The following is a 100,861-nucleotide window of genomic DNA, read 5'->3' as shown; positions in this document are numbered from 1 at the left end:
GTTGATAGGCCGGATGTGGAAGCCCTGTAAAGGGTGGAGCTGACCGGTACTAATAGGCCGAGGGCTTGTCCTCAGTTGCTCGCGTCCACTGTGTTGGTTCTGAAACCACGAACAACCGTTGTAGCCATGGCTACGGCTCCGGTTGACAGTTTCATAGTGTTTCGGTGGTCATAGCGTGAGGGAAACGCCCGGTTACATTCCGAACCCGGAAGCTAAGCCTCACAGCGCCGATGGTACTGCAGGGGGGACCCTGTGGGAGAGTAGGACGCCGCCGAACTTAATTTAGGAAAAGGGAAACCCCCGCACTATTCAGTGCGGGGGTTTTCTGCGTTGTGGGGACGGTAGGGCCCTACCCCCTGACCGCCGGCCGTTGCCACGGAGGGTAAGGTCGTGGGGCATCGTAGGAACGTTCCCATAGGAGGCCCCCGGGTGGAGGTCCAGGAAACCCGTGTGCAGACCGACCGGGTTCTCACCATCCCGAACATCCTCAGCATGGCGAGGCTGCTCGGCGTACCTCTCTTCCTGTGGTTGATCCTCAGGCCCGTGTTCGGCGGCCCCAACAGTGATGTGTGGGCGCTGATCGTGCTGATGTTCAGCGGTATCAGCGACTATCTCGACGGGAAGCTCGCGCGGCGCTGGAATCAGATCAGCAACCTCGGCCGGCTGCTCGATCCCGCGGCGGACCGTCTGTACATCCTGTCGACATTGGTCGGTCTCACCTGGCGCGAGATTCTTCCGCTGTGGCTGACTTTGGTGCTGCTCGCGCGCGAAGCGGTCCTGTTGGTGATGGTGGGAATCCTTCGCCGTCACGGCTATCCGCCGCCGCAGGTGAACTTCCTCGGGAAGGCAGCCACCTTCAACCTGATGTATGCCTTCCCGTTGCTGCTGCTCAGCGATACAAGTGGCTGGCTCGGGACTCTCGCTGCTATTTTCGGATGGGCGTTCGCCGGATGGGGTACAACGCTCTACTGGTGGGCAGGGATCCTCTACGTGGTTCAGGTCCGCCGGCTCGTCCGGGCGGACGCCAGGGCCGACTGAGCCTGCCGTAATCGGTGGCGCTGTGCAGCGGCTGGTGCGCCCGCACCGCGTCCGACCGACCTGAGCGGTTTCGGATGGGCTGAGTCGGACAACCGTCGTCTCTCAAGGAGGACGCTTCCGACATGAAGGCCGTCGTGATGGCCGGAGGCGAAGGCACTCGCCTTCGCCCCATGACCTCGAGTATGCCCAAGCCGCTCCTGCCGGTGGCCAATCGGCCCATCATGGAGCATGTGCTACGGCTGCTCAAGCGGCATGGGCTCAGCGAAACCGTCGTCACCGTGCAGTTCCTCGCCTCATTGGTGCGGAATTACTTCGGTGACGGGGAAGAGCTCGGAATGGAGCTCACCTATGCCAATGAGGAGAAGCCACTCGGCACCGCCGGCAGCGTCAAGAATGCCGAGGACGCACTCAAGGACGATGCCTTTCTGGTCATCTCCGGTGATGCGCTCACGGACTTCGACCTCACCGAGCTCATCAATTTCCACAAGGAGAAGGGTGCGCTTGTCACCGTCTGCCTGACCCGGGTGCCGAATCCGCTGGAATTCGGCATCACGATCGTCGACGAAGAGGGCAAGGTCGAGCGCTTCCTGGAGAAGCCGACCTGGGGGCAGGTCTTCTCGGACACGGTCAACACGGGCATCTACGTGATGGAGCCCGAGGTGTTCGACTACGTGGAGCCGGACGTTCCGGTGGACTGGTCGGGTGATGTGTTCCCGCAGCTCATGAAGGAGGGCAAGCCCATCTACGGGTTTGTCGCCGAGGGCTATTGGGAGGACGTCGGCACGCACGAGAGCTATGTGAAGGCGCAGGCCGACGTGCTCGAGGGCAAGGTCGACGTGGAGATCGACGGCTTCGAGATCTCGCCTGGTGTGTGGGTGGCCGAGGGTGCGGAGGTCCATCCGGACGCGGTGTTGCGCGGGCCCCTGTTCATCGGGGACTACGCCAAGGTCGAGGCCGACGTGGAGATCCGTGAGCACACCGTCGTCGGCTCCAACGTGGTCGTGAAGACCGGTGCGTTTCTGCACCGTGCGGTGGTGCACGACAACGTGTACATCGGGCCCCACAGCAATCTGCGCGGCTGCGTCGTCGGCAAGAACACCGATGTCATGCGGGCCGCGCGGATCGAGGACGGCGCGGTCATCGGGGACGAGTGTCTCGTCGGTGAGGAATCGATTGTTCAGGGGAACGTCCGCGTCTACCCCTTCAAGACGGTGGAGGCTGGTGCCTTCGTCAACACCTCGGTCATCTGGGAGTCGAGGGGCCAGGCGCATCTGTTCGGTGCCCGCGGGGTGTCCGGGATCCTCAACGTCGAGATCACGCCGGAGCTCGCGGTGCGGCTGGCGGGCGCGTATGCCACGACGCTCAAGAAGGGCTCGACGGTCACCACGGCGCGTGACCACTCACGGGGTGCCCGGGCGCTGAAGCGCGCGGTGATCTCCGCCCTTCAGGCCAGCGCCATCGACGTACGCGACCTGGAGAACGTGCCGCTGCCGGTAGCCCGGCAGCAGACCGCGAGGGGCAGTGCCGGCGGCATCATGATCCGGACGACGCCCGGGGTGCCGGACTCCGTCGACATCATGTTCTTCGACGGGCGCGGAGCGGATCTCTCGCAGGCCGGGCAGCGCAAGCTGGACCGGGTCTACGCACGTCAGGAGTACCGTCGTGCGTTCCCCGGGGAGATCGGGGATCTGCACTTCCCGGCGAGCGTCTACGAGTCGTACACGGGCTCGTTGCTGCGGAATGTCGACACGAGCGGGATCGCCGAGTCCGAGCTGAAGGTCGTCGTCGACGCGTCGAACGGCAGCGCTGGGCTGGTGCTGCCGAGCCTGCTCGGGCGGCTCGGCGTGGATGCGCTGACCGTCAACCCTGGTCTGGACGAGTCGCGGCCCACCGAGACCGCGGATGCGCGGCGGGCGGGTCTGGTGCGGCTCGGGGAGATCGTGGCGTCCGCGCGGGCGGCGTTCGGGGTCCGGTTCGACCCGGTCGGCGAGCGGCTCTCGCTCGTCGACGAGAAGGGGCGGATCGTCGAGGACGACCGGGCGCTCCTGGTGCTGCTCGACCTTGTGGCGGCCGAGCGGCGCAGCGGCCGTGTGGCGCTTCCGGTGACCACCACCCGTATCGCCGAGCAGGTGGCCGCGTATCACGGCACACAGGTGGAGTGGACGACCACCTCGCCCGACGATCTGACGCGCGTCGGAAGGGACGAGGCGACGATCTTCGGTGGCGATGGCCGGGGCGGCTTCATCGTGCCGGAGTTCAGCAGCGTCTTCGACGGCACGGCGGCGTTCGTACGGCTCATCGGTCTGGTCGCACGGACGCAGCTCACGCTGAGCCAGATCGATGCCCGTATCCCGCGCGCGCATGTGCTGAAACGGGATCTGGCGACGCCCTGGGCCGTCAAGGGCCTGGTCATGCGCCGGGTCGTGGAGGCGGCGGGCGAGCGTTCCGTGGACACCACGGACGGGGTGCGGGTCGTCGAGGCCGACGGGCGGTGGGTCATGGTGCTGCCCGACCCGGCCGAGGCCGTCACCCATCTGTGGGCCGAGGGGCCCGATGACGCGTCCGCGCAGGCGCTGCTCGACGAGTGGTCGGCGGTCGTGGACAGCGCCGGACGCTGATCTTCACCCCGCGCCGGGCCATGGTGATCGTTCCCTGGCCCGGCGCGCCGGTGGGGCCATTCGGAGGTACGGGGCGCGACGTGCGACGATGTGCGGCATGTCGCAGCAGCCCCCCGTTCGGAGCACCGATTCGCGCCCCAGGCGCCTGGACGCTTCGATGTCGCTGCTCACCAACGTCATGGATCACAGCCTTGACGACGGGTACGCGGAGGCGGCTGCCCGTAAACGGGCCCAGGGCGAGGGCGGCATGCCCCGCACGCTGCGGTCGAAGCTGGGGCTCGCGGCCGGTCTGGTGCTGGCTGCGCTCGTGGTCACGGTGGGTGCGGCGCAGGCGCGGGTGGCCGCTCCAGTGATCGCCAAGGAGCGCCAGGAGCTGATCGACCGTATCGAACGCGAGTCGTCGGACGCCGATGATCTCGAGGACGAGGTCGACTCGCTGCGGAGCGAGGTCGACGAGCGGCGCAGCGAAGCGCTCGACGAAGACGGCGGCGGCCAGGGGGAGTTGGTGGCCCTGCTCGCGGGGGACACCGAGGTCACCGGGCCGGGCCTGAAGCTCGTCATCGACGACGCCGGCGGCAACGGCGCGGGCGGTGACGGTCCGCGGGGCGAGACCGGCTTCTCCGACAACGGCCGCGTACGCGACCGGGACATGCAGCAGGTCGTCAACGGCCTCTGGGCGTCCGGTGCCGAAGCGATCTCGATCAACGGGCAGCGGCTGACGGCGCTCTCCGCGATCAGGGCCGCGGGCGACGCGATACTGGTCGACAACAAGCCGCTGGCGCCCCCGTACACCGTGCTGGCCATCGGTAACGGGAAGCAGTTGAACACCAAGTTCCAGAGCAGTGCGGACGGGTTGTATCTCCACGCGCTGAAGGAGAACTTCGGGATCAGTACGGAGTTCTCCGTCGAGGACGCGCTGCGGTTGCCGGCCGCGCCGAGCCTGATCGTACGAACCGCTGAGCCGAAAGCAGGGAAGGGCACATCGTGATCGCCGTACTGGGCCTCGTCGTGGGCGTCGTCGTCGGACTCTTCGTCCGGCCCGAGGTGCCCGCAGTGGTCGAGCCGTATCTCCCGATCGCGGTGGTCGCCGCGCTCGACGCGGTGTTCGGAGGGCTCCGCGCGATGCTCGACGGCATCTTCGACGACAAGGTCTTCGTCGTGTCGTTCCTGTCGAACGTCGTGGTGGCGGCCCTGATCGTGTTCCTCGGTGACAAGTTGGGCGTCGGTGCGCAGCTGTCGACCGGTGTGGTCGTCGTCCTCGGGATCCGGATCTTCTCCAACGCCGCGGCCATCCGCCGTCACGTGTTCCGGGCGTGAGGCCGATGAATCCAGAGGAAACCCCCGTATCGGGTGAAAACTCCGCCCCGGAAGCGCCCGGCACCTCGAACGTGCCCGGCACCACGAACGTGCCCGACGCCTCGGACGAGCCCAGCACCTCAGGCGCGCCCGAACTGACCGGACGCCAGCGGCTGTTGCGGAGTCTGTGGCCGCCCAAGGTGTCGCGGGCGCAGCTCATCGTGGCGCTGCTGCTGTTCGTGCTGGGACTGGGTCTGGCCATCCAGGTGCGGTCGAACAGTGAGGGCAGTGCACTGCGCGGCGCACGTCAGGAAGATCTCGTGCGCATTCTCGATGAACTGGATGACCGTACTCAGCGTCTGGAAGACGAGAAGCAGCGTCTCGACGATCAGCGGTCCGAGCTGGAGAACAGCTCGGACCAGGCCGAAGCGGCGCGCAAGCAGACGGTGGAGAAGGAGCGGCAACTCGGGGTGCTCGCAGGGACGGTGGCCGCGGAAGGGCCCGGCATCACGGTGACGGTCTCCGACAGCAAGGAGGCCGTCGAGGCGGACATGCTGCTCGACGCGATCCAGGAGCTGCGGGCGGCCGGCGCCGAGGCGATCCAGATCAATGACGTACGGGTGGTGGCGAACACCTACCTCACGGACGGCTCCGGCGGGGTCGAGGTCGACGGGCGCGCCGTGTCGGCTCCGTACCGCTTCAAGGTCATCGGCAAGGCGCAGGATCTCGAACCGGCCCTGAACATTCCCGGAGGTGTCGTGCAGACGCTGGAGAAGGAGCAGGCCACGGTGGAAGTGACGCGCGGCGAGAAGATCGTCGTGGATGCCTTGCGACGGGCGAATCGTCCTGACTACGCTCGGTCGTCCTCCCAGTGAGCCGGGTGCGTGTCATGGGCCGCGGGCGCGGGCAGGAGGTTGCGGGGGGTCGGCGCACCGGAAGGGTGTCGCGTGGTGGAAACTGTCCGGAGGTTGCGGACGTTGAGAAGGTGTCGGCGTCGCTGACGTACGCCGGTGTGAGCAGCCAGGGTTCGTCCTGCCCCACGGGCGGGTCTGTTTCGGTCAAGGGGAATCGCCCGTGAAGTTGTTTCAGAAGTTGTTCGGCAAGAGCCCGCGCGAGGACGGCGGCAACGCTGCCCGGCACCGGGCTCCGCGCCACGCTGAGCCCGAGGGCCAGAGTGGCGAACGGCCGCTGTTCCGCGATCAGGTGGGCGGTCCCGGCGGTGACATTTCGGGCGCTCCGGGCGCGTCTTCTGTTGACCCTGCTGTGTCCGGCGGCATAGGTTTCTCGGAACCATCAACCTCAAGTACGGGTGGAGAGTTCGGCGCCGACCCGTATGCGTCCCACGCTTCCGCGGGGCAGCCGCGGCAGGAGGATCCGTCCATGTCGGCCCTGGTGTGTACGAGGTGCGGCAACCGGAACGCCGAGGCCAGCCGGTTCTGCTCCAACTGTGGTGCGCCCCTGCGGGCCGCGGGCCCCGAGCGGCCTTCCGAGACGACCTCGACCATCTCGATCTCGGGACTCGAGGCGTACGAGGCGGAGGTGACGGGGCAGACCCCGACGCCGGGTCTGTCGCCGGAGGCGCAGGCCGCCGTCGACGCGCTGCCGCTCGGCTCGGCACTCCTCGTGGTGCGGCGCGGCCCCAACTCGGGCAGCCGCTTCCTGCTCGACGGTGAGCTGACCACCGCGGGACGTCATCCGCAGAGCGACATCTTCCTCGACGACGTGACCGTGTCCCGCCGTCATGTGGAGTTCCGTCGCGGTGCGGACGGGATCTTCACCGTGTCGGACGTGGGCAGCCTCAACGGCACCTACGTCAACCGTGAGCGCATCGACGCGGTGCAGCTCGCCAACGGCGACGAGGTGCAGATCGGCAAGTACCGCCTGGTCTTCTACGCGAGCCAGCGGGCCATCTGACCGTCCAGGGAAGGCCCATGCTTCACACACCGAGGGGCGGTGCCGGCAGCGGCACCGCCACCGCGGACGGCGGGCTCGTCAGCATCGGCCAGGTGCTGGCGGTGCTGCGCGAGGAGTTCCCCGAGGTCACGATCTCCAAGATCCGCTTCCTGGAGTCCGAGGGCCTCGTCGAACCGCAGCGCACGCCGTCCGGCTACCGTAAGTTCAGCACCGAGGACGTGGAGCGCCTTGCTGCGGTCCTGCGGATGCAGCGGGACCACTATCTGCCGCTGAAGGTCATCCGCGAGCACCTGGACGCCCTGGAGCGCGGTGAGCGGCCCGCTGCGGTCCCGATGGGTCACCAGCGGACCTCGGACGAGGACTCTGCGCACTTCGCGGGCGGTTTCGAGCCGGTGGCCGAGCAGCTCGCGGCGGGCCGGATCGGCCGGGCCACGCTGCTCGCCGCCGCCCAGGTCGAAGCCGAGCAGCTTGCCGAGTGGGAGTCGTACGGCCTGATCACGGCCTCGGAGCAGGGCGACTACGACGCGGACGCGGTGCAGATCGCGAAGCTAGTCGTCGAGCTCGGAAGTTCCGGAATCGAGCCACGGCATCTGCGGGCCATGAAAGCCTCCGCCGAGCGGGAGGCCGGGCTGGTCGACCAGGTGGTCGCGCCCCTGCGCCGGCACAGGAATCCGCAGACCAGGACCCATGCGGAGGCCCGTACGAAGGAGCTCGCGGCGGTGGCGATCAAGCTGCACGCGGCGCTCGTCCAGTCGGCGCTCAGGGTACGCCTGCACTGACCCGGAGGGAGCCCGACTACCCAAACCGGGCGGGCAGGTCCTAGGGTTGCTGTGTGAATGAGCTCGACGTTGTCGGTGTCCGGGTCGAAATGCCCTCCAACCAACCGATCGTGCTCCTGCGTGAAGTGGGAGGCGACCGCTACCTCCCCATCTGGATCGGACCGGGGGAGGCGACCGCCATTGCCTTCGCACAGCAGGGCATGGCCCCTCCGCGGCCGCTGACGCACGACCTGTTCAAGGACGTGCTGGAGGCGGTGGGCCAGGAGCTCACGGAAGTGCGCATCACCGACCTGCGGGAAGGCGTGTTCTACGCCGAGCTGGTCTTCGCGAGCGGTGTCGAGGTCAGTGCCCGTCCGTCGGACGCCATAGCGCTGGCGCTGCGGACCGGTACGCCGATCTACGGCAGCGACGGCGTCCTCGATGACGCGGGGATCGCGATTCCCGACGAGCAGGAGGACGAGGTCGAGAAGTTCCGTGAGTTCCTCGACCAGATCTCGCCCGAGGACTTCGGGACCAACAGCCAGTAGCGCCGCCCGCTCCCGGGGCGACAGGTGGGCATTCGGCTAGCCTTTCCACGCGGTGAGGCGGGTCAAACCACACTTCGGGTGATTATCACTCGGCGTGCCGAGTGTGGCGTTCGTTGACGTGCTCCTGGGTACTGCCTACCGTCGAGAAGGCAGGTCAAGGACGGAGGCCGACGTGAGAAGCAGCGGCGACGGTACGGCTGGGGGAGCCCGCGGACGGAGTCCGGGGGAGAGCGGTCCGTACCCGCTCCACAGTGGCGCGGCCGGACATGCTCCCAAGCGGCCGGGAAACCCCGCCGTGGTGCGGGGCGGCGGTGACGAGACGGCCGAGCAGGTCGGTTACCGGGGGCCCACCGCTTGTGCGGCGGCCGGGATCACCTACCGGCAGCTGGACTACTGGGCCCGTACGGGCCTCGTCGAGCCGAGCGTGCGGTCCGCCTTCGGGTCCGGGACCCAGCGGCTCTACAGCTTCCGGGACGTCGTCGTCCTGAAGATCGTGAAGCGGTTCCTGGACACCGGCGTCTCGCTCCAGAACATCCGCGCCGCCGTGCAGCACCTGCGCGAGCGCGGCTTCGCCGATCTGGAACGTATGACCCTCATGAGCGACGGAGCGACGGTCTACGAGTGCACCTCGCCCGACGAGGTCGTGGATCTGCTCCAGGGCGGCCAGGGGATCTTCGGGATCGCCGTGGGTGTCGTCTGGCGCGATGTGGAGACGGCCCTCTCGCAGCTCCACGGGGAGCGTGTGGACACCGGGGAGACCCTCATCGGGCACAACCCCTCGGATGAGCTGGCGCGGCGCCGTAACCGCGCTGTGTGACGCGCGGCCCCGGTGGATCCGGGGCCGTTGTCAGTGCCGTAGGGCAGCATCGGACCTGTGAGATCCGCGCCCACCATCCTGCATCTCGACATGGATGCCTTCTACGCCTCGGCGGAGCAGGCAGCCAAGCCGAGTCTGCGCGGAAAAGCCGTGGTCGTGGGCGGGCTCGGGCCGCGCGGGGTGGTGGCCACCGCCTCGTACGAAGCCCGGCGGTTCGGGGTGCACTCGGCGATGCCGATCGGGCAGGCGCGGCGGCTCGCGCCGAACGCGGCGTATCTGGTGCCGCGCTTCGGTCTGTACCGGGACATCAGCCGGCAGGTCATGCGGTTGCTCGGCGAGCTGTCGCCGCTGGTGGAGCCGCTGAGCCTGGACGAGGCGTTCGTGGACCTGGAGGCGGGCGAGGTCGCCTGGGACACCGCGTCGGCGCTCGCCGTGGGCGAGAAGCTGCGGGCCGACATACGGACCGTCACCGGGCTGACCGGGTCGGTGGGGCTCGCCGCGTCGAAGATGCTCGCGAAGATCGCGTCCGAGGAGGCCAAGCCCGACGGGCTGCGGCTGATCACTCCCGGGACCGAGCGGGAACTGCTCGCGGACAAGTCCGTCCGGATCCTGCCGGGGGTCGGGCCCGCCACCGGTGACCACCTGCGGCGGGCCGGGATCACGACCGTGGGGGAGATCGCCGAGGCCGGTGAGGACGAGCTCGTACGGCTGCTGGGGAAGGCGCACGGCGGGCATCTGTACACGATGGCGCTCGCGGTGGACGAGCGGCCCGTGGTGGCCGAGCGGGAGACCAAGTCGGTGTCGGTCGAGGACACCTTCGACGTGGACATCCACGACCGTGTACGGGTGCGGTACGAGGTGGACCGGCTGGCCGAGCGCTGTGTGCAGCGGCTGCGGGCCGCCGGGCACTCGGGGCGGACCGTGGTGCTCAAGGTGCGGCGCTACGACTTCTCGACGCTCACCCGGTCCGAGACGCTGCGGGGGCCGACGGACGATCCGGCCGTGGTGCGCGAAGCGGCAGCCCGGCTGCTCGAAGCGGTGGACACGACGGGCGGGGTGCGGTTGCTCGGGGTCGGGGTGAGCGGGCTCGCCGACTACACGCAGGAGGACCTCTTCGCCCAGGCGCAGGCTGCCCAAGCGGAGGCGCAGGCTGCCGAGGCGGAGGCGCGGGCCGCCGAGGCGCGGGCGGGCGGCGAGGACGGGGTGGCCGAGGGGGCGGATCCCGGTCATGAAGGTGATGACGATCTGCCTTCGCCGTCCTCAACCGCATCGCCGTCTCCGCCCCCGGCCGGCGCGGAGCCCGTGGAGGCCGAGCCTGCCGAGCGGCGGTGGTACGCCGGGCACGATGTGCGGCATACGGAGTTCGGGCCCGGGTGGGTCCAGGGGAGTGGTCTGGGGCGGGTGACGGTGCGGTTCGAGACGCCGGACTCGGGGCCGGGACGGGTGAAGACGTTCCGGGTCGACGACCCCGATCTGGAGCCCGGGGAGCCGTTGCCGCTGGTGGATACGGGGGAGTAGCCGGGCGGGACGAGTGAGAAGCCGGGGTGCCGCGGTCAGGAGTCCTGGCCCGCGATGTGGCCGAAATTCTGGTCCTGCGGGGGATCGGTCGGGTCGGTGAGGGACAGACCGTAGTGGTGGTAGAGCTGCAGCTCCTGCTCCGGGGAGAGGTGGCGGCCCACGCCGAAGTCGGGGGCGTCCTTGATCAGGGCGCGCTCGTAGGGGACGTGGAGGGTGCCCTCGACCAGTTCGCTGGGTTCGAGAGGGACGAAGGCGTCCCGGCTGAACAGGCCCGTGCGTATCGCCGCCCACTCCGGGACGCCCGTCGCATCGTCGAGATAGACCTCGTCCACGGTGCCGAGCTTGGAGCCGTTGCGGTCGAAGGCCTTGCGGCCGATCAGGCTGCGCGGGTCGATGTCGGTCTGCACGGTGCCTCCACGTGGTTCGCAAAGCCGGTTCACAAAGTCATGCGGATTCCCTGTTTTCCTACGAAAAGCCACTTTCGGGTGCGTGGCCACTCGGAGGAGGAAGGGGCCGTACGCGCGGAATCGTGCCGTGTGCCCGCTGGTAGGCTGGCAGACGGCTGCTGACCCCGTGCGGGAGAGCTCTCCGAGTCCGGTGAACGTACTGGCAGGAGGCGCCGAAGGAGCAAATCCTCCCCGGAATCTCTCAGGCACCCGTACCGCACGGACGAGGTCACTCTGGAAAGCAGGGCGGACGTCGACGGCTTCCGCTCTCACCGACGGTGAAAGCCGGACCGAGGGCATCACGGAAACGTGTGCCGCGGGCCGGTGAAACTCTCAGGTTGAGATGACAGAGGGGGAGGCCGTCCGGGTACCCGCGCCGTGGTGCCCCTCGCAGGTCGCATACGACCAGGAGGCCTCCGTAATGACCGCCAACCGCATCCCGCTCCACGAGCTCGAGCGCGGCATCCCCTTCGAGCAGCGCCACATCGGCCCCGATGCCGAGGCCCGCGCCAAGATGCTCGCCCAGGTCGGCTATGGCTCGCTCGACGAGCTGACCGCGGCCGCGGTGCCGGACGTGATCAAGAGCGCCGAGGCGCTCGGGCTGCCCGAGGGGCGCACCGAGGCCGAGGTGCTCGCCGAACTGCGGACGCTCGCCGATCGCAACGAAGTGCTCGCGCCCATGATCGGTCTCGGCTACTACGGCACCTTCACGCCGCCGGTGATCCTGCGCAACGTCATGGAGAACCCGTCCTGGTACACGGCGTACACCCCGTACCAGCCGGAGATCTCGCAGGGGCGCCTGGAGGCGCTGCTCAACTTCCAGACCGTCGTCGCCGACCTGACCGGTCTGCCGACCTCCGGCGCCTCGCTGCTCGACGAGGGCACCGCCGCCGCCGAGGCCATGGCGCTCGCGCGCCGCGTCGGCAAGGTCAAGCAGGGCGTGTTCCTGGTCGACGCCGACGCGCTGCCGCAGACCATCGCCGTGATCGAGACGCGCGCAGAGCCGACCGGTGTCGAGGTCGTCGTCGCGGATCTGTCGCAGGGCATCCCCGCCGAGATCGCCGAGCGCGGTGTCTTCGGTGTGCTGCTGCAGTACCCGGGCGCCTCCGGCGCCGTGCGCGACCTCAAGCCCGTCATCGAGCAGGCGCACAAGCTCGGTGCGATCGTCACCGTCGCCGCCGATCTGCTCGCGCTCACGCTGCTCACCTCGCCCGGTGAGCTGGGCGCCGACATCGCCGTCGGTACGACGCAGCGCTTCGGTGTGCCGATGGGCTTCGGCGGTCCGCACGCCGGCTACATGGCGGTCCGCGAGAAGTTCGCGCGCAGCCTGCCCGGCCGCCTCGTCGGTGTCTCCGTCGACGCCGACGGCAACAAGGCGTACCGCCTCGCGCTGCAGACCCGTGAGCAGCACATCCGCCGTGAGAAGGCGACCAGCAACATCTGCACCGCGCAGGTGCTGCTCGCCGTCATGGCCGGTATGTACGCGGTGTACCACGGCCCGCAGGGCCTCGCGGACATCGCCCGCCGCACGCACCGTTACGCTTCGATCCTCGCCGAGGGCCTGAAGGCCGGTGGCGTCGAGGTCGTGCACGGTTCGTTCTTCGACACCCTCACCGTGCGCGTCCCGGGCAAGGCCGCCGAGGTCGTGTCCGCCGCGCGCGAGGGCGGGGTCAACCTGCACCTGGTCGACGGCGACCACGTCGCGCTGTCCTGTGACGAGACCACCACCCGTACGCAGCTGGCCGCCGTCTGGTCCGCGTTCGGTGTCAGCGGTGACATCGAGGCCCTGGACGCCGCCGCCGGTGAGGCGCTGCCCGCCGGGCTGCTGCGCTCCGACGAGTACCTGACGCACCCGGTCTTCCACGAGCACCGCTCCGAGACCGCGATGCTGCGCTACCTGCGCAAGCTCTCGGACAAGGACTACGCGCTCGACCGCGGCATGATCCCGCTCGGCTCCTGCACCATGAAGCTGAACGCGACCACCGAGATGGAGCCGGTCACCTGGCCCGAGTTCGGCCAGTTGCACCCCTTCGTGCCGGCCGAGCAGGCGCAGGGCTACCTCACGCTCATCCGGTCGCTCGAGGAGCAGCTCGCCGAGGTCACCGGCTACGACAAGGTCTCGCTGCAGCCCAACGCCGGTTCGCAGGGTGAGCTCGCCGGTCTGCTCGCGGTCCGCGGCTACCACCGCGCCAACGGCGACGACCAGCGCACCATCTGCCTCATCCCGTCCTCCGCGCACGGCACCAACGCCGCCAGCGCCGTGATGGCCGGCATGAAGGTCGTGGTCGTGAAGACCGCCGACGACGGTGAGATCGACGTCGCCGACCTGCGCGCCAAGATCGAGCAGCACAAGGACGAGCTCGCGGTCCTGATGATCACGTACCCCTCGACGCACGGCGTCTTCGAGGAGCACGTCGCCGACATCTGCGCCCAGGTGCACGACGCCGGCGGTCAGGTGTACGTGGACGGCGCGAACCTCAACGCCCTGGTGGGTCTGGCCAAGCCGGGCCACTTCGGCGGCGACGTCTCGCACCTCAACCTGCACAAGACCTTCTGCATCCCGCACGGCGGCGGCGGTCCGGGCGTCGGTCCGGTCGCGGTGCGCGCGCACCTCGCCCCGCATCTGCCCAACCACCCGCTGCAGCCCGCCGCGGGTCCGGAGACCGGCGTCGGTCCGATCTCCGCCGCGCCGTTCGGCTCGGCCGGGATCCTGCCCATCTCCTGGGCGTACGTCCGGCTCATGGGCGGCGAGGGCCTCAAGCGCGCCACGCAGATGGCCGTGCTCGGCGCCAACTACATCGCCAAGCGCCTCGAGCCGCACTTCCCGGTGCTCTACACCGGCCCCGGCGGTCTGGTCGCGCACGAGTGCATCATCGACATCCGTCCGCTCGCGAAGGCGACCGGTGTGAGCGTCGACGACATCGCCAAGCGTCTGATCGACTACGGCTTCCACGCGCCGACGATGTCGTTCCCGGTGGCCGGCACGCTGATGATCGAGCCGACCGAGAGCGAGGACCTGGGCGAGCTCGACCGGTTCTGCGACGCGATGATCGCGATCCGCGCGGAGATCGAGAAGGTCGGCTCGGGCGAGTGGCCCGCCGAGGACAACCCGCTGCACAACGCCCCGCACACCGCGGCGACGCTGGCCGGCGAGTGGAACCACCCGTACACGCGCGAAGAGGCCGTCTTCCCGGGTGCGCTCGTGCCGTCGGAGAAGTACTGGCCGCCGGTGCGCCGCATCGACCAGGCGTACGGCGACCGCAACCTCGTCTGCTCCTGCCCGCCGCTGGACGCGTACGAGAACTAGTGGGATGACGCCCGGATCACGGGCGGGCATACGTCAGGGCCGGTTCGGAGAGTTGCTCTCCGGGCCGGCCCTTGGCTTTGCGGGATGGTGCTGTCGGGTGGTCTCGCGTGCTCGTCAGGCCGCGCGGACCACGGAACCCGTGCCCAGCGGCCGGTGCGGCGCGATGATCTGCCCGTCCGGCAGCAGCTCACCGGTGTCCTCGAAGAGCAGGACGCCGTTGCACAGCAGGCTCCAGCCCTGCTCCGGGTGGAAGGCCACAGGAAGTGCGGCTTCCCGGTCGGCTGAGTCGGCTGTGGGACAGGCTGGCTGGTGCTGGCACATGGATGGGTTCTTTCGCTGCGTCGTGGTGATGTGAGTCCCGCGGGTGGATCGGTGTGCTGCGGTGTTCATTTGCCGCCCCCGTGTGGTCGGTCCGGAACCAGTGTTCCCCTGCGGGCTCGATTCCGCAGGGATTTACCGGCAGCGCTCCTCACCAGTAGATGACGTATCACCCGTGCGGACGGTTCAGTCCAACTCGGCGGTCTCTTCGGGTGGTTAGGGGTGGCCTGAAGGGGCTAGTCCGCTGGGAGGGTGCGGCGGCGGTCTCTGTAGGGGGCATGCACGTTTGCGCAGCGCAGGACACACATGTGCCCCGCGACCGGCTGGATCGCGGGGCACACGTGGCGCGGACTCAGACCGCGTGTCCGAGGAGTGGCGCGGGCGCCAGACGGTGGGTCAGCACCGGCAGGAGTTCGGCCGCGAGGTGCGGCCGGTGGGCCGCGATGCCGGGTGGCGCGGGGGCCAAGGGGACCAGGAGGTCCGTGGGTTCGAGCCGCCCCTCCGTACCGTCCGATGTGGTGTCGCTGTGCAGCCACAGCGTCAGCATGTAGAGCTCCGGCACGGAGAGCAGTCGTGGCTGGCAGGCCGACTGCAGGGACTCCGCCTGGCGCAGGGCTCGTTCGGTGGCCGTGACGTACGGGCCTTCGAAGAAGTGCGCGAAGGTCCAGCCGTCGGCGGTGAGCACCGTGTCGGCGGCTGCCACCATGCGGCCCTCGCCGCGCAGCAGGAAACGCCAGCCGGTGAGGCGGGTCCGTGGGGTGCCTTCCTGGTTCAGGACGTGCACGGGCAGGGGGAGTTCAGGGGTGACAGGTCCCTGGGCCTTGCGCAGGGACGGTGTGCGCGCCTCGCGCACTGCGGTGGGGGAACCGAGTGCGGCAAGGACGCTGCGCAGGGCCGGCGCGGGTGCCGGGGGGACATGCAGCGGCATGGTGGGTCGCCTCTCATTCGACAGGCTGATGTCGTGCCATGGGCAGGTGCGGGCTTGACGGCGCTGTCAGCTCTCGGGGCCAGAGGGGCGGGGGATGGCCACATTCCAGTCCGCGAGCGCCAACTCTCTGCCTCGTTCGCGGAGTTTATACGACGCCTGTTCTCGCTATGTTTCAGCTAGCGGTCGCCGGTATTGCGGGCAAGGCGGTATTCGGTCGCCATCCTGCGGTATTTCTCCCGATTCCGTTCGGGCATACGAGGGCTGACCTCGACGATGTCCGTACGGGCGGACGGCCGATTCTCGTCGGCTTATTCCACCACGGCCCTGATCGGTGCAACTGCGCTCTGCCGCATGCCGAGTGAATGTGCCCGGCGTGAATGTGATTGAGGATACAGCGGGGTGGGCAGATGCGGGGCGTTATCGATCACAATGCCTGGGCATCATCCCCGGTGACACAGTGGCCGTGGACCGCCCAATCGAGGAGGGGACACTTCGATGGGGGAGAAGGTCGCGGCAGGCGCGTTCGACCTGTCCGATCGGCAGCGCTACCGCAGGAAGCTGCAGCAGTGCCTCGCGGGGCTCGCGCGGCTCCTGGACGAGAAGCGGTTCGACCGGCCCCGGAATCTGATGGGCCTGGAGATAGAGCTGAATCTGACGGGGTCCGACGGTTTGCCGCGCATGATGAATGCGGAAGTGCTGGAGCGGATCGCGAGCCAGGATTTCCAGACGGAACTCGGGATGTTCAACCTCGAGGTGAATATTGCACCGCACGGGCTCGGCGGGCGCGTTCTCGATCAGCTCGCCGAAGAGCTCCGTACAGGACTCAACTATGCGCACCGGAAAGCGAACGAAGTCGACGCCGGTATCGTCATGATCGGAATTCTCCCCACGCTCGCGCAGGACGATCTGGTCTCCTCGAACCTTTCCGCGGTCGACCGCTACATGCTGCTCAACGACCAGATGGTGGCGGCGCGCGGTGAGGACTTCCATCTCGACATCGAGGGGGTCGAGCGGCTCACCTGCACCTCGGCGTCGATCGCGCCCGAAGCGGCCTGTACGTCGGTGCAGTTGCATCTGCAGGTCACCCCCGGGCGTTTCGCCGATGTGTGGAACGCGGCGCAGGCCGTGGCCGCCGCGCAGATAGCCGTGGGTGCCAACGCGCCCTTCCTGTTCGGCCGTGAACTCTGGCGTGAGTCACGGCCGCCGCTGTTCCTGCAGGCCACCGACACACGCCCACCCGAGCTCCAAGCGCAGGGGGTGCGGCCGCGGACCTGGTTCGGGGAGCGGTGGATCACCAAGCCGTACGACCTCTTCGAGGAGAATCTGCGCTATTTCCCGGCGCTGCTGCCCCTGTGCGACGACGAGGAGCCGCTGCGGGTGATCGAGGAGGGCGGTGTGCCGGCCCTGTCCGAACTCGTCCTGCACAACGGCACGGTGTACCGCTGGAACCGCCCCGTCTACGGGATAGCCGACGGCGTACCGCATCTGCGGGTGGAGAACCGGGTCCTTCCGGCCGGTCCGACCGTCACCGACGTCATCGCCAACGTGGCCTTCTACTACGGAGTCGTCCGCGCGCTCGCCGAGGACAGCCGACCTGTCTGGTCCCGGCTGCCCTTCGAGTCGGCCGCCGCCAACTTCGACGCGGCCTGCCGCCACGGCATCGACGCGGAGCTGGAGTGGCCGCGCTCCGCACGGTTCGGGGGCGTGGCGCGGGTGCCGGCCGTCGACCTCGTACGCAACGAACTGCTGCCGCTCGCGTCGGCCGGGCTCGACGCGTGGGGTGTGGCACCGGTGGACCGGGACTACTACCTGGGCGTCATCGAGGAGCGGTGCAAGCTGCGCGTCAACGGGGCGTCGTGGCAGGTGGCCACATTCCACCGGGCGCTGGAGAGCGGGCTGACGCGGGAGGCGGCGCTGGCCGCGACGACGCGGCGCTACTGCGAGTTGATGCACCAGGGCGATCCGGTGCACACCTGGCCGGTCGGTGTGCTGCCGGATGCGGTGGCCGCGTCGGGGTGAGACACGTTTTCGCGGGGCCCGGGTGGCGGGCCGGAGCGAATCCGGCCCGCCCGTGCGATCAGCCCGTGCCCGCCTCGCCCGCCGCCATGATCGCCTTGAGGATCACGGCAGGGATCTGGGCCGGGTCGTCGACCTGGTGGCCGGAGCCCCCCGTCGCCTTGGCGATCTGCTCGAGCTCGGTCTGGTCGCCGCCGGGGCCGACCGCGACCGCGATGATCGGCACCGGGCGGTCGCCGTCGGCCATCCCTTCGAGCCGGGAGACCAGGGCGCTGCGGGAGATCGAGCCCGGGTCCTGGTTCTCGCCGTCGGTGACGACCACCACCGCGTTGAACTTGTCCGCCGCGTAGGTCTTCTGGGCCTGCTTGAACGCGGCGAGCGTCGTGTCGTACAGACCTGTCGCGCCGTCCGGCACCGGCTGCAGTTCCGCGAACGCCGCCCGCAGCTTCTCGCGCTGCGTGGCGCCCTTGCCGACCTGCTTGCCGAGGCGGTCGGTGGCCACCAGTTCGCGGTAGTCGCGCTTGCCGTCGAGGAGTGTGGAGAACTCCCAGAGGCCGAACTCGTCCTCGTTCGTGAACGTGTCGAGGGCCGCCGACAGCGAGGCCTTGGTGACCTCCATGCGCGGCGCCCCGCGCCCCGGCACCATCTCGGCCATCGAACCGGAGACATCGACGACCACGGAGATCCGTGCGCTCTGCACGGTGATCGTCCAGACGCCGAGGGTCTCCTGGATCTGCTTGGGGCTGAGCTCGTCGCCCGCACCCTCGGCGATCGGCTGCTCCGCGCTGCCGCCCGCTGCCTTGACAAGACTGTCCGAGGGCTCGCTGCGGCCGGTGCGGAAGCCGTGCTTGGCGAGGATCCGCTCGCCGTCCTCCTCACCGAGGAGCGTCATGAACCGCAGCGCGGCCCGGCTCTCGTCGGTGGTCTGCCCGGGCTCGTCGAGCAGCGCGTACGGGTAGTCGAGTTCGGGCGCCCCGTCCTTGGGGTAGAAGAGGTCCAGCTTGCCGGAGTCCGCCGCCGATGCGTTGTGCTGGAAGGCCGCCTGCTCGGAGAGGATCAGCGCCTGGTTGCGGCGCGGATTGCCCTGCTCCGTACCGGAACTGTCCCGGGCGAGGGTGTCGATGGCCTGCGCGTCGCTCGCCGAGGTGCGCTGCGCGAGCGCTTTCGCCGTGGCCGCGACCTGTGCCTCGCCCTCGGCGCCGCCCGCCTTCTGCGCCGAGGCGCTCATCTTCGCGAGCGCGAGCAGACCGGTGGCGCTGCGCGACGGGTCACCGGCACCGAGCCGGAACTTCTCGCCCTCGGTGGCGGCGCCCGCCAGTTCGGCCCAGGAGTACGTCTTCTTCGGCCAGCCCATCTTCTCGGCGGTGGCCGGGATCATGCCCATGGTCACGGGCGTCGAGGCGATGTTGCCCGTGGGGGTCAGCAGGCTCTCGTCGCCGTGCAGCTGGACCCGCTCGACCCACAGGTCCGAGTCGGGCACCCACACCTCGTACGTCCCCGGCTTGCCGTCGGTGCGCAGGCTGTCGGCGACCTTCGAGGGGTCGCGGGACGTGACCCGGACGTCCATGCAGCGGCCGTCGGAGACGACCTCCTTGTCCCGCGCGTACGCGGCCGCCTCGGTCAGGGCGGGGGCCATGTCGGGGGCCGCGAGGACGTCGATGCGTACGGCGTCGTCCGCGCAGTTCTCCGCGAAGGGCAGCCAGTCGCCGCCGACGGCGTAGGCGGCCGAGCCGGCCACGCCGATGACCAGGACTGTCGCGATGGCCACCATGCGGCGACGCGGACCCGGGCGCTGCGCTTCCGCCCCATATGCTCGCGCTCTGCGGTCCGGCATGTTGTGACGTCCCATGACGCTGGTGCCCCTCCTCGTACGGCTGCACGACGCGTGGGGGTACGTACGGTCGACACAGGTGCGTGGCGTACCGTCCCCCTAGGCCTGTCGCGCACGGTCTTCGTACCTGCTTTCGAGACCCTAGTGGGACAAGCGTGTGTACGGGGCGTGATTGGTCAACTAACACAGGTGTGCACGTGGAGGCAGGGCTGGTGGCCGGATCTTTTCCCAGCGAGCGGCTTTCGCGGAGGATTCTCCGGGACGAGACGCTTCTCGTGCTCGCGCTGTCCCTCGGTGCCAGTGGTGTTTCCGCGCTGATCAGGTTTATCGGCTCGGTCACGAGGCCGGGCGGCCTCAAGGATCAGGCGGCGAGGCTCAACGAGTCGGCGGCGCCGGGACGTCCATGGCTTGATCTCGCCTGGCAGCTCTTCGGTATCAGCGCGGCCCTGGTGCCCGTCGCGCTCGTGCTGCATCTGCTCCTGCGGGAGGGCGCCGGAGCCCGTTCGATCGGGTTCGATCTGAAGCGGCCCGGCTTCGATCTGACCCGCGGTGCGGTGATCGCGGCGGGGATCGGTTCGACCGGTATCGCCTTCTATCTTCTGGCGCGTGCGCTCGGCTTCAACCTCACGGTGGTGCCCGAGGCGCTGCCCGATGTGTGGTGGAAGTTCCCCGTCCTGATCCTCTCGGCGGCCCAGAACTCGGTCCTGGAGGAAGTGATCGTGGTCGGGTATCTGCTGCGCAGGCTCGACCAGTTGGGGTTCTCGCCGATGAAGTCGCTCGCGGCGAGTTCCGTGCTGCGCGGCTCCTACCACCTGTACCAGGGGATCGGCGGCTTCATCGGCAACATGGTGATGGGCGTCGTCTTCGTGCTCCTCTACCGCAAGTGGGGGCGCGTGGGGCCACTGGTGGTGGCCCACACGCTCCTCGATATCGGGGCGTTCGTGGGGTACGCGGTACTCGCGGGCAAGGTGAGCTGGCTGCCCACCGCTTGAGCCGTGGCGGTCGGGCGCCGCGCGGTGGTCAGGCGTGCAGTTCCCCGTCGATGACCGTGACTGCGCGGCCCGTCAGGAGTGTGCGCTCGCCCTGGTGCGTGACCTGGACCAGGCCGGAGCGCCGTGAGGCCTGCAGGCCGGTGAGGTGCGTACGGCCGAGACGCTCGCTCCAGAACGGGGCGAGGGCCGTGTGCGCGCTGCCGGTGACCGGGTCCTCGTCGATACCGGAGTTCGGGAAGAAGCAGCGCGAGACGAAGTCGTAGCCGCCGCCGGGCTCCTGGGCCGCGGCGGTTGCGATGATGCCGCGCTCGGCGGTGCGGGCGAGTGCGGCGATGTCCGGCGCCAGGGCGCGCACCGTCTGCTCGTCGGCCAGCTCCATCACCGGGTTGCCCACGTCGGGCCCGGTGTCGAATGCGGCAAGGATCTTGGCCCCGAGCGCTTCCTCGACGCCTTCGGGAACGTCCACCGGGGTGAGCGGGGCTGTCGGGAAGTCGAGCGTCAGGCTTCCGTCCGGAGCGACCGTGGCGGTGAGGACACCGCTGAGCGTGGCGAAGCGGATCGTGCCGGTCGCGCGTCCCGTGGAGTGCAGGACGTGGGCGGTTGCGAGGGTGGCGTGACCGCACATTCGGACTTCGGTGGTCGGCGTGAACCAGCGCAGCGCCCAGTCCGCTCCGCCGCCCGCGGGCAGCGGGTGAGCGAAGGCCGTCTCGGCGTGATTGACCTCCAGCGCGACGTTCTGAAGCCAGTCGTCGCCGGGGAACGAGTCGAGGAGCACGACCCCCGCGGGGTTGCCGGCGAAGGGGCGGTCCGTGAAGGCGTCGACGATTCGGATTCGCATGAGGCGACCGTAGGCGGGGCGTGGCTCGGTGGGCCAAGGCCAATGCGGGGTGAGTGGACTTGAGGGGGCGCCCGTGGGAGACGACGGCATGACGGGGCTTGCCATCCGATCGATAGCGATATATCGTCGAGACATCGCGATGGTTCATAGAAGATCGCGAGCGCTCCCGTCAGCGCATTCCGCGCCTGTGGCCCCTTCGGCCCGGCGTACGGCAGATGGCGCCCATTCGAGGAGCGAGACCACGCAGACAGCATCCACATGGAAGAAGTGATTGATATGCGACCCCATGCACACAACTGCGGACATGAGCACGACCACGAGCACGGCCGGCGGCGCGCCTTCGGGCCGTTCGGTCCCGGCGGATTCGATCCGCGCGGCTTCGGCGGACCCGGCCCCTGGGGCGGACGAGGACGCGGCGGAGGCCGCGGGCGGGCGCGTCGCGGCGATGTGCGCGCCTCGATCCTGGCCCTTCTGAAGGACCGTCCGATGCACGGTTACGAAATGATCCAGGAGATCGCCGAGCGCAGCGGCGGGGCGTGGAAGCCCAGCCCGGGATCGGTCTACCCGACCCTGCAGCTGCTCGAGGACGAAGGTCTGATCGTCAGCGAGACCGAGGGCGGCAAGAAGCTGTTCTCGCTCACCGAGACCGGCCGCACGACCGCCGACGAGGGGCCCGACGCCCCTTGGGAGGAGGCCGGGCGCGGCATCGACTGGGAGACGGTCAACGAGATCCGGCAGGCCGGATTCGGGCTGATGGAGGCCTTCGGGCAGGTCTGGAAGACGGGCTCGTCCGAGCAGCGCGAGAAGGCGCTCGCCGTCGTCAACGAGGCACGCAAGAAGCTGTACCTGATCCTGGCCGACGAGGACTGACGGCTACCTGAAGAACAGGCAGGCGCCCCACGCGCGTACGAGCGTGGGGCGCCTGCCTGTTGTCCTGCCGTCGCGCGCGGCTCAGACGATGAGCGCGCTCAGCTTGCGCAGCGACTCGTTGAGCGCCGCCGTCGCCGAGTCCTTGAGCTTGCCCGCCATCAGCGTCACGGCCGCACCCGTGAACTCGCCGTCGATGCGCATCACGGTGGCCTCGCCGTCGGGCGTCAGGGTGTACGCCTGCTTGAGGTTCACTCCCATCGGGCCCTTGCCGCGGATGGTGAACGAGCGGCCCGCTTCCAGGGACTCGACCGTCCACACCGCGTCCGCGGGGAAGCCCATGAGCTTCATGCTCTCCTCGAACGTGTCGCCCTGGCTGAGCGATTCCGGTGCCCCCTTGGGGAAACCGGTGTGCGTCACGCTCCACTCGCCGAACACGGAGAAGTCGGTGAGCTTCTCCCAGACCTTCTCGGCGGGAGCGTCGAAGCGTGCTTCCGCGCTGACTTCGGCCATGCGACCACCCCTTCTCGTATGGCGCTGCGGCTTACGGGCGCAGCAGCGGTGTCGCGGAACGTAGCCTCGCGGTCCGGAAGTTACAAGACTGACGACTCGTCAGAAATTGTGGAGGCCCTCGCGACAAGGGGTTTCAGCGGCCGATACGGCGGATCATCGCCGCGTCGAAGAGATCGTAGGCGCGCGGGTGCGGGCCCTCATCATGGCAGTGCCACGCCTCCCAGAACAGATCCGCGGGCAAGGCGTCCTCCGGGGCGTACACGCGGTACACGTACTGCTTGCCGTCGACCGCGGGCAGCGCCACGAGCCAGCAGCCGCACTCCTCGGGCGGAAGGTCGCGCAGCCGGACGGGCCGGATGGCTCGGGGCATGGCAACTCCCTTCCTGGGTCGGCGGATTCCGGCTGCCCTGGGTCTGGATCGTTGGACTCCGGTTTCCTGAGTGACGACCGGAAGGTGGCTGGTGGTTGCGTCGGGGGAGTGCGGTGCGCTTTCGTGCGCCCCTCGATGCGGGTGTGGAGATCTCATCCGTAAGGAGGAGAACCCGTACAGGCATCCCCACCCTGTGTCGGATGCGAAGATGCTTCCCGCCGCGGATGCCGAAGGGCCCGCAGGTCTGATGGGGTGGATGGTGTGCACAGCCCCACCAGGCCGGATGCGGACCAGTTCGTTCCGCGGTCCGGTCCGCCCCGGACGGAACCCGACGGCGAGCTCGGCGCGGAGCTCCAGTCGGTGATCGCGGGTGCGCGGCGGCGGGCGGTGCGCGGCGGCGACGGTCAGCTCGACACCGCCCATCTCCTGCACTCGCTCCTGGAGTCCGATCCCGCGGTGCGGTCCGTCTTCGACGACGGTGCGCGGGTGGCGCGGCTGCTCGGTCTCCTGGTGCAGCGCTCCATCGGATACGGCCTGCGCTGGCAGGGCACCGTCGAGGATTCGGGTGCCGTTCCCGTCGTACGGGACAAGGGGCCGGAACGTGGCGCGCGGGACACCGCGGGCTGGTCGCCCTCGGCCCTCGACGTCATGGAGACGGCGACAGCGCGGGCTCGTGCCGGCGGCAGGGAACTCGCCGACGGCATTGATGTCCTGGCGGCCCTCGCGTCGGATCCGGAATGCCGCGCCGTGCAGATCCTGCGCAGGTCCGGGGTGGATCCGCGGGCGCTGGTGGAGCGGATCGACGGCGGATCCGGGGAATCGCACCCGGGATAGGCCCACAGCGGCGAGGCCCCGTCTCGCTCTCCGAGATGTCAGGGGTATCGATGGTGACGCTCATGACGCCGCCTGTCATCATGTGCGCGTGTCTACGTCCAAGGGGATTCAAGGGGACCGGGGCCGCAGTGTCGGACTGACGCTCGCCCTGGTGTCGGCGCTGGCCTTCGGCGGCTCCGGCGTGGCGGCGAAGCCGCTGATCGTGGCAGGGCTCGACCCGCTGCACGTGGTCTGGCTGCGGGTGGCCGGCGCGGCGCTCGTGATGCTGCCGGTGGCCTGGAAACACCGACGCCTCCTGACGCAACGGCCCGCGCTGCTCGCCGGCTTCGGTCTGTTCGCCGTCGCGGGCGTCCAGGCCTGCTACTTCGCCGCGATCTCCCGGATCCCGGTCGGCGTGGCCCTGTTGATCGAATACCTGGGCCCGGCCCTCGTCCTGTGCTGGATCCGATTCGTCCAGCGCCGGCACGTCACGCGCGCCGCGGCGGTCGGTGTGGTGCTCGCCGTCGGCGGCCTCGCCTGTGTCGTCGAGGTGTGGGCGGGGCTCCGCTTCGACGCCATCGGGGTGCTGCTCGGACTGGGCGCAGCGGTCTGCCAGGCCGGGTACTTCATCCTCGGCGACCACGGCAGCGACTCGGGCGACGAAGCACCGGATCCGCTCGGCGTCATCGCGTTCGGACTCCTCATCGGCGCCGCGGTGATCACCGTGATCGCGCGCCCGTGGTCCATGGACTGGTCCGTCCTGACGAGTTCGGTGGACATGGACGGCTCGTCCGTCAGCGGTCTGCTGCTGCTCGCCTGGATCATCCTCCTCGCGACCGTGCTCGCGTACTGCACCGGCGTCGTCTCCGTACGACGGCTGTCGCCGCAGGTCGCCGGAGTGGTGGCCTGTCTGGAGGCGGTCGTGGCGACCGTGCTCGCCTGGATCATGCTCGGTGAGCACCTGTCCGCGCCGCAGATCGTCGGTGGAGCGGTGGTCCTGGTCGGCGCGTTCATCGCGCAGTCCGCGACGCCGGTGAAGGCGGCGAGCGAGCCGGTGGTCGGTGGGGTGGCCCAGGAGTCCGGTGCCCATGAACAGGGCGGGCCGCAGCCGCAGAGCGGTGGCCCGCATGACGAGACGGCAATGTCCCCCAGCCGGGCCGACGCGTAAGGTGGCGATCATGCACGCACGAGCACTTGTCCTGCCCCCTCCCGCCGCCTAGGCGCGGGCGGTCGGACTTCCACCGCGGCCCTCGGGAGCTCCCGAGTCGCTGACGGCTGCCCGCAGACGACAGTCCCTTTCGTCTGTCCTGTGCGGAGTACCTCGTGTCGAATGCTGTTTCCCCGGCTGATTCCTCAGCCCAGTTTGCTCAGGGTGCCGTCATGGCCCCTGGTGCCCCGGTCCTGTCCGTCGGACGCGGCCTGCTCTATCTGATCGTCGCCGGTGTCGCCTGGGGCACCGCGGGCGCCGCCGCGCTCCTGGTGTTCCAGGCCGGTGATCTGCGGCCCATCGCCCTGTCGTTCTGGCGGTGCGCCGGCGGCCTCGTCCTGCTGCTCGTGGCGGGGCTGCTGCGGCGCGGCGGCCGTGCGAAGGCGAAGGCGGAGGCCGGTCCGCGCCCCAAGGTGCGCCCCTGGCGGATGGTGGCGCTCGGCGTCGCCCTCGCGGTCTTCCAGACCGCGTACTTCGCGGCTGTGTCGGCCACCGGTCTGGCCGTCGGGACCGTCGTCACCCTGGGCGCGGGCCCCGTCCTGATCGCGCTCGGTGCCCGGCAACTGCTCGGTGAGCGGCTCGGCTTCGGCGGCGGGATGGCCGTCGTGGGCGCGCTCACCGGGCTCGTGGTGCTGGTCTTCGGCGAGGGCGGCGGCGGTTCGGGCGAGGTCCGGCCCGTCGGTGTCCTGCTCGCGGTGTTCTCCGCCGCCGGGTACGCGGTGATGACCCTGCTCACGCGCTGGTGGGGACGCGACGGCTCCGGCAGTGACCCGCACACCACGACGGTGTGGACCTTCGCGGTCGCCGCTGTCTGTCTGCTTCCCCTGGCCGCGTTCGAGGGCCTGTTCCCGCAGACCGATCAACTCCTGCGGATGCTCGGCCTGATGCTGTACGTGGCCGCGGTGCCGACCGCGCTCGCCTACGCGCTGTACTTCGCCGGAGCGGCCGCGGTCCGCTCCGCCACCGTCTCCGTGATCATGCTGCTCGAACCGGTGAGCGCGGCGATCCTCGCGGTCCTCGCCTTCGGCGAACACCTCACGCTCGCCACGGTCGTGGGCACGCTCCTGATGCTGCTCGCCCTGGCGGGGCTTGCGGTGGCGGAGACGCGGGGTGCGACTCGTACCGATACGGCGGCGTGAGTACGGATACGGCGGCGTAGGCATGACTGCGCCGGCGTGAGCCGAAGGGCCGCCCCATCCCGGGGCGGCCCTTCGGCTCACAAGCCGTGCAGATACGCGGGCAGTTCGATCGCCTCGTCCAGGTCGTCCGACGGGATCGGCGTGCCGTATGTCCGCGACACCGGCACAACCCCCGACCAGTGGGGGAGGCCCATGTCCTCGGGCTCGTCGTTGGGGCCGCCCGTGCGGATCTTCGCCGAGACCTCGGACAGGTCGATCCTGAGCACCGCGGTGGCGGCCAGTTCCTTGCCGTTTGCCGGGCGGGAGTCCGCGGAGCGGCCCTGCACCACGGCGTCGACCAGCGCGTCCAGGGCCATGCGCTTCTCGTCCGGGTCGGTGACCTGGTGGGCGAGGCCGTGCACCACTGCGGAGCGGTAGTTGATCGAGTGGTGGAAGGCCGAACGGGCCAGGACCAGGCCGTCCACGTGGGTCACCGTCAGACAGACCGGCAGCCCCGGGTCGGCCTGTCCGGCCATGCGCAGGGGCCGCGAGCCCGTCGAGCCGTGCACATAGAGGCGCTCGCCGACCCGCGCGTACAGCGTCGGCAGCACCACGGGGGCGCCGTCGCGGACGAAGCCCATGTGGCAGAGGTAGGTCTCGTCGAGTATCGAGTGCACCAGCGCACGGTCGTAGTGCGCCCGCTCCTTGGAACGCGTGGGCACGGTGCGGTCGGTCTTCGCGTACGAGCCCTCGGCGGCGGTGGGCTGCGTCTCGCGGACGTCCTGCTCGGTGGTGTCCGGCGCGGTGCTCATGGCGATCTCCATTGCGGTGTACGTGACGGGCCCTGGTGCGTTCCGCAGGGCTCTGGGTGACCTGCGGGATCCGTATTGCGAACTGGATTGCACTAGTGCATAATCTAGTTTGTGCTAGGAGAGTATCGGATCGAAGGCCGTCGCGCAGCAGAGATTGCGGCCAGTGTCGAGAGCGCGGTGGGCCGCGGTGACCTGGAACCGGGTCAAGTCCTGCCGCCCATGCGGGAGTTGGCGCAGGAGCTGGGTGTCAATCCCAATACGGTCGCGTCCGCGTACCGGACCCTGCGCGAGCGCGGGATCATCGAGACCGCGGGCCGACACGGCAGTCGGGTGCGGTCGCGCCCCGCGAGCACCGCGCGCGACGCGATCCGCGTCGAGGCGTCCGCGGGGGTACGGGACGTCTCGCTGGGCAATCCCGATCCCGCGCTGCTGCCCTCGCTCGCCGGTGCGTTCGCGGCGGCCGCCGCGCACAGTGACGAGCGGCCCGTGATGTACGGGGAGGCCGCGCTCGATCCGGAGCTGCGGGCCCGCGCGCGGGCCGCGTTCGACGCCGACGGGATTCCGGACGGCCCCGTGGCCGTCACCTCGGGCTCCCTCGACGCCATCGAGCGCGTGCTCACCGCGCGGCTGCGGCCGGGCGACGCGGTCGCCGTCGAGGATCCGGGCTGGGGCGCTCTGCTCGACCTGATCCCGGCGATCGGAATGCGCGCGGTGCCGGTGGCGGTCGACGACGAAGGGCCCGAACCCGCCGCGTTCGAGCGCGCGCTGGACGAGGGCGCCCGGGCGGTGATCGTCACCGACCGGGCGCAGAACCCGACAGGTGCGGCGATCACCGCGGCCCGGGCCCGCGCACTGCGCGCCGTCCTGCGCAAGCACCCCTCCGTGCTCCTGATCGAGGACGACCACGGGCACGGCATCGTCGATCTGCCCCTGCACCCGCTGGCCAAGGGCGACGGAAGCTGGGCGCTGGTGCGTTCGGTGGCCAAGGCGTACGGGCCCGATCTGAGGCTCGCGGTCCTCACGGGCGACCCGGTCACGGTCGACCGCGTGCTCGGCCGCCAGCGCCTCGGCCCGGGCTGGGTGAGCCGGATCGTGCAGCGCGCGGTGGTCGAACTGTGGGCGGCCGACGCGGTGGTGCCCGCCGAGGTGTCCGCCACCTATGCGAGGCGCCGTGACGCCCTGATCGCCGCGCTGGAGCGGCGCGGGGTCGCGGCGCGCGGGCGCAGCGGGCTCAACGTGTGGATTCCGGTGGCGGACGAGACGAGTGCGGTGGCGCGCCTGGTGCAGTCCGGCTGGGCGGTCGCGCCGGGCGCACGGTTCCGTATCGCCGCGGCGCCGGGTGTACGGATCACGGTGTCACCGTTGGACGCCTCCGACATCGAGCCGCTGGCGGACGCGGTGGCTTACGCCGTGACCGGAGGGCGAGGTGACGGCGGGCGGACGTTGGCGACCTGAGGGGGTCTCGCCCGGGAGGCTCGGCCCGGGGAGACCCGAGCAGCGTCAGGCCTTCACCCGCGACTGCGTCAACGCCGCCCCCGCCAGCACGATCACCGCACCCACCGGCGTCGACCACGACAGCGACTCGCCGAGCAGGGCGACGCCCGCCGCCGTCGCGATCACCGGGATGAAGTACGTGACCATCTGAGCGGTCGTCGGTCCGACCTCCGCCACAAGGCCGTACTGCAGGAGCACCGCGAGGCCCGTGCCGAGCGCGCCGAGGGCGATGACGGCGAGCAGCGGGACGAGCGGCCAGCTGGTCGGTGCCGAGGTGAACAGGGGGGTGACGAACGCGAGCTGGACGGTCGCGAGCAGCAACTGCGCTCCGGTGAGCGTCAGGTGGGACTCGGTGCGGCCCGCCAGCGTGCGGCGCACGTAGATCCAGCCGATCGGATAGCTCAGCGAGGCCGCGAGCGCCATCGCGGTGCCCGCCGCGTCGATGCCCGCGAAGCCCTGCCAGGCGCCGAGCACCGTGAGCACCCCGAGGAAGCCGAGGCCGAGGCCCGCGACGCGGCGGCGGGTCGGGCGGTCCTCCGAGAGCGCGACCATCGACAGGGCCATGCCCCACAGGGGCGAGGTGGCGTTGCAGATGCCGGCGAGCGTCGACGGGATCGTCAGCTCGGAGTAGGCGAAGAGCGAGAACGGCAGTGCGTTGAGGAAGAACGCGGCGACGGTCAGATGCCCCCAGACCCGCCACCCGCGCGGCAGCCCCTGCCGTCGTACCAGCATCGCCGCCGCCAGCACGAGGGTGCCGAACAGAAGCCGCCCGAACGTCACTTGGAACGGTGCGTACCCGTGCGTCCCCACCTTGATGAGCAGGAAGCTGAAGCCCCAGATCAAGGAGAGCACCGCGAAGCGCAGCCGCCAGTCGAGGCGGCGGCGGTCCGTCGGTGCGCCGCTCGTCGCGGGTGCGCCGGAGGCGGGGGAGTCGGAGGCGGGCCCGGTGCGGGCGCGGGAGGCGGAGACGGTGGCCATGACCCCACGATGGCCCGTCCTGATCTCGTAGCACAAGCGAGATTTCTTACGGAGAATGAATTAGCATCGCTTACATGTCATGGAGGAGCGCGCCAGTGACAGAGAGGCGTGCCGCAGCGGTCGAGGAGGACCCATGCTGAACCTGGAGCGCCTGCGCACCCTCGACGCCCTCGCACGGCACGGCTCGGTGAGCGGGGCGGCCGCCGGGCTGCACGTCACCACGTCCGCCGTGTCCCAGCAGCTCACCAAGCTGGAACGGGAGATCGGGCAGCAGCTCGTCGCGAAGAACGGGCGGGGCGTGCGCCTCACCGACGCGGGCGTACTGCTCGCCGAGCACGCGGCGCGGATCATCTCGCAGGTCGAGTACGCGCAGTCGGACCTGGAGGCACACCGCGGACAGGTCGTCGGCGAGCTGCGGATCGGGGCCTTCCCGACGGCGGCGCGCGGTCTGTTCCCGGGCACGTTCAGCGTCCTGCGCGCGGCGCATCCCGGCCTCGTGGTGCGCTCGCAGGAGCTCGAACCGGCCGACGGCGTACGGGCGGTGGTGCGCGGCGACCTCGATGTGGCCGTCGTCCTCGACTGGTACAACAAGCCGCTGCCCATGCCCGAGGGCCTGGCCAAGGCCTCGCTGCTCGACGACCGGGCGGATGTGGTGCTGCCCGCGGGCCATCCGTACGCGGACCGCGCCGAGCTCGACCTCGAGGAGCTGGCCGAGGACGAGTGGATCTGCTGGCCGGAGGGCGCGTTCTGCCAGGACTGGCTGGTCTACACCCTGCGCTCCAAGGGCGTCGAGCCGCGCATCGGCCACCAGGCCGAGGAGCACTCCACGCAACTCGCGCTGGTCGCCGCCGGGTTGGGCGTCTGCGTCACCCCGCGCCTCGGACGCGGTCAGGCGCCGGACGGTGTGCGCGTGGTGCCGCTCCGCCAGAAGATCGCCCGCCATGTGTACGCGGTGTGGCGCACCGACGCCGACCGCCGCCCCTCGATCAGGGCGGCGGTCGACGCGCTGCGGGAGGCGGGGGAGTCGGCGCCCGCGTAGGGGCTGCCGGACGCGACCTAGCGCAGCTCCGTCAGCTTCCGGAAGTCCCACGAGGCGATCGTCTCGGGCGTGAGCCGCACCCACGCGTGCCGCCCGTCGTGCGGCATCTGGTCCATGCCGAAGTTCTTCGCCGCGAACAGCTCCTCTATCGCGTCCAGTTCGGGGCAGGGGTCGCCGACCCGCGGCGCCTCGCCCACGAACTCCACGCGCCCGGCCAGCTCCACGCCGCGCAGCTCCCCGTAGTCCTCACCCGCGTCCACCACGACCGCGATCCGCTGGTCGGTGCGCAGGTCGGCCCAGCGCTTGCTGCGGGTGATCGAGTACAGCCACAGCGAGGTGCCGTCCCAGGCGAACCACAGGGTGCTGGCGTGCGGTGTGCCGTCCGCGGAGACGGTGGCCACCCGGCAGGTGCGCTGTTCGGCGAGGAAGGCGTCGAGTTCCTCGCGCGTCATCATGATGCGCCGGCCCCTGCGTTGTGTGACGGTCATCCGTGCTCCCCTTCGGGCTTGCGGCTCCATGGTCCGTGCGCGGAGGCCCCGTACGGGGTGCGAGCTCCGTGCGCGAACGCATTGCTGACTCTGCGTCAGAAAATCATGGGGTGTCTTCCGCCGGTACGCAATGGGGGTTACCCTCGCGCCCACTTCGCGCCGCCCGCGGGCCGCGCGCCGGACGACGACGCGCCAGGAGGTCCCATGGCCAGGGAAACGCTCGCCGAGCTGCTCGATCCGGCGACCACCGTCCTGCTCACCAGCGAGTGCCAGCAGGGCGTCGTGGGGGAGGAGAGCGCGCTGCCCGAACTGGCCGAGGAGGCCCGCGGCTCGGGCGCCCTGGTCAATGTCGCGCGGCTGGTGCACGCCGCCCATCTGGCCTCGGTGCAGGTGATGCACGCGGTGGCCGAGCGCAGGCCCGACGGGCGGGGCGCGAGCCACAACGCCCGGCTGTTCAAGGCGGTCTCGCGGCTGCCGGTCCTGCAGATATCGGGCACCAAGGCGGTACGGATCGCACCGCCCATCGAGGTCGCCGAGGAGGACCTGGTGGTGCGGCGGCTGCACGGCCTGTCGCCGATGGCCGGCACCGACGTGGACGCGCTGCTGCGCAACCTCGGCTGCCGCACCCTGATCGTCACGGGGGTCTCCGCGAACGTCGCGATCCCCAACACCGTCTTCGACGCGGTCAACCTGGGCTACCGCGTGGTCGTCCCGCAGGACGCCATTGCCGGCGTGCCGGCGGACTACACGCCGCTGATGATCCGCAACACCCTGGCCCTGGTCTCGACGGTCACCACGACGGAGGAGATCCTCGCGGCCTGGAAGCGCTGAGGCGCGTCCCCCGGCCGGGCATCGCGTGCACGGCCGGGGGCGAGGAACGCGGCTCGCCCCCGGTGCCGGGGTCAGGCCAGCGTGATGGTGTCGCCGTCCACCTTGATCTGCTTCGCGGGCAGCGGCTTCGGGGCAGGGCCGCCCTTGACGCTGCCGTCCTCGATGCTGAACTTCGAGCCGTGGCACGGACAGTTGATGGTGCCGCCCGCCACGTCCTTCACCGTGCAGCCGGAGTGCGTGCACGTGGAGGTGTACGCCTTGAAGTCGCCCGGGGCGGGCTGCACCACGACGACACCCTGGTCCTTGAAGACGGTGCCGCCGCCCTCCGGGATGTCGGACGTCTTGGCGAGCTCCTCGCCACCGCCCCCGCCGCCGCTCGCCCCTTCGGTCGGCTGGTCGGACGCCTCACCCGCGGGCTCCTGGCCGCCGTCCGTGTCACTGCCGCCCCCGTCGTCCGAGCCTCCGCACGCGGTGAGCGCGACCGTCAGGCCGGCGGCACCCACCGCCGAGAAGACGGCGCGCCGTGACGGACAGCCGCACCCTGCCTTCGCCTGCGGCGGCGCCGGCTCGACGACGACGTCCTCGGTCTCCTGCGTAACCGTCATACGGATGACTCCCCTTGAGGGTCCTGCGCCGCGCCGGACGCATGGGCCGGAGCTCGGCCCGTATCGGAATCCTGTCCTCTCGTACGGCCGCGGCCGGGAAGTTGTTCAAAACGGCACCGAAATCTTCGCCCGGCCGGGTGCGTCGGCCGCCCGTGCGGCCGGATAGCTTGGGCGCATGCTCACGGAAGTCTCAGCGACCCGCTATGTCACGCCTCTACGGGAAGGCGGATCGCTCCCCGGACTCGTCGAGGCCGACGATCTCGGGTTGTACGTCATGAAGTTCACGGGCGCGGGCCAGGGCCGCAAGACGCTGGTGGCCGAGGTGGTCTGCGGACAGCTCGCGCGCCGGCTCGGCTTCCGTGCGCCGGGCCTCGTCGGGATCGGGCTCGACCCGGTGATCGGACTGGGGGAGCCCGACCAGGAGGTGCAGGCGCTGCTCAAGTCCAGCGGCGGGCTGAACCTCGGCATGGAGTACCTGTCGGGCGCCATCGGCTTCGATCCGCTCGCCTACGCGGTGCCCGCCGATGAGGCGGGGCGCGTGGTCTGGTTCGACGCGCTGATCAACAACGTCGACCGCTCCTGGCGCAACCCGAACATGATCGTCCACGGCGGCGAGCTGTGGCTGATCGACCACGGCGCGACCATGATCTGGCACCACAACTGGCGCGGCGCCGAGGCCTCGGCCGCGAAGCCGTACGACGCCACCGACCACGCGCTGGCCCCTTTCGGCCCGGACGTGAAGGCCGCGGCGGCCGACCTCGCACCCCTGGTGACCGAGGACCTGCTCATGGCGTGCGCCGCCGACGTACCCGACGCATGGCTCGTCGACGAGCCGGGCTTCGACGGTCCGGACGACGTACGGCGTGCGTACGCGACCACCCTGCTCGGCCGGGTCACCGGCCTGGAGCAGCGCATCACGCTCGGCCCGCGGACCGAGCCGTCGGAGCCGGCCGGCTGGAGGGAGACGCGGTGAGCGCACAGGAAGCGGGACCGAAGGACGCGAGGGGACGGCAGGACGTGCGGGACGTCTTCGAGTACGCGCTGCTGCGGGTCGTCCCGCGAGTGGAGCGCGGGGAGCAGTTCAACGCGGGGGTCGTGGTCTACTGCCGCGCCAAGTCGTACGTCGCGGCCCGCACCCACCTCGACGAGCGCAAGCTGCTCGCGCTCGACCCGGAGGCCGATGTGGCGGGCGTACGGGCCGCGCTGCACGCCGTGGAAGGCGTCTGCGGCGCCGCGGGCCAGGCCGCCGGGGACAGCCCGGGGCAGCGCTTCCGCTGGCTGATCGCGCCCCGCTCGACGGTGGTGCAGCCGGGGCCCGTGCACACGGGACTGACCGCGGATCCCGAGGCGGAGACCGTGCGGCTGCTCGAACTGTTGGTGCGCTGAGGAGAACTGCTCGGGGGCGCTCCGTTCCGTGTTCCGGCGGGCACAACGGGCGTCTCACGCGATGTGATGTGAAGCCCTGGGACCGGTGGGCCGTTGACACCGGGTGCCAGGGCTTCTAGCGTCACATCTGCTGAATACTAAGCGGTCGCTCATGTAGCGCACGGCTCTTCGAGCCCACCGGCTCATGGCGCGGACCGCGGCAGCCGCAGGAGAGCCGCACCCCCGAGGGCGAGGAGAACCAGCATGTCCAGCACCGAGCAGCGCGTCGCCGTAGTCACCGGCGCCGCACGAGGCATTGGCGCGGCGACCGCCGTACGCCTGGCGGCCGAGGGCCGCGCTGTGGCCGTGATCGACCTCGACGAGGCGGCCTGCAAGGACACAGTCGAGACCATCACCGCCGCCGGCGGCAAGGCCATCGCGGTCGGCTGCGACGTCGCCGACGAGGCGCAGGTCGAGGCCGCCATCGCGCGGATCGCCGACGAGCTGGGCGCGCCCACGATCCTGGTGAACAACGCCGGTGTCCTGCGCGACAACCTGCTCTTCAAGATGAGCGCGCTCGACTGGGACACGGTCATGAACGTGCACCTGCGCGGCGCCTTCCTGATGACGAAGGCGTGCCAGAAGCACATGGTCGACGCGGGCTTCGGCCGTGTGGTGAACCTGTCGAGCTCCTCCGCGCTCGGCAACCGCGGCCAGGCCAACTACTCCGCCGCCAAGGCCGGTCTGCAGGGCTTCACGAAGACCCTCGCCAAGGAGCTCGGCAAGTTCGGCATCACCGCCAACGCCGTCGCCCCCGGCTTCATCGTCACCGAGATGACCAAGTCCACCGCCGAGCGCGTGGGCATGGGCTTCGAGGACTTCCAGAACGCGGCCGCCACGATGATCCCGGTCCAGCGCGTCGGCAACCCGGACGACATCGCCAACACCATCGCGTTCTTCACCGGTGAGGCCGCCGGCTTCGTCTCCGGTCAGGTGCTGTACGTGGCCGGCGGGCCGCTCGACTAGGTCTGGGGACTCACGAACATGACAGTTCAGGACAGCGGGAAGGTCGCCCTCATCACGGGCGGCAGCCGCGGCATCGGCTACGGGATCGCCGAGGCGCTCGTCGCCCGCGGCGACCGTGTGTGCATCACGGGCCGTGGTGAGGACGCCCTCAAGGAGGCTGTCGACCGGCTCGGCGCCGACCGGGCGATGTACGTGGCGGGCAAGGCGGCCGACGAGGCCCATCAGGCCGAGACCGTCGAGCGGGTCATGGAGGCGTACGGCCGGGTCGACTTCCTCGTCAACAACGCCGGTACGAACCCGGTGTTCGGCCCGATGGCGGATCTCGACCTCAACGTCGCGCGCAAGGTCTACGAGACCAACGTCATCTCGGCGCTCGGCTTCGCCCAGCGCACCTGGAAGGCCTGGCAGTCCGAGCACGGCGGCGCGATCGTCAACATCGCCTCCGTCGCGGGTGTCGCGCCCTCGCCGTTCATCGGCGCGTACGGCATGAGCAAGGCCGCCATGATCAACCTGACGGTGCAGCTCGCGCACGAGTTCTCGCCGCAGGTCCGCGTCAACGCCATCGCGCCCGCGGTGATCAAGACCAAGTTCGCCGAGGCCCTGTACGAGGGGCGCGAGGCGGAGGCCGCGGCGGCCTACCCGCTGGGCCGGCTCGGTGTGCCGTCGGACATCGGTGGCGCGGCCGCGTTCCTGACGTCCGAACAGTCGGACTGGGTGACCGGTCAGACCCTCGTCGTCGATGGCGGAATCTTTCTCAATGCGGGCGTCGGCTGACGAACCCGCCGTGTCACCGCGTAAGTGACGTACGCGGATAAGCGGAATACCGCTCAAGTGCCCCGCCGTTCCCCCGGGTTGGAACGGCGGGGCGCTGCGGTATGGTCGCCCGACTCTGGCATGTCCGAGCGAGGAGCGTGCACGTGTTCAACCGGGCCTTGAGTCTGCGTACGGCTGCGGCCATGGCGTCCATATCGTTGGTGGCGGGATGTGGACTGGTGTCCTCCGGTGATTCCGAGGAGGAGAAGGCCATCGTCGTCGGTACGACGAGCGCGCCGACCACTCTGGACCCGGCGGCCGCCTGGGACGGCTCATGGGAGCTGTACCGGAACGTCTACCAGACATTGGTGAGCTTCCCCGCGGGCGCCGCGGAGCCGCAGCCCGACGCGGCGGAAAAGTGCCGCTTCACGGATCGGGCGAACCGGACGTACGCCTGTGAACTGCGGGACGACATGAAGTTCTCCGACGGCGACGCCATGAACGCGGCCGCCGTGAAGCACTCCATCGACCGCATCCTCGAGATCGGCGTCAAGGGCGGCCCGAAACCGCTGCTCGGCAGTCTGGAGAAGGTCGAGACCCGGGGCGAGAAGGAGGTGATCTTCCACCTCAAGAAGTCCGACGCGACCTTCCCGTTCGTGCTCGCCACCCCGGCCATGTCGATCGTCGACCCCGACGACTACAAGGCCGACGAGGTCCGCGAAGGGCGGACGATCACCGGCTCGGGCCCGTATCTGATCGAGTCGTACAACGTCGACGGCGACGGACGCCCCGTAGAGGCCGTGCTGGCCGAGAACCCGCACTACAAGGGTGCCGCGGAGCGCAAGAACAGCGCCGTGACCATCAAGTACTTCGCGGACTCGGCCACCATGGTGGAGGCCCTCAAGACGAAGCAGATCGACCTCACGTTCCGCGGTCTCGCCTCGTCCGACATCGTCGATCTCGACGCCGACGCCGGCGAAGGTCTCCAGATCACCGAGGGCGCCGGCATGGAGATCCGCTACCTCGTCTTCACCGAGAAGGACCGCTGGACGCGCAATCCCGCCGTCCGCAAGGCGGTCGCGCAGCTGATCGACCGCGCGGAGATCAGCCACGACGTGTACGAGGGCACGGTCGAGCCGCTGTACTCGATGGTCCCGAAGGGCGTCACGGGCCACACCGCGGGCTTCTTCGACGCGTTCGGCAAGCCGGACGCAGCGAAGGCCAAGGAGATCCTCACCAAGGCCGGCATCTTCCAGAAGGTGCCGCTGACGCTCTGGTACACGACCGACCGCTACGGGTCGGGGACCAAGCAGGAGTTCGAGGAGATCAAGCGGCAGCTGGACAAGTCGGGGCTCTTCGAGGTGACGCTCAAGGGCCGGCCCTGGAAGACCTACGAACAGGGCTACAAGGACGGCGAGTACCCGGTCTTCGGTCGTGGCTGGTTCCCCGACTTCCCGGACCCGGACAACTTCATCGCACCGTTCGTCGGCAAGGACAACGCGCTCAGCACGCCGTACCTGTCGCCGGAGATCACCGACGAGCTGCTGCCCGAGTCGCGGCGCGAGAGCGACCGCAGCGCGGTCGACGACGCCTTCGAGCGCGCCCAGGACATCTTCGTGGACGACGCGCGGCTGCTGCCGCTGTGGCAGGGCAAGCAGTACATCGCGGCGAGCGAGGAGATCGCGGGCAGCGAGCAGGCGCTCGACCCCTCGACGATCATGATGATGTGGCAGCTGGAGCGGAAGACCAGCTGGTAGCGGCCGCTTGCGGGACGGGCGGCGTGGGCGTTGTCAGTGGGCGCCGGTAGGTTCTTGGATGTGCGCAAGGGACGGCTGTGAACGGCCGGTTCACCGCGCACAGTCGCAAGTGACCGCACACCGGAGGTTGTTGACGTGACGGACCAGGCCTACGCCGCTCTGCTCCCCGAATCCTGGCGTGGCGTGCTCGGTGAGGAGCTCGACAAGCCCTACTTCAAGGAGCTCGTCGAGTTCGTGGAGGAGGAGCGCGCCAACGGGCCGGTGTTCCCGCCGCGCGACGAGGTCTTCGCCGCGCTCGAGGCGACGCCGTACGACAAGGTGAAGGTCCTGGTCCTCGGCCAGGACCCGTACCACGGTGAGGGGCAGGGCCACGGTCTGTGCTTCTCGGTGCGGCCGGGTGTGAAGACCCCGCCGTCCCTGCGGAACATCTACAAGGAGATGCAGGCCGAGCTCGGCACGCCCATCCCGGACAACGGGTATCTGATGCCGTGGGCCGAGCAGGGTGTCCTGCTGCTCAACGCGGTCCTGACGGTGCGCTCCGGCGAGGCGAACTCGCACAAGGGCAAGGGCTGGGAGAAGTTCACGGACGCGGTGATCAGCGCGGTGGCCTCGCGCCCGGACCCGTCGGTGTTCGTGCTCTGGGGGAACTACGCGCAGAAGAAGCTCCCTCTCATCGACGAGTCGAAGCACATCGTCGTCAAGGGCGCGCACCCGTCCCCGCTCTCGGCCAAGCGCTTCTTCGGCTCGCAGCCGTTCACGCAGATCAACAAGGCGATCGAGGCGCAGGGGCACGACGCGGTGGACTGGACGATTCCGAATCTGGGCTGAGCCGGCGCGCAGGCGGTGACGGACGGGCTCGTCACCGCCTCCGCGAAGGCATCGGCGAGCCGCGCTCGCGTGGGACGCGATTGTCAGCGGTGGCGGATAGCGTCGTCATCAGTTGATCGTCATACGAGCACGGAGGACCACGTGGCCGACCAGCACGAGCAGACGACGGCCGACCCGGTCATGGCACGCGCCGGGCAGGCCGTCATGCTGCACCACGGCGGGGACCGCGAGGAGGCCCGAGAGCGGCTCCTCGCGCTGTGGGTGGAGGTCGGTGAGGACGGCGACGCGCTGCACCGCTGCACCATCGCGCACTACATGGCGGACACACAGGACGATCCGGCCGATGAGCTGGCCTGGGATCTGCGGGCCCTGACGGCGGCGGACAGTCTCACCGACGAGCGGGTGGACGGCCACCACCAGGGCCTCGCGGTCCGCGGGTTCTACCCTTCGCTCCACCTGAACCTCGCGGCGGACTACCGCAAGCTCGGGCGCGACGACGAGGCGCGTGCGCATCTGGCGTCGGCGCGTGAGTCGCTGGGGGCGCTCGGCGACGACTCGTACGGGGACGGGATCCGGGCGGCTGTGGAGCGGTTGGGCCGGCAGTTGGGGGTCTGAGTGGGCTGAGGGGTCTGAGTGGGCTGAGGGCGCTGAGTGGTCGGGGGACAGCGGCGGACCGAACGCTTCGGTCCGCCTTCCCGGGCGCCCGCCTCAGCCGCCGTACACCTCGCGACAGGTCTTCGCCTGAGGGCTGTCGGCCGGCCAGCCGCCGTACTGCTCGCCCAGGCCGCACAGATCCGCCGACTTTCCCGCGCCGGGGATGACGGCCGGCGGCTTCGCGTGCGGCCGGGCGGGGCGGGTGTCGGGCGCGCGGCCCTGCCGCCGGGTGGATCCGGTGCCGGGTCCTTGCCCGGCACCCGTGTCGGAACCTCGTACGGAATCGCCCCCCGAACCGGGCCCGGCGCCCGGAGCGCGCGTCCCGGCGGGCGCCGAGGGTTCGGCCGCGGAGCGCTCCTTCTCGTGGATGCGCTGGAGCGCCTCGTGGGCCGGAGCCTGCACGATCTGCGGCTCCGCGTTGCCCTTCGCCGCGGGTGCCGAAGCGGGTCCGGAGGGGGTGGCGGGCGGTGTGGCGGTGGGCTTGACCGCCACACAGCCGGAGACGGCCGTGACCGTGAGGGAGACGAGCAGCGCGGCTCGGGTCGTTCGATGCACCCGCGCAACTCTGGTGCTTCGGAAGCGTTTTGGGGAGGGCAAAGCCGCAGGTTGCCCCGCATGGGTGAAGCGTGCGGGGCGTCGGCCGGAGCGCACCACGCGCTGATCGCGACGGTCTCACGACTCGGCCCCGAACCTCCTGCCGCGGAGCCTCGCGACCGTCGCGGACGGGCGTCCGCCCCAGGCGACGTATGCTGCCAGGAGCCGCCGAGGTCCGGCTCCGAAGCACAGGCAGTCGGCGGCATCGAGCAGGGCGGCATCGAGCAGGGAGAGTCATCGTGAAGGTCGGCTGCATCGGTTTGGGCGATATCGCGCAGAAGGCCTATCTGCCGGTCCTCACCACCCTGGCCGACGCGGAACTGCACCTGCAGACCCGCACCCCGGCCACCCTGCAGCAGGTCGGTGCCACGCACCACATCCCGGCCGAGCGCCTGCACACCGACCTCGACTCGCTGCTCGCCGTCGGTCTCGACGCGGCTTTCGTGCACGCGCCGACCGGCGTCCACCCCGAGATCGTGACGCGGCTCCTGGAAGCCGGTGTCGCCACCTATGTCGACAAGCCGCTCGCCTACGAACTGGCCGACTCGGAGCGTCTGGTGGAGCTCGCCGAGGAGCGCGGGGTCTCCCTCGCCGTCGGCTTCAACCGCCGTCACGCGCCCGGGTACGCGCAGTGCGTGGAGCACCCGCGTGAGCTGATCGTGCTGCAGAAGAACCGGGTGGGGCTGCCCGAGGACATCCGCACGATGGTGCTCGACGACTTCATCCACGTCGTCGACACCCTGCGCTTCCTCGTGCCCGGTCAGATCGACGACGTGACCGTGCGCGCCCGCGTCATCGACGGTCTGATGCACCACGTGGTGCTGCAGCTCGCCGGTGACGGGTTCACCGCGCTCGGGATCATGAACCGGCTGAGCGGTTCCACCGAGGAGATCCTGGAGGTCTCCGGACAGGACACCAAGCGCGAGGTCCGCAATCTCGCCGAGGTCGTCGACCACAAGGGCCAGCCGACGCTGCGCCGCCGCGGCGACTGGGTTCCGGTGGCGCGCCAGCGCGGCATCGAGCAGGTCGTGTACGGCTTCCTCGACGCGGTGCGCGCGGGCAAGGTGCTCAGCGCGCGGGACGCGCTGGCGACCCATGAGCTGTGCGAGCGGATCGTGGAGCGCGCGGCGCAGCAGGCCCTCTGAGGGCCCGTACGCCCTCGAACGCCAGCATGGCGGCGAGCACGGCGAGCGCCGCGTGGACCGCCCAGTCACCGAAGCGTACGAACGGCGTCGTGCCCGAGGTCAGCGCGATGTCGTACACCCCCGCGGCGCGCTCGTCGGTGCCGAGTGATTCTCCGATACGGGAGCCGTCGGCCGCGTACACCGCCGAGACGCCCGTGAGCGTGGCGTGCACCATGGGGCGGCCGTTCTCGGCGGCGCGCAGGGCCGCGAGCGAGGCGTGCTGCTCGGGCGCCCAGCTGTCCTGGAACGTGGACGTGGCCGACTGGGCGAGCAGCAACTGGGCGCCGCGACGGGTCAGTTGACGGCTCATGTCGGGGAACGCCGATTCGAAGCACACCAGCGGCCCGACCGTCCACGCCCCGCCGACCGGCATCACCACCGGAGCGGTACCGCGCCTGCGGTCCTCGCCTGCGGCCTCACCGACGGACGTGGCCCAGCCGAGCAGGGACCGCGCGGGCACGTACTCGCCGAACGGGACGAGCCGCATCTTGTCGTAGCGGTCGCCCGTCGGGCCGTCCGGGCCGACCAGGACCGAGGACTTGAAGATGCCGGGCTTGTCGGAGCGCCGGGCGTCCACGTTCACCAGAATTTCCGCGCCGACGTCACGTGACAGGCGGGCGATGCGGTCCGCGAGGTCGGGGCGGTCGGCCAGATCGAAACCGACGCTGCTCTCACCCCAGACGACCAGGTCGATATCACGGCCGACGAGGGTACGGGTGAGGGCCTCCTCGCGGGCGAAACGGCTGTCGCTCGCGCCCACGCCGTTGCCCGTGCCGGGCTGGACCAGCGCGACACGGATCCGCCCGGTCTCGTGGGGCCGGGGCGCCCAGGCCCACGCCGCGGTCGTGGCGACGACCGCCGCCGCGAGGGCCGCGACGGCGGGGAGCCGCGACGGCGGCGTGGCCACGAGGAGCGTCACGGCCGTGTTCACCGCGACGATCACCAGCGTCACGAGCCATACGCCGCCCACGGACGCGAGCCGCAGCGCCGGTTCCACCTGCCACTGGCTGGACCCGAGCAGACCCCAGGGACCGCCCAACCCCTCCCAGGACCGCACGAGTTCGACGATCAGCCAGGCCGACGGCAGGACGGCCAAGGCGGCCACGGCTCTTCTGCGTGAGGGCGTTCCGGCGAGCAGACGACGGACGAGCAGACCCCACGGCAGCCACAAGAGACCCAGCAGGGCCGCGATGACCACGGTGAACACATGGAGATTCGGCGCGAGCCAGTGGTGCATCGCGAGCATGAAGCCGGTGCCGCCCAGCCAGCCGTCCAGACCGGCCCGCCGGGCGCTCGGCGCCGACCGCAGAAGGAGCATCCACGGTACGAGCGCGACGTACGCGAGCCACCACCAGTTCGGCTCCGGGAACGCCAGGGCGGGCAGGGCCCCGGCCAGGAGCGCGGCTCCGGCCCGCCACCAGGGCGAGCGAAGCCGCCCTGCCCAGGCCTCCCGCACACCCGCGGACCTGCCCATACCGCGCCTCCCTCGCCCCCGGACGCCGGTTGATGCTCAGTGCTTCCAGTGTGCGCGTTCCGGACGATCCGGGACAGAGCGCGTGGAACCCGGGGGGTGGGTCGCCCTCGGGCTCAGTCGAGGCCCTCGCGGGTGGGCGGCTTCATGCGGCGCCACTTCTCGTGGACGACGAGGCTCGCGATGCGCCAACCCGCGTACGTACGCCGGAACGTGAACGAGTAACGCGCACCGCACTCCAGATCCGGCGGGCCGCCGTCGTCGCCCATCCGCATCGGGTTGTACATATCGGCCTGGGCGCCCGCCGTGTCGCCGGTGTCGCCGTCCAGGATGTCGAACCAGATCTTCCGGTTGACGATCAGATGCTGGCGCATCGCGAACAGCTGCAGCGTCTGCTCCAGCCACGCCGCCATCTCGCGCGCCGTACCCTCCTCGCCGCCGGAGGAGCTGTAGTCGGCCCGGCCGTCCGGGGTGAAGATCCCTGGATACGCGGACCAGTCGCCGTCGTCGACGATGTTGGCGTAATCGGTGATCAGGGAGTCGACGGCCAAGCGGTCCATCAGGTTCGCGAGATCCACACGCTGCGTCATCGGGTCAGTCTCGGGGGAAGGGGTGTCGTAGCCAAGAGGCGTGCAGGGATCAGCTGTTCGCCGGCGGGTCCGCCCAGGGATCGGACCGGGTCAGCACCTCGGCGAGCGGCCGTCCGGTGCGCTCGGCCACCAGCTGCCGCTCGCGGACCTCACGCATCGTACGAGGGCGGTAGCCGGGACCGTCGTTGCAGCACCCGCAGGCGGGGTGGAAGCGCAGCCCGGCATCGAGTACGACGGTCAGCGCCCGCCACGCGTCGGTGTCGGCGCGTGGCGGAACGGCCAGCTGCGCACCCGCGTTGACCAGCAGGTCGCCGCAGACCGGGCAGGGCGTTTCCTCGGTGCCGAGGTCGCGCTTGAAGCCGCGTCGGCAGGTGAGGCAGACGTGGTGGGTGCGTTGGGGCATGTAAGGACGGTAGGGGTTCAGGGGCCGAGCAGCCAGGCAATTACAGCCCGTCAGTCCCCTGAGCCGGCGGCCGCGCGCTGCCCGGCCGGACGTCGGCGCAGAGCCGCGTCCGTGAGGGACGGGGGCTGCCATACGCCGTCGGCGCGGTACAGGTCCGTGCCCGGTGCCACGATCTCGTCGATACGGTCGAGTGCGTCGTCGTAGAGGGTCAACTCGGCGCCCTTGAGCAGCCCGTGGAGCTGGTCCATCGTGCGCGGGCCGATGATCACGGACGTGACGGCCGGGTGCACGAGAGGGAAGGCGACGGCGAGTTCGGGCAGCGAGCAGCCGACGTCGTCCGCCAGCGCGACGAGGCGCTCGACCGCCTCGAACTTCGCGGCGTTGCCGGGCAGCGCGGGGTCGAAACGGTGCGGCGCGAGCTTGGCGCGGCCGGTCGTGAGGTCCACGGGCCGCCCCGCGCGCTGGGCGCCGGACAGGAAGCCGGAGGCGAGCGGCGACCACGTCAGCACGCCCATGCCCAGGCGCTGGGCGGTGGGCAGCACGGCCCGTTCGATGCCGCGCGCGAGCAGTGAGTACGGGGGCTGCTCGGTGCGCAGCCGCATCAGGCCGCGCCGCTCCGCCACGTGGTGTGCCTCGACGAGGTCCTCGGCCGGGAAGGTCGAGCAGCCGAACGCCCGGATCTTCCCGTCCCGCACCAGGTCGGTGAGGACGGACAGGGTCTCCTCGACGTCGGTGGTGTGGTCGGGCCGGTGCACCTGGTACAGGTCGATCCAGTCCGTACCGAGCCGGCGCAGGCTGTCCTCGACTGCCCGCACGATCCAGCGCCGTGAGTTGCCGCTGCGGTTGCGGCCCTCACCGAGCGGGAAGTGCACCTTCGTCGCCAGGACGACATCGTCGCGCCGGCCCTTGAGCGCCTTGCCGACGATCTCCTCGCTCTCGCCGGACGAGTACATGTCAGCGGTGTCCACGAAATTGATCCCGGCGTCCAGCGCGGCGTGGACGATGCGCGCACTGTCCTCGTGGTCCGCGTTCCCCACGGCGCCGAACATCATGGTCCCGAGGCAGTGGGTACTGACTTCGATGCCGGTCCTGCCGAGTACGCGGTAGCGCATGGTGGGGGCTCCGTCACTGGTGGGGAGGGGCTGGGGGCGCGAGTCTAGGAGTTGAAGTGCGCTCCAGCGCAAGCCCGGGCCGCGGCGTTCTGCCCGATGAGTTTCGCCAGGGCGACGGGTCTACCCAGTGGAACGCATCCCGTACCGAAGGAGACCGATCATGACCGCCACGTACACCTTCGACGTCTTCACCAGCCTCGACGGCTACGGGTCCGCCACGGGCGACTGGACCGGCTACTGGGGCAAGCAGGGGCCCGAGCTCCTCGACCGGCGGCTCGCCGTCTACGAGGAGGACCAGCGGATGGTCCTGGGCGCGCATACCTACAACCTCTTCGTCCGGATGCTCGCGGACACCGACAACACGGAGGTACGGGATCCCTGGGTGACGCGGATGGTCCACCTCCCGACCACGGTGATCTCCTCCACCCTGAAGGACCCGCTCGACCTACCCGACGCCACCGTCGAGCACGGCGACGCGATCGACGTCGTCAGCCGGCTCAAGCAGGAGTCCACGGTCCCCCTGCGCTCCCACGGCAGCCTGTCCCTCAACCGCGCCCTGCTCGCCGCAGGCCTCGTCGACCGCGTCCACGTCACGCTCTACCCGGTCATCACGGGCCGCTCCGGCGAGTCCCCGATCTTCGACGGCGCGGAGGACTTCGACCTGGAACTCCTGGAACAGCGCACGTTGGACAACCACATCCAGGAGCTGATCTACCGGCCGACGTTGCACTGACTGGACGTGGCCCTTGTTCAGGGCGTGGCGTGTCGCAAGAATCCTCGTTGTGCTCGATGGCGAACGGGGGGTTGAGGGACGCCATGCTGCGGATTCATTTCACCGGCAGCGACCTGGAGAACATACGTCTGGCCCGCCGCCCTGACCCTCTGTGGGAGATCGTCTGCAGCCTGTGCCGTCTGCAGGCGCGAGAAGGTCCGATCGCCTTCGATCCGTGGCGGCGTTTCGCCGGCGGGCTGCTGCGCCGACGCAGCAAGGCCCGCGAGGCGGCCTCCGCTCTGCGGAGTCTGGTGCCTCGTGCCGCCTATTTCCCCGACTTTCTCACCCCGCCGGCCGAGAACGGCACGCATGATCTTCGGATGGGCATCGAGCAGGTGCTCGCAACGCCTCGGCATCGTCTGCGCCGCGAGCTGGCGCAGCTCTCGGAGAGTGGTGAACGGCCCTGGGGAGCAGCCGAGTTGGCGCGCGGTGACCGTGCGGCGCTGACCGCGCTGGGCGAGAACCTCGCCACGTACCACGCGGAGTTCATCGCCCCGGTGTGGCCCCGTATCGGGGCGGCCGCGGCCGCGGATCTGGCCCTTCGCACCCGTGTCCTTGTGGAGGGCGGCTCCCGGGCGCTGTTGAACAGTCTGCGGCCGATGGCGGAATGGGAGCCGCCCGTGCTGACAGTCGACTATCCGGTCGAGCAGGATCTGCATCTGCAGGGCCGCGGCCTGCAGCTGGTCCCGTCGTACTTCTGCTGGCGGCGCCCCATCGCCCTGGCCGACGGCGAGCTGCAGCCGGTACTGATCTATCCGGTCGACAAGATCCCGCCGCCGTCGACAACTGCCCCCGTCGCGCTGACACGGTTGCTCGGGTCCACCCGCACCGCACTCCTGCACGAGGCCGCCACACTCGTCTGCGCCACTACTTCCGAACTGGCAGGCGCCACCGGGATGTCGCTGCCGACCGTCAGCCAGCAGCTGTCGGTGCTGCGAGAGAGCGGGCTCATCGCTTCGCAACGCGACGGCAAGTGCGTCCTGCACAGCGCAACCCCTCTGGGGCTTCAGCTTCTCGAAGGCCCTGCTGCGCCGGGCGCCGCACGACGTTTCGGCTGAGGCCGAAACCACGCGTGCCCCACTGCCACGCCACTGCATCCTGCTGCGGGAAGCGCAATCTGTGCACCGGGGAGTGTGTGATGCAGGGGGATGGGATGGCGCGCCGGACCTTGATCGTCCTGATCCTGTGGCCCCTGCTCCTCGCGGCCGGTTTCGGCGTGTATCTGTGGCAGGACGCGACGCTGAGCCGCGACGAATTGAGCGAGGTCGGCGTGGACGCGGCCCGGACGGGGGTGGCCGGGTGGTACACAGCCTTCCTTGACGGCTCCACCGGGCGCGACCAACTGCAGCAGGCACTGGAGGGGGCCGCGCAGCGGCAGGGTGTCCCCGTTCCGGTGCTGCGTCCCGCGGAGGTGTCGATGTTCCACGCCACGACGGAGTACAGAGGCGAAGACGACGTGCCCGTCGTGGCCCACGCGTACCAGGTGGCCCCTGACTCCGACTGGCAGCCCGGCGAGGGGCGCGACGACGAAGTCGACTGCTTGATCCTCGTGATCGCCGAGAACGGGGACGGCGCACCGTATCTCCCCTTCGAACCGTTCTGGTCCAAGGGGCTGTGCACGGACAGCCTCGAGGACATGGAACGCCCGGATTACGAAGAGCTGCTCCCGAAGGCCCTTCCGATCCTCAGGCCAGGCCCATGATCAGCCCGCCGACTCGCCCGCGTGCGGGCTGAGTACGCCCATGCTCACCAGAATGAAGAGCAGGATGCCGAGAGCGATGCGGTAGTAGACGAACGGCATGAAGGACTTTGTGGTGATGAACTTCATGAACCAGGCGATGACCGCATAGCCCACCACGAACGCGACAATCGTCGCGAAGATCGTCGGACCCCACGAGACATGCCCGCCCTCGCCCGCGTCCTTGAGTTCGAAGGCGCCCGAGGCCAGGACCGCGGGGATCGCCAGGAGGAAGGAGTAGCGGGCCGCTGCCTCGCGGGTGTAGCCCATGAGGAGGCCGCCGCTGATCGTGGCGCCCGAGCGGGAGACGCCGGGGATCAGGGCCATGGCCTGGCAGAAGCCGTAGATCAGGCCGTCCTTGACGTTCAGGTCCTTGAGCGTCTTGCGCTCGCGGACCGCCCGGTGGCGGCCGCCGATCTCGTCGCGGGCCGCCAGACGGTCGGCGATGCCGAGGACGATGCCCATCACGATCAAGGTCGTGGCGATCAGCCGCAGATCACGGAACGGACCCTCGATCTGGTCCTTGAGCGTGACGCCCAGTACCCCGATCGGGATCGAGCCCACGATCACCAGCCACCCCATCTGGGCGTCGTGGTCACTGCGCATCGACTTGTCGCGGAGTGAGCGGAACCACGCCGACAGGATGCGGGCGATGTCCTTGCGGAAGTAGATGAGGACCGCGGTCTCCGTACCGATCTGTGTGATCGCGGTGAAGGCCGCGCCCGGGTCCTCCCAGCCGGCGAAGGCGGCGGTCAGGCGCAGATGCGCGCTGGACGAGATCGGGAGGAACTCCGTGAGCCCCTGGACGAGTCCGAGGATCAGGGATTCGAACCAAGACATCTACTACGCCGTCCAAGTGCTGGGTTGATCAACCGATTGGCCCGTGCAGCGTAGCGTGCGGCGGTCAGTGGCCGCGGAGGCGGTGGCGCTTGCACCAGGCGACGATCGCTCCCGCCAGGCCGGTCACGGCGATGAAGCCCATCGCGATCAGGAACGCGGGTGACGTCGGTGTCGACGCCTGGCTGCCGGCGATGACGTACGCGGCGGTGTTGGGGATCGAGCCGACGCCCGTGGCGATCAGGAACGGCGCCCAGCGCATCCGGGACACCGCGGCGCAGTAGTTCGCCGCCCAGAACGGGACCCCGGGGAAGAGCCGCGCCGCGAGCATCGAACGGAAGCCGTGCCGGCTGAGCTGTCCGTCCACCGCGTGGACGATCTTGCCGCGAAGCAGCGGGCGCAGCGCCTCCTGGCCGAGTACGCGGCCGAGGCCGAAGGCGATACCGGCGCCCAGGACCGTACCGGCGAGTGCGCCGACGAGCCCGGCCTGCGAGCCGAAGAGGGCTCCGGCGGCCAGATTGAGCAGCGGGCGCGGGACGAAGGCGGCCGTGCACAGGCCGTAGGCGACGGCGAAGAGGACCACGGCCGCGGCGCCGCCGACCTGCGGCGGCCAGCCGTCCTGGAGCAGACGCTGCGGTTCGAAGAGGAGAACACAGCTGCCGGCGGTGACGAGGAGCAGCACCAGCAGACCGAGCCGGGACCACGGGGACAGCAGCGCCCTGCTGCAGCGCGCGGCGAACGCCCGGCGTCCGGCGGCGGGCCGGGCGAGCGCTGGGCTCGCCGCGGGGCGTGTGATGAGGTCCGACATTCGGGGAGACTAACCGACAACCCGCACTGATCGCCGTAGTCTGCGTCTCATCTGTTCGTCGGTTGTGTGTACAACGGAGGCATGGCCCCCACCGCTCCGGTCAGCGCGCTCGCCGATGACGTCATCGGGCGCCTCGTCCCCGCGTACGCCAAGAGTGCCGATCCGGTGAAAGCCGAGCGGATGGCCGCGTACATGAAAGAGGTCGTTCCCTTTCTCGGGATTCCCTCCGGGGAGCGCAGGGCGCTGTCGAAGGCCGTGCTCGACGGGCTGCCCCGGCCCGACGAGACGGATTGCGCCGCTGTGGCGCTGCGGGCCTGGGCGCTGCCCGAGCGCGAGTACCACTACTTCGCCGTGGACTATCTGCGGCGGTACGTGAGGCAGTGCTCGTCCGGTTTCCTGCCGGTCGCCCGGCACCTGGTCACCACCGTCTCGTGGTGGGACACCGTCGACGCACTCGCCGCCCACGTGGTCGGCGGCCTGGTGGCCGCGGACCCGGAGCTGAAGCGGGGCATGGACGCGTGGATCGAGGACGACGACCTGTGGGTGGCGCGGACGGCGCTGCTGCACCAGCTCCGCTACAAGGACGCGACCGACACCGAGCGTCTCTTCGGCTACTGCCTGCGCCGCGCCGGCCACCCCGATTTCTTCCTCCGCAAGGCCATCGGCTGGTGTCTGCGCGAGTACGCGAAGACGGACGCCGGGGCCGTACGGGACTTCGTGCTGCACAACGAGGAGCGCCTCGCGCCCTTGTCGGTGCGCGAGGCGCTCAAAAACGTCGGCCGCTAGGCCGGCCCGGTCCGGTCATGCCGGCCGGTCACGCCGGTCCGGTCACGCGGTCCCGTCGAGGACCTCCGAGACCGTCCCGGCGCCGACCGTCCGTCCGCCTTCGCGGATCGCGAAGCCGAGACCGGACTCCAGCGGTACGTCACGGCCCAGCTCGACCGTCATCGTGACGGTGTCCCCGGGCCGGGCGACCGCCGCCTCACCGAGGTCGACGTCACCGACGACGTCCGCGGTGCGGATGTAGAACTGCGGCCGGTAGCCGGTGGTGAGCGGTGTCGTACGGCCGCCTTCGCGGCCGGACAGCACATACACCTGCGCCCGGAAGCGCCGCGCCGGCTCGACGCTGCCCGGCGCGGCCACCACATGCCCGCGTCGGACCGCGTCGCGCGGCACACCGCGCAACAGCAGCGCCACGTTGTCGCCGGCCTGCGCCTCGTCCATCGGCTTGCCGAAGGTCTCCAGACCGGTGACGACCGACTCGACCTCCGCGCCGAGCACCTGCACGCGGTCGCCGACACGGACGGTGCCCCGCTCGACGGCGCCCGTGACGACCGTGCCGCGACCGGTGATCGTCAACACGTTCTCGACGGGCAGCAGGAACGGCGCGTCCACGTAGCGCTCCGGCATCGGGACGTAGGTGTCCACGGCGTCGAGCAGCGCCTCGATCGCGGCCGTCCAACGGGCGTCGCCCTCAAGGGCCTTGAGACCGGACACCGGCACGACCGGCACCGCGTCCCCGTCGTAGCCGTTCTGGGAGAGCAGGTCGCGGACCTCAAGTTCGACGAGCTCGATCAGCTCGGCGTCGCCCGCGTCGGCCTTGTTGAGGGCGACCACGATGTGGTCGACCCCGACCTGACGGGCGAGCAGCACGTGCTCCGAGGTCTGCGGCATGATCCCGTCCGTCGCGGAGACGACGAGGATCGCCCCGTCGAGCTGCGCGGCGCCCGTGACCATGTTCTTGACGTAGTCGGCGTGGCCGGGCATGTCGACATGCGCGTAGTGCCGGGTGTCGGTCTCGTACTCGACGTGCGCGATGTTGATGGTGATCCCGCGCGCGGCCTCCTCCGGGGCCTTGTCGATCCGGTCGAACGGAACGAAGGTGCCGCCGCCGCGCTCGGCGAGCACCTTGGTGATCGCGGCGGTGAGCGTGGTCTTGCCGTGGTCGACGTGACCCATGGTGCCGATGTTCAGGTGCGGCTTGGTCCGCACGTATGCCGTCTTGGGCATGGCTTGTCCTGGTCCTTCTGGAACTCCCCTGAGGTCAGGGGACGTTGACGGCCTTCCGCACCGGTTGCCGGCCGGCTTGCACAGGGCGGCGGAAGACGGGGACCCCTCGGATGACACCGACCCTCCCCCTCTGGGGTCCGCCGGAGTGTCCGGGGAGGGTCAGCTTCGGACGCCGTCGAAGGCGTCGACCAGAAGATCGGCAGCCGGGAAATCGGCTGCGGCGCAAACGGCAGCCAGGAAATCGGCAGCCCGAGCAGCGTCCGCGACTGCGGACGTGGCTGCGAAGGGGGTCTGCCGGAACATGCTGAGATCTTCTCCGGCGACCGCGCGCCAGTCCACCGAATTAGGGCCTGTCCGGCGGATCATGCCTGGGACGGGCCGGTCTGGCACGCCCATCTGCTGCGTTGTCGTCACTCGCCGACGCTCCGCGTCGACTCCCTCCTCCGCCTTGCACCTGGACGCACCAGACCGCCCCTCACCAGTCCGTACAAGGCGACGCAGACCGACGGCGGCATGATCCGCCGGACAGGCCCTAATCCGGGCGGGCCCGGCAGGCCGCCGGGATACTGCTCGACCATGGACGAAGTGAAGATCGTGGTCGCCCACGCCGACTGCACGACCCTGCGGGTCGGTGACGTGTTCCTCAAGGTAGACGCCGACCCGTCGCGCACCGACGCCGAGGTCGAGGCGCTGCGGCTCGCACCGGTGCCGACCCCGGAGGTCCTGTGGCGCAAGCCGCCGGTGCTCGCGCTCGCCGCACTCCCGGGCCGGGCCATCGCGCGGCTCGGCGAGCCGTCGACCGCGTCGCCCGAGGCATGGGCCGCGGCGGGCGCGGCCCTGCGCACCCTGCACGACGCACCGTTGCCGCCCCGCACGGGCAGGGCGGGTCGGAGCGTCGACACGCTGGTCGCGGAGCTCGACGCGGAGTGCGCGTGGCTCGTGTCGCACGACGTTCTTCCCGCGGACCTCGTCACCCGTAACCGGCAGGTCGCGGAGGCGGCGTTGCGGCCGTGGACGCCGGCGTTCACGCACGGCGACCTCCAGGTGGCGCATGTGTTCGTGGCCGGCGACGAGGTCACGGGGATCATCGACTGGACCGAGGCGGGACAGGGCGACGCGCTGTACGACGTCGCCACCCTGCTCCTCGCGCACCAGGAGCACTTCGACGACCTCATGGAGGGGTATGGCACCGGGGTCGACCTCGACGTGATCCACGCATGGTGGTCGTTGCGCAGCCTCCTCGGGGTGCGCTGGCTGATCGAGCACGGCTTCGATCCGTTCACGCCGGGTGGCGAGGTGGATGTGCTGAAGGCCAGGATGTGACCGGTCGCCGTTCGGTGTGACGGCGGCTCAGGCGGTCAACAGGCGCGCCCCCGCGCACAGTCCGTGCAGCAGATCCGCGCCCGAGCTGTGGCCGACGGCGAGCAGCGCGCTGAGCTCCCGCACCGGCACGGCGCCGTCTGCCGCCGTTGCCCGCAGCAGCTCCGCCACCTGAGGGATGCAGTGCCCGGCGGCCGCGTGCGCGAGCAGCGACGCCGAGACGAGGGTCGTACGGGACGGGGCGAGCGCGATCAGCGCCACCAGGGCCGGGAACCAACGCGGCCGGGGGAGTGCGGTGTTGGCGGCCAGGAGCAGGCCGCAGAGGAAGTCGTCACCGGACGGGGTGAGGCCCGGGCCGCGGCCCAGGAGTTCCATGCCGACTGCGCCCACGTTGTGTCCGTCGATCCCGGCGGCCAACGGTGCGACAGCGGCGGGCAGTTCACGCGGAGGGGTGAACCGTGCCAGAGCAGTCAGAGGAGTCGGAGCAGCCAGGGCCGCCGGCGCCTCGGCGACCGGAGTGGCCTGGACGCGGGGCGGCGCCCAGGACACCCCGGCCGCAAGGCGCAGCGGCCCCAACTCGACCCGTCCGCCCCCGATATGGGCGACGGCGCCGGGGGTGATCCCGGCGAAGGGCCGCTCACCGGCGGCCGCGGTGAGCACCACCGCCGCCGGGACACGTATCCCAGTGTGCGCCACCAGGGCGAAGGGCGGCGGCCCGGCGGGTGTGGGGTTCCTCTCGTCCGCGGGCGCAGGCGCAGACGCGTTCCCGTGGTCGGACTCGTCTCCGTACGAAACGGTCAACCCCCTTCCGTAAGGCAGCAGATAGACCGCCCTCCCAGCGGAGCCGACCACGCGCGCCCTTCGCCGAGGCCCGTGGATCAGGGGCTCGACGAGCGTGGACGGTGCGCAGGGGAGGGCGGCCGGGCTCACGGCGTACCGGACCCTGCCGCGACCGGCGTCCCCACCGGCACTGGCGTCCTCACCGTCACTGGCGTCCCCACCGGCACCGGCGTCGCCGCGAGCGCCTTGCGGAAGCACTCCAGCGGTGCGTGGGTGAGGCCCGCGCCGATCTGGCCGATGCCCGGTTCGCGGTGCGAGATTCCCGTCGTCACCACGGGCGCGATCCCCGTGTCGAGGACGGCGCGCACATCGATACCGACGGGTGCGCCCACCCCGCCGAGCGCCGGGAGGCGGTAGGCCTCGTGACGGGCGAGCGCGATCCGGGACATCTCGCGGCTCGTGGCCAGCGCCTCTTCCACGGTGCCGCCCACGAAGCCGGTGATCGCCGGGGCCGCGGCGAGCGAGAAGCCGCCGAGGCCGTAGGTCTCCGTGATCGCGCTGTCGCCGATGTCGGGGTTGGCGTCCTCGGGTCCGTATCCCGCGAAGTACAGGCCGCGGACCTGCGTCGCGGGCGCCGTGAACCAGGCCCCGCCCAGGCCGCTGACGCGGATGCCGACCTCGACACCGTTGCGGGCGAACGCGGTGACCAGCGTGGAGTGCTCCACTCCGTGCGCCGCGGACGTGGCGAGTTTCGCGGCGGCCATCGAGAAGTTCAGGAACCAGTAGTGATTGCCGGAGAGGAAGCGCAGCACCTCGCGTGCATGTGCCGACCCGCTGAGTTCCGCGGCCAGTTCGCGCAGGAGCAGGGCCGAGGCGGCCGTGTTGCGGCTGTGGCACTCGTCGCCCATCTGCAGCGCCTGTGCGGTGATGGCCCGCAGGTCCACGCCCTCGCCGCGCTCCTTGAGGGCGGCGGACAGCGCGGGCGCGAGGACCGTGCCCATCCAGCGCAGCCGCGCCATCACGTCGTCGCCGAGCGCGCCATAGCGCAGACAGCGGCCCGCGCCCTCATTGAGGTTGGAGTACGCGCGCCGCCCCGACGCCGCGTCCTCGACCTCGAGAAGCGGCATGGACGGCGAGATGATCCCGCCCATCGGGCCCACGGCCTCGTGGTGGTGGCACGGCTCGAACTCCAACGCGCCACTGTCCGCGAGCCGTTCGGCCGCCGCGGGGGAGTCCGCCCAGCCCTCCAGGAGCGCCGCGCCGATGACGCCCGCGCGCATCGGGCCGCACATGTCGGGCCAGGCGATCGGCGGCCCGGCGTGCAGCAGCAGCCGGCGCCCGCTCGTCCGGTCGTCGAGCGCGGGCAGCGCCCCGCGGGCGGGCAGCACCCGGGTCCACACGGGACGCACGGCGAGCAGCCGGGCCACGGCCTCCCGGTTGGCGGCCTCGACGGCCGGGTGCCCGGTGAGCTCGGCCAGGCGCCACGCGAGTTCCGGCTCGCCCGCGGCCGGTGGACGCCAGTCGAGCGCGGTGACTTCGGCACCGCCCGTGCGGGGCACGTCGGCGAAGTCGGGCACCCCGACCGCGGCGATGCGGACCGGGTCCCCACCGAGCAGCGGCGAAGCGGTCGTTGCGGTCATACGGCGCCTCCCGCGGCGGTCAGTTCCCCGGCGCGCTCGTGCCCGGGGGAAGGCAGCAGCGCCACCGCGTACTCGATGGCATCGGTACTCGTCGGCGCGAGCAGGACGCCCGCTTCGCGCAGCCGCGCCTCCTGGGCATCCCGGCCCTGCGGATCCGCGGTGGTACCGACCACGAACCCGACGACCGGCGGCCGCTGACCCGCGGGCACCCGGTCGAGCTCCGCCGCGAGGGCCGCGACGGGATCGGCTCCCGCGCCGTGTCCGAGCACCACGTCGAGGACGATGACGGCGGTACGCGGGTCGTCGAGTGCGGCCCGCAGATGCGCGGCCCGTACGGTCGGGTCGATCATCGGGTGCGGGCGGCCCGCGGTGTACGCGTCATCGCCCAGGTCGAGGATCAGATCGCGGCCGGGCAGCCGGATGGCGGCCCCACCGGTCGCACTGGCCCCACCGGCCGCACCCGCGTTGCTCTCGGTCGCCGTCACCGCGTCGGGCACCAACTGCCTCGCCTCGTACGCGAAGGTGCCGCCCGCGTACAGCGCCCGCAGCAAGTCGCCGGAGGTGGCGGGGAGGTGGGGGCGCTCGAACACGACGGGCGTTCTTCCGCCGAGGATTCCGACCGCGGCGGCCGCGGCGTCCCGCAGCGTCCCGGCCACCGTGACCCGGCCGCCCGCGTGCGCGCGGGTCCCGTCGAGGAAGCAGGCCACGACCGGCTTGCCCGCCCGCCCGGCCCGCGCGAGCACCCGCTCGGCGACCTCCGGCGCCGGCGGCTTCGAGACGAGGACGATCAGCGCGCAGCCGGGATCGGCGTCGAGCAGCTCCAGCGCGTCCAGCGTCGTGATGCCGCCGACGTCGGCGCTCAGGTCACGGCCGCCCGTGCCGATCATCTGCCGTACGCCCTCGCCGTACGCGTCGAGCAGACAGGACACCTGCTGAAGTCCCGTGCCCGAGGCGCCGATCAGGCCGATCCGGCCGGGGCGCAGCACGTTCGCGAAGCCCAGCGGCACCCCGTCGAGGACGGCCGTGCCGCAGTCGGGGCCCATGGCGAGCAGGCCCGCGCGGTGGGCCTCCTGTTTGATACGGATCTCCTGGTCGAGGGGAACGTTGTCGCTGAACACGAAGGCGTGCATGCCGCAACGCAGCGCCTTGAGCGCCTCGGCGGCCGCGTACGGACCGGGCGTCGAGATCAGCGCGAGCGTCGTGGCGGGGTCGGCCTCGGTGAGGGCGCGGGCGGTGGGCGCTTCGGGGGTGCCGTGGGAGGCGGCGTCCGGCTCGGCGAGCAGACCGTCCACGGCGGCGAGCGCGTCGTCGACCGCGGCGGCGTCGGCGCGGATCGCCACGATGAGGTCGTTGGGCCCGGCCTCGGCGGAGGCTTCGGTGAGCAGTCCGGCGTCGGCGAGGAGGCGCAGATTCGCCTCGGTGGCCATCACCAGGGAGGCGGCGGCCACACCGGGCCGCTCGCCGAGTTGTCGTGCGGCTCTCATCAGGGCTACGGAATCGGCATAGGTGTCGCGGCGCAGGGAGTTGACGGTGCGCACTGTGCGGCTGTCGGGGGCAGTGTCGTCCGTGGCTTGCTCCATGACCCGACGGTACGGTCCGCACCCCCGGGGTCCGCTTCGGCGACAGATGCCAGCAGCGCGGCCGGGATCGCTGGCACCGGCTGACAGTGTCGCGGACCGCGGCGGCGGCGAACATTCCGGGACACCCGCATCCGTGCTCCCCGTCCCCGCTGCCGAGCGACGAAGAGGTGTCCCAGGATGGACAGCCCACCACCGCGTATGGACCAGCCCGCGAACCGGGCCCGACGGGCCGCCGAGGCCACGGAGGACTTCGCCTCCGACCGGCTGCCGCCCGACGAACGCCGCTCCACCCTGTCGATCACCCTGGTCCGGATGGGCTTCACGGTGTCGGCGACCGACCTTCTGTACGGCATGTCGCTCGGCCTGTTCTTCCCGTTCTGGACGGGCGTCCTCATCGCCGTCGGCTCGTCGCTCGTGGTGAGCGTCGTGTCGATCCTGTGCGGCCTGATCGGCCAGCGCGAGCGCATCACCACGGCGCTCGGCCTCAAGGCGGCCTTCGGACGCGGCGGCAGCCGGCTGCCGTCCCTCGTCATCGCACTTCTGTCCGCCGGGTTCGTCGGCTACAGCACCGGCATCACCGCCGGTGTGCTGCCCGGCGGCAAGGACCCCTGGCTGGGCCTCGTCTACTGCGTGGTCCTCAGCGCCATGTACACGGCCCTGTCCATCGTCGGCTTCGGCAAGGGCCTGACCTGGGTCGGCCGGATCAGTGTCCCGCTGATGCTGGTCACCGTCGTGATCGCGGTGATCGCCGCGATCAACCACGCGGGCGGCATCGGCGAGATCGTGAACGCGACACCGGCGCGCGCCGGTGAGGCCACCGCGCTCGCCCTGTTCGCGCTCGGGGTCAACAAGTGGATGACCGGAGCGACGGTCACCCCCGACATCACCCGCTTCGGCAAGTCCAGGTCGACCGTCTACACCACGACGATCGCCGAGTTCATGGTCGGCAACTTCGGCTTCAACATGCTCGGCATCCTGCTCGGACTCGGGGTGCGCGAGGCCGACATGGGCGAGGCCTTCGGGATCGTCGGGGTCGGCGCGCTCGCCACCTTCGCGATCTTCGTGCAGGGCTTCCCGCACGAGGTGAACAACATGTACGCGGCGTCCCTCGCGGGCCGTACCGCCGTCGATCTGCCGCGGATCGCCGTCAACGTCATCGCCGGCGTCCTGGCCTGCGGCCTCGCGTACTACGGACTCAGCGCGGGCATCCTCGACGCCTTCCTGACCTACCTCGGCTATCTCGGCTACGCCATCCCGCTCATCCCCGGCATCCTCGCCGCGGACTACTTCCTGCTCAGGCGAGGCCGCTACGACCTCTCCGAAACTGCCGTCGCCGCCGTCAACTGGCGTGCCGTGACCGCGTACTTCGCGGGACTCGGCATCAACCTGATCCTCGGCTTCGGCTTCGACGACAAGCTCTGGCACACGCTGCCCCTGACCGGGGCGATCCTGTACCTGCTGTTCTCGCTGCCGCAGTGGCGCGCCGCGCGGCAGACGGCCGCGGCCCCCGTGCTCACCGAAGGCGCGCGCTGAGCAACCTGTGGGCGTGCACCGCCAGTTCGGTCTGCAGCCGGCGCATCGGATCCTTGTCCGGTGCGCCGGTCAGCTTCTCGATCTGCTTCAGGCGGTAGCGCAGCGTGTTGTAGTGCACGTGCAGCTCCTCGGCGGCGTCCACCCCGTTGCGGTCGCGCTGCAGATAGACGCTGAGGCTGTGCACCAGGCTGCTGTCGTGCCGGGCGTCGTGCTCGATCAGCGGCCCGAGCGTCTCGGCGACCAGGGCGCGCAGCTCCGTGTCAGGCAGTTGGTTCAGGAGCCGGTACACACCGCACTCCTCGTACAGCCGCGTGAACGAGCCCTCGATCCCTTCGAGTTCGCGTCCCAGCGCGAGCGCGGAGAGCGCCTCGCCGTGCGAGAGATGAAGTTCCACGAAGTCGGCGCGCACGGTTCCCGCGGCGACCGCGACCGTGTGTGAGGGGCAGGCGGCGGCGACCGCGCGGTGCAGGGCCGCACACGTGCGGCGCAGTGAGGAGCCGGGTTCGGCGAGCACCGTCATACCGCCCGGGGTGCCCCAGGCCGGCGTCTGTGCGCCGAGCGCCGTACGGGCCGCGGAGAGCAGCCGCTCCTCGGTGACCGGTGCGGTCCGCGCGCCCGGCGCGGCGCTCACCTCGACGACCACGGTGGCGCGTTCGCGCTCCAGGTCCCAGCCGAGCGCCGCCGCGCGCCGCGCCGCCTCCGCGCGGTCGCCCGGCGGGTGCGAGACGAGGGCGGTGAGCAGCAGAGTGCGGTAGCGGCGCTCGCGCTCGGCGAGGGCGCGCTCCTGCACCAGGAGCATGGTCGCCAGGCTCGCCACGTGCTCGACGGCCAGGGCGAGTTCGGCCTCGCTCGTACGGGACTCCGCACCCCACAGCGCCACCTCGACGCGCGTGCGGCCACCCACGGTGATCGGGCGGGTGACGGTGGGCGGGGTGGGCGGAGCGTCGCCGTGGGCCGGCGCGCTGCCGCCCGCCGCGTCCGCGCCGACCGCGCGGATGGCCGCGGGGCAGCCGGTCTCGCGCGAGAGCAGCGCGATGAGCTCGCGCTGGGAACCGCCGCTGAGCACGGCCTGCGAGAGCCGTTCGCGCAGCGCCTGGGTGCGCTCGAGGCTGAGCGCCTGACGGTTCAGGACCGTGCCGATGACCTCGGACAGGATGTCGTTGAGCATCACCTCGCCGGGCAACTCCACGATGGGGAAGGCGAGTTCATCGGCACATCGCAGCATGGACGCGGGCAGCACCGGCAGATACGGGCCCACCTTGACGCCGAGCGCGGCGAGCCCGCGCCGCGCCATCTCGGGCACGAGTGCGGCCAGCGCCCGCTCGTCGTCCCGTACCGCGTAGGCCGTGGTGAGCAGGAACTCGCCGCCGCGCATCCAGCGGACGATGTCCGGCACTTCCATGATGTTGGCGACCCTGATCGGATGCAGCGCACCCGCGTGCCCCGCGACCAGGCGGGCGCCCGCGAGGGCGGGCAGCTCCAGCGCCTGCGCCACGGTCAGGGCCGCGGCGGGGGCGGTGCGTCGGGCGAGCGCTGGGGAACCGGCCACGCTGGCCACTATGAGTGCGGGGCCATGGACTGTAAACGGCGCGGACAGAAGACTGTATACGATTTTTTTGGGCGGGCCTTTACGAGGAGTTGGTCTCGCGCATCCGTGATCGAGGCCCTGAAGGCCACACTGTCAGCAGGCGTCAACAAGCCCCGTCCGCTACTGGCACCGGCTGCCCATGACCCGCGATCGTGGCATTCCTATCGTCCTGGCATGCCCGAAGAACCCGCGGTCCGTACGCCCGAACCGCCGCTTCCGCGGCACTCCCCACCACCCACCACCGTGCTCGCCATCGGCGGCAACGCACTACTGCGCGGCGGCCGACGCGCCACCATCGCCGAACAGTTCGACGCGGCGGGCCAGTTGGCCGGCCCGGTCGCCGACCTGGTGCGCGCAGGAGCGCGCGTCGTCGTCACGCATGGCAACGGGCCCCAGGTGGGCTTCATCAAACGCCGCTCCGACCTGGTGGCGGAGATCGCCCCCGAACTCCCGCTGCTCGACCTGGACATGTGCGTCGCCGACTCCCAGGGCAGCATCGGCTACATCCTGGCCCGCGGCCTGTCCGGCGCCCTGCCCGCCGGGGTACGGCCCGTCGCCGTCCTCACCCACACCGTGGTCGACGCGGCCGACCCGGCGTTCGCACAGCCGACGAAGCCGATCGGCACGCACTACGCGCAGGACGAGGCCGAACGCCTCGCCGCCGCGCACGGCTGGGCGATCGGAGAGGACGCGGGCCGCGGCTGGCGCCGCCTCGTCCCCTCGCCCGCGCCGCGCCTCGTCGTGGAACAGGAGGCCATCGCCGCGCTGCTCGCCGCCGGGCAGGTCGTGATCGCCGGGGGCGGTGGCGGCATCCCCGTGGTGGCCGCGCCGGACGGTTCGCTGCGGGGCGTCGAGGCCGTCGTCGACAAGGACGCCACGTCGGCGCTGCTCGCGCGGGAACTCGGTGCGCGGGAGCTGATCATCACGACCGGGGTGGAGCGGATCGCGCTCGACTTCGGCACCCCGCGTCAGCGCTTCGTCGACCGGATCGACGTGGCGGAGGCGGAACGGCACCTGGCGGACCGGCAGTTCCCCGAGGGCAGCATGGGCCCGAAGGTGCGCGCCGCGCTCGACTTCCTCGCCGGAGGCGGTGACAGCGTCCTGGTCACCTCGCCCGCCGCGCTCGGCGATGCGCTGGCCGGACGCACCGGCACGCGGATCGTACGGACCGCCGATGCCGGCTCAAGCCCCGCGCCGCCCACGGGAGATCGCAATGCGGCGGCAGTGGAGACGTAACACGGGTGGGAGGGCCGGGCGCGGCCCGTGCGCCGGACGGAACCCTCCCGCCCGGGGGCCAAGCCCTATCCAGGCTATCGGCCCCCACTGACAACGCCTGCCCCCACCCACGACCCGCCCCCCAGCCACGACCGGCCACCCAGCCACGGCCTGCAGTCCACGCACCACCCAGCCCCACCCGCAGCCCAGCCACGACCCGCCACCCAGCCCCACCCCGCGACGCAGAGGACCCCAAATGCCTCACAGCACCACCACCTCGCCCCGCACCCCGGGCTCTTCCGGCACCTACGCCGTCCCCGACATGCTTCGGGTCGACGGGAACCATCACCTGCGTACGACCGCGGAGACCGCCCGCTGGGGCGAACTCCCGCATCCCGACAGCGCACCCGCCCTCGCCGTGGACGACGGCGAGACCCTCACCGTCGACCTCGTCTCGCACGAGGGGATCCTGCCGGACCAGGGACGCGATCCGGTCGCGTTCTTCGGCGGCTTCGGCGTCCCGGCCCGCGACATCCTCGACGACGCCCGCGCGATAGCCGAGTCCGGCCTGGCGCGTGACGGTGCGGCCCTGCCGGGGCCGCACATCATCACCGGCCCGGTGGCGGTACGCGGCGCGGAACCGGGCGACCTGCTCAAGGTCGACACGCTCTCGCTGCAGCTCCGCACCCGCTACGGCATCGTCGCCAACCGGCACCAGCGCGGAGCTCTGCCCGGAGAACTCCCGCAGGACAGCGAGGAGTTGAGCGGCCCCGACCTGCTGCGCGGGCCGACCGGCACGATCAGCGCCTTCTGCACCGTCGACACCGACGGCGACGGCACGGACTACGGAGTCCTGCGCTACACCGAGAACCTCGCGGCCCGCTTCCCGCTCAACCCCTTCGTCGGGATCATGGGCGTGGCCGGCGGAACCGGGGACGCGCCGCTCAGCTCCATCCCGCCCGGCGTCCACGGAGGCAACCTGGACGTCAAACACCTGACGTGCGGATCGTCCTTGTACCTACCCGTACAAGCCGAGGGCGCCGGCTTCTACGCGGGCGATCCGCACTTCGCCCAGGGCAACGGCGAGGTGGCCCTCACGGCGTTCGAGGCGCCGCTGCGGGCCACCGTCCGCCTGTCCGTCGTCCGCGGCGAGGCCGCCCGCCGGGTCCAGGGCCTCGCCGCGCACCCGTTCGCCGAGAACCGCACCCACTGGATCGCCATCGGGCTCGACCAAAGCCTCGACGAGGCGATGCGCCAGTGCGTCCGCTCCGCCCTCGCCTTCCTCACGGCCACCACCGGCATGGACCGGCAGACCGCATACGCCTATCTGAGTGCAGCCGCGGACTTCGAGGTTTCGCAGGTGGTCGACCACGTGAAGGGCGTGCACTGCCTGATCCGCAAGGCCGACTTCCCCGGCGAGCTCTGAATCACCCTCGCCTCAGCGAAGGAGAGAGACCCGTGACGGACCTGTTGCTCCGCGACGTACGCGTGGAGAACGCACCGGATCCCACCGACGTACGCATCAAGGACGGCCGGATCGAGCAGATCGGCCCGGCGCTCGCCCCGCCCGAAGGCGCCGAGGTCTTCGAGGCCGGCGGCCGGGTGCTGCTGCCCGGTCTCGTCGAGACGCATCTGCACCCGGACAAGGCGCTGCTCGACACGATCCGCCCGAACCCCACGGGCACCCTGGCCGGCGCCATAAGCGTCACCGGAGAGCTGAAGCGGCAGTTCACGCACGACAACGTGCGCGCCCGCGCCGAACAGGTCCTCGCCATGTGCGTCCGCAACGGCACCACCACGGTCCGCGCCCACCCGGACGTCGACCCGATCGCGGGCCTGTGCGGCCTGGAGGTCATGTTCGAACTCCGGGACGCCTGGGCCGACCTCCTGACCCTGCAGATCGTCGCCTTCCCGCAGGAGGGAATCTTCAAGGCCCCCGACACCCACGCCCTGCTCCGCAAGTCCCTGGACGCCGGCGCGGACGTCATCGGCGGCTGCACGTACGCGGAGAAGGACCTCGCCGACTGCAAACGGCATGTGGAGCTGGTCCTCGACCTCGCTGTCGAATACGGCGTCCCCGCCGACATGCACTGCGACTTCTCCGACGACGCCTCCGACCCGCGCTTCGCGCTCGCCGGTTTCATCGCCGAGCAGACCGCCGCGCGCGGACTCGGCGGCCGGGTCGCGCTCGGCCATGTGACCTCACTCGCCGCACTGCCGCCCGCCGAACGCCGCGCCGTCGCACACGACCTGGCGCAGGCGGGCGTCGCGATCGTCCCGCTGCCCGGCACCGACCTGTTCCTCGGCGGCCGCAGCGACGAACAGGCCGTACGCCGCGGTCTCGCCCCCGTCCGCGACCTATGGGACGCGGGCGTCCTCACCGCCTGCTCGAACAACAACATCCGCAACGCCTTCACCCCTTACGGCACCGGGGACCTGCTCGACACCGCGCTGCTCCTGGCCCGGCTCGCGCATCTGTCCGGCGCCGCCGACCTGCACCGCGTGCTGCAGCTCGTCACGCATGACGCGGCCCGGGTCGCCGGACTCACCGACTACGGCGTACGGGCCGGCGCCGCCGCCGACCTCGTGGTGGTCGACACCTGGGACTACGACGCGGTGCTCCTGGAGCGCCCGGTCCGCAGCGCGGTGATCAAGGCGGGCCGCATCGTGGCCCGTTCCACGCACACCTCCGAGCTCACCCTTCACCCAGCGCGCGCCCTGGAGGCCTGACATGACCGACACGACCACGAGCGCGCCGGCGGCCGCTCCCGTGATGCGCGAGCGCATACCCCACGAGATCGTGGCGTCCGTGCTCGCCGCGACCACGGCGTTCATCGGCGGCAACGCCCTGCATCTGCCGCCCTGGGCGATCTTCATCGCCTGGGCCGGCACCTTCCTGCTCGGCGGACCCAACCTCGCCAACGCCAAACGGCTCTGGTGCGCGATGCCCATGGGCTCCACGTTCGCCCTGGTCATCGTGCTCCTGGAGACGAACGCGGGCACCGCCTTCGGCGAGAGCCAGCTGGCCCGCAACTTCTTCGCCGCGCTGTGCATCCTCGTGGTCAACACCACGCTGATGTACACGGGCCGCCTCCCGCTCTTCTCCCTCATCCCCGGCATGTTCTTCGGCTTCGCCAGTTACTTCGCCACGTTCTTCGGCGGCTTCGGCTACGACGCGGGCAACGCCTGGTCGGCCTGGATCTGCGTGATCGCCATGAACGCGCTCGGCCCGATCTTCGCGTGGCTGTCCGTCAAGCTCGCCTTCCCGGTCCCGGTCGAGACCCCCTCGCCCGCCCCGGCCCCCGTGAAGCCCCCGGCCCCGCGCGGCGAGCCCGCCTGAGCGCAGCCGTCCGCCCCGGCCCCGTACCCACCGCAGCGCCCGGTCTGCATACTCCTGGTACCGCCCAGGAGGCGGACCGGGCGCTGCACAGTGCATGCGGTCGCGGGGATACGGAGATGGGGCACCCATGGGCGATACGGCACTCGTACTCGGCGGCGGCGGACTCACCGGCATCGGCTGGGAGATCGGCCTGCTGCACGGCCTCGCCTCCGCCGGCGTGGACGTGACCGGGGCGGACCTCGTCGTCGGCACCTCGGCGGGGTCCATCGTCGGCGCACAGCTGACCTCCGGGGCGCTCGGCCTCGACGAGCTGTACGCGCGCCAGCTCGTCGACCCCAAGGGCGAGACCGTCGCGAACATGGGCCCCGCGATGTTCGCCCGGTACGCGTGGGGCGTGCTGCGCTCCCGTGACGTCAAGGCGTACGGGATACGGATGGGCAAGATGGCGTCCGGTGTGAAGCACGCGGGGGACGAGGACCGGCGCGAGGTGATCGGCAAACGGCTGCTCTCGCACGAGTGGCCCGCCGACCGGCGCCTCGTCGTGACGGCCGTGGACACGCAGACCGGCGAGCTCACCCCGTTCGACCGCGACAGCGGCGTCGGGATCGTCGACGCCGTCTCCGCCAGCTGCGCCGTCCCCGGCGTCTGGCCGCCGATCGCCATCGACGGCAAGCGCTACATCGACGGCGGCGTGCACTCCTCCGCGAACGCCTCGCTCGCCGCGGGCTACGCCAAGGTCCTGATCATCGCGCCGATCGCACTCGGCGGCGGCCCACTGCCCACCCCGCGGGCGCAGGCGGCCCGGCTCACCGAGGCCGGCGCCGAGGTCGTCCTCATCACCCCGAGCCGCGAGGCCCGCCGCACCTTCGGCCGCAACGTCCTCGACCCCACCCGCCGCGCCCCGGCGGCCCGCTCGGGCCTGGCCCAGGCGGCCGCCCACGTGGCCGAGGTCCGCAGACTCTGGCAGGACTGAGGCGCGCAAGCGCCGCCCCGAGGACAGACCCCGTCCCGCCGCTCCACCGCTCCCGGCACAATGGAGCGGTGGAGGACGAGCCGATACCCGTGATGCGCACCGTGGACCACGGTGTCGCCAAGCTGATGCCGGACGTGGACCGCCCGAGGGCCTGGCTCCTCACGGTGGACGGCGCCCCGCAGTCGTACGTGGATCTCGACGATCCGGCCCATCTCGAGTTCGAGTACGCCCGCCGCCTCGCGTACGCGATCGACGCACTCGACCCGGGTCCGCTCGACACCGTGCACCTCGGCGGCGGCGCGCTCACCCTGCCGCGCTACCTCGCGGCCGCCCGCCCCGGCTCGCGCCAGGAGGTCGTCGAGGCCGACCAGGGGCTGCTCGCGCTGATCGCCGAGCATCTGCCGGTCACGCACGGCACCGGCATCCGGACGCACGGCGCCGACGCCCGCGGCTGGCTGGAATCAGCGCCCACGGACAGTGCCGACCTGCTGGTCGCGGATGTCTTCGGCGGCTCACGGGTCCCCGCGCACCTCACGACGCTCGGCTACGCCCGCGAGGCCGCACGTGTCCTGCGCCCCGACGGCGTCTACCTCGCGAACCTCGCGGACGGCGCGCCGTTCACGTTCCTGCGCTCCCAACTGGCCACGTTCCGCGCGGTCTTCGAACATCTCGCGCTGATCGCCGAACCGGGCGTCCTGCGCGGCCGCCGCTTCGGCAACGCGGTCCTCATCGCGGCGCACCACGCCCAGGACACCAGGGACCTGGCCCGCCGCACTGCCTCCGACGCGTTTCCGGCCCGCGTGGTCGAGGGCGAGCCGCTGGCCCGTTTCATCGGCGCGGCCCGTCCGGTCGAGGAGGCCGACGCGGTCGCCTCGCCGGAGCCGCCGGGCGGATCGTTCAGCATCGGCTGAGCCACGTCTGCCGAGCGCCGCGCGAAGCCGCACACGCCGAAGCCCTCCCCACGCGGTACGCGGGGAGGGCTTCGGCCGTACGAAAAGGGCCAGGAACAGTGACGTCCTGCGGTCGTCAGCTCGTCTCGGTCGGGTCGCCCTCGAGTCGGACGGTGCCCATGATCTTCTTGATCGTCTCGTCGGGCAGCTCGCCCTCCACACCGGTCGGGGCGTGCAGGCTCCAGGCGACGTAGTCGTTCGCGGAGTTCTTGAAGCCGAACGTGATCGCCTTGCCGTCCGAGGCGCACTTGCCCTTCGCGGGCGTGTTCTTCGAGCGGGCCCAGGCGTAGCTGCCCTTGATCCCGGACTCGGTGGTGAACTCGGTGGCCTTCTTGTCGACCGTCACGCTCTTCTTGTCGGGCTGCGTGTACCCGCCGTAGACCCACCAGGCGACCTGGTTGATGGCGACCTGGTCGGTGCTCTTCGCACCGTTGGCGCCCTTGGACCCGGCGGTACCGAGGGCCGTGCTGTCCTTGGTGCCGTCCTTGTCCTCGTCGGACTCGCACCAGGTCTTCTTGAAGTACGCGGGCGCGGACATGATGATCAGCGGCTTGCCGTCGTCGGACTTGTCGTCCTCGAAGCCGATCATCATCCCGGGGGAGTCGACCTCCCACTCCGGCGGCACGTCGAACGCGATGCCGCGCTTGGGGTTGACGACGACCTTCCAGCCCGGAATCTGCGGGTCGACGCCGGAGCCCGTTCCGCGCGGGTTCTCCTCCTCGGACTCCTTGGCCGACGGGCTCTTCGGCGCCGACGACGTCTTGTCGCCACCGCCGCCCTTGGCCGACTGGGCCTTCTTGTCGTCGTCGTCCTTGCCGAGCACGAGGAAGCCCGTCACACCGGCCGCGACGACCACCGCGGACGCCGCGATGATCGCGATCAGCTTGGTCTTGTCACCGCCGCCCCCGCTGCCGCCGCCCTGCGGGGCCTGGAGGTCGCCCGCCATGCTCGGCGCGTTCCACTGCCCGGAGCCGGGCTGCTGGTAGCCCTGTTCCCCGGTCTGCGGGTAGCCGCCCTGCTGCGGATACGGGTTCTGCTGCTGATATCCCGGCTGCTGATAGGGATTCGGCTGCTGGTACCCCGGCTGCTGGTACGGATTCGGATTGTCCTGCGGGTTCTGCTCGCCCCCGGGCGGCTGCTGTCCTGGCCACATGGCGCCTAACGATAGAGGGGCGCCCAGGGCCTGGCCACGCCCGCCCCCGATTGTGACGAGGCCCGCCCCCGATTGTGACGCGCTCGGCACACAGCGCGCACAAGTCGGCGGCCGCCGGGAAGAAGGTATGGTCAAGCACCCTTACCGGCCGGTAACATCCTGGCCATGAGCACAGAGCAGATGTCGATCGGCGAGATGCTCGCCGCGACAGTCCCCATGGCACGCACCCTGAACCTCCAGTTCGGCGACGTCACCGCCGAGCGTGCCGAGGTGACGCTGCCCGACCAGGCCGAGTACCACAACCACGTCGGCGGCCCGCACGCCGGCGCCATGTTCACGCTGGCCGAATCGGCGAGCGGCGCCATCGTGCTCGCCGCGTTCGGCGACCAGCTCTCGCGTGCGGTGCCGCTCGCGGTGAGCGCGGAGATCGCGTACAAGAAGCTCGCCATGGGGCAGGTCAAGGCCGTCGCGACGCTCGGCCGCCCGGTCGCCGACGTCGTCGCCGAACTGGACGAGGGCAAGCGCCCGGAGTTCCCGGTCGCGATCGAGATCCGGCGCGAGGACGGCGCCGTGACGGGCGAGATGACGGTCATCTGGACTCTGCGCCCCAATAAGTGAGTTCCTTGAGGTGAGCTCCTTCAGGTGAGTTCGTTCAACAACTGAACACTCGACGGTTCTCTCGTCGCACTCCCAGGTCAACGCGCCCGCTGCATCCCACCCCGCAGCGGGCGCGTTCTCGTTCTTCGTTCAACTGATTGACACGAGTCAGTGACGGTCTTACGTTTCCGGCGTAACCCGTGGTGTCTGACGGCGTGTCAACTCGCCCTTGTCGCATAGTGCGTCTATTGCGTTCAACGGGCGAACGCGCACTGTCCGTTGGCACGTGTCAATCAATCGGTCTTTCGCGATACCTCAGTCGCGACAGAAGGAGTGACGGCCCATGCCCACCAGCGCCTCGACTGCCCCTTCGCCCGTCTCCCGCCGCTCCGCGCTCCGACTGCTCGGCGCCGCCGTGGCCGTCGCCTCCGCGGCGACCGTCGGCCTCGCCGTCCCCGCGCACGCGGCGGACGCGACCCGCAGGCCCGGGCCGGGAGCGGGCCCGCGCGTGGAGTCGCTGATCGCGAAGCTGACCCTCGACGAGAAGATCACGCTGCTGCACGGCGCCGACGACCCCAGAGGTCTCGGCCAGGCCGGTTATGTACCCGGGGTCGCGAGGCTCGGCATCCCCGAGCTGCGTCTGGCCGACGGCCCCGCGGGCGTCCGCGTCAAGAAGCCGGCGACCGCGCTGCCCGCCCCGGTCCTGCTCGCCGCCACCTTCGACCCCTCGCTGGCCCGCGCCTACGGCGAGGTCATCGGCCGCGAGGGCCGCGCGCTCGGCCAGGACGTGCTGCTCTCGCCGATGTGCAACCTGATCCGCACCCCGTACGCGGGCCGCAACTTCGAGACCTTCGGCGAGGATCCGCTGCTCGGCGCCGACATGGTTGCCGAGGAGATCAGGGGCATCCAGGGCGAGGGACTCATCGCGACGGTGAAGCACTTCGCCCTGAACAACCAGGAGAAGGACCGCGACACCATCAACGTGGTGGCGGACGAGCAGACGATGCACGAGACGGAGCTGCGGGCCTTCGAGGCCGCCGTCGCCGCCGGGGCGGGCTCCGTCATGGGCGCGTACAACAAGGTCAACGGCACCTTCGCCTGCGAGAGCAAGGAGCTGCTCACCGACATCCTGCGCGACCGCTGGGGCTTCGACGGCTGGGTGATGACGGACTGGTTCGCCGCGCACAGCACGGTCGCCGCGATCACCGCGGGGCTCGACATGGAGATGCCGGGCGGTCTCCACTTCGGGGACGCGCTCAAGAAGGCCGTACGGGACGGAAGCGTGCCCGAATCCGCCGTGGACCGCTCGGTGCGGCGGCTGCTGTCGGTCCTCGAACGGTTCGGACTGCTGGACGGTTCGGCCGGGGCACGGCCCGAGCGGGACGCCGCGGCGGGTGCCCGCACCGCCCTGGAGATCGCCAAGGCCGGTGCCACCCTGCTGCACAACCGCCGCTCCACCCTGCCCCTGCAGGGCCGTGCGGCGCGCAGCATCGCCGTGATCGGCCCGACGGGGAAGCAGCCCTTCGTCTCCGGCGGCGGCAGTGCCCATGTGGTCCCCGACAGCGCGGGCACACCGCTCGACGCGATCCGGGACCGGGCGGGACGCGGTGCGCAGGTCTCGTACGCCCTCGGAGAAGACATCTACGGCAAGCCGATTCCCAAGGGCGAACTCGGCCCGGGCTTCGACGCGGAGGGTCAGGGCGTCGCGCCGGGCGCGACGTGGACGTACGACGGGACCCTCGACGCCTCGGCGGCGGGGGAGTGGACCTTCGTGATCCACTACTCCGGCGAGCGGCCCAAGGTGTTCCTCGACGGCGAGGAACTGTTCCCCGTCGCGGCGGGTGTGGGGGAGTTCTTCGCCGGCGGCCTGGTGAACGCCGCGCCCGACGGGCTCACCGTGCGCCGCAAGACGCTCGAAGTGGCGCGCGGAGTGCGGAAGTTGAAGATCACCGCGAAGGGTGGCGACGAAGGGCAGATCTTCCGGCTGCGGTGTGTGACGCCCGCGACCCGTGCGCAGGACGTCACCGAGGCGGTCCGCGCGGCGCGGCGCGCGTACAGCGTCGTGCTCTTCGCGTACGAGGACGCCACCGAGGGCCAGGACCGCACCACGCTCGCGCTGCCCGGCCACCAGGAAGCCTTGATCCGGGCGGTCACGGCCGTCAATCCGCGCACCACGGTCGTCCTCAACACCTCGTCCGCGACCTCGATGCCCTGGCTCGCGCGGACCGGCGCGGTGCTGCAGATGTACTACCCCGGTCAGGAGGGCGCCGAGGCCACGGCGGCCGTGCTCTTCGGCGACAGCGACCCGGGCGGCCGGCTCACCCAGACCTTCCCCGTGGACGACGCCACGCACCCGACGGCCGGTGACCCCGTGCGCTACCCCGGTGTCGAGGGCACCCAGGAGTACACGGAGGGCGTGCACGTCGGGTACCGGTGGTACGCGGCGCAGCGCGAACGGCCGCTGTTCCCGTTCGGGCACGGACTCTCGTACACCTCGTTCCGCTACAGCGATCTCTCGGTACGGCCGGACGGTGACGGGGGAGGGCTCGCGGTCAGCTTCACCGTGCGCAACACCGGGCGGCGCACCGGAGTGGACATCCCGCAGGTGTACGTCGGACCGTCGCCCGAACTCCGCGTCGAGCAAGCCGAGTTGGCGCTCGCGGGCTACCGGCGGCTCACCTTGCGGGCGGGGGAGCGGCGCCGGGTGACCGTCAAGGTGGCGCGGCGGTCCCTGTCCTCGTGGGACATGAAGCGGCACGACTGGGTGCTCGGCACCGGGCGGCGGCTCGTGCAGGTCGGTGCCTCGGCGGGCGCGCCGCGGCTGTCGTCCGTGGTGAGGGTGGGGCGGTGACCATGGGGATCTCCCGTATGCGCCGGCGCGTGGGCCTCGTCCTCGCGGCGCTCCTCGCGGTGGGCGCCCCGGTGCTCACCGCCGGACCCGTGGCGGCCCGCTCGGATCACGACACCGTGGTGCGCACCACCGGTGGTCTCGTGCGCGGTGAACGGACCGGTGACGGGCGGCAGTTCCTCGGCATCACCTACGCCGAGCCGCCCGTCGGCGCCCTGCGCTGGAAGGAGCCGCGGCCCGTGCGGCCCTGGCAAGGGGTGCGGGACGCGACGTCGTTCGGCAACCACTGTGTGCAGGCTGCCGGTTGGGACCCCGGCCACGAGCAGCCGAGCCTCACGGAGGACTGTCTCGACCTCAATGTGTACGTGCCCGAGTCCCGGCGGTCGCTGCCCGTGCTCGTGTGGATCCATGGCGGCGGGCTCACGGCTGGTGCGGGCGACGAGATCGTGCCCGACGAGTTCGCCGAGCGGACCGGCACCGTCGTCGTCACCGTCAACTACCGTCTCGGCGCCCTCGGTTTCCTCGCCACCGAAGCGCTCGACGGGGAGGCGCGCGACAGGGTCTCCGGGAACTTCGGGTTCCAGGACCAGCAGCTGGCGCTGCGCTGGGTGCGGTCCAACATCGGCCGCTTCGGCGGCGATCCGCGCCGCGTGACCATCGCCGGGGAGTCGGCGGGCGGCAGCTCGGTCTGCACCCAGCTCGCCTCGCCCGGTGCGAAGGGCCTGTTCCGTGCCGCGATCATCCAGAGCGGCGCGTACGACGACTGCGCGGCCCGTACCCGTACGCAGGCCGTGGCGGAAGGCGCGGCGTTCATGAAGCGGGCCGGCTGTCCCGAACCCGCGACCGCGCTCGCCTGTCTGCGCGGCAAGTCCGCGCGGGAGATCCTCACCGCACAGGCCGGCTTCAGCTGGTCGGGAGTGGCGGGCGGCTCCTTCCTGCCCGAGCAGCCCACCGAGGCCTTCGCCTCCGGGGCGGCTGCCGGGATCCCCGTGATGAACGGCGCCAACCAGGACGAGGGCACCCTCTTCGCCTTCGGTCAGTACGACGCGACCGGCCGTCCGCTGCGCGCCGCCGACTACCCGAAAGCGCTGGAGGACTTCGCCGGAGCCGAGCTCGCGCCCGAGGTCGAACGCCGTTACCCGCTCGCCGCCTTCGGCTCACCGACCCTCGCGTACGGTGCCGTGCTCGGCGATCAGCTGATGGCCTGTCCGGCGCTGCGGCTCGACCGGACGCTGGCCGCGCGCGGCAAGGTCTACGCGTACGAGTTCGCGGACCGCACCTCGCCGCCGTTCGCTTCTCTGCGGCGGCTCGGCACGGACTTTCCCTTCGGGGCGACGCATGTCAATGAACTGCAGTACCTGTTCCGGCACTTCGGACTCGACACCCCGCTCGACGCCCAACAGCGGGTCCTGGCGCGGCAGATGGTGCAGTACTGGGGCTCGTTCATCAACGGCACGCCACCGCGCGCCGACGGCGGACCCGTCATGCCGCACACGCCGGGCAAGGTCCTGAGCCTGCGGACCGCGGCGGCCGGCGGTCTCGCGCCGAGCACCTCGGTCGCCATCGACCACCACTGCGACCTCTGGGACGCGGCCGCCACCGCGTGACCCAGTGGCTGCCCGGCGGCGCGCACGGATCCGGCACCGGCCGGAGTCAGGGGGGTGCGTGCCGTCGGGCAGATGCGCGGCGACGGGTGGGGTCAGGCCCCGGGGGTGTTCTCCTCGTGGGCCGCCCGGTGCTGCTTGGCCAGCTCCGTGTACATCAGCGCGTTGAGCTTGATGCCCTCGCGCTCCTCGTCCGTCAGCGGGCGGCGGACCTTCGCCGGGACGCCCGCCACCAGGGAGCCGGGCGGGACCTGCATGCCCTGCGGGACCAGCGCCTGGGCCGCGACCAGGGAACCGGCGCCGATCACCGCGCCGTTGAGGACCGTGGCCCCCATGCCGATCAGGCAGTCGTCCTCGACCGTGCAGCCGTGCACCGTCGCGTTGTGGCCGACCGAGACGCGGTCGCCGATCGTGACGGGGAAACCGGGGTCGACATGGACCGTGCAGTTGTCCTGGACGTTGCTGTCCGCGCCGAGCACGATCGGGCCGCAGTCCGCGCGCAGGACCGTGTGGTACCAGATGCTCGCACCCGCCTTCATCGTCACGTCGCCCATGGCGACCGACGTGGGGGCGGTGAAGGCCTCCGCGTGCACCTCGGGGTCCTTGCCGCCGACCCCCGCGATCAACGCCCGCTCTGCCATGCCGTGCTCCTTGCCGGTTCAGTTCGTGCTGCGCCCAGGGGAACGGTAAGCGATGGGCCCCGGCCGCACAGGGGTGGGGTGAAGATCACAGGGCGTGGCCCTCATCGCCTCGGGCGCACATGAGTACGGTGTCCGGGTGCCGAACAGGAACACGTTCTCATCGCTGGCCGCGGCCCGTCGCCGCCTGGTCACCCGCGCCCTGCACGCCGGCTGGCGCTGGGTGCAGCGGTCGGGAGCCGTCACGGCCGAGCGCCCCGGGAAACTGGCGTTCCGCAGGATCGGGCACGGTACGAAGCTCGCCTTCCCGCAGGGCACCGTCTTCGGCGAGCCCTGGATCGAGCTGGGCGACCACTGCATCGTCGGCGAACAGGTCACCCTGACCGCCGGCCTCATGCCCGACCTGGACCTCGGCCCCGACGCGATCCTGCGCATCGGTGACGGCGTCGTCCTCGGCCGCGGCAGCCATGTCATCGCCGACACGACGGTCACCATCGGCGCGGACTGCTACTTCGGCCCGTACGTCTACGTCACCTCCACCAACCACAGCTACGACGATCCGCACGAGCCGGTCGGCAAGCAGTGGCCGCGGATGGAACCTGTCGAGATCGGACCCGGCTGCTGGATCGGCACCGGCGCGGTGATCCTGCCGGGCGCGAAGCTCGGCCGGAACGTCGTGGTGGCGGCCGGAGCCGTCGTACGCGGTGAGGTGCCGGACCACGCGGTGGTGGCTGGGGCCCCGGCCCGTGTCGTGCGCCGCTGGGAGGCCGGGACGGGATGGCAGCCGCCGCTGCGGACGCCTCCGCCCGTGCCGATCCCCGCGGGCATGACCTCCGAGCAGCTTCTCGCGCTCGCGGAGCTGGTCGACGAGGAACCCGACGCCGGAGTGCGCTGAGCACTCGCCGCGCCAGGAGCGGGCACGTCCTCGCAGTACAGTGTGTTGAACGATTCGGTGCACTACAGGGTGCACAGTGAGTCGCCTCGACCGCGGACCAGGGACGGGAATGTCGTCGGATCTCGATCAGCTCACCCAGTCGCTCGCGCGCAATCTGAAGCGCTGGCGGGGCGAGCGGGGGTACACGCTCGACGCGCTCGCCGCCCGCGCTGGCGTCAGCCGCGGCATGATCATCCAGATCGAGCAGGCCCGTACGAACCCCAGCGTCGGTACGACGGTCAAGCTCGCCGACGCGCTCGGCGTCTCCATCACCACGCTCCTCGACCACGAGCAGGGACCGCAGGTCCGGGTCGTGTCCGGCGACCAGGGCGTACGGATGTGGTCCACCGAGGCCGGCAGCCACGCCACGCTGCTCGTCAGCGCCGACGAACGCGGCCCGTTCGAGCTGTGGCAGTGGGTCCTGATGCCGGGCGAGGCGAGCGTCTCGGACCCGCACCCCGCCGGAACCTTCGAGCTGCTGCACGTCACCGCCGGCGAGCTGACCCTCGTCGTGGACGGCATCGCGCACGCCGTGCCCACGGGGTCGTCGGTCTCCTTCGAGGCCAACGCCCCGCACGCGTACCGCAACGAGGGCGAGGTGCCGGTGGAGATGACGATGGCGGCCCAGATCCCGCCCGCCAACTGAGCGTGCGCACGGGCCGACCGTGTCCGCCAACTGACCGTGTCCACAGGCTGATCACCCGCCCCGCCCTGCCCCGGCCCTCTGGTTGACTGTCCGGTATGCGCGCTCCCATCGGTACCTTCGACGACGCCCGGCCCGCCCCCGACTGCCTCGATCTGCTGACCGCCCCGGTCGCCGACGCCGTACGCCACTGGCGCGGCACCGTGCCCGTCGAGCAGTTCCTGTACGTGGACACCGACCCGGCCATCGCCGACACCGCCGTGTTCGTGGAGCACTACGGCGAGAAGCTGCTCGACGAGTCCGCGAACTGCGTGGTCGTCGCGGGCAAGCGCGGCGGCGAGAGCTCGCTCGCCGCGTGCGTGGTGCTGTCCCGGACCAGGGTCGATGTCAACGGTGTCGTACGGCGGCAACTCGGCGCGCGCAAGGCCTCGTTCGCGCCGATGGACCTCGCGACCGGCGAGACCGGCATGGAGTACGGCGGGATCACCCCCGTCGGTCTGCCCGCCGACTGGCCGCTCCTCGTCGACGCGGCCGTCGTCGACACCCCGTACGTCCTGATCGGCAGCGGACGGCGGCGCGGAAAGCTGATCATCCCGGGCAAGGCCTTCGCCGAACTGCCGGGCGCCGTGGTCGTCGAGGGACTCGGCGTCGGCTGACCGCCGGGCGGACCTCAGCCGACGTGCACCCGCGGGCGCCGCTCGCGGTCCGGTTCCGCGCGGCGCAGCACCTCGCGTGTGACCGGTGCGACCTCGCCGTCGCCGAACACCAGGAACCGCAGCAGATGGCTGACCGGGTGACCCTCGGTCCAGTTGAAGTACGCGTGCGGCACGTCGCCCGTGCGGTCGCGCAGCGCGAGCAGCACCGCGGCGATCGCGTTGGGCACGACCGAGGACTCGACGCGCAGCCGCCGCGCGCCGTGCTTCTCGTCGCCGTGCACCTCCAGGTCGGCCGTGAAGTCCGAGGAGTCGCGGATGAAGACCTCCAGGAAGAGGACCGGCCGCCCGCCCGGGATGAACGTCGCCTCGCGCTGGCTGTACTCCTTCTCGCGGTACTCGACGGTGCTGTGCTCCTGCGGCTCGTTGGCGATGATCCGCAGCGGTCCGCCCAGCGCCGCCGCCTCGTCGATGAGCTCCTGTGCCTTGGCGTCGAACGTGATGTGTGCGGTGCGCAGTTCGAACGCGCGGTGCACACGGGAGGCGAACGAGGAGATCATGATCGCGAGGATGAACAGGGCGGCGATCCGGATGCCGTCCGGCCGCTCGATGACGTTGTCGACGAGCGTGTACGCGAGCACCGCCGTGATCACACCGAAGCCGACCGTCCCCTTGCGTTCCCCGGCCTTGCGCGCCGCGGCCGTGCACGCGAAAGCCGCGGACAGCATCAGGACGAGCACACCGGTCGCGTACGCACCGCTCTGCGCGTCGACGTCGGCGTTGAACCAGAGCGTGATGAACACCGCGATGGCCATGAAGATCAGCACGAGCGGGCGCACGGCGAGCGTCCACTGCGGTGCCATGCCGTAGCGCGGCAGATAGCGCGGGACGAGGTTCAGGAGACCGGCCAGCGCCGAGGCGCCCGCGAACCACAGGATCGCGATCGTGGACACGTCGTAGACGGTGCCGAAGGCCTCGCCCAGATGCTCGTGCGCGAGATAGGCGAGCGCACGGCCGTTGGCCTCGCCGCCCTTCTTGAACTCGTCCTGCGGGATCAGGATCGTCGTCGCGAGGCTGGACAGGAGCAGGAAGCAGCTCATGATGACGGCGGCGGTCGTCAGGAGCTTGCGGGTGCCGCGGATCCGCCCGGCCGGGTTCTTGTACGTATCGCTGGGATCGCCTTTGACCTGCGGCATCACCGCGACACCCGTCTCGAACCCGGACATGCCGAGGGCCAGCTTGGGGAACACGAGGACGGCGACGCCGATCATCACCCAGGGCGAGGAGTGCTCCGCGGTCGCCGCGTCCCACCAGTTGTCGATCTGCACGGGCTCGGTGAAAACCTTCACGACCGCCGTCCCGATCACCACGACGTTGAGCGCGAGATAGACCCCGACCAGGATCACCGCGACGCCGATGGCCTCGCGGAAGCCCTTCAGGAACACCGCGCCGAGCAGCGCGATCAGGAACAGCGTGATCCAGGTGTGCTCGCCGTCCAGCCACTGCGGGGCGAACGGGTTCTCCTCCACATGCGCCGCGGCGTCGGCGGCCGACAGGGTGATGGTGATGATGAAGTCGGTGGCCGCGAAGCCGAGCAGGACCAGGACGAAGATCTTCCCCGACCACCACGAGAGCAGCCGTTCCAGCATCCGGATCGACCCCTCGCCGTGCGGCGACTCCTTGGCGACCCGGCGGTACACCGGCAGGGCGCCGAGGAGGGTGAGGCCGATCAGGACGACTGTCGCGAGGGGCGAGAGCAGGCCCGCGGCCAGGGCCGCGATGCCCGGCTGGTAGCCGAGCGTCGAGAAGTAGTCGACACCGGTCAGGCACATGACCCGCCACCACTTGTGGCCGCGGTGCGCCGAGGACGGTGCGCCGTGCGGACCGGCGTGCTGCGCGGTCTGGGCGGTGAGGCCTTCGAGGAGCCAACCGCGGAAGCCGCCGCGCACGGGGGCGTCGGCGGCCGTGGCCTCGGGAGGTTCCACCTCGGTGCCGGTCAAATGCGCTCTCCCTGCGGTCCGCGGGCGACGTGCCACCCGCGGTCCGCGCTGCGCGGAACGTGGGGCCAGTCGTGCTCACATCCTCACGTGGGAGGGCGAAACGGGCGAACGGGGCGCAGGAGTCGCCCCGGAGTCCCGAGGTACGGGCTCATCCGGGTTTGCGCCATTCGGTTGTACGGGGCAGGGGTGCGGGAGTACGCCTCGGGTTCGGGCATCCCCGGGACGCCCTTGTCGTGTGCCGGCCGCCGGCGGCGTACGCACGCCACCGCGAGCGAGACCACGGTGACCACGCCGAACGACAGCAGCACCCCGTGCAGCGGGCGGTCCGTGAACGCCGCGCCGCCCAGCGCGCCCACACAGACCGCGAACACGGCCCACACGGCCGAACCCAGGGCGTCGTACGCGGCGAAGCGGCGCAGGGGATAGCGCAGGGCGCCGGTGGTGAGGCCGACGGCGACCCGGCCGCCGGGCAGATAGCGGCCCGCGGCGATCAGGAGCGGGCCGTGCCGCGCCAGGGCGGAGGCCGCCCACGCGTACCGCCGCCGTCCGCGCTCGCCGCGCAGGAACCGGGCGAGGAGGCGGGGGCCCGCGCGGCGCCCCAGCGCGTGCCCGCCGAGGTCGCCGAGGAACGCACCGGCCGCGGCGAGCACGGTGAGCAGCACGAGCCGGCCGGGGTCCGGGCCGATGAGGACGGCGGCCGTGACGACGGTGGTCTCGCTCGGCATGAAGGGGAACAGGGCGTCGAGGGAGGCGGTCAGGAAGATGACCCACCAGAGCCAGGGGGAGCCGAGGAGGTCCTGAAGGGCCCGGAGGTAGCCGTCAAGCATGAAGGCGGCGGGGAGGCAGGTGCAGGGCGGGCGAAGGCTCGGATGAGGGCGGGGTGGATGAGCGCGGGCCGGATACGGGCGGGGTGGACGAGGGCGGGCTGGATGCGGGCAGGCCGGATGGGAGCAGGTCCGATACGGGCAGGCCCGATACGGGCAGGCCGGAGGCGGGTCGCGCGTGATCGGACGGCGGCGGGGCATGTCCGCACCGGGACGGGGCAGGGTCGGTCGGGGACGGGAGCCTGCGCGGCCCGAGCACGGCGTCCTGTGCCGCGCGGGCCAGGGCCCTGCGGTCCGGCCACGCGTCCGGGTACAGGAGCCCGTGCGCCTCCAGGTGCACGGACAGGCCGTCCGCCCGCGCCACCCGGTGCAGCGACGGCACGAACCCGTCGTCGCCGACGAACGCGGCGACCGTGCTGGGAGCGCCGTCCTGGCGGTAGGAGACGGTGACCGGACGGACCGGCGCCCCCGCGTCGAGCGCGGCCTGGAACATCGCGCGCCGGAACGTGCCCCCGTATGGCGAACACCACGTCGTGGCCTGCGGGAACACCGCCACCGAACGGCCCGCGCGCAGCAGTTCGCGGACCGTGGCGACCTGTTCGGGCAGCCGCCGGAATCCGTCCCGGTCGATGAAGCAGGTACCGGCCCGGGTGGCGAGCCCACCCACCACCGGCCACCCGCCGACCTCGCGCTTGGCGAGCGGAGTGACCGGTTCGCGGGCGAGCAGCGCGACCACGTCGAGCCAGGAGATGTGATTGGCGACGATCAGCGTCCCGGACCGGCCCGGCGCGCTCAACTCGCCGTCGCCGCCGAGCCGTCGGACCCCCAGCGCCGCCAGGACCGCCCGGGCCCGCCGCCGCAGCGCCGCCGGGTCGGCGAGCGCGCCGTGGCCCCGGCCCGCGAAGGCACCGGTCACGGCCGCGCCGAAGGCCGCGTACCGCCGCAGAGCTGTGCCCGCCGGAACGGGCCCGACGCCGTGCGCCACACACCCCGTGGTGCACGGCGACGACACCGCCCAGGCGGTGTTCACCGGTCCTCGCCCAGGAAATAACGGCGGTAGCGGTCGCCGACGTTCGCCATCGGCAGCAGGACGTAGAAGTCGGCGACGCCGAACTCGGTGTCGTGCGCGGGCGCCCCGCACATCCACGCGCCCAGCCGCAGATAGCCGCGCAGCAGCGGCGGCAGATCCGCGTACGAGGGCTTGCCGTCGAGCGGGCCCGCCGGCTGCCACGGGCGGTGCGGGTGCACCCGCAGCTCGGCGGGCGCGGCGTGCTTGGCGGTGCCGAGCAGCCAGGCGCTCGTCGCGGCGCGGCCGCCGTCGTCGAGCGGCACCGAGGCGCAGCCCGCGAGGTACTCGTGCCCGGACAGCAGAACATAGCGGGCGAGCGCCGACCACAGCAGGTTGATCACGGCGCCGGTGCGGTGGTCCGGGTGCACGCACGAGCGGCCCGCCTCGACGAGCTGCGGGCGGATCGCACTCAGTCCGGTCAGGTCGAACTCGCTCTCCGCGTACAGCTTTCCGCCGCGGCCGGGCGGGATCAGCCGGTACGTGCCGACGACCTCGCCGCTGCCGGACTCGGTGACGATGAGATGGTCCGCGAGGGCGTCGAACGCGTCGATGTCCAGGCCGGGTTCGGGCGAGTGCAGCCGCGCGCCCATCTCGCCCCCGAACACGCGATGACGCAACCGCTGCGCGGCGCGCACCTGTTCGGCGGTGTCGGCGATCGTGACCGCGTAGGCGGCGGAGGCGACGGCTACAGTGGACGGTGCAGGACTGGGCATGGTGAAACCTGCTCTCCATACGCTGGGGACGTCCGCGCGCATCGAGTCGCATCGCCCGCGCGGACTGCTCATGTCATGCACGGGCCGTCGAGTTGGCGCTCGACGGCCCGATCCATTCCACCGTGCAGCCGGGCGGTGAACGCGTCAAAGATTTCCGGCAGTTGTCAGGGGAGAATGAGGGGAAGTCAGGGTCGAGTCGGGGGACCTGCGGTGGGCTCACCGGCATGACGTGCGTGAAGCCGCCCTGACGTGCGTGAAGGGGGAGCGCGTGCTGGAAGCGGCGGTCATCGGGGCGGTCGGCTATGTGGTCGGCGGCGTGGCCAACGGGGCGAGCGGTGAGGTGGGCAAAACGCTCGCGATCTCCTTCGGGGCGTGGGTCCGCAGGGTCACGGGACGCGAGGTCCGGGCGCCCATGAACCAGGCCGAGCAGACGGCTCTCCTGCGTACGCTGACGGCGGCCATCGATGGACGGCCCGAACTCGCCGCGGAATTGGAACAGTTCAGGACCCTGCGCCCGGCCCTGAATCCCGTGCGGTCCACGTTCCCCATCCCGACACGCCACTTCCATGACCGCAAGGAAGCGCTGAAGGCGCTCGACAAGGAGGCGGACCGCGCGTTCGACGGCCTCCCGCGGATCGCGCTCGTCCACGGCCCCGAAGGCATCGGCACCAGCGAACTCGCCCGCCGCTGGGGTGCGGCCAACGAGCGCTACCCGGACGGACGGCTCCACGTCGACCTGCGCGGCCCGTCACCGGCCCGCGGCCTCGACGCGGGAGCGGCAGCGGCCCTGCTCCTGGAGCAGCTCGGGCTGGATCCGGGCGACATCCCGGCCGCCGCGTCCGGCCGCTGCGAGAAGCTGCGCTCCCTGCTCTCCGCCGGCAAGCACCTCGTCGTCCTGGACCACGCGCAGTCGGCCGCCCAGATCACCCCGCTCATCACCGCCGCCGACGGCGTGTTCACGGTGGTCGTGGCGCTGCATCCGCCGGCCGGTCTCGACGCCGTACGGATACCGGTCGGCCCGCTGCCCGACCGCGACGCCCGGAAGCTGCTCGGCACCCTCGTCGCCGGACGCGAGTCCGCGCGCCTCGACAAGGCGCTGTTGCGCGAGCTGGACCGCTGCGGCGGGACGCCGTTCGCGGTACGGGCCCTGGCGGCGCGCGTCACGGACCGTGCGTCCGGGGCCGGTGCGCCCGCGGGCGGGGAGGCGAGCGTGCGGGGCGCCGCAGAAGCCGGGTACCGGCTGCTCGGCCCCGACGAGGCCCGCGTCCACCGGCTGCTCGCCCTGCGCCCCTGGCCGTCGTTCGACGCCGCGGCCGCCGCGCGGGCCGCGGACCTGCCGCCCTCCGATGCCGCGCACGCCCTGGAACGGCTCCTCGCGCTCCACCTGATCGAACCGGCGGGCCCAGACCGCTACCGGCACCGCCCGGGCGTCCGCGCCCAGGCGGCACGGGCCGCGGAACCCGGCGAGGAACGCGCCGCGCTGCGCCGCATCACCGACGGGTACGTGGTCTTCGCCCGCGCCACGGCCCACGCCGCGCTGCCCCTGAGCTGGCGCGTCCCGAAGCCTGCCGAGCAGCCGGTGACGTATCCCGGTCCCGGCGCCGCTCTGGAGGCGCTGCGCGCCGAACTGCCCAACCTGGTCGAGGCCGTGCACACGGCCGCACACCTCGACGACGCCGCTGCGGTCATCGCCCTGTGCCGTGCTCTGTGGCCACTGCAGCTGAAGGCCGGACACCACGATGCCGTCCTGGATGCGCTGCGGACCGGGGTGCGGGTGGCCGAGGAGACGTCAGCGTCTGCCCGCGATGCGGCCGCACTCCACCTCCAACAGGCGCTCTCCCTCACGGAGTTGCGCCGCTGGGACGAGGCCGAACCGGAGGCCCGCGCCGCCGCGCGCGCCGAACGGGCCGCGGGGCATACGCGCGGGGAGGCCTCCGCGGTCGAGTTCCTCGGACTGCTGCGGCTGCGGCAGTGGCGCTTCGAGGAGGCGTACGTCTGCTTCGAGGACGCCGGACGCGTTCTCGACCGGATCGGACCGGACGACGAAGGTGCCGCGGACCTGGCGCGCGCCCGCGCCCTGCTCGCCCGGCACACGGGGAGAGCGCTCGGCGGGCAGGGGCGGCACGCGGAGGCAGCGGCCCAACTGGAGTACGCCCTTCGGGAATTCATCGACACCGGCGACGCCTACAACGCGGCACGCACTCGCACCGACCTCGCCGAGATCCTCCTCGTCGCGGGCGGTCCGGCTGCCGCCCTGCCCCACCTCGACGCCGCCCTGATGACCCTGCGGGCCGAGGGCGCGCTCCAGCACGTGGCCTGGCTCGAACGGCTGCGGGAGCGCGCGGCCTCCGCCGGCTCAGCCGCCGATCCGGGTGACGCGCACGGCGTGTGACCGGTCGCCCAGGCGCACCTGAAGCCCCTGGGCGACCAGCTCGTCGACCGCCTTGCCGCCCGCGATCCAGGCGTGCAGCGCGCATCCGTACGCCACCGGATCCGCGTCCGCCGTACCGGATCGCGGGTCGGCGGCGAGGTGCAGGAGCTGGCCGTCCCGGGTGCGGGCCGTGGCCGTGTGCGGGGTGTCGGCGTGCACGGCCACGGCGCAGCCGGGCAGACGCTCCAGCGTCCCGGCGGCCCATACTTCCGCCGGTTCGAGACGCGGATCGTCCGGTGCGCCGGTGCGGAACACCAGGTCGGCCGAGGACAGCACGCCCCGGTCGCGGGTCTCCTCGTGGACCGCGGTGAACACATCCCCGGTGCCTTCGGGTTCGTACGCCGGGTCCGCGTACCGCGTCACGGTCACTTCGCCGGGTGCGGTGATCCGGGTCAGGACGCGCTGGGGTGCGGTGATCGCGGCCGGTTCGTACGGGGGCAGCGGAAGCCGCCGCAAGGTCGCGGCGTAGGCGGGCTCGGGGAGGTCCATCAGCTCGTGGAAGAGGCGCCGCAGCCGGGCCGCCGACTTGCCCGGCTGGGACGTGGTGAGGTGTGCGGGGCCCGCGGGCGGCGGGCCGAGCGCGTCCAGCTGGGGGCGCAGGGGTGCGCGCGGGTCGAGGCGTGGTGCCTCCCGTACGAACGCGGCGGACGGCGAGTGCGGGTCGATGGTGGACAGCGGCCAGGCGCCGAGCAGGACCGGGGTGCCGAGCGCGGCGGCGTAGAACGACACCGAGCCGTGGTCCCCGATCACCGTGTCGGCCGCGATCAGCGCCTGCCGCCAGCCGTGCACGGGGTCGATGAGCGTCAGACCGGCGCGCATGGCACGGTCGAGCCAGGCGCGGACCTGGCCCGGGCCGTGTCCGTGCCAGATGTTGGGGTGCAGGACGGCCGCGAGCCGGTACTCGTCGACGGGGAGTTCGGTGCTCAGGCGGGGCAGCAGCGCCGGCAGGATGTCGCAGTCGTCGCCCGCCAACGAGCCTGTGCCCCAGGTGGAGTTGAGCAGGACGAGCCGCTGGCCGGGGCGGACGCCGAGGGCACGGCGGTACGTGGCGCGCAAGTGGCGGTGGTCGAGGATGCGGTCGAAGCAGGGGTCACCGGCGAGGACGGCGGTGCCGGCCGCCTCGGGGCAGGCGGCGCGCAGCCGGTCCAGCTGTTCGGGGTGCGAGAGGACCAGGGCGTCGGCGAAAGGGCGGCCTTCGTGGAGCAGCCACGGAGCGCCGAGTCCGAAGACGGGATGCCCGGCGTCCGGCTGTCCCGCCCTCGCCCCCGGACGTCCGGTGTCCGGTGTCCGGTGTCCGGTGTCCGGTGTCCGGTGTAGCCAGCTTCTTAGCGTATCCGACGCCGTGCGAAAGTATGGCCAATTTCCCTGAAATATCCGGGAGTTGACCGCCGAAACTGGCCGAGACGGCGAGATCCACGGGCGTGGCCAGCGCCTGCTCCCACGGCAGCACGGGCACCCCGACGGCCGCGAACAACTCGTCGACGCCCGCCATGAACGCGGACGATCCGGTGCAGGTCGCGAGCAGCTGCACGCGCTCGTCGCCGTCGAAGAGGCCGAGCACGTCGAGCAGCCGGGTCGCGGAGGTGACGTTGTGCACGACGAGGAGCACGGTGCGGCAGTCGCCGCGCGTCACCCAGCGTCCGGCGTCGGCTCCGACGGGCACCCGTATCCACGCGTCCCGGCCCTCACCCATCCGCTGCCCCCGCCCGTTCCGGCCTCGTGATCGCCGACGTGATCCCCGATGTGATCGCCGACGTGAGCGGTCACGATAGCCCGGTCGGCGTGCCGGTCAGGGGCGGGGTGAGGATCGTGCAGACGCCGGCTTCCGCGCACTCGGCCGGGTCGGTTTCCGCCGCGCGGACGGCGAGGGCGCGCAACGTGCTGCGGGTGCGGCGGAGTTCGCGCAGGCGCTCCTCGATCTCGGCGAGGTGGTCGTCGATGAGCCGGGTGACCTCGGCGCAGGGCGCCTGGCCGCGGTCGCGCAGGGTCATCACCGAGCGGATCTCGGCGAGCGTGAGGCCCGCGCTCTGCGCCTCGCGGACGAAGGCGAGGCGTTCCACGGACTCCTCCGGGTAGTCGCGGTAGCCGCCCGCGGTGCGGGGCGGCGCCGGGAGAAGGCCGGCCTGTTCGTAGAAGCGGAGGGTCTTGGCCGTCAGTCCGCTGCGGGCCGCGAGGTCGCCGATGCGCATACGTCAAGGCTACGGCCTTGACCTTCCAGTGCACTGGAAGGTCTACGGTCGCGGAATGCGGATCACGATTCTGGCGGTACCCGGGTGTCCACACGTTCCTCTGGCCCGCGAACGCGTCGTCGCTGCCCTGGACGGCCGTGACGTCCCGGTGGAGACCGTCGCAGTGCACGACGCGGCGGAGGCCGCGGAGCTCGCGATGGCCGGCTCGCCGACGATCCTCGTCGACGGCGTCGACCTGTTCGCGACGGCAGGAGCGGCGGGCGCCCTGGCCTGCCGCCTCTACCGCGCACCGGACGGCACGCTCGACGGCGCACCCTCGGTGGAGCAGCTCCGGGCGGCGCTCTCCTGCGCGGGCGCCTGCTGCGACGATGACGTGTCCGCGCTGGTCGGCCGCGGCGGACAGGGCCGCGTCGCGCCGGAGGACGGCGGACTGCGCGCGGTGCACCAGGCGGTGCTGCGGCATTTCGCCGCGACCGGTGAGGCGCCCGGCGCGGAGGCGCTGGAGCCCGCCGCCGCCGCCCACGGCCGCACCGCGGCGGACGTCCTGGCGGACCTCGCGCGCGAGGACTTCCTCACCGTGGACGCGCAGGGCGCGATCCGTGCGGCGTACCCCTTCTCGGCCGTACCCACCGCGCACCGGGTGCTGATCGGCGACGTACCGGCCTGGTCGATGTGCGCGATCGACGCGCTCGGCATCCCGGCGATGCTCGGCCGCGACGTGACCATCACCTCGCGGGACCCGGTCAACGGGCGGTCCGTCACCGTGACTTCACGGTCCGGGGATCTCGCCGCGGACCCACCCGGCGCGGTTGTCTTCGCGGGACAGCCCGCCGGGGAGGGCACCGCGGAGGACCTCTGCTGCGGGACCCTCAACTTCTTCACCGGCCCCGCGAGCGCGAGTGCCTGGCGTGCGGCGCATCCGGAGGTACCGGGCCGGGTCGTGGACCTGCGGCGCGCCCAACGGATCGGCACCGAGGTGTTCGGACCGCTGCTGCGGGACTGAGGACGGCGGGGCGAGGGCCCGTCATCGCGGACGGCGCCCCATCCCCGTACCAAGGACGAGGCTGCTCGGTGAACTCCCGCCGGAGTCCACCGAGCAGCCCACCGCACCCCTGCGGGTCACAGCACGGCGATGCCCAACGGGCGCTCGCCTGCGGGCAGCCGGCGGGTGTCGCCGCTGTCCAGGTCGACGACGGAGATGCCGTTCCAGTAGCCGTCGCGGGTGAAGCCGCCGGTCACGTACGCGGTGTCGCCGTCCGCCGAGACCGCCACGTCCTCGTGCGGCCCCTCGAGCGGGATCACCTTCTCCTTGCCGTCCGGGGAACGGACGGTGAGGGAGGGACCCTCGTCGCTGCTCGGGTCGATCGGACCGGTGCCCACCGCGAGGAGCGTGCCGTCCTCGGTGATCTGCGCACCGTGCTGATGCGTGTTCGCGGTCATCTTCTCGATCGCCGACTTCCCGGTGTCGGGGTCGACGACGACCAGGCGCTCGCCCTCGAACGGCAGCAGCAGCTTGCCGTCCGACGGCCGTACGGCCGTGTAGTGCGGCTTCAGCCAGGAACCAAGACCGCCCTCGGTTCCGTACGGGGCGACCTCGATGCGGCGCGTATCCATCGACGCGGGGTCGACGACCGTGACGTCGAAGGAGTCGTGGTCGGTCGCGTAGACCTGCTTGCCGTCACGTGACACATCCACGTCGAAGGGCCGCCGGCCGACATCCGCGGTGTCGGTGACCTTGAGGGACTTGGTGTCGACGGCCTCGACGGTGCCGTTGCCGCCGGGCACGTTGACGCCCACGTACACCCGCTTGCCGTCGGGGGCGAGCGCGATGCCCATGCCGCCGCCGCGGTACTCGCCGTCGGTCACCGGACCGAGGTTCCCCGTCTCGTACGGGATGAGGGCCAGGCGCTTGCGCTCCTGCGTGTCGACCACGGCGACGCCCTCGGCGGTGGCCACCCAGGCGCGGCCGTCCTCCCCGACGACCAGGCCGTACGGGGCCTCGCCGACCTTCACGGAGTCGATGGCGCCCTCGTCGGGGTCGACGAAGGTGACGGTGTCGGCGCCGAAGTCCGCGACGAGCAGCGTCCCCTCGGGCGTCTTCGCCGGGGAACCGTCCGCCTCGGGTTCGAGGGTCACCGAGGCGGACGGAGCGGGCGGGGGCGTCGCGGAGTCCGCGCGCGAGTCGCTCTGCGAGCAGCTCGTGACCAGCGCGGCGACGCTCAGCGTGACCGCGGCCGCGGACAGGAGGCGGGGGGTACGGCCCTGGGCGCGTACGGCGCGGCGGTTCATCGGACGGCCCTCAACAGGCCCGCGATCTCCTCGAAGCCGCGGCGCTCCGCGTGTTCGAGCGCGGTGACGCCGTCGCTGTCCGGGAGTCCGGGAGTGGCCCCGGCGGTGATCAGGAGCTCCACGATCTCCTGGTGCGCGCGGCCGCCGTCGCCGAGGATGACGGCTTCGAGGAGAGCGGTCCAGCCGAGCCGGTTGACGTGGTCGACGTCGATGTCCGTCTCGCGCAGCAGCGCGCGTACGTAGTCCACGTGGCCGCGCTCGGAGGCGGGGATCAGGGAGATCCCGCCGAAGCGGTTGCGGAGCTTCAGGTCGGGGCCTGCGGGCAGCAGCACCCGCATCATGCGGACACTGCCGGTCACACCGGTCACCAGCCAGGGGCTGTCGGACTGCTCGTCCTGCGCGTTCGGATCGGCCCCCGCGGCGACCAGCGCCTCGGCGGCGGCCACGCAGTCGTCCGCCGCCGCGATGAGCAGCGGAGTGCGGCGGTGCTCGTCACGGTGCTCGATATCGGCGCCGTCGGCGAGCGCGGCGCGCACGGCGCCGGCGTCGTCCGAGAGGACGGCGGCCCTCAGGGCCCGGTCGGCAGGGGACATGATGCTGCTCCTCGTGTGGGGGTCGTACGGCGCGGGACGCGATGGACGGTCGCCCCTCTCGCGCTGTGCGTGCGCCCCGTCGGGATCCCGGAGCGGATCCCGACGGGGACGGTATGACCGACGGCGTACGCCGAGGGGGGCGTGGCACACGCCGTCGGCTGCTTACTCGGCCAGCTCGGCGACGCCGGCCTGGGCGATCTTCTCGTCGATGTCGCCGGACGGGGCGCCGGCCACACCGATGCCCGCGACCGGGGCGCCGTCCACGGTGACGGGGGCGCCGCCGCCGAGGAACAGGGTGCCCGGGATGTCCTTCAGGGTCGGGGCGTTCTCGAGACGCTTGACCAGCTCGGAGGTCGGGGCGTTCCAGGAGACGGCCGTGAAGGCCTTCTTCTCGGCGGCCTCGTACGACTGCGGGCCCGCACCGTCACCGCGGAGGGTGAGGATGGTGTTGCCGTTGCGGTCGACGACCGCGACGGAGACGCGCTGGTTCTGCTTCTTGGCCTCGTCGAGCGCGGCCTCGGCGGCCTCGGTGGCGGCCTCGATGGTGAGGTGGTTCGTCTGCATGACGTTGCCCTCGGCGGCATCGGCCGCGACCGCGGCAGGAGCGGCGGAGTCGGTGGAAGCACCGGCGGAGTAGACGCCGAAGCCGCCGCCCGCGATGGCGACGGCGAGCGCGCCGCCGGTCATCACACGCGTGCGCCGGGAAACCTTCTTGACGTGCTTCATGTACCGATCTCCTGAGTCCAAGGGTTCGGAGGGGCCCGGCCTTGCGGGCCGCCCGTTGACAAGAACCATCGTGTCCCCGCACCCCCCTCTCCCTCTTCGGCGTACCGGCTGCGACTGGAGCCCGGGACGGTTGACAGGGGAGTCAGCCGATCGGTTGATGCGGAGGGCGGTGGGGTGTGCCGGGTGCGGCGCAATGTCGGTGTTCTGCCCATTGTGGTGATACGTGACCGGGCGGCGAACTGTCATGGTGGATCGGCGCGTTGGACCCCCGCAGTGCCAAGTGCGCTGGCGCGACACCGACTTCCCCGGCAAGATCACTGCCTGTGGGTGACGACTTCGGACAGACCGGTCATGGTGTGCGCTTCGAGTGGGGACCCGAGGGCGCGCGCGAGCTCGCGGGGCGGGCCGCCTGCCTCGTGGTCGTGGACGTGCTCTCGTTCACGACCTCCGTGACGGTCGCTGCGGACGCGGGCACGCGGGTGATCCCGTACCGATGGCGCGACGACTCCGCAGTCGGATTCGCCGAACGGGCGGGCGCGGCCCTGGCGGTCGGCCGGCGGGCGGTGAGCGCGTCCACGCCGTGGACCCTGTCACCGGCGGCGCTGCGACGCGCCCCGTTCACACCGCGTCTGGTGCTGCCGTCGCCGAACGGCTCGGCGATCGCGGCGGCTTGCGCCGAGGCGGGCCACGCCGAGACCGCGGTGGTGGCCGCCTCGCTGCGGAACGCGGGCGCGGTCGGGCGATGGCTCGGGCGGCAGGGGTACGGGAGCGTCGCCCGGCCCGTCGCGGTGATCGCCGCGGGGGAGCGGAGGGCGGACGGCAGCCTGCGGCCCGCGCTGGAGGACCTGCTCGGCGCGGGCGCGGTGATCGGCGCGCTGGCGTCGTACGGAGGCGTGGCGCCCTCGCCGGAAGCGGCGGCGACAGCGGCGGCCTTCGCAGGAACCTCTGACGTGGCCGCCGCGGTCCAGGACTCGGCGTCCGGGCGGGAGTTGACCTCTGGCGGCTTCGCCGAGGACGTCGCCATCGCGGTCGAACGGGAGGCGAGCCGGGTGGTACCGGTTCTCACGGAGGGCGCCTTCACCGACGTCGCGTGAGGGTCGGCGCCTCCCGGGGTTCCTCACCCGCCCACGCGTTCCGCCAGTCTTGCCATCGCCCGCGACAACTCCGACGCCGTGCCGAACGGCACCACCGCCGGGGAGCGCCCCGGGAACCGGAGCCGTACGCCACCGGTCAGCGCGACCCGCGTCCTGCCGCCGGCCACCGGAACCGCCGCCATCCCGATGACCAGGAACCGGCTCTGCAGCCAGCACCAGCCGGGCCGCACGAACCCGCGCAGATGCGCGGAGAACCCGTACTTGCTCCGGGCCAGCGCCTCGACCCGCTCACCCGCGACCCGCAGCACCCGCACGCGCCGCATATCGGGCTGGAACCGCCCGAACTCCCCTTCCAGATCTGCCATCACCGCCCACACGTCGTCGTACGGAGCGTGCAGCACCTGTTCGACGACCCGCGCCCCACGCACCCCGGCGGCCATGATCCGCAGCCGCTGCACGGCATCGACGCCGTCCCCGGCCGCCCCTGCCTCGCTCACCTGGTGTTCGCTCATGCGGACCACGCCTTTCGGAAGCTGAGCCGGGCCCGGTGCAGCCGGGACTTGGCGGTGCCGGTCGGCACGCCGAGCAGCGCGGCAACGGTCTCCTCGTCGAGGCCCTCGACGTCCCGCAGCACGAGGACGGCGCGGTGCGCGGGCGAGAGCCGGGCCAGTACGTCGTCGATATCCGCAGCGAGCTGGGGATCCCCGCGCTCGGGGACCTCCGCCAGCTCCGCGGGCCGGTCCCGCGCCGCCCGCTGCGCGATCCGCACGGCCTCCCGTACGGCGATGGCCCGCACCCACCCGTACACGGCCTGCGGATCCTTGAGTGAACGCAGCGAGCGGAACACGACGAGCAGCGTCTCCTGTGTCGCGTCCGGGCCGTCGGCGAGCGCGATGGGCCCGCAGATCCGGGCGACGTACGGCGTGAGCCGGTCGAGCAGCTCATGCAGTGCGAGCGTGTCCCCGTCCCGCGCCGCCCGCGCGAGGGCCGCGGCCCGGTCGGCGGCTCCGGTCCCACTTTCGATGCTCACCGGACGGACGCTTCCCTCCGGGGCAGCACGATCCAGCGGGCGACCAGCCATCCCAGCCCCAGACAGACGGGTGTGTACACCACCAAGTTGAGCCAGTGGAACACCGGTCCGGCCCCCTCGCCCATCCCGCCGGCCCACGCGACCCCGGCCAGCCCCCGCACCACCAGCCCGCCGGCCACGGCGCAGGCCACTGCGCGGGACACCCGCCCGCCGACGCCGTACGCGTACGCGAGCACCCCGCTCGCGGCGCCGAACAGCAGCAGCGCAAGGGGCACCACCACGGACGGAGCGAACGAGACCTCCGCACCGATGACCGCCCGGGACAGCGCCTCCTGATCGCCCGCGGGCCACGTCATCCCGGTCGCCCAGTACAGATGCGCCACCCCATCGACCCCGAGCACTCCGGCCACCACCCGCCCCGCCCACTGCCGCCGCCGCTGCGCCGACTCAACCATGAGGTCCCCCTTGGGTGTTGGTGAAATGCCGACACCTTGAGGAGGGGGCGAGGTGGGGGAACGTTCCGTGAGGCGTGCGTCACATTGCGTGGAGTGCCGTCAGGTCCGGGGTGCCACGCAGGTGACAAACGGCACCCGTCCCTCCGTATGCATCCGCCCCCTCACCTCGTAACGTGGAGGAATGTCCCCACTTGCCCGGGTCAGCGAGGCGTATGGCGTGCGCTTCGCCGAATTTGCCTTCGAGCCCGCCTTCACCGCCGCGGTCGACCAGCATGTGTCGGAGATCCGCGACCGGCTCGAGGTCACCGGTGCCGCCCTGGAGCCGCCCGCGCCGGACGCCGGGCTGCTCGCGGACTATGCCCTGGGCTTCCTCGACGCCCTCGACGAGACGGGCTGGCGCGAACCGGTGGGGCACGACTACGCGGTGTGCCGCCTCACCGCCATCAGCTGGCTGGTGAGACGGCACGGCCTGCTCGGTGAGGGTCCGTACGCCGCGTACTGACTCGGGCCGTTCGCCGCGTACTGACTCGGGCCGTTCGCCGCGTACTGACTCCGGGCCGTTCGCGACCTACTGACGCAGCCCGTTCGCCACCTGCTGACTCACTGTTCGGTGGTCTTCCGCTCCTGTACCGGCTGGTTCGCCATGGCGTCCTCGCGGCCCGCCTGGTAGGCGTCGACGCTGCCGCGCGCCTTCGCGGTCTCCTCCTCGGCCTTGCTCAGCCAGCGCTCCCAGCGCTGGCGCATCGGTCCGATCATGCCGCCGCCGACACCGACGATGAGGATGCCCGCCGCGGTCGCGAGCGCCGCGATGAGGACCGGCTGCGTGACGGACACGGCGATCCCGGCCTGGCCGAGCGCCGCGATGACGCCCAGGACGACGATCGCGGCCCAGACGATGGTGCCGATGGTCTTCCCGTACGAGACGGAGGACAGGGCGCTGGTGACGATGTCGCGGACGATGTTCGCGACGGCCATGGCCACCACGACGAGCACGATCGCCACGATGCCGCGCGGGATCCAGGCGACGATGCCGTTCAGCATGGTCGAGACGGGGTTGCTGCCGAAGACACCGAAGGCCAGCTGGAGCGTGATCAGCAACAAGGCGAAGTAGACGACCTTGCAGATGATCCCGGTGGTGTCGTACTTCGAGCCTTCCAGCATCTTGGCGGAACCGGCCCGCTCGGCGAGCTTCTCCGATCCGGCCTTGCGCAGCACGCGGTCGAGCACCCGCGCGATCATCTTCGAGACGAACCAGCCGATGGCCAGCACGATGAGGAAGCCGACCAGCTTCGGCACGAACTGCGCGACCTTCGACCAGGCGTCGTTCAGGCCCTGGGTGAAGTCGATGGCAAGGGTGCCGGCCAGTACGTTGGCGGTCGCTGTCATGAGTGGTACCTCCACTCAGTGAGGTCGGCGGCCGGGCGTGGCCGGCACCGCCGAAGGTGTGCCCCCCTCGTTTTCCTCCTCCCTTCTGGGATAGCACGCCTCGGGCGCCACGGCCTCCTGAAGGCCTCGCTGTCCGGTCCGCGAACCAATCGGCGGCCGAGGTCGTTGGACCGGGCATGGAACAGTCCGGTCACCGCCACCGCCGTCGCAGGTCCGTCCTGGGGATCGTCCTCGCCGCCCTGCTCGCCGCCGTCCCCGCGGTGATCCTGCTGAACACCAGCCGCGCGGACGCGCCGAGCGGGCTCGACGACCCCGTGAAGAAGGAGATCGCGATGCGGCTGATCTCCAGCGCCGAGAACGCCTCGCTGCAGTGGACCGAGCAGTACGACTACATCGAGGACATCGGCGACGGCCGCGGCTACACCGCGGGCCTCGTCGGCTTCTGCACGGGCACCCATGACCTGCTCGTCCTCGTCGAGCACTACACCCGCCAGGTGCCCGGCAATCCGCTCGCGCCGTACCTGCCCGCCCTGCGCGCGGTCGACGGCACCGACTCGCACGAGGGCCTCGATCCCGGCTTCACCGACGCCTGGAGGAAGGCGGCGCGGACGCCCGAATTCCAGGCCGCACAGCGGCACGAGCGCGACCGGATCTACTTCGACCCGTCGGTCGCGCGGGCGAAGAAGGACGGGCTGCAGGAGCTCGGCCAGTTCATCTACTTCGACGCGTTCGTCATGCACGGCAGGTCGGGCTTCGACACGATCCGAGCCGAAGCACGCGCGAACGCGAAACCACCGGCCGAGGGCGGGGACGAGACCGCGTACCTGCACGCGTTCCTCGACGCCCGCGTCCGCGAGATGCGAACGGAGCCCGCGCACGAGAACACCACCCGCGTGGACACGGCGCAGCGCGTGTTCCTGGACGACGGCAATCTGCGCCTGGACACACCGCTGGAGTGGCACGTGTACGGCGATCCCTACGAGGTTCCCGAGGACCCCACCCCGTCGTAGCAGGCATCAGCCGAGCCGCCGACGGCCCCATGGATCAGCGGGCCCCGAGCTCCTTCGCCAGCTCCTCCGCCGATTCCTTGGTGAAGTTGCCGGCGATCTGCACCTCGCCGCCCGTGATCGCCTCATTGACGGCGGGTGCGCTGATGAGACGGTCGCCGAGGACGATCGCGAACTGGTTCTGCGGGGCCTGCCGCTTCGACGCCCGCTCGGTGAGCGTGGTGAAGCTTCTGGCGTCGTCGTCCTGGAACGTCATCTCGATGATCCAGGCGGAGTTGCGCTCGTCGAACTTGGCCCGCACATCGTCGAGCTGCCGCACGTTCATACGGTCCTCGGTCTTGGTCGAGATGCTGTAGCAGTACGGCGGGTCCTGGGCCGAAAACGTGGGCGGCGGAAGCTGGTTGGTGCACTCGCCGGAGTGGCTCTGCTCCACCAGGGCCAGCCGCAGATCCTGCCGCACCTGCAGCGGGGGCTCCTCGTCGTCGGGCTGCAGGGCGTAGACGATGCCGCCCGTCGCCAGCAGACCCGCGACCCCCAGACCGATCCACACCCCGGGGCCCCTGCGGGCCGGTGCCGTACGCGGCAGCGGACGCGTGCGGGAACGCGCGGGCGGTGTGCGCTCCGTGACGGCCTCCGGGTCGATGCGCCGCTGCGCCGAGTCGGCCTCTTCCGTACGGCGCTGCCGGTGCCGCTCGATCGCGCCGGACCACTCCCGCGGCAGCCAGTCGGTGGCGCCCCGCGCCTGCGGCCGCTCGGCCAGGACACCGGTGACCTGCGCCAACAAGGCCTGCGGAGTGGGACGTTGAGTGGGATCCAGTGCGAGGCAGGGAAGGATCAGCGGGCCCAGTTCCGCAGGGAGTCCGTCCAGATCGAGATCGCCCTCGGCGGCACGTACCAACTGCTCCATCGCCGTGCCCTGACCCATGTCGCGATACGCGCTGCGCCCGGTGACAAGGTGGAAGAGCGTCGCCCCGAGCGAGAACACATCCGACGCGGGCGTCGTCGGCTCGCCACGGGCCTGTTCGGGCGCGGCGAAGGCGATCGTGCCCAGCGCCGTCTTGGTGCGGGTGATGTCGGCGGCCTGCGAGATGCCGAAGTCGATGAGCCGGGGACCGTCCTCCGGCAGCAGGACGTTCGACGGCTTGACGTCCCGGTGCACGAGCCCCGCGGTGTGGATGCTCACCAGCGCCTCGACCATTCCGGCCGCGACCCAGTACACGGCACCGGGCGGCAACGGCCCCTGGGAGGCGACGAGATCGCGCAGCGACGGCGCCGGAATGTACTCGGTGGCCATCCACGGAACCGGCGCCTCGGCATCGGCGTCCACCACACCGGCTGTGAACAGCCCGCGCACCCGCCGGGCCAGCGCCACCTCGCGGGCGAAGCGTCTGCGGTCCGCCTCGGGCACACCGCCCTCGGCCGTCGCACCCAGGAGCGTCTTGACCGCCACGGTGCGCCCGCCCGGCGAACGCGCCAGACACACGCGCCCCATGCCCCCGCTGGCCAGCTCCGTGAGCACCACGTACGGCCCGAACCGCTCACCGGGCCGAGCCGCCCCCACCCACTCCGCCTGCATCGCCGCGCCTCCCCATCCGCCCTGGCCATGGCGGGTCCGTGGTCATGCCAAGTCGGCATCAGATTAGACGGGTCGGCCGTGCCGATGCGTACGAGTTCGCGCAGTGCACGTGCGAATCGGCGGTACGCGAATGGCCCCGCCGGGGGCGGGGCCATCGCTTTGCGGAGGGGTCGGCTTCGCTAGATCACCAGAGACAACAGCAGGACCAGCGCCCCGGCGACCACCGAGATGATCGTCTCCATCACCGACCACGTCTTGAGCGTCTGGCCGACGTTCATGCCGAAGTACTCCTTCACCAGCCAGAACCCGGCGTCGTTGACATGGCTGAAGAACAGCGAGCCGGCGCCGATCGCAAGGACGAGGAGCGCCGCGTGGGCGGTCGACATGTCGGCGGCCAGCGGGGCGACCAGACCGGCCGCGGAGACCGTGGCGACGGTCGCCGAACCCGTGGCGAGGCGGATCACCACGGCGATCAGCCAGGCGAGCACGAGCGCCGGGATCGACCAGTCCTCGGAGATGTCCAGGACCATCTGCCCCACGCCGGAGTCGATGAGCGTCTGCTTGAACCCGCCGCCCGCGCCGACGATCAGCAGGATGCCCGCGATGGGCGCGAGGGACTTCTCGACGGTCGTCGACAGCCGGCCCTTGCTGAACCCGGCCGCACGGCCGAGCGTGAACATGCCGACGATCACGGCAGCGAGGAGCGCGATGAGCGGCGAGCCGATGACGTCGAAGACCCGCTGCACGGAGTTCTCGGGGTCGTCCACCACGATGTCGACCAGCGCCTTGGCCAGCATGAGCACGACGGGCAGCAGCACGGTGGCGATGGTGGCGCCGAAGCCGGGGCGCTTGGCCAGGTCCTCGGAGGGGCGCTGCGGCACCATCTTCTCGGGCACCGGGATGTCGACCCAGCGGGCCGCGAACTTCGAGAACACCGGACCGGCGATGATCACGGTCGGGATCGCGACGAGCACACCGAGCGCGAGGGTGACACCGAGGTTGGCGCCGACGGCGTCGATGGCGACGAGCGGGCCGGGGTGCGGCGGGATGAGGCCGTGCATCACCGAGAGGCCCGCGAGCGCCGGGATGCCGATGCGCATCAGCGAGTAGTTGCCGCGCTTGGCGACCATCAGGACGACCGGGATCAGCAGCACGATGCCGACTTCGAAGAAGAGCGGCAGTCCGATCACGCTCGCGATGAGCACGATCGCCCAGGGCATGGCGCGCCCGCCGGCCCTGGCGAGGATCGTGTCGACGATCTGGTCGGCGCCTCCGGAGTCGGCCAGGAGCTTGCCGAGGATCGCGCCGAGCGCGATCAGCACGCCCACGCCGGCGACGGTGGAGCCGAGTCCGGCGGTGAAGCTGGTGATGGCCTTGTCGAGCGGCGCGCCCGCGAAGGCGCCGAGCGCCAGCGAGCCGATGGTCAGCGCCAGGAAGGCGTGGACCTTGAACTTCGTGATGAGCAGGACGATGACGGCGATGCCCGCGAGGACGGCGATTCCCAGCTGGGCGTGGCCGGCCGAGGTGATGGGCTCGACGGGGTCCGCTGCCAGCATCTCGACGCTGAGTCTGGTCACGGTCTCTTCCTTCGTACGTGGTGGCGGGAGCGGTGGGTGTTACTGCGGGGGAGTGGGGGTGTGCTGCTGGACCGAGGGGGAGTGGGGGTCCGTGTCGAGGGCGCGCAGCGCGGCTGCGGCCCGCGCGGCGATCTCCTCCGGTGTTCCGGTCACCTCGACAGGAACCCCGGCCTCGTCCGGGCCGAGCGGCTGGAGCGCGGCGAACTGCGAGTCGAGCAGCGCGGTGGGCATGAAGTGGCCCTGCCGCTGGGACATCCGCTCCTCGATGAGGCCGCGCTCGCCGGTGAGGTGGACGAAGACGATGCCGGGGGCCGCCGCCCGCAGCCGGTCCCGGTAGCGGCGCTTGAGCGCCGAGCTGCTGACGACCCCGCCCTGTCCGAGCCGGCCGTGGGCCCAGGCGCCGATGGCGTCGAGCCAGGGCCACCGGTCCTCGTCGGTCAGCGGTGTGCCGGCCGACATCTTGGCGACGTTCGCCGCGGAGTGGAAGTCGTCGCCCTCGGCATAGGGAACGCCGAGCTGTGCGGCGAGCAGGGGGCCGATCGTGGTCTTGCCCGTGCCGGCCACGCCCATGACTACGACGACGTGGGGGGTGTCCATTGGCTGTGCCTCGCTGTCTTCATCGACATCGGTCCGCACGGCCGCGCCGTGCGTGACGCCACTGAAACCCATTAGGTCAGACGAATTCAAGAGTCTGTGACTTAAAAGTCATACTTAATGTGTGGCGGGATGCCTCGTAGGCTGACCCCATGACTGAACAGGCCCGGGGGCTGCACGCCCGCGTTCTGGAACGCCTCGGGCCCGCGATCACCGCGGGCGAGTATCCGCCGGGCAGCGTCCTGCGCACGGACGAGCTGTCGCAGGAGTTCGAGGTGTCACGTTCCGTGATGCGCGAGGCCGTACGGGTCCTCGAATCCATGCACCTCGTCGAGTCGCGGCGCCGCGTCGGCGTCACCGTCCGGCCCGCCGCCGAGTGGAACGTCTACGACCCGCAGGTCATTCAGTGGCGTCTGGCCGGGGCCGACCGCCCGCGCCAGCTGCGCTCGCTCACCGTGCTGCGCTCCGCGGTCGAACCGGCTGCCGCGGCCCTCGCCGCCCGCCACGCCACCGCCGCCCAGTGCGCGGCCCTCACCGAGTGCGCGATCGGCATGGTCGCCACCTCCCGCGGCCAGCAGCTCGAGGGGTACCTGCGGCACGACATCGAGTTCCACCGCATCGTCCTGAACGCCTCCGGCAACGAGATGTTCGCCCGCCTCGGCGACGTGGTCGCCGAGGTGCTCACCGGCCGCACCCGCCACCAGGTGATGTTCGAGGACCCGGACCCGGCGGCCGTCACCCTCCACGTCAACGTCGCCGAAGCGATCCGCGAGGGCGACGCGGCCCGCGCTGAGGCGCTGACGCGGGAGATCACGCTCGGGGCCCTGGAGGAGCTGGACGTGCTGGCGCCGTAGGGCGGCTGCCGGGCTCTACGCGTCGCTGTGCGCCGCCGCCCCTGTGACCGCTGCGACGCACAGCGAAGCCCACGACCGTACGAGCGCCTCATCGCCGACACCGCCCGGCGGCCGCCCGAACGTCCACTCCGCGCGGCGCACGTTGACGAGCGCGCCCGCGAGGAGGACGGCGGTGGCGTCGGCGTCGAAGCCGGGTGCCTCCTTCGAGGCGTGGGTGGCGGCAGTCCCGCGCACCTGCTCCAGCCAGGACCGTACGATCACCGCCACGATCGCGTAGCCGCGGTCGGCCACGTTGGTGCGGAACTCCTCCCGGACTTCCGGCAGCCGATGGCCGTCGCGCTCCAGGACGCGGACGATGTCGCGCTGGATGTCCAGCTCCCGCAGGGTCCGCCGCCCCAGCGCGACCGCCTGGTCCAGCAGGCCGCCCCGGGGCGTTTCGAAGGCGACGCCCGCCCGTTCGTACGCCTCCATGTCCCGGCGTACCGCGGCGGTCAACAGCGCCTCCTTGCTGGCGAAGTGCCGATAGAGCGCGCCGCGCCGGGGCACGAGCCCGACGGCTTTCTCGACGTCCCCCACGCTCACGCGGTCGTAGCCCCGCTCGGCGAAGAGCCGCAGTCCTGCGATCAGCAACCGCTCGCGGGTCGGCGCGCCTTCGGTCACGCCGCGTCGCCCTGACCCTCCCGCGGTCCGTCGGACCCGTCCGCCGTGGACGCGATCTGCTCGGCGAGTGCCTCCGGAGCGTCGAGCTGTACGAACGTCCGCGCGCCCGGGACCTCGACCAGCTCGGCGTCCTTGAACGCCCGCCGCAGCCGCCGTCCGAGCTCGGGGCGGAACGCCCGGTCGGCCATGCCCCACACGATCGTGACCGGCCCGCCGAACCGGTCGAGGCGCGTGGAAACGTCGAGCAGGTCCTTCGGGTCGGCGGCGCGCAGGAAACGTACGGCGTCCTCACGGATCGCCTTGTCGCCGAGCGCCGGGTCCATCCAGGCCCGGGTCTGTGCGGGGTCGAGGCGGTCGGCGAGCAGGCCGAGCCCGAGCGGCGAGTGCCGGATGACGCGCGAGCGCATCGGCTGCAGGTTGAACCACATCCGTGAAGTGCCGCGCAGGAGCCGGAAGATGACGCTGAACGGGAACGGCGGGAACGTGTCGAAGGCATCGCAGTTCGTCAGCACCAGACGGCCGATCCGGCTCGGATCGGTGTCCACGAGGTACTGGCACAGCGCGCCGCCCGTGTCGTTGCCGACCAGCGTGACGTCTTGGAGGTCCAGCGCCTCCAGGAACGCGAGGATCTGCCGGGCGACCCCGCGAGGCGACTGGTCCGCTTCGGGGCCTACAGGGATGCGGTGGGCGCCGAGCGGCCAGTCGGGCGCGTACGACCGGATCCCGCGCTCGGCGAGCAGCTCGGCGACGGGACCCCAGACGGATCCGTCCACGAGGAACGCGTGGACGAACACGACCGGTGGCAGGTCCGAGTCCTCGGGTCCTGCCACCCGGTAGTGCAGGCTGCCGTGCGCGAGTGTGACGGTGGTGCCCTCTGCCGTTGTCCTGTACGCCATCTTCCGCACCTCCAACTCCCGGAAGCAACCGCCTGATTACCAAAATAATCCGCGGATTACTTCTGTCCAGAGGCACGACCGAAACGGTCTTACGGTGTCCGAGGCACGCAGAGGCCGGTTCTCAGAGACCGAACTGCTGCGGACTCACATTCAGCGCCGCACACGCCTCACGCAGCACCTGCTCCTCGGCCGGGGCGATGTACCCGTCCGCTCCGGCCACCACGAACCCGGTCTGCACGACCGCCTGCGCCTCCGCCGGCTTCTTCGCCGCCTTGGCGATCTCCTGCATCACCGTGGTCTTGCCCTGCTGGAAGTTGAACGACAGCTGGTCGACGTGCTTGTTGAAGCGCTCCCGCAGCTGCTCGGGCGGGAAGTTCTTCAGGACGTCGTTCTGCAGGATCAGCGACTCCACATGCTGCCGCTCGGCCGGGTCGACCGAGCCGTCGGCAGCCGCGACCAGCGCGCACATGGCCATCGTGGCGTCCCGGAAGGCACCGCTCTTCAACTCCGTCTTCAACGAGCTGAGCTGGGTCTTGAACACACCCACCAGCTGCGCCTTCGAGCCGCCACCCGGACGGCCCGAGGACGTGCCGTGACCGCTCGAACCGCGTGCCTGCTGCAGCCCCTTGGCCTGATCCTTGATCTTGTCCCACATCGCCATGCCTGCCACCTCGGTCGTCGTTCGCCGATCCGCGCTCGTCGGTCCGCACGGATCTTCGTTGCGTCCCGGCCAACGCTCGGCGCCGCCGCAAAGTTCCTCCGTGTAGCAGTCCCGTGGCAGTCCGCACACACGTCGGGTTTCACGGAGTCAGCGCGTCGACCGCGGTACGGGTGGCAGGCTTGATCACCGGTGAGTACGGGAGCGCACGGGGGAGTTGTGGTGCAGGGGCGTTGGCTGAAGCCGTATGTCGTCGACGGGCAGTACGAGGTGTGGATGGTCCATGAGCAGGGCGGAATGGGCCTGGTCCACCGTGTGCAGCACCTTGGGTGGGGCGTCATGCTGGCCATGAAGTCGCCCCGCCCGGAGCTGCTCACGGACCCCGGCTTCCTCGACCGGTTCGTCGCCGAGGCCGAGACCTGGGTGTCCCTCGGTCTGCATCCGCATGTGTGCGGCTGCCACTACGTGCGCACGATCGACGGCGTACCGCGCGTCTTCTCCGAGTACGTGAGCGGTGGCAGTGTCGCCGACCTGATCCGGGACGGCAGGCTGCACAAGGGCCGGCCCGCCGAAGTCCTGGCCCGTATCACCGACTTCGCCATCCAGGTCGCCTGGGGCCTCGACTACGCGCACAGCCGTGGTCTCGTCCACCAGGACGTCAAGCCGGGCAACGTACTCGTCGACCTCGACGACACCGTCAAGGTCACTGACTTCGGTCTCGCCCGGGCCCTGCCGGGCACCTCCGCGGGCACCCGCCCCGGCACCGAGCCGGACGACGGCTCCCTCCTGGTCACCCACGCCGGCCTCACCCTCGCCTACGCCTCGCCCGAACAGGCCGCCGGCGAACGCGTCAGCCGCCGCACCGACGTGTACAGCTTCGGCGTCCTGGTCCTGGAGATGTTCACCGGCGGGATCACCTGGCTGGCCGGTCCCGCCGCCGGCGAGGCCCTGGCCGGGTACCGGGCCGACAACGAGGACGGGCCGCCCATGCCGTACGGCGTCGGGGCCCTCCTCGCCCGCTGCCTGCGCCAGGATCCCGCCCGCCGGCCGGCCTCCCTCGCGGACGTGGCGGACGTACTGACCGGGCTGTACGAGGACATGACCGGCGTCCCCTACCCACGGGCCCGTCCGGCCGGGACCGATCTCCGTGCCGACGAGCTGAACAACCGTGCCCTGTCCCTCCTCGACCTCGGGCGCACCGCCGACGCCGAGGAGGCCTTCGAGGCCGCGCTCGCCGCCGACCCACGCCATCTCATCACCACGTACAACCGCGGACTGCACCGGTGGCGCCAGGGCGAGCTGCTGGACGACGAGTTCGTCGCCGTGCTGGAAAGCCTGCGCGCCGACACCGCCACCGACGCCTGGCAGGTCCGTCATCTTCTCGCCCAGGTCCAGCTGGAGCGCGGCGACCACCAAGGCGTCGAGCCGCTCCTCGACGAGATGGACCGGGCCCGTCCCGGCGCCGAGGAGACCGCGGCGCTGCGGACCGCGCTCGGCGCCGGACAGGGCACGACCGTCCGTTCCCAGCCGCTGCCGTGGAAGGAGACCCGGAAGGACGTGCCGCGGCGCGTGCGGCTGTACCCGGACGGGAAGTGGGCACTGACGGGCGGGCCCGGCGGCCAGGTCAGGCTCTGGCACCTGCCGACCGGTGAAGTCCACCGCACCCTCACCGGCCACGACGCGGACATCGTCGCCGTCGACGCCACGTCCCGCCGCGCGGTCACCGCCGACGCCGACGGCGTCGTACGCCAGTGGGATCTGCCCGAGGACCGCCACCTCGGGGACAAGCGGCTCGCGCGGATCCGCGACCTGCGCCTGACCCCCGACGCCCGCATCGTCGTGGCGCTGGTCGGCGGACGCCTCACCACCTGGAACTTCCCCGACGGAGCCACCTACGAGATCGGCTCGCAGGACGACTTCACCGACTTCGACGTGAACAACGACCGCGTGCTCACCCTCACCGGCGACGACACGGTCCAGGCCTGGGATCTCGCCTCCCGCAGCCTTCTGTGGACGATGCCGCGGCATCGT

Annotated in this window: 98 protein-coding genes, 2 rRNA genes, 1 pseudogene and 1 riboswitch (1 of these 102 cut by a window edge); of the genes and pseudogenes, 56 read left to right on the top strand and 45 right to left on the bottom strand. The window is 71.2% G+C overall.

All coding sequences use genetic code 11. From position 1 onward, the window contains the following. The 12 genes and pseudogenes from ACIBI4_RS07330 to ACIBI4_RS07275 all read left to right on the top strand — a co-directional run. Nucleotides 1–73 (top strand): 23S ribosomal RNA (locus tag ACIBI4_RS07330); the annotation flags it as partial. Between the two features lie 87 nt (nt 74–160). Then, nucleotides 161–277: ribosomal RNA gene (gene rrf, locus ACIBI4_RS07325) — 5S ribosomal RNA — on the top strand. Nucleotides 278–429: 152 nt separating this feature from the next. Continuing rightward, the gene (locus ACIBI4_RS07320; protein ID WP_399202638.1) at nt 430–1,038 is read left to right on the top strand and encodes a CDP-alcohol phosphatidyltransferase family protein; all 609 of its coding nucleotides are present in this window, start codon (nt 430–432) and stop codon (nt 1,036–1,038) included. Between the two features lie 122 nt (nt 1,039–1,160). Continuing rightward, nucleotides 1,161–3,656: a sugar phosphate nucleotidyltransferase gene (locus ACIBI4_RS07315; RefSeq protein ID WP_399202637.1), complete on the top strand. Its 2,496-nt coding sequence runs from the start codon at nt 1,161–1,163 to the stop codon at nt 3,654–3,656. An 88-nt stretch (nt 3,657–3,744) separates the two neighbouring features. Beyond that, on the top strand, nt 3,745–4,644 hold the full coding sequence (locus tag ACIBI4_RS07310; protein WP_399202636.1) for a DUF881 domain-containing protein: 900 nt from the start codon (nt 3,745–3,747) through the stop codon (nt 4,642–4,644). Beyond that, nucleotides 4,641–4,973, top strand: a complete 333-nt coding sequence (locus ACIBI4_RS07305) for a small basic family protein (RefSeq protein WP_008749169.1) — start codon at nt 4,641–4,643, stop codon at nt 4,971–4,973. The genes ACIBI4_RS07310 and ACIBI4_RS07305 overlap by 4 nt, the downstream gene beginning before the upstream one ends. A 5-nt stretch (nt 4,974–4,978) precedes the next feature. Beyond that, nucleotides 4,979–5,827, top strand: coding sequence for a DUF881 domain-containing protein (locus ACIBI4_RS07300; RefSeq protein WP_399202635.1), 849 nt, complete (start codon nt 4,979–4,981; stop codon nt 5,825–5,827). A 157-nt stretch (nt 5,828–5,984) separates the two neighbouring features. After that, nucleotides 5,985–6,866, top strand: coding sequence for an FHA domain-containing protein (locus ACIBI4_RS07295; protein WP_399202667.1), 882 nt, complete (start codon nt 5,985–5,987; stop codon nt 6,864–6,866). A 17-nt stretch (nt 6,867–6,883) separates the two neighbouring features. Further along, a complete protein-coding gene (locus ACIBI4_RS07290; protein WP_399202634.1) occupies nt 6,884–7,645 on the top strand; it encodes a MerR family transcriptional regulator in 762 nt (253 codons plus the stop codon). A 53-nt stretch (nt 7,646–7,698) separates the two neighbouring features. Beyond that, complete coding sequence (locus ACIBI4_RS07285) at nt 7,699–8,172, top strand: bifunctional nuclease family protein (RefSeq protein WP_073772208.1); 474 nt, start codon at nt 7,699–7,701, stop codon at nt 8,170–8,172. A gap of 172 nt (nt 8,173–8,344) precedes the next feature. After that, nucleotides 8,345–8,989 carry a MerR family transcriptional regulator gene (locus tag ACIBI4_RS07280; RefSeq protein ID WP_399202633.1) on the top strand — a complete coding sequence of 215 codons (645 nt, stop codon included), beginning with the start codon at nt 8,345–8,347 and terminating at the stop codon, nt 8,987–8,989. A 57-nt stretch (nt 8,990–9,046) separates the two neighbouring features. After that, nucleotides 9,047–10,621: pseudogene (locus tag ACIBI4_RS07275) on the top strand (DNA polymerase IV). On the opposite strand, the gene ACIBI4_RS07270 reads toward ACIBI4_RS07275, so the two are convergent. Beyond that, complete coding sequence (locus tag ACIBI4_RS07270) at nt 10,543–10,914, bottom strand: PRC-barrel domain-containing protein (RefSeq protein WP_399202632.1); 372 nt, start codon at nt 10,912–10,914, stop codon at nt 10,543–10,545. The pseudogene ACIBI4_RS07275 and the gene ACIBI4_RS07270 sit on opposite strands and share 79 nt — an antisense overlap. A 159-nt stretch (nt 10,915–11,073) precedes the next feature. After that, nucleotides 11,074–11,181: riboswitch (glycine riboswitch) on the top strand. 193 nt (nt 11,182–11,374) lie between these two features. Here ACIBI4_RS07270 and gcvP point away from each other — a divergent pair. After that, a complete protein-coding gene (gene gcvP / locus ACIBI4_RS07265) occupies nt 11,375–14,260 on the top strand; it encodes an aminomethyl-transferring glycine dehydrogenase (RefSeq protein ID WP_399202631.1) in 2,886 nt (961 codons plus the stop codon). 114 nt (nt 14,261–14,374) lie between these two features. On the opposite strand, the gene ACIBI4_RS07260 is transcribed toward gcvP, so the two are convergent. After that, the gene (locus ACIBI4_RS07260; RefSeq protein WP_399202630.1) at nt 14,375–14,581 is read right to left on the bottom strand and encodes a DUF5999 family protein; all 207 of its coding nucleotides are present in this window, start codon (nt 14,579–14,581) and stop codon (nt 14,375–14,377) included. Nucleotides 14,582–14,930: 349 nt separating this feature from the next. Continuing rightward, nucleotides 14,931–15,506, bottom strand: a complete 576-nt coding sequence (locus ACIBI4_RS07255) for a hypothetical protein (RefSeq protein WP_399202629.1) — start codon at nt 15,504–15,506, stop codon at nt 14,931–14,933. Nucleotides 15,507–16,001: 495 nt separating this feature from the next. On the opposite strand from ACIBI4_RS07255, the gene ACIBI4_RS07250 reads away from it, so the two are divergent. Continuing rightward, nucleotides 16,002–17,525: a glutamate--cysteine ligase gene (locus tag ACIBI4_RS07250; RefSeq protein WP_399202628.1), complete on the top strand. Its 1,524-nt coding sequence runs from the start codon at nt 16,002–16,004 to the stop codon at nt 17,523–17,525. A 58-nt stretch (nt 17,526–17,583) separates the two neighbouring features. Here ACIBI4_RS07250 and ACIBI4_RS07245 read toward each other — a convergent pair whose 3' ends face one another. Continuing rightward, nucleotides 17,584–19,371, bottom strand: coding sequence for a substrate-binding and VWA domain-containing protein (locus tag ACIBI4_RS07245; RefSeq protein WP_399202627.1), 1,788 nt, complete (start codon nt 19,369–19,371; stop codon nt 17,584–17,586). Between the two features lie 173 nt (nt 19,372–19,544). Between ACIBI4_RS07245 and ACIBI4_RS07240 the strand changes: the two genes are divergently transcribed. Continuing rightward, nucleotides 19,545–20,345 (top strand): CPBP family intramembrane glutamic endopeptidase, encoded by an 801-nt coding sequence (locus ACIBI4_RS07240; RefSeq protein ID WP_399202626.1) that lies wholly within the window; start codon nt 19,545–19,547, stop codon nt 20,343–20,345. A gap of 28 nt (nt 20,346–20,373) precedes the next feature. Here the strand turns inward: ACIBI4_RS07240 and ACIBI4_RS07235 are convergent, their stop codons facing one another. Further along, nucleotides 20,374–21,183 (bottom strand): PhzF family phenazine biosynthesis protein, encoded by an 810-nt coding sequence (locus ACIBI4_RS07235; protein ID WP_399202625.1) that lies wholly within the window; start codon nt 21,181–21,183, stop codon nt 20,374–20,376. 276 nt (nt 21,184–21,459) lie between these two features. Between ACIBI4_RS07235 and ACIBI4_RS07230 the strand changes: the two genes are divergently transcribed. Further along, the gene (locus tag ACIBI4_RS07230) at nt 21,460–22,053 is read left to right on the top strand and encodes a PadR family transcriptional regulator (protein WP_399202624.1); all 594 of its coding nucleotides are present in this window, start codon (nt 21,460–21,462) and stop codon (nt 22,051–22,053) included. 81 nt (nt 22,054–22,134) lie between these two features. On the opposite strand, the gene ACIBI4_RS07225 is transcribed toward ACIBI4_RS07230, so the two are convergent. Next, on the bottom strand, nt 22,135–22,563 hold the full coding sequence (locus ACIBI4_RS07225; RefSeq protein ID WP_399202623.1) for an SRPBCC family protein: 429 nt from the start codon (nt 22,561–22,563) through the stop codon (nt 22,135–22,137). A gap of 133 nt (nt 22,564–22,696) precedes the next feature. Continuing rightward, nucleotides 22,697–22,933: a hypothetical protein gene (locus ACIBI4_RS07220; RefSeq protein WP_399202669.1), complete on the bottom strand. Its 237-nt coding sequence runs from the start codon at nt 22,931–22,933 to the stop codon at nt 22,697–22,699. Between the two features lie 261 nt (nt 22,934–23,194). Here ACIBI4_RS07220 and ACIBI4_RS07215 point away from each other — a divergent pair, with 261 nt between their 5' ends. The 3 genes from ACIBI4_RS07215 (at nt 23,195) to ACIBI4_RS07205 (ending at nt 26,092) form a co-directional block, all read left to right on the top strand. Continuing rightward, nucleotides 23,195–23,767 carry a Clp protease N-terminal domain-containing protein gene (locus ACIBI4_RS07215; RefSeq protein ID WP_399202622.1) on the top strand — a complete coding sequence of 191 codons (573 nt, stop codon included), beginning with the start codon at nt 23,195–23,197 and terminating at the stop codon, nt 23,765–23,767. Between the two features lie 82 nt (nt 23,768–23,849). Then, entirely contained in the window at nt 23,850–24,914 is a 1,065-nt protein-coding gene (locus ACIBI4_RS07210) for an EamA family transporter (RefSeq protein ID WP_399202621.1), read from the top strand. A gap of 212 nt (nt 24,915–25,126) precedes the next feature. Next, nucleotides 25,127–26,092, top strand: coding sequence for a DMT family transporter (locus tag ACIBI4_RS07205; protein WP_399202620.1), 966 nt, complete (start codon nt 25,127–25,129; stop codon nt 26,090–26,092). 77 nt (nt 26,093–26,169) lie between these two features. Here ACIBI4_RS07205 and ACIBI4_RS07200 read toward each other — a convergent pair whose 3' ends face one another. Continuing rightward, nucleotides 26,170–26,883, bottom strand: a complete 714-nt coding sequence (locus ACIBI4_RS07200) for a pyridoxamine 5'-phosphate oxidase family protein (RefSeq protein ID WP_399202619.1) — start codon at nt 26,881–26,883, stop codon at nt 26,170–26,172. 111 nt (nt 26,884–26,994) lie between these two features. Between ACIBI4_RS07200 and ACIBI4_RS07195 the strand changes: the two genes are divergently transcribed. Then, nucleotides 26,995–28,338, top strand: a complete 1,344-nt coding sequence (locus tag ACIBI4_RS07195) for an aminotransferase class I/II-fold pyridoxal phosphate-dependent enzyme (RefSeq protein ID WP_399202618.1) — start codon at nt 26,995–26,997, stop codon at nt 28,336–28,338. A gap of 45 nt (nt 28,339–28,383) precedes the next feature. On the opposite strand, the gene ACIBI4_RS07190 is transcribed toward ACIBI4_RS07195, so the two are convergent. Continuing rightward, nucleotides 28,384–29,355, bottom strand: a complete 972-nt coding sequence (locus tag ACIBI4_RS07190; RefSeq protein WP_399202617.1) for a DMT family transporter — start codon at nt 29,353–29,355, stop codon at nt 28,384–28,386. A gap of 133 nt (nt 29,356–29,488) precedes the next feature. On the opposite strand from ACIBI4_RS07190, the gene ACIBI4_RS07185 reads away from it, so the two are divergent. Then, nucleotides 29,489–30,394, top strand: a complete 906-nt coding sequence (locus tag ACIBI4_RS07185) for a LysR family transcriptional regulator (protein ID WP_399202616.1) — start codon at nt 29,489–29,491, stop codon at nt 30,392–30,394. A gap of 17 nt (nt 30,395–30,411) precedes the next feature. Here ACIBI4_RS07185 and ACIBI4_RS07180 read toward each other — a convergent pair whose 3' ends face one another. After that, nucleotides 30,412–30,882 carry a pyridoxamine 5'-phosphate oxidase family protein gene (locus tag ACIBI4_RS07180; protein WP_399202615.1) on the bottom strand — a complete coding sequence of 157 codons (471 nt, stop codon included), beginning with the start codon at nt 30,880–30,882 and terminating at the stop codon, nt 30,412–30,414. A gap of 204 nt (nt 30,883–31,086) precedes the next feature. Between ACIBI4_RS07180 and ACIBI4_RS07175 the strand changes: the two genes are divergently transcribed. Then, nucleotides 31,087–31,713 carry a cysteine hydrolase gene (locus tag ACIBI4_RS07175; protein ID WP_399202614.1) on the top strand — a complete coding sequence of 209 codons (627 nt, stop codon included), beginning with the start codon at nt 31,087–31,089 and terminating at the stop codon, nt 31,711–31,713. A 71-nt stretch (nt 31,714–31,784) separates the two neighbouring features. Here the strand turns inward: ACIBI4_RS07175 and ACIBI4_RS07170 are convergent, their stop codons facing one another. Continuing rightward, nucleotides 31,785–32,318, bottom strand: coding sequence for a Rieske (2Fe-2S) protein (locus ACIBI4_RS07170; protein WP_399202613.1), 534 nt, complete (start codon nt 32,316–32,318; stop codon nt 31,785–31,787). A 175-nt stretch (nt 32,319–32,493) separates the two neighbouring features. On the opposite strand from ACIBI4_RS07170, the gene ACIBI4_RS07165 reads away from it, so the two are divergent. The 7 genes from ACIBI4_RS07165 to ACIBI4_RS07135 all read left to right on the top strand — a co-directional run bounded on the left by ACIBI4_RS07165 (nt 32,494) and on the right by ACIBI4_RS07135 (nt 38,662). Beyond that, a complete protein-coding gene (locus tag ACIBI4_RS07165) occupies nt 32,494–33,291 on the top strand; it encodes a HipA family kinase (RefSeq protein WP_399202612.1) in 798 nt (265 codons plus the stop codon). Beyond that, nucleotides 33,288–33,704 carry a DUF3037 domain-containing protein gene (locus tag ACIBI4_RS07160; protein WP_399202611.1) on the top strand — a complete coding sequence of 139 codons (417 nt, stop codon included), beginning with the start codon at nt 33,288–33,290 and terminating at the stop codon, nt 33,702–33,704. Before ACIBI4_RS07165 ends, ACIBI4_RS07160 begins: the two co-directional genes overlap by 4 nt. Nucleotides 33,705–33,947: 243 nt before the next feature. Continuing rightward, complete coding sequence (gene fabG / locus ACIBI4_RS07155; RefSeq protein WP_399202610.1) at nt 33,948–34,709, top strand: 3-oxoacyl-ACP reductase FabG; 762 nt, start codon at nt 33,948–33,950, stop codon at nt 34,707–34,709. A gap of 18 nt (nt 34,710–34,727) precedes the next feature. Continuing rightward, the gene (locus ACIBI4_RS07150; RefSeq protein WP_399202609.1) at nt 34,728–35,483 is read left to right on the top strand and encodes an SDR family oxidoreductase; all 756 of its coding nucleotides are present in this window, start codon (nt 34,728–34,730) and stop codon (nt 35,481–35,483) included. A 143-nt stretch (nt 35,484–35,626) separates the two neighbouring features. Next, nucleotides 35,627–37,219, top strand: coding sequence for an ABC transporter substrate-binding protein (locus ACIBI4_RS07145; protein ID WP_399202608.1), 1,593 nt, complete (start codon nt 35,627–35,629; stop codon nt 37,217–37,219). A gap of 135 nt (nt 37,220–37,354) precedes the next feature. Next, nucleotides 37,355–38,047: a uracil-DNA glycosylase gene (locus ACIBI4_RS07140; RefSeq protein ID WP_399202607.1), complete on the top strand. Its 693-nt coding sequence runs from the start codon at nt 37,355–37,357 to the stop codon at nt 38,045–38,047. Nucleotides 38,048–38,188: 141 nt separating this feature from the next. Then, entirely contained in the window at nt 38,189–38,662 is a 474-nt protein-coding gene (locus tag ACIBI4_RS07135) for a hypothetical protein (RefSeq protein WP_399202606.1), read from the top strand. Nucleotides 38,663–38,755: 93 nt separating this feature from the next. Here ACIBI4_RS07135 and ACIBI4_RS07130 read toward each other — a convergent pair whose 3' ends face one another. Then, nucleotides 38,756–39,256: a hypothetical protein gene (locus tag ACIBI4_RS07130; RefSeq protein WP_399202605.1), complete on the bottom strand. Its 501-nt coding sequence runs from the start codon at nt 39,254–39,256 to the stop codon at nt 38,756–38,758. 278 nt (nt 39,257–39,534) lie between these two features. Here ACIBI4_RS07130 and ACIBI4_RS07125 point away from each other — a divergent pair, with 278 nt between their 5' ends. Further along, the gene (locus ACIBI4_RS07125; protein WP_399202604.1) at nt 39,535–40,440 is read left to right on the top strand and encodes a Gfo/Idh/MocA family protein; all 906 of its coding nucleotides are present in this window, start codon (nt 39,535–39,537) and stop codon (nt 40,438–40,440) included. Here ACIBI4_RS07125 and lnt read toward each other — a convergent pair. The 4 genes from lnt to ACIBI4_RS07105 all read right to left on the bottom strand — a co-directional run bounded on the left by lnt (nt 40,364) and on the right by ACIBI4_RS07105 (nt 44,055). After that, nucleotides 40,364–41,953, bottom strand: coding sequence for an apolipoprotein N-acyltransferase (gene lnt, locus ACIBI4_RS07120; protein WP_399202603.1), 1,590 nt, complete (start codon nt 41,951–41,953; stop codon nt 40,364–40,366). The genes ACIBI4_RS07125 and lnt overlap by 77 nt on opposite strands. A gap of 113 nt (nt 41,954–42,066) precedes the next feature. Further along, complete coding sequence (locus ACIBI4_RS07115; RefSeq protein ID WP_399202602.1) at nt 42,067–42,540, bottom strand: nuclear transport factor 2 family protein; 474 nt, start codon at nt 42,538–42,540, stop codon at nt 42,067–42,069. 49 nt (nt 42,541–42,589) lie between these two features. Beyond that, nucleotides 42,590–42,943, bottom strand: coding sequence for a deoxyxylulose-5-phosphate synthase (locus ACIBI4_RS07110; protein ID WP_399202601.1), 354 nt, complete (start codon nt 42,941–42,943; stop codon nt 42,590–42,592). A gap of 50 nt (nt 42,944–42,993) precedes the next feature. Continuing rightward, a complete protein-coding gene (locus ACIBI4_RS07105; RefSeq protein WP_399202600.1) occupies nt 42,994–44,055 on the bottom strand; it encodes an aldo/keto reductase in 1,062 nt (353 codons plus the stop codon). Nucleotides 44,056–44,215: 160 nt separating this feature from the next. Between ACIBI4_RS07105 and ACIBI4_RS07100 the strand changes: the two genes are divergently transcribed. The 3 genes from ACIBI4_RS07100 to ACIBI4_RS07090 all read left to right on the top strand — a co-directional run bounded on the left by ACIBI4_RS07100 (nt 44,216) and on the right by ACIBI4_RS07090 (nt 46,529). Then, on the top strand, nt 44,216–44,788 hold the full coding sequence (locus ACIBI4_RS07100) for a dihydrofolate reductase family protein (protein WP_399202599.1): 573 nt from the start codon (nt 44,216–44,218) through the stop codon (nt 44,786–44,788). 83 nt (nt 44,789–44,871) lie between these two features. Further along, nucleotides 44,872–45,885 carry a DUF5937 family protein gene (locus ACIBI4_RS07095; RefSeq protein WP_399202598.1) on the top strand — a complete coding sequence of 338 codons (1,014 nt, stop codon included), beginning with the start codon at nt 44,872–44,874 and terminating at the stop codon, nt 45,883–45,885. A 95-nt stretch (nt 45,886–45,980) separates the two neighbouring features. Next, nucleotides 45,981–46,529, top strand: a complete 549-nt coding sequence (locus ACIBI4_RS07090) for a hypothetical protein (RefSeq protein WP_399202597.1) — start codon at nt 45,981–45,983, stop codon at nt 46,527–46,529. Here ACIBI4_RS07090 and ACIBI4_RS07085 read toward each other — a convergent pair whose 3' ends face one another. Further along, nucleotides 46,530–47,405 (bottom strand): undecaprenyl-diphosphate phosphatase, encoded by an 876-nt coding sequence (locus ACIBI4_RS07085; RefSeq protein ID WP_399202596.1) that lies wholly within the window; start codon nt 47,403–47,405, stop codon nt 46,530–46,532. It abuts the gene before it with no gap. Between the two features lie 64 nt (nt 47,406–47,469). Further along, nucleotides 47,470–48,210, bottom strand: coding sequence for a TVP38/TMEM64 family protein (locus ACIBI4_RS07080; protein ID WP_399202594.1), 741 nt, complete (start codon nt 48,208–48,210; stop codon nt 47,470–47,472). Between the two features lie 81 nt (nt 48,211–48,291). Here ACIBI4_RS07080 and ACIBI4_RS07075 point away from each other — a divergent pair, with 81 nt between their 5' ends. Then, the gene (locus ACIBI4_RS07075; RefSeq protein ID WP_399202593.1) at nt 48,292–48,996 is read left to right on the top strand and encodes a DNA alkylation repair protein; all 705 of its coding nucleotides are present in this window, start codon (nt 48,292–48,294) and stop codon (nt 48,994–48,996) included. 42 nt (nt 48,997–49,038) lie between these two features. On the opposite strand, the gene tuf is transcribed toward ACIBI4_RS07075, so the two are convergent. Together tuf and ACIBI4_RS07065 are read right to left on the bottom strand one after the other, a co-directional pair. Then, complete coding sequence (gene tuf / locus ACIBI4_RS07070; RefSeq protein WP_399202592.1) at nt 49,039–50,220, bottom strand: elongation factor Tu; 1,182 nt, start codon at nt 50,218–50,220, stop codon at nt 49,039–49,041. A 159-nt stretch (nt 50,221–50,379) separates the two neighbouring features. Beyond that, entirely contained in the window at nt 50,380–50,634 is a 255-nt protein-coding gene (locus ACIBI4_RS07065; protein ID WP_399202591.1) for a hypothetical protein, read from the bottom strand. 162 nt (nt 50,635–50,796) lie between these two features. Here ACIBI4_RS07065 and ACIBI4_RS07060 point away from each other — a divergent pair, with 162 nt between their 5' ends. Beyond that, a complete protein-coding gene (locus ACIBI4_RS07060) occupies nt 50,797–51,543 on the top strand; it encodes a phosphotransferase family protein (RefSeq protein WP_399202590.1) in 747 nt (248 codons plus the stop codon). 27 nt (nt 51,544–51,570) lie between these two features. Here the strand turns inward: ACIBI4_RS07060 and ACIBI4_RS07055 are convergent, their stop codons facing one another. The 3 genes from ACIBI4_RS07055 to fdrA form a co-directional block, all read right to left on the bottom strand. Next, the gene (locus ACIBI4_RS07055) at nt 51,571–52,236 is read right to left on the bottom strand and encodes a DUF2877 domain-containing protein (protein ID WP_399202589.1); all 666 of its coding nucleotides are present in this window, start codon (nt 52,234–52,236) and stop codon (nt 51,571–51,573) included. Nucleotides 52,237–52,466: 230 nt separating this feature from the next. Next, on the bottom strand, nt 52,467–53,960 hold the full coding sequence (locus ACIBI4_RS07050) for a DUF1116 domain-containing protein (RefSeq protein WP_399202588.1): 1,494 nt from the start codon (nt 53,958–53,960) through the stop codon (nt 52,467–52,469). Further along, on the bottom strand, nt 53,957–55,540 hold the full coding sequence (gene fdrA, locus ACIBI4_RS07045; protein ID WP_399202587.1) for an acyl-CoA synthetase FdrA: 1,584 nt from the start codon (nt 55,538–55,540) through the stop codon (nt 53,957–53,959). The genes ACIBI4_RS07050 and fdrA overlap by 4 nt, the downstream gene beginning before the upstream one ends. A gap of 177 nt (nt 55,541–55,717) precedes the next feature. On the opposite strand from fdrA, the gene ACIBI4_RS07040 reads away from it, so the two are divergent. Then, complete coding sequence (locus tag ACIBI4_RS07040) at nt 55,718–57,073, top strand: purine-cytosine permease family protein (RefSeq protein WP_399202586.1); 1,356 nt, start codon at nt 55,718–55,720, stop codon at nt 57,071–57,073. On the opposite strand, the gene ACIBI4_RS07035 is transcribed toward ACIBI4_RS07040, so the two are convergent. Next, entirely contained in the window at nt 57,054–58,622 is a 1,569-nt protein-coding gene (locus ACIBI4_RS07035) for a PucR family transcriptional regulator (protein ID WP_399202585.1), read from the bottom strand. The genes ACIBI4_RS07040 and ACIBI4_RS07035 overlap by 20 nt on opposite strands. Before the next feature lie 213 nt (nt 58,623–58,835). Between ACIBI4_RS07035 and ACIBI4_RS07030 the strand changes: the two genes are divergently transcribed. From ACIBI4_RS07030 to ACIBI4_RS07005, 6 genes are all read left to right on the top strand, one after another. Then, the gene (locus ACIBI4_RS07030; protein WP_399202584.1) at nt 58,836–59,897 is read left to right on the top strand and encodes a carbamate kinase; all 1,062 of its coding nucleotides are present in this window, start codon (nt 58,836–58,838) and stop codon (nt 59,895–59,897) included. 235 nt (nt 59,898–60,132) lie between these two features. Next, on the top strand, nt 60,133–61,302 hold the full coding sequence (locus tag ACIBI4_RS07025) for an acetamidase/formamidase family protein (protein WP_399202583.1): 1,170 nt from the start codon (nt 60,133–60,135) through the stop codon (nt 61,300–61,302). A 32-nt stretch (nt 61,303–61,334) separates the two neighbouring features. Continuing rightward, entirely contained in the window at nt 61,335–62,606 is a 1,272-nt protein-coding gene (locus ACIBI4_RS07020; RefSeq protein ID WP_399202582.1) for an amidohydrolase family protein, read from the top strand. Between the two features lies 1 nt (nt 62,607). Then, nucleotides 62,608–63,216 (top strand): DUF1097 domain-containing protein, encoded by a 609-nt coding sequence (locus ACIBI4_RS07015; RefSeq protein ID WP_399202581.1) that lies wholly within the window; start codon nt 62,608–62,610, stop codon nt 63,214–63,216. A 127-nt stretch (nt 63,217–63,343) separates the two neighbouring features. After that, nucleotides 63,344–64,189 carry a patatin-like phospholipase family protein gene (locus ACIBI4_RS07010; protein ID WP_399202580.1) on the top strand — a complete coding sequence of 282 codons (846 nt, stop codon included), beginning with the start codon at nt 63,344–63,346 and terminating at the stop codon, nt 64,187–64,189. Nucleotides 64,190–64,281: 92 nt separating this feature from the next. Beyond that, on the top strand, nt 64,282–65,100 hold the full coding sequence (locus ACIBI4_RS07005; protein WP_399202666.1) for a spermidine synthase: 819 nt from the start codon (nt 64,282–64,284) through the stop codon (nt 65,098–65,100). Between the two features lie 115 nt (nt 65,101–65,215). Here the strand turns inward: ACIBI4_RS07005 and ACIBI4_RS07000 are convergent, their stop codons facing one another. Then, nucleotides 65,216–66,292 carry a hypothetical protein gene (locus ACIBI4_RS07000; RefSeq protein WP_399202579.1) on the bottom strand — a complete coding sequence of 359 codons (1,077 nt, stop codon included), beginning with the start codon at nt 66,290–66,292 and terminating at the stop codon, nt 65,216–65,218. A 180-nt stretch (nt 66,293–66,472) separates the two neighbouring features. Between ACIBI4_RS07000 and ACIBI4_RS06995 the strand changes: the two genes are divergently transcribed. The 3 genes from ACIBI4_RS06995 to ACIBI4_RS06985 all read left to right on the top strand — a co-directional run bounded on the left by ACIBI4_RS06995 (nt 66,473) and on the right by ACIBI4_RS06985 (nt 71,344). Beyond that, on the top strand, nt 66,473–66,910 hold the full coding sequence (locus ACIBI4_RS06995; RefSeq protein WP_399202665.1) for a DUF4442 domain-containing protein: 438 nt from the start codon (nt 66,473–66,475) through the stop codon (nt 66,908–66,910). 322 nt (nt 66,911–67,232) lie between these two features. After that, nucleotides 67,233–69,740, top strand: coding sequence for a beta-glucosidase (locus ACIBI4_RS06990; RefSeq protein WP_399202578.1), 2,508 nt, complete (start codon nt 67,233–67,235; stop codon nt 69,738–69,740). Nucleotides 69,741–69,742: 2 nt separating this feature from the next. Then, a complete protein-coding gene (locus tag ACIBI4_RS06985) occupies nt 69,743–71,344 on the top strand; it encodes a carboxylesterase/lipase family protein (RefSeq protein ID WP_399202577.1) in 1,602 nt (533 codons plus the stop codon). A gap of 92 nt (nt 71,345–71,436) precedes the next feature. Here ACIBI4_RS06985 and ACIBI4_RS06980 read toward each other — a convergent pair whose 3' ends face one another. Further along, a complete protein-coding gene (locus ACIBI4_RS06980) occupies nt 71,437–71,982 on the bottom strand; it encodes a gamma carbonic anhydrase family protein (protein ID WP_399202576.1) in 546 nt (181 codons plus the stop codon). 136 nt (nt 71,983–72,118) lie between these two features. Here ACIBI4_RS06980 and ACIBI4_RS06975 point away from each other — a divergent pair, with 136 nt between their 5' ends. The 3 genes from ACIBI4_RS06975 to ACIBI4_RS06965 all read left to right on the top strand — a co-directional run bounded on the left by ACIBI4_RS06975 (nt 72,119) and on the right by ACIBI4_RS06965 (nt 74,212). Then, nucleotides 72,119–72,874 carry an acyltransferase gene (locus ACIBI4_RS06975; RefSeq protein WP_399202575.1) on the top strand — a complete coding sequence of 252 codons (756 nt, stop codon included), beginning with the start codon at nt 72,119–72,121 and terminating at the stop codon, nt 72,872–72,874. Between the two features lie 109 nt (nt 72,875–72,983). After that, entirely contained in the window at nt 72,984–73,559 is a 576-nt protein-coding gene (locus ACIBI4_RS06970) for a helix-turn-helix domain-containing protein (protein WP_399202574.1), read from the top strand. Between the two features lie 95 nt (nt 73,560–73,654). Continuing rightward, nucleotides 73,655–74,212, top strand: a complete 558-nt coding sequence (locus ACIBI4_RS06965) for a YbaK/EbsC family protein (RefSeq protein ID WP_399202573.1) — start codon at nt 73,655–73,657, stop codon at nt 74,210–74,212. A gap of 14 nt (nt 74,213–74,226) precedes the next feature. Here the strand turns inward: ACIBI4_RS06965 and ACIBI4_RS06960 are convergent, their stop codons facing one another. From ACIBI4_RS06960 to ACIBI4_RS06945, 4 genes are all read right to left on the bottom strand, one after another. Beyond that, nucleotides 74,227–76,158: an amino acid transporter gene (locus ACIBI4_RS06960; RefSeq protein WP_399202664.1), complete on the bottom strand. Its 1,932-nt coding sequence runs from the start codon at nt 76,156–76,158 to the stop codon at nt 74,227–74,229. 134 nt (nt 76,159–76,292) lie between these two features. Beyond that, nucleotides 76,293–77,036: a DedA family protein gene (locus tag ACIBI4_RS06955; RefSeq protein ID WP_399202572.1), complete on the bottom strand. Its 744-nt coding sequence runs from the start codon at nt 77,034–77,036 to the stop codon at nt 76,293–76,295. Continuing rightward, a complete protein-coding gene (locus ACIBI4_RS06950) occupies nt 77,029–78,063 on the bottom strand; it encodes a lysophospholipid acyltransferase family protein (protein WP_399202571.1) in 1,035 nt (344 codons plus the stop codon). Before ACIBI4_RS06950 ends, ACIBI4_RS06955 begins: the two co-directional genes overlap by 8 nt. Further along, the gene (locus tag ACIBI4_RS06945) at nt 78,060–78,815 is read right to left on the bottom strand and encodes a GNAT family N-acetyltransferase (protein WP_399202570.1); all 756 of its coding nucleotides are present in this window, start codon (nt 78,813–78,815) and stop codon (nt 78,060–78,062) included. Before ACIBI4_RS06945 ends, ACIBI4_RS06950 begins: the two co-directional genes overlap by 4 nt. Before the next feature lie 268 nt (nt 78,816–79,083). On the opposite strand from ACIBI4_RS06945, the gene ACIBI4_RS06940 reads away from it, so the two are divergent. Then, nucleotides 79,084–81,207, top strand: coding sequence for a tetratricopeptide repeat protein (locus ACIBI4_RS06940; protein WP_399202569.1), 2,124 nt, complete (start codon nt 79,084–79,086; stop codon nt 81,205–81,207). On the opposite strand, the gene ACIBI4_RS06935 is transcribed toward ACIBI4_RS06940, so the two are convergent. Beyond that, entirely contained in the window at nt 81,172–82,302 is a 1,131-nt protein-coding gene (locus tag ACIBI4_RS06935) for a hypothetical protein (RefSeq protein WP_399202568.1), read from the bottom strand. The genes ACIBI4_RS06940 and ACIBI4_RS06935 overlap by 36 nt on opposite strands. A 325-nt stretch (nt 82,303–82,627) precedes the next feature. Here ACIBI4_RS06935 and ACIBI4_RS06930 point away from each other — a divergent pair, with 325 nt between their 5' ends. Beyond that, on the top strand, nt 82,628–82,969 hold the full coding sequence (locus tag ACIBI4_RS06930) for a hypothetical protein (RefSeq protein WP_399202567.1): 342 nt from the start codon (nt 82,628–82,630) through the stop codon (nt 82,967–82,969). 40 nt (nt 82,970–83,009) lie between these two features. Here the strand turns inward: ACIBI4_RS06930 and ACIBI4_RS06925 are convergent, their stop codons facing one another. Then, nucleotides 83,010–83,435 (bottom strand): heavy metal-responsive transcriptional regulator, encoded by a 426-nt coding sequence (locus ACIBI4_RS06925; RefSeq protein ID WP_399202566.1) that lies wholly within the window; start codon nt 83,433–83,435, stop codon nt 83,010–83,012. 55 nt (nt 83,436–83,490) lie between these two features. Between ACIBI4_RS06925 and ACIBI4_RS06920 the strand changes: the two genes are divergently transcribed. Beyond that, complete coding sequence (locus ACIBI4_RS06920) at nt 83,491–84,438, top strand: alkylmercury lyase family protein (protein WP_399202565.1); 948 nt, start codon at nt 83,491–83,493, stop codon at nt 84,436–84,438. A gap of 116 nt (nt 84,439–84,554) precedes the next feature. Here the strand turns inward: ACIBI4_RS06920 and ACIBI4_RS06915 are convergent, their stop codons facing one another. From ACIBI4_RS06915 to ACIBI4_RS06905, 3 genes are all read right to left on the bottom strand, one after another. Beyond that, nucleotides 84,555–85,724: a YncE family protein gene (locus ACIBI4_RS06915; protein ID WP_399202564.1), complete on the bottom strand. Its 1,170-nt coding sequence runs from the start codon at nt 85,722–85,724 to the stop codon at nt 84,555–84,557. Continuing rightward, entirely contained in the window at nt 85,721–86,317 is a 597-nt protein-coding gene (locus ACIBI4_RS06910) for an ankyrin repeat domain-containing protein (protein WP_399202563.1), read from the bottom strand. Before ACIBI4_RS06910 ends, ACIBI4_RS06915 begins: the two co-directional genes overlap by 4 nt. Before the next feature lie 162 nt (nt 86,318–86,479). Then, complete coding sequence (locus tag ACIBI4_RS06905; protein WP_399202562.1) at nt 86,480–87,043, bottom strand: heme-binding protein; 564 nt, start codon at nt 87,041–87,043, stop codon at nt 86,480–86,482. A 323-nt stretch (nt 87,044–87,366) separates the two neighbouring features. Here ACIBI4_RS06905 and ACIBI4_RS06900 point away from each other — a divergent pair, with 323 nt between their 5' ends. Beyond that, on the top strand, nt 87,367–88,137 hold the full coding sequence (locus ACIBI4_RS06900) for a 2-phosphosulfolactate phosphatase (RefSeq protein WP_399202560.1): 771 nt from the start codon (nt 87,367–87,369) through the stop codon (nt 88,135–88,137). Nucleotides 88,138–88,160: 23 nt separating this feature from the next. On the opposite strand, the gene ACIBI4_RS06895 is transcribed toward ACIBI4_RS06900, so the two are convergent. From ACIBI4_RS06895 to ACIBI4_RS06885, 3 genes are read right to left on the bottom strand one after another with little or no spacing between them, the layout of a single operon-like run. After that, nucleotides 88,161–88,649 carry a hypothetical protein gene (locus ACIBI4_RS06895; protein WP_399202559.1) on the bottom strand — a complete coding sequence of 163 codons (489 nt, stop codon included), beginning with the start codon at nt 88,647–88,649 and terminating at the stop codon, nt 88,161–88,163. Beyond that, entirely contained in the window at nt 88,646–89,167 is a 522-nt protein-coding gene (locus ACIBI4_RS06890; RefSeq protein WP_399202558.1) for an RNA polymerase sigma factor, read from the bottom strand. The genes ACIBI4_RS06895 and ACIBI4_RS06890 overlap by 4 nt, the downstream gene beginning before the upstream one ends. Beyond that, nucleotides 89,164–89,622: a DUF3995 domain-containing protein gene (locus tag ACIBI4_RS06885; protein WP_399202557.1), complete on the bottom strand. Its 459-nt coding sequence runs from the start codon at nt 89,620–89,622 to the stop codon at nt 89,164–89,166. The genes ACIBI4_RS06890 and ACIBI4_RS06885 overlap by 4 nt, the downstream gene beginning before the upstream one ends. A gap of 181 nt (nt 89,623–89,803) precedes the next feature. Between ACIBI4_RS06885 and ACIBI4_RS06880 the strand changes: the two genes are divergently transcribed. Then, entirely contained in the window at nt 89,804–90,124 is a 321-nt protein-coding gene (locus ACIBI4_RS06880) for a DUF6401 family natural product biosynthesis protein (protein WP_399202556.1), read from the top strand. Between the two features lie 98 nt (nt 90,125–90,222). Here the strand turns inward: ACIBI4_RS06880 and ACIBI4_RS06875 are convergent, their stop codons facing one another. After that, nucleotides 90,223–91,008: a hypothetical protein gene (locus tag ACIBI4_RS06875; RefSeq protein WP_399202555.1), complete on the bottom strand. Its 786-nt coding sequence runs from the start codon at nt 91,006–91,008 to the stop codon at nt 90,223–90,225. A gap of 176 nt (nt 91,009–91,184) precedes the next feature. Between ACIBI4_RS06875 and ACIBI4_RS06870 the strand changes: the two genes are divergently transcribed. Beyond that, a complete protein-coding gene (locus ACIBI4_RS06870; RefSeq protein WP_399202554.1) occupies nt 91,185–92,018 on the top strand; it encodes a chitosanase in 834 nt (277 codons plus the stop codon). Between the two features lie 34 nt (nt 92,019–92,052). Here the strand turns inward: ACIBI4_RS06870 and ACIBI4_RS06865 are convergent, their stop codons facing one another. The 3 genes from ACIBI4_RS06865 to ACIBI4_RS06855 form a co-directional block, all read right to left on the bottom strand. After that, on the bottom strand, nt 92,053–93,591 hold the full coding sequence (locus ACIBI4_RS06865; protein ID WP_399202553.1) for a protein kinase: 1,539 nt from the start codon (nt 93,589–93,591) through the stop codon (nt 92,053–92,055). A gap of 179 nt (nt 93,592–93,770) precedes the next feature. Then, nucleotides 93,771–95,168: a gluconate:H+ symporter gene (locus ACIBI4_RS06860; protein WP_399202552.1), complete on the bottom strand. Its 1,398-nt coding sequence runs from the start codon at nt 95,166–95,168 to the stop codon at nt 93,771–93,773. A gap of 39 nt (nt 95,169–95,207) precedes the next feature. Next, nucleotides 95,208–95,765 (bottom strand): gluconokinase, encoded by a 558-nt coding sequence (locus ACIBI4_RS06855; RefSeq protein ID WP_399202551.1) that lies wholly within the window; start codon nt 95,763–95,765, stop codon nt 95,208–95,210. 149 nt (nt 95,766–95,914) lie between these two features. On the opposite strand from ACIBI4_RS06855, the gene ACIBI4_RS06850 reads away from it, so the two are divergent. Further along, a complete protein-coding gene (locus tag ACIBI4_RS06850; RefSeq protein WP_399202550.1) occupies nt 95,915–96,616 on the top strand; it encodes a FadR/GntR family transcriptional regulator in 702 nt (233 codons plus the stop codon). 15 nt (nt 96,617–96,631) lie between these two features. On the opposite strand, the gene ACIBI4_RS06845 is transcribed toward ACIBI4_RS06850, so the two are convergent. The 3 genes from ACIBI4_RS06845 to ACIBI4_RS06835 form a co-directional block, all read right to left on the bottom strand. Further along, on the bottom strand, nt 96,632–97,276 hold the full coding sequence (locus tag ACIBI4_RS06845; protein ID WP_399202549.1) for a TetR/AcrR family transcriptional regulator: 645 nt from the start codon (nt 97,274–97,276) through the stop codon (nt 96,632–96,634). Beyond that, complete coding sequence (locus ACIBI4_RS06840) at nt 97,273–98,172, bottom strand: alpha/beta fold hydrolase (RefSeq protein ID WP_399202548.1); 900 nt, start codon at nt 98,170–98,172, stop codon at nt 97,273–97,275. Before ACIBI4_RS06840 ends, ACIBI4_RS06845 begins: the two co-directional genes overlap by 4 nt. 121 nt (nt 98,173–98,293) lie before the next feature. Continuing rightward, on the bottom strand, nt 98,294–98,833 hold the full coding sequence (locus ACIBI4_RS06835) for a tellurite resistance TerB family protein (protein WP_399202547.1): 540 nt from the start codon (nt 98,831–98,833) through the stop codon (nt 98,294–98,296). 216 nt (nt 98,834–99,049) lie between these two features. Between ACIBI4_RS06835 and ACIBI4_RS06830 the strand changes: the two genes are divergently transcribed. Next, a protein-coding gene (locus ACIBI4_RS06830) for a WD40 repeat domain-containing serine/threonine protein kinase (protein WP_399202546.1) crosses the window boundary here: on the top strand, nt 99,050–100,861 show its 5' portion. Its footprint extends 1,536 nt past the window's final position; the window shows 1,812 of its 3,348 coding nt (coding positions 1–1,812); the start codon lies at nt 99,050–99,052; its stop codon lies beyond the right edge, outside the window.

This window comes from Streptomyces sp. NPDC050418 (assembly GCF_044458745.1).
Classification (GTDB): Bacteria; Actinomycetota; Actinomycetes; order Streptomycetales; family Streptomycetaceae; genus Streptomyces.
This window is presented reverse-complemented; position numbering and strand designations above follow the sequence as displayed.

Bases quoted from the DNA above. Each gene is read 5' to 3' on its own strand.
- ACIBI4_RS07245 (WP_399202627.1), bottom strand. From the start codon at position 19,371: ATGGGACGTCACAACATGCCGGACCGCAGAGCGCGAGCATATGGGGCG.
- ACIBI4_RS07010 (WP_399202580.1), top strand. From the start codon at position 63,344: ATGGGCGATACGGCACTCGTACTCGGCGGCGGCGGACTCACCGGCATC.
- ACIBI4_RS07300 (WP_399202635.1), top strand. From the start codon at position 4,979: ATGAATCCAGAGGAAACCCCCGTATCGGGTGAAAACTCCGCCCCGGAA.
- ACIBI4_RS07110 (WP_399202601.1), bottom strand. From the start codon at position 42,943: ATGCCCCAACGCACCCACCACGTCTGCCTCACCTGCCGACGCGGCTTC.
- lnt (WP_399202603.1), bottom strand. From the start codon at position 41,953: ATGGGCAGGTCCGCGGGTGTGCGGGAGGCCTGGGCAGGGCGGCTTCGC.
- ACIBI4_RS06880 (WP_399202556.1), top strand. From the start codon at position 89,804: ATGTCCCCACTTGCCCGGGTCAGCGAGGCGTATGGCGTGCGCTTCGCC.
- ACIBI4_RS06885 (WP_399202557.1), bottom strand. From the start codon at position 89,622: ATGGTTGAGTCGGCGCAGCGGCGGCGGCAGTGGGCGGGGCGGGTGGTG.
- ACIBI4_RS06965 (WP_399202573.1), top strand. From the start codon at position 73,655: ATGCGCGCTCCCATCGGTACCTTCGACGACGCCCGGCCCGCCCCCGAC.
- ACIBI4_RS07005 (WP_399202666.1), top strand. From the start codon at position 64,282: ATGCGCACCGTGGACCACGGTGTCGCCAAGCTGATGCCGGACGTGGAC.
- ACIBI4_RS06835 (WP_399202547.1), bottom strand. From the start codon at position 98,833: ATGGCGATGTGGGACAAGATCAAGGATCAGGCCAAGGGGCTGCAGCAG.
- ACIBI4_RS06920 (WP_399202565.1), top strand. From the start codon at position 83,491: ATGCGGATCACGATTCTGGCGGTACCCGGGTGTCCACACGTTCCTCTG.
- ACIBI4_RS07060 (WP_399202590.1), top strand. From the start codon at position 50,797: ATGGACGAAGTGAAGATCGTGGTCGCCCACGCCGACTGCACGACCCTG.
- ACIBI4_RS07255 (WP_399202629.1), bottom strand. From the start codon at position 15,506: ATGCCGCTGCATGTCCCCCCGGCACCCGCGCCGGCCCTGCGCAGCGTC.
- ACIBI4_RS06980 (WP_399202576.1), bottom strand. From the start codon at position 71,982: ATGGCAGAGCGGGCGTTGATCGCGGGGGTCGGCGGCAAGGACCCCGAG.
- ACIBI4_RS07205 (WP_399202620.1), top strand. From the start codon at position 25,127: ATGGCCCCTGGTGCCCCGGTCCTGTCCGTCGGACGCGGCCTGCTCTAT.
- fabG (WP_399202610.1), top strand. From the start codon at position 33,948: ATGTCCAGCACCGAGCAGCGCGTCGCCGTAGTCACCGGCGCCGCACGA.
- ACIBI4_RS06855 (WP_399202551.1), bottom strand. From the start codon at position 95,765: ATGGACACCCCCCACGTCGTCGTAGTCATGGGCGTGGCCGGCACGGGC.
- ACIBI4_RS06925 (WP_399202566.1), bottom strand. From the start codon at position 83,435: ATGCGCATCGGCGACCTCGCGGCCCGCAGCGGACTGACGGCCAAGACC.
- ACIBI4_RS07190 (WP_399202617.1), bottom strand. From the start codon at position 29,355: ATGGCCACCGTCTCCGCCTCCCGCGCCCGCACCGGGCCCGCCTCCGAC.
- fdrA (WP_399202587.1), bottom strand. From the start codon at position 55,540: ATGGAGCAAGCCACGGACGACACTGCCCCCGACAGCCGCACAGTGCGC.
- tuf (WP_399202592.1), bottom strand. From the start codon at position 50,220: ATGCCCAAGACGGCATACGTGCGGACCAAGCCGCACCTGAACATCGGC.
- ACIBI4_RS06910 (WP_399202563.1), bottom strand. From the start codon at position 86,317: ATGTCCCCTGCCGACCGGGCCCTGAGGGCCGCCGTCCTCTCGGACGAC.
- ACIBI4_RS06945 (WP_399202570.1), bottom strand. From the start codon at position 78,815: ATGCCCAGTCCTGCACCGTCCACTGTAGCCGTCGCCTCCGCCGCCTAC.
- gcvP (WP_399202631.1), top strand. From the start codon at position 11,375: ATGACCGCCAACCGCATCCCGCTCCACGAGCTCGAGCGCGGCATCCCC.
- ACIBI4_RS06990 (WP_399202578.1), top strand. From the start codon at position 67,233: ATGCCCACCAGCGCCTCGACTGCCCCTTCGCCCGTCTCCCGCCGCTCC.
- ACIBI4_RS07090 (WP_399202597.1), top strand. From the start codon at position 45,981: ATGGCGCGCCGGACCTTGATCGTCCTGATCCTGTGGCCCCTGCTCCTC.
- ACIBI4_RS06865 (WP_399202553.1), bottom strand. From the start codon at position 93,591: ATGCAGGCGGAGTGGGTGGGGGCGGCTCGGCCCGGTGAGCGGTTCGGG.
- ACIBI4_RS07225 (WP_399202623.1), bottom strand. From the start codon at position 22,563: ATGGCCGAAGTCAGCGCGGAAGCACGCTTCGACGCTCCCGCCGAGAAG.
- ACIBI4_RS07260 (WP_399202630.1), bottom strand. From the start codon at position 14,581: ATGTGCCAGCACCAGCCAGCCTGTCCCACAGCCGACTCAGCCGACCGG.
- ACIBI4_RS06850 (WP_399202550.1), top strand. From the start codon at position 95,915: ATGACTGAACAGGCCCGGGGGCTGCACGCCCGCGTTCTGGAACGCCTC.
- ACIBI4_RS07095 (WP_399202598.1), top strand. From the start codon at position 44,872: ATGCTGCGGATTCATTTCACCGGCAGCGACCTGGAGAACATACGTCTG.
- ACIBI4_RS06905 (WP_399202562.1), bottom strand. From the start codon at position 87,043: ATGAAGCACGTCAAGAAGGTTTCCCGGCGCACGCGTGTGATGACCGGC.
- ACIBI4_RS07230 (WP_399202624.1), top strand. From the start codon at position 21,460: ATGCGACCCCATGCACACAACTGCGGACATGAGCACGACCACGAGCAC.
- ACIBI4_RS06875 (WP_399202555.1), bottom strand. From the start codon at position 91,008: ATGACAGCGACCGCCAACGTACTGGCCGGCACCCTTGCCATCGACTTC.
- ACIBI4_RS07175 (WP_399202614.1), top strand. From the start codon at position 31,087: ATGGCCAGGGAAACGCTCGCCGAGCTGCTCGATCCGGCGACCACCGTC.
- ACIBI4_RS06915 (WP_399202564.1), bottom strand. From the start codon at position 85,724: ATGAACCGCCGCGCCGTACGCGCCCAGGGCCGTACCCCCCGCCTCCTG.
- ACIBI4_RS06895 (WP_399202559.1), bottom strand. From the start codon at position 88,649: ATGAGCGAACACCAGGTGAGCGAGGCAGGGGCGGCCGGGGACGGCGTC.
- ACIBI4_RS07105 (WP_399202600.1), bottom strand. From the start codon at position 44,055: ATGCGCTACCGCGTACTCGGCAGGACCGGCATCGAAGTCAGTACCCAC.
- ACIBI4_RS07030 (WP_399202584.1), top strand. From the start codon at position 58,836: ATGCCCGAAGAACCCGCGGTCCGTACGCCCGAACCGCCGCTTCCGCGG.
- ACIBI4_RS06840 (WP_399202548.1), bottom strand. From the start codon at position 98,172: ATGGCGTACAGGACAACGGCAGAGGGCACCACCGTCACACTCGCGCAC.
- ACIBI4_RS06870 (WP_399202554.1), top strand. From the start codon at position 91,185: ATGGAACAGTCCGGTCACCGCCACCGCCGTCGCAGGTCCGTCCTGGGG.
- ACIBI4_RS07040 (WP_399202586.1), top strand. From the start codon at position 55,718: ATGGACAGCCCACCACCGCGTATGGACCAGCCCGCGAACCGGGCCCGA.
- ACIBI4_RS07170 (WP_399202613.1), bottom strand. From the start codon at position 32,318: ATGACGGTTACGCAGGAGACCGAGGACGTCGTCGTCGAGCCGGCGCCG.
- ACIBI4_RS06995 (WP_399202665.1), top strand. From the start codon at position 66,473: ATGTCGATCGGCGAGATGCTCGCCGCGACAGTCCCCATGGCACGCACC.
- ACIBI4_RS07150 (WP_399202609.1), top strand. From the start codon at position 34,728: ATGACAGTTCAGGACAGCGGGAAGGTCGCCCTCATCACGGGCGGCAGC.
- ACIBI4_RS07000 (WP_399202579.1), bottom strand. From the start codon at position 66,292: ATGTGGCCAGGACAGCAGCCGCCCGGGGGCGAGCAGAACCCGCAGGAC.
- ACIBI4_RS07080 (WP_399202594.1), bottom strand. From the start codon at position 48,210: ATGTCGGACCTCATCACACGCCCCGCGGCGAGCCCAGCGCTCGCCCGG.
- ACIBI4_RS07165 (WP_399202612.1), top strand. From the start codon at position 32,494: ATGCTCACGGAAGTCTCAGCGACCCGCTATGTCACGCCTCTACGGGAA.
- ACIBI4_RS06985 (WP_399202577.1), top strand. From the start codon at position 69,743: ATGGGGATCTCCCGTATGCGCCGGCGCGTGGGCCTCGTCCTCGCGGCG.
- ACIBI4_RS07015 (WP_399202581.1), top strand. From the start codon at position 62,608: ATGACCGACACGACCACGAGCGCGCCGGCGGCCGCTCCCGTGATGCGC.
- ACIBI4_RS07180 (WP_399202615.1), bottom strand. From the start codon at position 30,882: ATGACCGTCACACAACGCAGGGGCCGGCGCATCATGATGACGCGCGAG.
- ACIBI4_RS07200 (WP_399202619.1), bottom strand. From the start codon at position 26,883: ATGAGCACCGCGCCGGACACCACCGAGCAGGACGTCCGCGAGACGCAG.
- ACIBI4_RS07250 (WP_399202628.1), top strand. From the start codon at position 16,002: ATGGGGGAGAAGGTCGCGGCAGGCGCGTTCGACCTGTCCGATCGGCAG.
- ACIBI4_RS07085 (WP_399202596.1), bottom strand. From the start codon at position 47,405: ATGTCTTGGTTCGAATCCCTGATCCTCGGACTCGTCCAGGGGCTCACG.
- ACIBI4_RS07115 (WP_399202602.1), bottom strand. From the start codon at position 42,540: ATGACGCAGCGTGTGGATCTCGCGAACCTGATGGACCGCTTGGCCGTC.
- ACIBI4_RS07050 (WP_399202588.1), bottom strand. From the start codon at position 53,960: ATGACCGCAACGACCGCTTCGCCGCTGCTCGGTGGGGACCCGGTCCGC.
- ACIBI4_RS07310 (WP_399202636.1), top strand. From the start codon at position 3,745: ATGTGCGGCATGTCGCAGCAGCCCCCCGTTCGGAGCACCGATTCGCGC.
- ACIBI4_RS07290 (WP_399202634.1), top strand. From the start codon at position 6,884: ATGCTTCACACACCGAGGGGCGGTGCCGGCAGCGGCACCGCCACCGCG.
- ACIBI4_RS06970 (WP_399202574.1), top strand. From the start codon at position 72,984: ATGTCGTCGGATCTCGATCAGCTCACCCAGTCGCTCGCGCGCAATCTG.
- ACIBI4_RS07220 (WP_399202669.1), bottom strand. From the start codon at position 22,933: ATGCCCCGAGCCATCCGGCCCGTCCGGCTGCGCGACCTTCCGCCCGAG.
- ACIBI4_RS07315 (WP_399202637.1), top strand. From the start codon at position 1,161: ATGAAGGCCGTCGTGATGGCCGGAGGCGAAGGCACTCGCCTTCGCCCC.
- ACIBI4_RS07025 (WP_399202583.1), top strand. From the start codon at position 60,133: ATGCCTCACAGCACCACCACCTCGCCCCGCACCCCGGGCTCTTCCGGC.
- ACIBI4_RS07075 (WP_399202593.1), top strand. From the start codon at position 48,292: ATGGCCCCCACCGCTCCGGTCAGCGCGCTCGCCGATGACGTCATCGGG.
- ACIBI4_RS07185 (WP_399202616.1), top strand. From the start codon at position 29,489: ATGCTGAACCTGGAGCGCCTGCGCACCCTCGACGCCCTCGCACGGCAC.
- ACIBI4_RS07235 (WP_399202625.1), bottom strand. From the start codon at position 21,183: ATGCGAATCCGAATCGTCGACGCCTTCACGGACCGCCCCTTCGCCGGC.
- ACIBI4_RS07100 (WP_399202599.1), top strand. From the start codon at position 44,216: ATGACCGCCACGTACACCTTCGACGTCTTCACCAGCCTCGACGGCTAC.
- ACIBI4_RS06955 (WP_399202572.1), bottom strand. From the start codon at position 77,036: ATGCTTGACGGCTACCTCCGGGCCCTTCAGGACCTCCTCGGCTCCCCC.